Annotated in this window: 98 protein-coding genes and 8 tRNA genes (2 of these 106 running past the window's edge); 35 read left to right on the forward strand and 71 right to left on the reverse strand. The window is 42.1% G+C overall.

Features of this window, described 5'->3' with window-relative positions; all coding sequences use genetic code 11:
• Together OFY17_RS07980 and OFY17_RS07985 are read right to left on the reverse strand one after the other, a co-directional pair.
• On the reverse strand, positions 1 to 86 hold the beginning of the coding sequence (locus OFY17_RS07980; RefSeq protein ID WP_318013663.1) for a nucleotide pyrophosphohydrolase. Its footprint begins 286 nt before the window's first position; the window shows 86 of its 372 coding nt (coding positions 1-86); it begins with the start codon at positions 84 to 86; its stop codon lies off the left edge, out of view.
• A gap of 2 nt (positions 87 to 88) precedes the next feature.
• Positions 89 to 1,246: a M14 family metallopeptidase gene (locus tag OFY17_RS07985; RefSeq protein ID WP_263530203.1), complete on the reverse strand. Its 1,158-nt coding sequence runs from the start codon at positions 1,244 to 1,246 to the stop codon at positions 89 to 91.
• A gap of 37 nt (positions 1,247 to 1,283) precedes the next feature.
• Between OFY17_RS07985 and OFY17_RS07990 the strand changes: the two genes are divergently transcribed.
• On the forward strand, positions 1,284 to 1,799 hold the full coding sequence (locus tag OFY17_RS07990) for a hypothetical protein (protein ID WP_263530204.1): 516 nt from the start codon (positions 1,284 to 1,286) through the stop codon (positions 1,797 to 1,799).
• A 56-nt stretch (positions 1,800 to 1,855) separates the two neighbouring features.
• Here OFY17_RS07990 and OFY17_RS07995 read toward each other — a convergent pair whose 3' ends face one another.
• From OFY17_RS07995 to OFY17_RS08015, 5 genes are all read right to left on the reverse strand, one after another.
• Positions 1,856 to 2,467, reverse strand: a complete 612-nt coding sequence (locus OFY17_RS07995; RefSeq protein WP_263530205.1) for a MarC family protein — start codon at positions 2,465 to 2,467, stop codon at positions 1,856 to 1,858.
• A gap of 98 nt (positions 2,468 to 2,565) precedes the next feature.
• A complete protein-coding gene (locus tag OFY17_RS08000) occupies positions 2,566 to 5,316 on the reverse strand; it encodes a hsp70 family protein (protein WP_263530206.1) in 2,751 nt (916 codons plus the stop codon).
• Positions 5,317 to 7,080, reverse strand: coding sequence for an Hsp70 family protein (locus OFY17_RS08005; protein ID WP_263530207.1), 1,764 nt, complete (start codon positions 7,078 to 7,080; stop codon positions 5,317 to 5,319).
• A 2-nt stretch (positions 7,081 to 7,082) separates the two neighbouring features.
• Positions 7,083 to 7,670, reverse strand: a complete 588-nt coding sequence (locus tag OFY17_RS08010) for a DUF2760 domain-containing protein (protein ID WP_263530208.1) — start codon at positions 7,668 to 7,670, stop codon at positions 7,083 to 7,085.
• 3 nt (positions 7,671 to 7,673) lie between these two features.
• Entirely contained in the window at positions 7,674 to 9,593 is a 1,920-nt protein-coding gene (locus OFY17_RS08015) for an ATP-binding cassette domain-containing protein (protein WP_263530209.1), read from the reverse strand.
• Positions 9,594 to 9,857: 264 nt separating this feature from the next.
• On the opposite strand from OFY17_RS08015, the gene OFY17_RS08020 reads away from it, so the two are divergent.
• Both OFY17_RS08020 and OFY17_RS08025 read left to right on the forward strand, forming a co-directional pair.
• On the forward strand, positions 9,858 to 10,955 hold the full coding sequence (locus OFY17_RS08020) for an efflux RND transporter periplasmic adaptor subunit (RefSeq protein WP_263530210.1): 1,098 nt from the start codon (positions 9,858 to 9,860) through the stop codon (positions 10,953 to 10,955).
• A 10-nt stretch (positions 10,956 to 10,965) separates the two neighbouring features.
• Complete coding sequence (locus OFY17_RS08025; protein ID WP_263530211.1) at positions 10,966 to 14,091, forward strand: efflux RND transporter permease subunit; 3,126 nt, start codon at positions 10,966 to 10,968, stop codon at positions 14,089 to 14,091.
• A gap of 79 nt (positions 14,092 to 14,170) precedes the next feature.
• Here the strand turns inward: OFY17_RS08025 and OFY17_RS08030 are convergent, their stop codons facing one another.
• The 15 genes from OFY17_RS08030 to OFY17_RS08100 all read right to left on the reverse strand — a co-directional run bounded on the left by OFY17_RS08030 (position 14,171) and on the right by OFY17_RS08100 (position 29,668).
• A complete protein-coding gene (locus OFY17_RS08030) occupies positions 14,171 to 15,343 on the reverse strand; it encodes an O-succinylhomoserine sulfhydrylase (RefSeq protein WP_263530212.1) in 1,173 nt (390 codons plus the stop codon).
• Between the two features lie 86 nt (positions 15,344 to 15,429).
• Positions 15,430 to 16,938, reverse strand: coding sequence for an amidophosphoribosyltransferase (gene purF, locus OFY17_RS08035; RefSeq protein ID WP_263530213.1), 1,509 nt, complete (start codon positions 16,936 to 16,938; stop codon positions 15,430 to 15,432).
• Between the two features lie 81 nt (positions 16,939 to 17,019).
• A complete protein-coding gene (locus tag OFY17_RS08040; protein WP_263530214.1) occupies positions 17,020 to 17,550 on the reverse strand; it encodes a CvpA family protein in 531 nt (176 codons plus the stop codon).
• A 74-nt stretch (positions 17,551 to 17,624) separates the two neighbouring features.
• Positions 17,625 to 18,185 carry an SPOR domain-containing protein gene (locus OFY17_RS08045; RefSeq protein WP_263530215.1) on the reverse strand — a complete coding sequence of 187 codons (561 nt, stop codon included), beginning with the start codon at positions 18,183 to 18,185 and terminating at the stop codon, positions 17,625 to 17,627.
• A 12-nt stretch (positions 18,186 to 18,197) separates the two neighbouring features.
• Positions 18,198 to 19,433 carry a bifunctional tetrahydrofolate synthase/dihydrofolate synthase gene (gene folC / locus OFY17_RS08050; protein ID WP_263530216.1) on the reverse strand — a complete coding sequence of 412 codons (1,236 nt, stop codon included), beginning with the start codon at positions 19,431 to 19,433 and terminating at the stop codon, positions 18,198 to 18,200.
• 4 nt (positions 19,434 to 19,437) lie between these two features.
• Positions 19,438 to 20,307 carry an acetyl-CoA carboxylase, carboxyltransferase subunit beta gene (accD, locus tag OFY17_RS08055; protein ID WP_263530217.1) on the reverse strand — a complete coding sequence of 290 codons (870 nt, stop codon included), beginning with the start codon at positions 20,305 to 20,307 and terminating at the stop codon, positions 19,438 to 19,440.
• Between the two features lie 31 nt (positions 20,308 to 20,338).
• A complete protein-coding gene (trpA, locus tag OFY17_RS08060; protein ID WP_263530218.1) occupies positions 20,339 to 21,145 on the reverse strand; it encodes a tryptophan synthase subunit alpha in 807 nt (268 codons plus the stop codon).
• Positions 21,142 to 22,353: a tryptophan synthase subunit beta gene (gene trpB, locus OFY17_RS08065; protein ID WP_263530219.1), complete on the reverse strand. Its 1,212-nt coding sequence runs from the start codon at positions 22,351 to 22,353 to the stop codon at positions 21,142 to 21,144. Before trpB ends, trpA begins: the two co-directional genes overlap by 4 nt.
• Entirely contained in the window at positions 22,346 to 22,963 is a 618-nt protein-coding gene (locus tag OFY17_RS08070) for a phosphoribosylanthranilate isomerase (RefSeq protein WP_263530220.1), read from the reverse strand. Before OFY17_RS08070 ends, trpB begins: the two co-directional genes overlap by 8 nt.
• On the reverse strand, positions 22,947 to 23,771 hold the full coding sequence (gene truA, locus OFY17_RS08075; RefSeq protein ID WP_263530221.1) for a tRNA pseudouridine(38-40) synthase TruA: 825 nt from the start codon (positions 23,769 to 23,771) through the stop codon (positions 22,947 to 22,949). Before truA ends, OFY17_RS08070 begins: the two co-directional genes overlap by 17 nt.
• Positions 23,764 to 26,046, reverse strand: coding sequence for a FimV/HubP family polar landmark protein (locus tag OFY17_RS08080; protein WP_263530222.1), 2,283 nt, complete (start codon positions 26,044 to 26,046; stop codon positions 23,764 to 23,766). The genes truA and OFY17_RS08080 overlap by 8 nt, the downstream gene beginning before the upstream one ends.
• Positions 26,047 to 26,185: 139 nt before the next feature.
• A complete protein-coding gene (locus OFY17_RS08085) occupies positions 26,186 to 26,917 on the reverse strand; it encodes an EAL domain-containing protein (RefSeq protein ID WP_263530223.1) in 732 nt (243 codons plus the stop codon).
• 163 nt (positions 26,918 to 27,080) lie between these two features.
• Complete coding sequence (gene groL, locus OFY17_RS08090; RefSeq protein ID WP_263530224.1) at positions 27,081 to 28,727, reverse strand: chaperonin GroEL; 1,647 nt, start codon at positions 28,725 to 28,727, stop codon at positions 27,081 to 27,083.
• Between the two features lie 55 nt (positions 28,728 to 28,782).
• Entirely contained in the window at positions 28,783 to 29,073 is a 291-nt protein-coding gene (locus OFY17_RS08095) for a co-chaperone GroES (protein WP_263530225.1), read from the reverse strand.
• Positions 29,074 to 29,200: 127 nt separating this feature from the next.
• On the reverse strand, positions 29,201 to 29,668 hold the full coding sequence (locus OFY17_RS08100) for an FxsA family protein (protein ID WP_263530226.1): 468 nt from the start codon (positions 29,666 to 29,668) through the stop codon (positions 29,201 to 29,203).
• Between the two features lie 47 nt (positions 29,669 to 29,715).
• Here OFY17_RS08100 and OFY17_RS08105 point away from each other — a divergent pair, with 47 nt between their 5' ends.
• Positions 29,716 to 30,036 carry an MGMT family protein gene (locus OFY17_RS08105; protein WP_263530227.1) on the forward strand — a complete coding sequence of 107 codons (321 nt, stop codon included), beginning with the start codon at positions 29,716 to 29,718 and terminating at the stop codon, positions 30,034 to 30,036.
• Positions 30,037 to 30,075: 39 nt separating this feature from the next.
• Here OFY17_RS08105 and OFY17_RS08110 read toward each other — a convergent pair whose 3' ends face one another.
• Positions 30,076 to 30,561 carry a YajQ family cyclic di-GMP-binding protein gene (locus tag OFY17_RS08110; RefSeq protein WP_263530228.1) on the reverse strand — a complete coding sequence of 162 codons (486 nt, stop codon included), beginning with the start codon at positions 30,559 to 30,561 and terminating at the stop codon, positions 30,076 to 30,078.
• Between the two features lie 86 nt (positions 30,562 to 30,647).
• Between OFY17_RS08110 and OFY17_RS08115 the strand changes: the two genes are divergently transcribed.
• Positions 30,648 to 31,586, forward strand: a complete 939-nt coding sequence (locus OFY17_RS08115) for a ketopantoate reductase family protein (RefSeq protein WP_263530229.1) — start codon at positions 30,648 to 30,650, stop codon at positions 31,584 to 31,586.
• 34 nt (positions 31,587 to 31,620) lie between these two features.
• Here the strand turns inward: OFY17_RS08115 and OFY17_RS08120 are convergent, their stop codons facing one another.
• Complete coding sequence (locus OFY17_RS08120) at positions 31,621 to 32,454, reverse strand: CvfB family protein (RefSeq protein ID WP_263530230.1); 834 nt, start codon at positions 32,452 to 32,454, stop codon at positions 31,621 to 31,623.
• A 60-nt stretch (positions 32,455 to 32,514) separates the two neighbouring features.
• Positions 32,515 to 33,081, reverse strand: coding sequence for a DUF1415 domain-containing protein (locus tag OFY17_RS08125; RefSeq protein WP_263530231.1), 567 nt, complete (start codon positions 33,079 to 33,081; stop codon positions 32,515 to 32,517).
• 205 nt (positions 33,082 to 33,286) lie between these two features.
• On the opposite strand from OFY17_RS08125, the gene OFY17_RS08130 reads away from it, so the two are divergent.
• Positions 33,287 to 34,483, forward strand: a complete 1,197-nt coding sequence (locus OFY17_RS08130; RefSeq protein WP_263530232.1) for a DEAD/DEAH box helicase — start codon at positions 33,287 to 33,289, stop codon at positions 34,481 to 34,483.
• 52 nt (positions 34,484 to 34,535) lie between these two features.
• On the opposite strand, the gene ribA is transcribed toward OFY17_RS08130, so the two are convergent.
• Both ribA and OFY17_RS08140 read right to left on the reverse strand, forming a co-directional pair.
• The gene (gene ribA, locus OFY17_RS08135; protein ID WP_263530233.1) at positions 34,536 to 35,144 is read right to left on the reverse strand and encodes a GTP cyclohydrolase II; all 609 of its coding nucleotides are present in this window, start codon (positions 35,142 to 35,144) and stop codon (positions 34,536 to 34,538) included.
• Positions 35,145 to 35,241: 97 nt separating this feature from the next.
• A complete protein-coding gene (locus tag OFY17_RS08140; RefSeq protein WP_263530234.1) occupies positions 35,242 to 35,715 on the reverse strand; it encodes an Lrp/AsnC family transcriptional regulator in 474 nt (157 codons plus the stop codon).
• Between the two features lie 190 nt (positions 35,716 to 35,905).
• On the opposite strand from OFY17_RS08140, the gene leuA reads away from it, so the two are divergent.
• Positions 35,906 to 37,552, forward strand: coding sequence for a 2-isopropylmalate synthase (gene leuA, locus OFY17_RS08145; protein ID WP_263530235.1), 1,647 nt, complete (start codon positions 35,906 to 35,908; stop codon positions 37,550 to 37,552).
• A 483-nt stretch (positions 37,553 to 38,035) separates the two neighbouring features.
• Here the strand turns inward: leuA and OFY17_RS08150 are convergent, their stop codons facing one another.
• The 6 genes from OFY17_RS08150 to pabC form a co-directional block, all read right to left on the reverse strand.
• Positions 38,036 to 40,474 carry a Lon protease family protein gene (locus tag OFY17_RS08150; protein WP_263530236.1) on the reverse strand — a complete coding sequence of 813 codons (2,439 nt, stop codon included), beginning with the start codon at positions 40,472 to 40,474 and terminating at the stop codon, positions 38,036 to 38,038.
• A 162-nt stretch (positions 40,475 to 40,636) separates the two neighbouring features.
• Positions 40,637 to 41,440, reverse strand: coding sequence for a TatD family hydrolase (locus OFY17_RS08155; protein ID WP_263530237.1), 804 nt, complete (start codon positions 41,438 to 41,440; stop codon positions 40,637 to 40,639).
• Positions 41,441 to 41,446: 6 nt separating this feature from the next.
• Entirely contained in the window at positions 41,447 to 42,382 is a 936-nt protein-coding gene (holB, locus tag OFY17_RS08160) for a DNA polymerase III subunit delta' (RefSeq protein ID WP_263530238.1), read from the reverse strand.
• The gene (gene tmk / locus OFY17_RS08165) at positions 42,379 to 43,020 is read right to left on the reverse strand and encodes a dTMP kinase (protein WP_263530239.1); all 642 of its coding nucleotides are present in this window, start codon (positions 43,018 to 43,020) and stop codon (positions 42,379 to 42,381) included. The genes holB and tmk overlap by 4 nt, the downstream gene beginning before the upstream one ends.
• A gap of 9 nt (positions 43,021 to 43,029) precedes the next feature.
• The gene (gene mltG, locus OFY17_RS08170; protein ID WP_263530240.1) at positions 43,030 to 44,061 is read right to left on the reverse strand and encodes an endolytic transglycosylase MltG; all 1,032 of its coding nucleotides are present in this window, start codon (positions 44,059 to 44,061) and stop codon (positions 43,030 to 43,032) included.
• The gene (gene pabC, locus OFY17_RS08175) at positions 44,048 to 44,872 is read right to left on the reverse strand and encodes an aminodeoxychorismate lyase (protein WP_263530241.1); all 825 of its coding nucleotides are present in this window, start codon (positions 44,870 to 44,872) and stop codon (positions 44,048 to 44,050) included. Before pabC ends, mltG begins: the two co-directional genes overlap by 14 nt.
• Before the next feature lie 305 nt (positions 44,873 to 45,177).
• On the opposite strand from pabC, the gene OFY17_RS08180 reads away from it, so the two are divergent.
• Positions 45,178 to 45,663, forward strand: a complete 486-nt coding sequence (locus OFY17_RS08180) for a VOC family protein (RefSeq protein ID WP_263530242.1) — start codon at positions 45,178 to 45,180, stop codon at positions 45,661 to 45,663.
• A 54-nt stretch (positions 45,664 to 45,717) separates the two neighbouring features.
• On the opposite strand, the gene OFY17_RS08185 is transcribed toward OFY17_RS08180, so the two are convergent.
• The 9 genes from OFY17_RS08185 to OFY17_RS08225 form a co-directional block, all read right to left on the reverse strand.
• Positions 45,718 to 46,611: a LysR family transcriptional regulator gene (locus OFY17_RS08185; RefSeq protein WP_263530243.1), complete on the reverse strand. Its 894-nt coding sequence runs from the start codon at positions 46,609 to 46,611 to the stop codon at positions 45,718 to 45,720.
• 190 nt (positions 46,612 to 46,801) lie between these two features.
• A tRNA-Glu gene (locus tag OFY17_RS08190) sits at positions 46,802 to 46,877 on the reverse strand.
• Between the two features lie 49 nt (positions 46,878 to 46,926).
• Positions 46,927 to 47,001: transfer RNA gene (locus OFY17_RS08195), tRNA-Gly, on the reverse strand.
• Between the two features lie 68 nt (positions 47,002 to 47,069).
• A tRNA-Glu gene (locus OFY17_RS08200) sits at positions 47,070 to 47,145 on the reverse strand.
• A 49-nt stretch (positions 47,146 to 47,194) separates the two neighbouring features.
• Positions 47,195 to 47,269, reverse strand: a tRNA-Gly gene (locus OFY17_RS08205).
• A gap of 67 nt (positions 47,270 to 47,336) precedes the next feature.
• Positions 47,337 to 47,412: transfer RNA gene (locus OFY17_RS08210), tRNA-Glu, on the reverse strand.
• Between the two features lie 44 nt (positions 47,413 to 47,456).
• A tRNA-Glu gene (locus OFY17_RS08215) sits at positions 47,457 to 47,532 on the reverse strand.
• 45 nt (positions 47,533 to 47,577) lie between these two features.
• Positions 47,578 to 47,652, reverse strand: a tRNA-Gly gene (locus OFY17_RS08220).
• Positions 47,653 to 47,699: 47 nt separating this feature from the next.
• Positions 47,700 to 47,775: transfer RNA gene (locus tag OFY17_RS08225), tRNA-Glu, on the reverse strand.
• A gap of 131 nt (positions 47,776 to 47,906) precedes the next feature.
• Here OFY17_RS08225 and OFY17_RS08230 point away from each other — a divergent pair.
• Positions 47,907 to 48,482: a YajG family lipoprotein gene (locus OFY17_RS08230; protein WP_263530244.1), complete on the forward strand. Its 576-nt coding sequence runs from the start codon at positions 47,907 to 47,909 to the stop codon at positions 48,480 to 48,482.
• Positions 48,483 to 48,571: 89 nt separating this feature from the next.
• Here the strand turns inward: OFY17_RS08230 and msrB are convergent, their stop codons facing one another.
• The gene (gene msrB, locus OFY17_RS08235) at positions 48,572 to 48,979 is read right to left on the reverse strand and encodes a peptide-methionine (R)-S-oxide reductase MsrB (RefSeq protein WP_263530245.1); all 408 of its coding nucleotides are present in this window, start codon (positions 48,977 to 48,979) and stop codon (positions 48,572 to 48,574) included.
• Between the two features lie 70 nt (positions 48,980 to 49,049).
• On the opposite strand from msrB, the gene OFY17_RS08240 reads away from it, so the two are divergent.
• Entirely contained in the window at positions 49,050 to 50,267 is a 1,218-nt protein-coding gene (locus OFY17_RS08240; protein ID WP_263530246.1) for a pyridoxal phosphate-dependent aminotransferase, read from the forward strand.
• Positions 50,268 to 50,347: 80 nt separating this feature from the next.
• A complete protein-coding gene (gene htpX, locus OFY17_RS08245; protein ID WP_263530247.1) occupies positions 50,348 to 51,229 on the forward strand; it encodes a protease HtpX in 882 nt (293 codons plus the stop codon).
• A 71-nt stretch (positions 51,230 to 51,300) separates the two neighbouring features.
• Here the strand turns inward: htpX and OFY17_RS08250 are convergent, their stop codons facing one another.
• From OFY17_RS08250 to gcvT, 4 genes are all read right to left on the reverse strand, one after another.
• Positions 51,301 to 52,026, reverse strand: coding sequence for a flagellar brake protein (locus OFY17_RS08250; protein ID WP_263530248.1), 726 nt, complete (start codon positions 52,024 to 52,026; stop codon positions 51,301 to 51,303).
• An 11-nt stretch (positions 52,027 to 52,037) separates the two neighbouring features.
• Complete coding sequence (locus OFY17_RS08255; protein WP_263530249.1) at positions 52,038 to 53,177, reverse strand: 4-phosphoerythronate dehydrogenase; 1,140 nt, start codon at positions 53,175 to 53,177, stop codon at positions 52,038 to 52,040.
• Complete coding sequence (locus tag OFY17_RS08260) at positions 53,158 to 53,697, reverse strand: elongation factor P hydroxylase (RefSeq protein WP_263530250.1); 540 nt, start codon at positions 53,695 to 53,697, stop codon at positions 53,158 to 53,160. Before OFY17_RS08260 ends, OFY17_RS08255 begins: the two co-directional genes overlap by 20 nt.
• A gap of 258 nt (positions 53,698 to 53,955) precedes the next feature.
• Entirely contained in the window at positions 53,956 to 55,047 is a 1,092-nt protein-coding gene (gene gcvT, locus OFY17_RS08265) for a glycine cleavage system aminomethyltransferase GcvT (protein WP_263530251.1), read from the reverse strand.
• Between the two features lie 362 nt (positions 55,048 to 55,409).
• Here gcvT and glyA point away from each other — a divergent pair, with 362 nt between their 5' ends.
• The 3 genes from glyA to gcvP all read left to right on the forward strand — a co-directional run bounded on the left by glyA (position 55,410) and on the right by gcvP (position 60,062).
• Positions 55,410 to 56,687 (forward strand): serine hydroxymethyltransferase, encoded by a 1,278-nt coding sequence (gene glyA, locus OFY17_RS08270; RefSeq protein ID WP_263530252.1) that lies wholly within the window; start codon positions 55,410 to 55,412, stop codon positions 56,685 to 56,687.
• Positions 56,688 to 56,740: 53 nt separating this feature from the next.
• Entirely contained in the window at positions 56,741 to 57,124 is a 384-nt protein-coding gene (gcvH, locus tag OFY17_RS08275; RefSeq protein WP_263530253.1) for a glycine cleavage system protein GcvH, read from the forward strand.
• Positions 57,125 to 57,197: 73 nt separating this feature from the next.
• The gene (gcvP, locus tag OFY17_RS08280) at positions 57,198 to 60,062 is read left to right on the forward strand and encodes an aminomethyl-transferring glycine dehydrogenase (protein ID WP_263530254.1); all 2,865 of its coding nucleotides are present in this window, start codon (positions 57,198 to 57,200) and stop codon (positions 60,060 to 60,062) included.
• 467 nt (positions 60,063 to 60,529) lie between these two features.
• Here the strand turns inward: gcvP and OFY17_RS08285 are convergent, their stop codons facing one another.
• The 4 genes from OFY17_RS08285 to OFY17_RS08300 form a co-directional block, all read right to left on the reverse strand.
• Positions 60,530 to 61,153, reverse strand: coding sequence for a hypothetical protein (locus OFY17_RS08285; protein ID WP_263530255.1), 624 nt, complete (start codon positions 61,151 to 61,153; stop codon positions 60,530 to 60,532).
• 64 nt (positions 61,154 to 61,217) lie between these two features.
• Positions 61,218 to 61,592, reverse strand: coding sequence for a hypothetical protein (locus OFY17_RS08290; RefSeq protein WP_263530256.1), 375 nt, complete (start codon positions 61,590 to 61,592; stop codon positions 61,218 to 61,220).
• Positions 61,593 to 61,652: 60 nt separating this feature from the next.
• The gene (locus OFY17_RS08295; protein WP_263530257.1) at positions 61,653 to 62,051 is read right to left on the reverse strand and encodes a hypothetical protein; all 399 of its coding nucleotides are present in this window, start codon (positions 62,049 to 62,051) and stop codon (positions 61,653 to 61,655) included.
• An 80-nt stretch (positions 62,052 to 62,131) separates the two neighbouring features.
• Positions 62,132 to 62,467 carry a hypothetical protein gene (locus tag OFY17_RS08300; RefSeq protein ID WP_263530258.1) on the reverse strand — a complete coding sequence of 112 codons (336 nt, stop codon included), beginning with the start codon at positions 62,465 to 62,467 and terminating at the stop codon, positions 62,132 to 62,134.
• 972 nt (positions 62,468 to 63,439) lie between these two features.
• Between OFY17_RS08300 and OFY17_RS08305 the strand changes: the two genes are divergently transcribed.
• On the forward strand, positions 63,440 to 65,056 hold the full coding sequence (locus OFY17_RS08305; RefSeq protein WP_263530259.1) for a methyl-accepting chemotaxis protein: 1,617 nt from the start codon (positions 63,440 to 63,442) through the stop codon (positions 65,054 to 65,056).
• Between the two features lie 94 nt (positions 65,057 to 65,150).
• Here OFY17_RS08305 and OFY17_RS08310 read toward each other — a convergent pair whose 3' ends face one another.
• Both OFY17_RS08310 and OFY17_RS08315 read right to left on the reverse strand, forming a co-directional pair.
• Positions 65,151 to 65,933 (reverse strand): CLCA_X family protein, encoded by a 783-nt coding sequence (locus OFY17_RS08310; protein WP_263530260.1) that lies wholly within the window; start codon positions 65,931 to 65,933, stop codon positions 65,151 to 65,153.
• Entirely contained in the window at positions 65,908 to 66,882 is a 975-nt protein-coding gene (locus OFY17_RS08315; protein ID WP_263530261.1) for an RluA family pseudouridine synthase, read from the reverse strand. The genes OFY17_RS08310 and OFY17_RS08315 overlap by 26 nt, the downstream gene beginning before the upstream one ends.
• Positions 66,883 to 67,348: 466 nt before the next feature.
• Between OFY17_RS08315 and rne the strand changes: the two genes are divergently transcribed.
• Positions 67,349 to 70,354, forward strand: a complete 3,006-nt coding sequence (gene rne / locus OFY17_RS08320) for a ribonuclease E (RefSeq protein WP_407659399.1) — start codon at positions 67,349 to 67,351, stop codon at positions 70,352 to 70,354.
• Between the two features lie 123 nt (positions 70,355 to 70,477).
• Positions 70,478 to 72,124 carry a SulP family inorganic anion transporter gene (locus OFY17_RS08325; RefSeq protein WP_263530263.1) on the forward strand — a complete coding sequence of 549 codons (1,647 nt, stop codon included), beginning with the start codon at positions 70,478 to 70,480 and terminating at the stop codon, positions 72,122 to 72,124.
• A 228-nt stretch (positions 72,125 to 72,352) separates the two neighbouring features.
• Here OFY17_RS08325 and aceF read toward each other — a convergent pair whose 3' ends face one another.
• Together aceF and aceE are read right to left on the reverse strand one after the other, a co-directional pair.
• The gene (gene aceF, locus OFY17_RS08330) at positions 72,353 to 74,245 is read right to left on the reverse strand and encodes a dihydrolipoyllysine-residue acetyltransferase (RefSeq protein ID WP_263530264.1); all 1,893 of its coding nucleotides are present in this window, start codon (positions 74,243 to 74,245) and stop codon (positions 72,353 to 72,355) included.
• 92 nt (positions 74,246 to 74,337) lie between these two features.
• A complete protein-coding gene (aceE, locus tag OFY17_RS08335; RefSeq protein ID WP_263530265.1) occupies positions 74,338 to 77,004 on the reverse strand; it encodes a pyruvate dehydrogenase (acetyl-transferring), homodimeric type in 2,667 nt (888 codons plus the stop codon).
• A 773-nt stretch (positions 77,005 to 77,777) separates the two neighbouring features.
• On the opposite strand from aceE, the gene nadC reads away from it, so the two are divergent.
• The 11 genes from nadC to OFY17_RS08390 all read left to right on the forward strand — a co-directional run bounded on the left by nadC (position 77,778) and on the right by OFY17_RS08390 (position 87,810).
• Positions 77,778 to 78,623, forward strand: a complete 846-nt coding sequence (nadC, locus tag OFY17_RS08340; RefSeq protein ID WP_263530266.1) for a carboxylating nicotinate-nucleotide diphosphorylase — start codon at positions 77,778 to 77,780, stop codon at positions 78,621 to 78,623.
• Positions 78,624 to 78,637: 14 nt separating this feature from the next.
• The gene (locus OFY17_RS08345) at positions 78,638 to 79,834 is read left to right on the forward strand and encodes an acetate/propionate family kinase (protein WP_263530267.1); all 1,197 of its coding nucleotides are present in this window, start codon (positions 78,638 to 78,640) and stop codon (positions 79,832 to 79,834) included.
• A gap of 38 nt (positions 79,835 to 79,872) precedes the next feature.
• A complete protein-coding gene (gene pta / locus OFY17_RS08350) occupies positions 79,873 to 81,969 on the forward strand; it encodes a phosphate acetyltransferase (protein WP_263530268.1) in 2,097 nt (698 codons plus the stop codon).
• A gap of 107 nt (positions 81,970 to 82,076) precedes the next feature.
• Positions 82,077 to 82,379: a hypothetical protein gene (locus OFY17_RS08355; RefSeq protein WP_263530269.1), complete on the forward strand. Its 303-nt coding sequence runs from the start codon at positions 82,077 to 82,079 to the stop codon at positions 82,377 to 82,379.
• Positions 82,380 to 82,464: 85 nt separating this feature from the next.
• Entirely contained in the window at positions 82,465 to 82,920 is a 456-nt protein-coding gene (locus OFY17_RS08360; RefSeq protein ID WP_263530270.1) for a pilin, read from the forward strand.
• The gene (locus tag OFY17_RS08365; protein WP_263530271.1) at positions 82,917 to 83,840 is read left to right on the forward strand and encodes a GspE/PulE family protein; all 924 of its coding nucleotides are present in this window, start codon (positions 82,917 to 82,919) and stop codon (positions 83,838 to 83,840) included. The genes OFY17_RS08360 and OFY17_RS08365 overlap by 4 nt, the downstream gene beginning before the upstream one ends.
• 12 nt (positions 83,841 to 83,852) lie before the next feature.
• Positions 83,853 to 84,914: a type II secretion system F family protein gene (locus OFY17_RS08370; RefSeq protein ID WP_263530272.1), complete on the forward strand. Its 1,062-nt coding sequence runs from the start codon at positions 83,853 to 83,855 to the stop codon at positions 84,912 to 84,914.
• 160 nt (positions 84,915 to 85,074) lie between these two features.
• Positions 85,075 to 85,686 carry a dephospho-CoA kinase gene (coaE, locus tag OFY17_RS08375; protein ID WP_263530273.1) on the forward strand — a complete coding sequence of 204 codons (612 nt, stop codon included), beginning with the start codon at positions 85,075 to 85,077 and terminating at the stop codon, positions 85,684 to 85,686.
• The gene (locus tag OFY17_RS08380) at positions 85,680 to 85,904 is read left to right on the forward strand and encodes a DNA gyrase inhibitor YacG (RefSeq protein WP_263530274.1); all 225 of its coding nucleotides are present in this window, start codon (positions 85,680 to 85,682) and stop codon (positions 85,902 to 85,904) included. Before coaE ends, OFY17_RS08380 begins: the two co-directional genes overlap by 7 nt.
• A 25-nt stretch (positions 85,905 to 85,929) precedes the next feature.
• Positions 85,930 to 87,141 carry a tetratricopeptide repeat-containing response regulator gene (locus tag OFY17_RS08385; protein WP_263530275.1) on the forward strand — a complete coding sequence of 404 codons (1,212 nt, stop codon included), beginning with the start codon at positions 85,930 to 85,932 and terminating at the stop codon, positions 87,139 to 87,141.
• A gap of 3 nt (positions 87,142 to 87,144) precedes the next feature.
• Positions 87,145 to 87,810, forward strand: coding sequence for a sensor histidine kinase (locus OFY17_RS08390; protein WP_263530276.1), 666 nt, complete (start codon positions 87,145 to 87,147; stop codon positions 87,808 to 87,810).
• Between the two features lie 21 nt (positions 87,811 to 87,831).
• On the opposite strand, the gene OFY17_RS08395 is transcribed toward OFY17_RS08390, so the two are convergent.
• From OFY17_RS08395 to OFY17_RS08435, 9 genes are all read right to left on the reverse strand, one after another.
• A complete protein-coding gene (locus OFY17_RS08395) occupies positions 87,832 to 88,452 on the reverse strand; it encodes a GntR family transcriptional regulator (RefSeq protein WP_263530277.1) in 621 nt (206 codons plus the stop codon).
• 8 nt (positions 88,453 to 88,460) lie between these two features.
• A complete protein-coding gene (locus tag OFY17_RS08400; RefSeq protein WP_263530278.1) occupies positions 88,461 to 89,627 on the reverse strand; it encodes a benzoate/H(+) symporter BenE family transporter in 1,167 nt (388 codons plus the stop codon).
• 157 nt (positions 89,628 to 89,784) lie between these two features.
• The gene (locus tag OFY17_RS08405; protein WP_263530279.1) at positions 89,785 to 90,618 is read right to left on the reverse strand and encodes a carbon-nitrogen hydrolase family protein; all 834 of its coding nucleotides are present in this window, start codon (positions 90,616 to 90,618) and stop codon (positions 89,785 to 89,787) included.
• Between the two features lie 2 nt (positions 90,619 to 90,620).
• Positions 90,621 to 94,433 (reverse strand): YhdP family phospholipid transporter, encoded by a 3,813-nt coding sequence (locus OFY17_RS08410; protein WP_263530280.1) that lies wholly within the window; start codon positions 94,431 to 94,433, stop codon positions 90,621 to 90,623.
• A 19-nt stretch (positions 94,434 to 94,452) separates the two neighbouring features.
• A complete protein-coding gene (gene rng / locus OFY17_RS08415; RefSeq protein WP_263530281.1) occupies positions 94,453 to 95,907 on the reverse strand; it encodes a ribonuclease G in 1,455 nt (484 codons plus the stop codon).
• Complete coding sequence (locus OFY17_RS08420) at positions 95,900 to 96,514, reverse strand: Maf family protein (RefSeq protein WP_263530282.1); 615 nt, start codon at positions 96,512 to 96,514, stop codon at positions 95,900 to 95,902. The genes rng and OFY17_RS08420 overlap by 8 nt, the downstream gene beginning before the upstream one ends.
• Positions 96,515 to 96,532: 18 nt before the next feature.
• The gene (gene mreD, locus OFY17_RS08425; RefSeq protein ID WP_263530283.1) at positions 96,533 to 97,006 is read right to left on the reverse strand and encodes a rod shape-determining protein MreD; all 474 of its coding nucleotides are present in this window, start codon (positions 97,004 to 97,006) and stop codon (positions 96,533 to 96,535) included.
• A gap of 11 nt (positions 97,007 to 97,017) precedes the next feature.
• Positions 97,018 to 97,839, reverse strand: a complete 822-nt coding sequence (mreC, locus tag OFY17_RS08430; protein WP_263530370.1) for a rod shape-determining protein MreC — start codon at positions 97,837 to 97,839, stop codon at positions 97,018 to 97,020.
• Positions 97,840 to 97,855: 16 nt separating this feature from the next.
• The gene (locus OFY17_RS08435) at positions 97,856 to 98,899 is read right to left on the reverse strand and encodes a rod shape-determining protein (protein ID WP_263530284.1); all 1,044 of its coding nucleotides are present in this window, start codon (positions 98,897 to 98,899) and stop codon (positions 97,856 to 97,858) included.
• Between the two features lie 238 nt (positions 98,900 to 99,137).
• Between OFY17_RS08435 and gatC the strand changes: the two genes are divergently transcribed.
• From gatC to gatB, 3 genes are read left to right on the forward strand one after another with little or no spacing between them, the layout of a single operon-like run.
• Positions 99,138 to 99,425 carry an Asp-tRNA(Asn)/Glu-tRNA(Gln) amidotransferase subunit GatC gene (gene gatC, locus OFY17_RS08440; RefSeq protein ID WP_263530285.1) on the forward strand — a complete coding sequence of 96 codons (288 nt, stop codon included), beginning with the start codon at positions 99,138 to 99,140 and terminating at the stop codon, positions 99,423 to 99,425.
• Positions 99,426 to 99,436: 11 nt separating this feature from the next.
• Positions 99,437 to 100,897, forward strand: coding sequence for an Asp-tRNA(Asn)/Glu-tRNA(Gln) amidotransferase subunit GatA (gatA, locus tag OFY17_RS08445; RefSeq protein ID WP_263530286.1), 1,461 nt, complete (start codon positions 99,437 to 99,439; stop codon positions 100,895 to 100,897).
• A gap of 2 nt (positions 100,898 to 100,899) precedes the next feature.
• Complete coding sequence (gene gatB, locus OFY17_RS08450; protein ID WP_263530287.1) at positions 100,900 to 102,345, forward strand: Asp-tRNA(Asn)/Glu-tRNA(Gln) amidotransferase subunit GatB; 1,446 nt, start codon at positions 100,900 to 100,902, stop codon at positions 102,343 to 102,345.
• A 331-nt stretch (positions 102,346 to 102,676) separates the two neighbouring features.
• On the opposite strand, the gene OFY17_RS08455 is transcribed toward gatB, so the two are convergent.
• Positions 102,677 to 103,912, reverse strand: a complete 1,236-nt coding sequence (locus OFY17_RS08455) for a GGDEF domain-containing response regulator (RefSeq protein WP_263530288.1) — start codon at positions 103,910 to 103,912, stop codon at positions 102,677 to 102,679.
• 185 nt (positions 103,913 to 104,097) lie between these two features.
• Here OFY17_RS08455 and OFY17_RS08460 point away from each other — a divergent pair, with 185 nt between their 5' ends.
• On the forward strand, positions 104,098 to 104,349 hold the full coding sequence (locus OFY17_RS08460) for a YkgJ family cysteine cluster protein (protein ID WP_263530289.1): 252 nt from the start codon (positions 104,098 to 104,100) through the stop codon (positions 104,347 to 104,349).
• Between the two features lie 30 nt (positions 104,350 to 104,379).
• Positions 104,380 to 106,056, forward strand: a complete 1,677-nt coding sequence (locus OFY17_RS08465; RefSeq protein ID WP_263530290.1) for a L,D-transpeptidase family protein — start codon at positions 104,380 to 104,382, stop codon at positions 106,054 to 106,056.
• Positions 106,057 to 106,191: 135 nt separating this feature from the next.
• Here the strand turns inward: OFY17_RS08465 and asd are convergent, their stop codons facing one another.
• The 4 genes from asd to leuC all read right to left on the reverse strand — a co-directional run bounded on the left by asd (position 106,192) and on the right by leuC (position 110,596).
• The gene (gene asd / locus OFY17_RS08470) at positions 106,192 to 107,310 is read right to left on the reverse strand and encodes an aspartate-semialdehyde dehydrogenase (protein ID WP_263530291.1); all 1,119 of its coding nucleotides are present in this window, start codon (positions 107,308 to 107,310) and stop codon (positions 106,192 to 106,194) included.
• 78 nt (positions 107,311 to 107,388) lie between these two features.
• A complete protein-coding gene (gene leuB, locus OFY17_RS08475) occupies positions 107,389 to 108,468 on the reverse strand; it encodes a 3-isopropylmalate dehydrogenase (RefSeq protein WP_263530292.1) in 1,080 nt (359 codons plus the stop codon).
• A gap of 29 nt (positions 108,469 to 108,497) precedes the next feature.
• Positions 108,498 to 109,148 (reverse strand): 3-isopropylmalate dehydratase small subunit, encoded by a 651-nt coding sequence (leuD, locus tag OFY17_RS08480; protein WP_263530293.1) that lies wholly within the window; start codon positions 109,146 to 109,148, stop codon positions 108,498 to 108,500.
• Between the two features lie 20 nt (positions 109,149 to 109,168).
• Positions 109,169 to 110,596, reverse strand: coding sequence for a 3-isopropylmalate dehydratase large subunit (gene leuC, locus OFY17_RS08485; protein ID WP_263530294.1), 1,428 nt, complete (start codon positions 110,594 to 110,596; stop codon positions 109,169 to 109,171).
• A gap of 93 nt (positions 110,597 to 110,689) precedes the next feature.
• Between leuC and OFY17_RS08490 the strand changes: the two genes are divergently transcribed.
• Positions 110,690 to 111,568 carry a LysR family transcriptional regulator gene (locus OFY17_RS08490; RefSeq protein ID WP_263530295.1) on the forward strand — a complete coding sequence of 293 codons (879 nt, stop codon included), beginning with the start codon at positions 110,690 to 110,692 and terminating at the stop codon, positions 111,566 to 111,568.
• Between the two features lie 88 nt (positions 111,569 to 111,656).
• On the opposite strand, the gene OFY17_RS08495 is transcribed toward OFY17_RS08490, so the two are convergent.
• A complete protein-coding gene (locus OFY17_RS08495; protein WP_263530296.1) occupies positions 111,657 to 112,808 on the reverse strand; it encodes an MFS transporter in 1,152 nt (383 codons plus the stop codon).
• A 208-nt stretch (positions 112,809 to 113,016) separates the two neighbouring features.
• Between OFY17_RS08495 and OFY17_RS08500 the strand changes: the two genes are divergently transcribed.
• Entirely contained in the window at positions 113,017 to 114,639 is a 1,623-nt protein-coding gene (locus tag OFY17_RS08500) for an alpha-glucosidase (protein WP_263530297.1), read from the forward strand.
• Between the two features lie 114 nt (positions 114,640 to 114,753).
• Here OFY17_RS08500 and OFY17_RS08505 read toward each other — a convergent pair whose 3' ends face one another.
• On the reverse strand, positions 114,754 to 115,343 hold the 3' portion of the coding sequence (locus OFY17_RS08505; protein WP_263530298.1) for an AI-2E family transporter. It continues 475 nt past the right edge of the window; the window shows 590 of its 1,065 coding nt (coding positions 476-1,065); the start codon falls outside the window, past its right edge; it ends in the stop codon at positions 114,754 to 114,756.

Here is a 115,343-nt window from a genome sequence, read left to right on the forward strand (position 1 = left end):
TGATCCCAATCCCTTTCTTTCGCAAAGCTCTGCATGGCTTCTTTTAATACAACTAAAGAATCTTGAGACTTCATAGGGTCAGTCAACTTTATTCTCCATCCACTTTCATATGGGAACTCTGCATGACTTGATAGATAGGGTAAAGCACATCCGCCCCTAGAATTTTTGCTCTTTCTGGAGACCAACCAACAACTTCATCTGGTAAGTTCTGATTATCTTTAAAAGGCATTTCTAAGGTAAAAGACAAGCACTTATAGGTTTCACCAACCCATTTTGTTGCAACAGACAAATTCGCTTCACCAAATTGATCTGGCGTATAACCTATTTCAGTTTGGAAATCTGGGCTTACCGAAACCAATACATCTTTAAAAAGTGCTTCCATTGATGCCATACGGTCGTCAAAAGAAGGAATACCTTCACAACCATCTACAAAATTCACAGGAAGAGCTTCATCACCATGAATATCTAAGAAGAGGTCAACACCGGTTTCTGCCATTTTATTCTGCACAGCTAAGACTTCTGGACTGAATTCCTTATTTGGATTTTTCCACTCACGATTAAGGTTTACACCCTTTGAGTTAACCCGTAAATTACCATGCACAGCACCATCTGGGTTCATATTAGGCACCACATAGAAACGACATTGCTCTAATAAGGCTCTCGCTATTGGATGAGACTCATCAAACAAGCGCTCTAGCAACCCTTCTACAAACCACTCGGCCATAGTCTCACCGGGGTGTTGTCGAGCAATAATCCAAATATTTTTGGCTAGACCTTGGGTCTTACTGACTTCAAGTAATGTAAGGTCTCGGCCTTCCGCTGTCTCTCCTAAATGGTCGGTAATGCAATCTTCGTGGTTTGCTGCCCACGCTACCATATCTTGATGGCGCTCATAGCTGTAAGGGGCAAAGTAAGCATAATATACGCTGTCATGTTCTGGCTGGTGGCTTACTACCAGTTTTCCGTCACGGTACTCTGTTGGCACTCGAAACCAGTACTCTCTATCGTAAGAGGCTACTGCTTGATAATCTTTCCAGCCATCAGGGTAAGCGGCGTCTGCAGCATTCTCAAAATAGATAACACACTCTTCCCCCATTCCGCCTTGTAAGCGAAAATAAAACCACTGAAGGAATTTAGAGTTTGTATCATTAGGGATTTTTACTCTAATATTGTCCGGCTCCGAAGCATTTATCACGGAGATATTACCGCCATCAAATGCACTGCTGATCTTGATTCGGCTGGTCATTTACTTTTCCTTAACAATCAAACATTGGTTCTACATTATGGCAAGTTTACCTATATTCATGACGGCTGTCGCCAACTCTTCTGACGAGCCCGCCTTCCCACTGCTTTATACTTGGTCAACCGTAGAAGCCCAAGTAAAAGAAGTTCTGGTTATTCCTGACGATGAATGGCTAGAAGAGCATACGATAGAGGCAAACTCTCTTGATCTCGATGAACAACAACTTTATGAATTTGGTTTCGAAGCCAGTGATATTCTAGCAGAATGGACAAGTGAATTTGATACCGATGTTATATATGGGCTCGAGCCAGAACTTCTCAATACCCTGATTGAAGCGACCTATGACAGTAAAGGCCTAGAGCCAAGTTTTGAAGTGCATAGCATACACAGCTGGTTTGAAGAAAGAGGCGTCAATCTTGATGATGCTATGTTAGAGCAAGGGCAAACTACCCCATTACACCTTCTTCCACCTGATGAATTAATTATTCAATTGCTACAAACTGCGGTTGAGCAAGAACTCATATCGCCAAGTGACATACCAGCAATAGAAGATTAGAACTTTAATTATGAAAAGCACCTTAGCCATTTAGGTAAGGTGCTAATATGAAAAGCTTAGATAGCAGAAAGTGTATGGGTAAATAAGCTTCGTACACCATTCACCAACATTTGCACCGACATCATTAAGAGCAACATCCCCATCAAGCGCTCTAAAGCAGCCAAGCCTTTCTCTTTCAATATTTTATTTAACAAAGGCGCCATAGCAAGAATAACCACTGAAATTCCCCAAGCAGCTGAAATGGCTATTAATAGACCTTGTTGCTCATCAGGGTAACTTTTTACCATTACTAGCAATGTCGCCAATGTTGAGGGTCCTGCCAACATAGGAATCGACACAGGGACGATAAAAGGTTCAACTGCTGGAGCTGTATTTGCAGATACAGGTGAAGGAAATATCATCTTCAAGGCAATCACAAATAAAACCACACCACCAGCAATAGAGATGGATTCAGTTTCTAGATGCAAAAGCGCTAAGAATTCAGCACCGAAAAACAAAAAGGCCACCAATATGACCAAACCAATCAAGCCATCGCGGATTACAATTTGAGACTGTCTTCGAGAAGCCACTCCCTTCATTGCTGCCAGTAAAATAGGTATGTTGCCAAATGGGTCTATGACAAACAAAAACAACAACATTGCCGACAGTATGGAAAAATCTGTATTCATAAATTCCTTTCTCGAGGTCTTTTTTGACCTTACTCCTGCTTACTTCATTAAGGGGCAAGCTAACAAGAATGCCCTATTCATCAACAATAAATAATACGCTAAATACTTAAGCCCATAGGAAGGCTTTCACCTAATAAAGAGTTCAGCTCCTCTTTATTTATCTCTACTTCACTTTGTAAACGAGACAACCATTGGTTCGGGCATTTGTCTTTCTTTAGTTTCTTTGCCACCTTGAGACGATAGCTCTTTAACTTATCTGACTCACCGTCACTCATTTGAGAGATAAGTACTGCAGCAAAGCCCGCTTGCTTACGTTTTTTCCAATCTTCTTTTAGAGCAAAGTCTAAAATATCGTAGAGCCTTTCCTCTGGTATACGTTGATCACGCTCAGCGTTAAGAAGGTGGCGAGATGCAATTCGACCAACAGCCCACCAAGAGGTTTCCGATTCCGAGCTTTTCTTTAGCCTCTTTAGTAGCCATTCGATAGTAGTTAACTTGTCATCAAGCGACATGACCTCCAAAGAACCCACCAAGCGTACTAGATCATCACTGGACTTGGTTTCTAAAGACTTCATCTTCTCACGAGAGCGTTGCCCTGCAGGTGAATAGTACTGGCTAAACTGCTTATAAAGCCTTGCTTGCTGCTCAACCGTTAATCCACCAGCAACACGTCGGTATAATGTCCAGTACTGCCCCCACACAGCCGCAGTATCGAATTGATTACCTGCTTGCGTTACATTAATCACTTGCTGAAGACGTTCAGGGTCATGACTATCTCCATATCCTGGACGCAAACAGAAACCTAGTAACTGAAGCCACTGGCGCTCATGCTGAGCACTCTTTGTTCGCCCTGACTTCAAAGACAACAGTTTGTCTGCTAAGCGCCGAAGAGTAGCAAGGCTCCATTCTTCCCTATTACCTAATAAGGCATCTAATTCTTGTTTAAATGACTTGATGAGATCAGGAAATGCTTTTTGACCAACATTTGAGAAACAGCGCATAAGGAGCTCTTCTGCTTGCCCCATATTAGTGTGTAATACACTTACCGTTTCCTGTTCAGCAGACACATCCGTTTCATCTTTTTGAGTTGCGAAGCTCAATAACCAAGACTCACTAGATTGAGTGGAGTGAAGAGAGACTTCTAAAACACCTACCTCTGTCATTTTAGCAATAAGATTAACCTGCACTTCATTGAGCTCTTCACTGGAATCGAGCTCAGAGGTTAAGTTTGATATGTAGTGAAACTTAACGCCCTGCTTTATTTCCCCAGCAATACACTCTATTGCATCATCTGAACGATATAATGGAAACTGAACCTGCTGACCAAGCTTTAAAGTAAACTCTCGTTCCAGCCGTATTGCTTCATCCTTCAACGTACCTTTTGGCAACAAACCAATGTATTTATCGTCATCGAGCTGTAGATACAGGCTATGGGGCACACCACTTTCGATACGCACACTCTGACCGGCTAATGAATTTAGATAAATCACTGCGCCTTTTGCTACCGCATCATTGGGTTCGTCCGCTGTGCAGTCATAAATAGGCGCTTTAGACCAAGCATTCAGCTGGTTTACAATTTTGCTTTTTAAAAAAGAGCTATTAAATAAGCCACCATTAAATAATACAGCGTCAGGTATTGGTGTTCCCGTGGCACTTATTATCAGGTCTTGATGTTGACTTAAAAAAGCTGCCAAATGACGAGAGAAAGCAGGATCAGATTCATAAGGCAAACCTAAGGTATGCATCGCATAATGATGCTTTTGAACAGGCTCATTTACATCAACCAGTGGAAAAAAACCTGAAGCAACTTGTTCAATTAACGTTTCTCGTGAAACATTAAATTTTTGAGAACCACCAATTAACTTACTCCCTCCTCCCAATACAGTAATATCTAAAGATTCTGGAGCATCAGTGCTTAGTAGAGCTTCTTTCGCTTTTCGTGTTTGTTGAACAAGTGCGGCTAAACGGGAAGCAGATAGCGCTGAGGTTTTCCTAGGGTCTAACTGATAAGCAAGGGCCTGATCTAAGTTGTCTCCACCTAATAAAAGGTGCTCACCTACTGCGACACGTTTAAGTGCAATCGGAGAAACTGAAGTATTTGTAGTAGAAGAGTTAGCTGTAGAATGAATAGCCACCAAACTAAAATCACTGGTTCCACCACCGATATCAACCACCAAGAGCATTTTTTTATCTGCTAATGCAGTCAGCTTTTGATCATCACTAATATAGTAGTAACAGGCAGCCTGAGGTTCTTCTAGTAGATAAGGAGAGCCTAGCTCAGCTTGTTGAGCAGCTTCCAATGTTAGAGAGCGAGCTTCTTCATTAAAAGAAGCCGGAAGAGTCAAGGCAATCTCCTGATCTTCTAAAGCATGATCTGGGAAGTAATTATTCCAGCTTTGTTTAATATGACTCAATAGGTAAGTAATTGCATTTAATGGGCTCACCTTTTTAGGAAAGTCGCTTCCCCAAGGTAAAATAGCTGCACGGCGATCTACCTGATTATGACTGAGCCAACTTTTAGCACTTTGCACGAGCTGACCGGCTCGTCGCTGCCCTAAAGCTAATGCCCCCACACCAACAATAATATCCGAGTTCTGCTCTCGCCACGGCAATACTGGGGTTCTATCCCCTACTTCATCCTTGGCAAGCAAATAAATGGCACTTGGAAGGTAAGTAAACTCTTGTACAGAACAATTCTCCATCACTTGTGGAATAGAAAGCAGTGTGGGAGCTAGACTACTTTCTCCCTGTACAGAGTTTTCAATAGGCTCATCAATGGCCACATAAGAAACAACACAATTGGTTGTTCCTAAATCAATACCAACGCGGTACGCCGGCTTAGCTGACATCTACTTCGTCTCCCTAACTTGAAATTCAATTACCCAGCTTAACTCAGACTGAGTATCGTGAGCTTCTAGTACGAGCAAACCAAGTTCAGTAACCCTAGCCGATAGGTAGACTCGAACCAACTCCGCGGAGGCATAGTGACCAGCATCTAAACTGATGGATAACGGATTTAGTTCAGTTAATTGACCTAACGAAAAAGACCTAATAACGGCACCGACAGAATCTATTTTATTGGTGTTAGATTGAAAGAATCGGAAAGAAACGCTTTCACCAACGACCAGTGAAAACTCATTAGGAAGCATTTGCTCATCAGAGCCTTCCTCTAAACCAAAAGGCGCTACACACACAGCATCTACGGGTGGCGCCATACCTGGAATAGCGGGCATAGGGCTAGCAACACCTATGTAATAATTGGCAGCCAGCCCACTTTTAACTTTCAACCCACCTTGCTCTTTAATTTGTGCGTAATAGGCAGCACCTTTGGCAACAGCAAAGTCCAAGTGTGAAGGCGTTAACATAACCAACTGTGGGTTATTAAGTAATCTTGATATAGAAGACTCTAGTACCGAGCGTAATGGTAAAGCATTAAAGACCCCACCGTTTAAAAGAACTTTATCGGGCGAAACATCATGCGTCGCAAGGAACTCACTGATATGTCGAGTTATTGCAGGGTCGGCTTCAAAGTCCAAGTTAATACTACTAAAACCCGATCTTGTTGCTCTATGAGCTTGCTCACCAGACTCTACACTTGGAAAGAAACCATCAACTAGAAGCGCCTTAAGGTCTGCTTGGGATAAAGTCCCCTTAATGCTTTTATTGAATAAGCTACGGCCACGACTCGGCACAACTACACTCACTTCAGCTAAATCAGGGTTAGCAAAAAGCCGCTCTTTCGCTTCTCGGCAAGCTTGGGTTAAACCTGTTATTTGCCACTGCTCTAACTGTGTTCCAGTTTGTGCGAGCTGGCTAGCCACATGATAGGTCAACGCCATGTCCATGTTGTCGCCACCTAGTAAGATATGACGACCAACCGCAACACGTTCAAGGCCAAATACACCCTCGTTTTCAACGGCTTTAACAAGAGATAAATCTGTTGTGCCACCACCTACATCCACTACCAATACATGCTCACCTACAGCAAGCTCGTCAGTCCATGATGCTTGATCCGCTAGCCATGAATAAAATGCAGCAAGTGGCTCTTCAATAAGACGCGCACGTAAGCCAACTTTTTCGGCAGCTTGCTCTGTAACAGTACGGGCAGCTGGGTCAAAAGAAGCGGGAACAGTAATAACAACATTCTGTTCTGCTATTGGTGCATCAGGAAAAGCATAGCTCCAAGCGTTAATCAGGTGCGACAGCAAGGTTTCCGTCACTTCTGCTGATGATACTTTTGATACTTCTTCTAATGCATCAACAGGAAGCACGGCCTCATGGGCTTTAACTTGCGAGTGGCACAACCAGCTTTTGGCACTCTGCACCAAACGCCCAGATGACTTAGCACCTAGCTCCCGTGCTAGTTGCCCAACAATCGAAGTCACTTTCCCCCAAGGGAGCTGTAAGTCACTTTCTAAAAACTCTGTTTTATGGGGAAAGTAGACGAAGGAAGGCAATAGATTTAACTCATCCACTCTTCCCGCAGCAGTAAGTTGTGGAATTTTCAACTGCTTTAAATCAATTTGAGCGCGCTCACCACCTTCAAAGGATGCAGAATAATAGACGGCTGAATGCGTAGTACCAAGATCGACACCAATAAAATACTTCCCCATACTTACACCTCGATTTCGGCAGGCGCTAATATGGAAAGGCCGTCAGTGTTAACTACTTTAGGTAAACGAGTCTCTGTTACTTTCCAGCCTGGGTGGATTAAAGAGCCAACAAATGGCCCTTCACCTTCAACACGACCTTCCAGCTTGATTTCTTTAATATCATAACCAACAGGTACTTCCACTCGACTGTTTTCAGGCGCTGAGTTAACAACATCGATGGAAAAATGCTGCTTAATCACTTTTGCACAGCCTGCATGTATTTGACGGGCCGCAGCCCCCACATCAGCATCTTCATAGTCCGCTATGCTTTCTTGAACAAAATCGATGAAGCGGGCTTCTTTTTGCAGTAGTTGCAGCAATTGGTGCGCGCCATCTTCATTTACTGAGTCCAAGCGTGGCGCTTCTATTTCACGAACCACTTCTACTGTCTCTGTAATGACTTTAGGCTCAGCCTCAAAAGAAAAGGCTTCCCCTTTTCCAGCAAGCTGACAACGAGCTGCATACTGGCCATCACTAAGGTATTTGAAAAATTGACCAAAGGCCCCGATAAAACGAGGTACAAAAGATATTGGAGTAATTTTCTGAGTCATAATTTATCCGTTCTGCATTTCTTCAAGTTCTAACCAGCGCTCCATAGTATTCTCAAGCTGCTGTTCTTTATCTGCTAATTTCTCAAGTGTTTCTTGTACTTTGGCTGAGTCACCTGAGTAAAAGTCGGCTGAGCTGGTTATCTCATGCAAGGATGCGACTTCTTCTTCCAGTTCAGCAATCACATCTGGCATATTTTCAAACTCGCGCTGAAGCTTATAGCTCAGCTTCACCTTAGGTTTACTATTTTCTGGAGCAGGTTTAGTTTCCTGAGCCTCGGTTTTAACGCTGCTTTCTTTTTTAGCAGGCGTATCAGTTTGCGAGGTTGATTCTGTAGGGAATTTACCACCTTGACGAATCCAATCTTGATAGCCGCCAACATACTCCTTCACATTACCTTCACCTTCAAACGCCACCACACTAGTCACAACATTATCTAAGAAAGAGCGGTCATGGCTCACCAACAAAAGCGTGCCGTCATAATTCATCAAGAGTTCTTCAAGAAGCTCTAAAGTCTCTACATCCAAGTCGTTTGTTGGCTCATCCATAATCAGCAGGTTAGCTGGCTTGGTGAAAAGCTTAGCCAATAAGACACGGTTACGTTCACCACCTGACAAAGCTTTTATTGGAGTTCGCGCTCGCTCTGGGGGGAACAAGAAATCACCTAAATAACCAATAACGTGTTTGTTATGGCCATTGATTTCAATCACATCTTTGCCTTCACCCACATTCTCAGCGACGGTTTGTTCAGGATTAAGTTGCTCCCTAAGTTGATCGAAGTAAGCCACATTCAACTTGGTACCTTGGCGAACCTTACCAGACTCAGGCTCTAGATTGCCCAACAGAATTTTCAAGAAGGTACTTTTGCCGCAACCGTTAGGTCCAATTAAGCCAATTCGATCACCACGATTAACAATAAAGTCCATCGGTTTAAGAATGACTTTATTTTCAAAGGAATGGGCAACCTGAGTAAATTCAGCCACCAACTTGCCCGACTTCTCTTTGGTTTCAATCGCCATTTTTGCATTACCTTGACGGCCGATACGTTCAGAGCGCTCTACCCTCATAGCTTTTAAGGCTCTTACTCGACCTTCATTACGAGTACGGCGGGCTTTAATACCTTGGCGAATCCATACTTCTTCTTCTGCAAGGCGTTTATCAAATAGAGCGTTGGCACGTTCTTCTTCTTCAAGCATCTTCTCTTTGAAGATAAGAAACTCGTGGATGTTGCCACTGAAGGAAATTAAGTTACCTCGATCGAGTTCGATAATACGATTGGCAAGCTTTTCCAAGAAACGTCTATCATGGGTAATAAAAAGAATGAGGCCACGGAATTGTTGAAGCTGTTGCTCCATCCACTCAATGGTTGGCACGTCCAAATGGTTGGTCGGCTCATCCAGTAGCAAGACATCTGGATTGGAAATTAAGGCTTGAGCAAGAATGACTCGTCGGCGCCAACCACCTGACAACTCAGACATCAGTTTATCTGCTGGTAGTGCCAAACGCTGTATCATATGATTAACACGTTGTTCTAAATCCCAACCTTGTATACGGTCTAATTCCGTTTGAATGTTACCCAGTTCATCTGAATGGTCATTATCTAGATCTTCTAATAATGCAAAGTAACGCGTCATTAAATTATGAGCTTCGCCTGCACCTTCACTAACCACTTCTCGAACTGTTTTTTCGTTTGCATCTGGCAACTCTTGAGGCAGTTGAGCAAGTTTCATCCCGCCTTCTAGTCGTACCACACCTTCATCAGGTACTAGCTCACCTAGAATTACTTTAAGTAGAGTTGATTTACCTGTGCCATTTCGACCTATGATAGCCACCCTTTCACCTGCTTCTGCGGCAAAGCTAATTTTTGAAAGTAGCGGGTTATGACCAAAGGCAATACTGATTTGTTCTAACGACAATAGACTCATATCTATCCATATTTAAGTAAAAAAATAGTGGCGCTATAGTATCATTCTTCTGCTAGAAGGTTCAGTAAATATGAAGGGACAACAAGCCAAAAACTGATTGTTATATAAGATATAACAAAGTTTTTTATATATTTTATTAGAAAGCAAACTGTCGTTATTGTTATCATCAAGAGATATCACAAGATTCTCTTTAGTTGTCAGGGTTTGACTCATTAAAAGGAGCACAACTTGTTCGGCAACTATTCCTTAACTTAGGAGCGTTAAATGTCGTTAAAGAATAAAGTTGGGCCTCTTACTGCGGTTGTTATTGCTTCAGCAACGGTTACTTGGATGGTGATAGGAGGAAACGGAATTACCGCAGCACCCGCATCAAATGAGCCAGCTCAAGAAGCACAGGCTACATCTGATACACAAAAAGCCAATACACTGTATCCAGTACAAGCCAAGAAACTTCAAAGCCAACTTGTTGAGACACACCTAACGTTAAGTGGGAAAACCCTAGTCAATGACAGCCTTACATTAACCAATGGTTATGCTGGCCGTGTTACCTCTTTGCCTTATGCTAAAGGTGATAAAGTTGAAAAAGGTTCTTCTATCCTAAAAATTGACACCCGTGCATTAAAAACACAAATAGAGGAAGCTGAGCTTTTAGTAACTCAAAGAAAGCTTGAGCTAGAAGGTATAAAAAGACTTTCCGTCAACAACTTCTCCTCTAAAGCCAATTTAGCCTCTGCAGAAACAGCACTGGCTTCAGCCAAAGCAACTGAGCTGGCATTAAAGATTCAACTAGAAAATGCCAACTTAACTGCACCATTTTCTGGAATACTGAACAGTCTGGATGTAGAGAAAGGTCAGCTACTGGCAAACAGCGCCACTGTGGGTACGATCATATCCATCAACCCTATCAAGGTAAGTGTAGATATTCCTCAGAGCAAAATTCATAAAGTCTCTATTGATACTCAAGCCAATATTCAATTTGACTCGGGTTACCAAACAGACGGTACTGTTTCTTATATAAGCAGTGTTGCAAATGAAGCAAATCGCACCATTAGCGTTGAGTTACTGGTAAACAACTCCGAGAGCAACATCTTTGCTGGCGTTACTGCAAAAGTTGATTTTATTTTGGAAAGGCAGAAAGCGCATGCATTTTCCCCTGCTCTTCTCACTTTGGATGACTTTGGAAATACTGCAGTAAAGACCTTAAGTGGTGATAATAAAGTTGTTATATCTCCTATTGAAATCATTCGATCAGAAAGAGAACAAATTTGGGTAACCGGATTAGAAGACACAACAAACATTATTACTGTTGGTCAGGGCTTTGTCTCTGAAAACGATACTGTCGACGCCCATTACCAAAACTAAGGAACTCGGAATGCAAACTCTCATTGAGGCAGCCTTAGCTCGCTCACGTACCGTTATGATGTTCTTTATACTCATTGTCATAATGGGCATAGTTTCATACATTGAAATTGCTAAAGAAAGTGATCCTGATATCACTATCCCAGTGGCTTACGTATCCGTTTCCTTAGAGGGTATATCCCCTGAAGATGCTGACAGCCTATTAGCTCACCCTTTAGAAAAGGAGCTGAAAGGCCTTGAAGGCCTAAAAGAAATAAAATCGACAGCCTCTGAAGGCCATGCCTCTATCATCCTAGAGTTTGAATCTGGTACTGATATTGACCAAGCGATCCTTGACGCTAAAGACAAGGTAGATAGAGCGAAAAGTGAATTGCCTGACGATGCCGAAGAGCCTACCGTAACAGAAATCAATTTATCAACCTTCCCTGTCTTGAGAGTGAATCTATCGGGCAATGTCGATTTTGCAACCCTTAGTCGAACCGCTAAAAACTTGCAGGACAGTATTGAGGCAATTGATGGCGTATTAGAAGCCGCCATTAGCGGTGACCGTGATCAGCAGGCGCAAATCATCATCAGCCCAGAGAAAATAGAATCTTATAACCTTTCTCTCGCTGAAGTAGCTAATTTTGTTGCTGGGAATAACCGTTTGGTGGCTGCTGGTAATCTGGATACGGGTGCTGGCCGATTCTCCTTGAAAGTACCGGGACTATTAAAAACCAAAGAAGATATATTAAACCTGCCAATTAAAGTGGATGGCGATGATGTGGTTCTATTAGGTGATGTGGCAACCGGAGAGCTCACTTTTGAAGATCCAACAAGCTATGCTCGTGTGGCAGGAAAGCGCAGCATCTCTTTAGCGGTATCCAAGCGAGTAGGCGTTAACATTATCGAAACCATTAACGCAGTAAAGGAAGTCGTGGCCGAGGAAAGCCAAGGCTGGGTCGATGGCATTGAATATAATCTTACTGGTGACAAATCCGTTGATATAGAAACCTCTTTAAACGATCTCTTCAATAACGTATTGGCCGCTACTCTACTAGTAATGATCGTTATTGTTTGGGCCTTAGGTGCTCGAAGCGCCATCCTAGTAGGTTTAGCTATACCGGGGGCATTTTTAGCTGGCATTTTGATATTAGACCTGCAGGGACATACCATTAATATGGTCGTTCTTTTCGCACTAATTTTGAGTGTTGGCATGCTGGTGGATGGCGCAATCGTTGTCACTGAATACGCGGACAGAAGACTTGCTGAAGGAGCCAATAAACGCGAAGCCTATAAAGAGGCAGCTAAACGTATGGCATGGCCAATTACCGCTTCAACAGCAACAACACTCGCTGTATTTATGCCACTCTTATTTTGGCCTGACATCGTGGGTGAATTCATGCGCTACATGCCTATCACCATTATAGCCACACTATCTTCCTCTCTTGTTATGGCCTTGATTGTTTTACCGACCATTGGCTCCGTCATAGGTAAGAAAGGCGCCTATTCAGAGAAGCACATGAAAGCGTTAGCAGTGACTGAAAGTGGCGATCTCAGAGAATTAACTGGACTAACAGGCCTATACGGCCGAATGCTTAATAAATTAGTAGAAAGCCCTATTATTGTTCTACTCTTTACCATCACCTTGTTAATCAGTGTTTTCACGGTATACGGAAAGTTCGGTAAGGGTGTTGAATTCTTCCCTGATATTGAGCCTGAATCTGCCAACTTGGAAGTCCGTGCTCGTGGAGACCTTTCTCTCGCCGAGAAGGACAACCTAGTCAGGCAAGTTGAGAATCAACTCTTAGACATTACTGAACTACAAAGCATAGTAACAACAAGCTTCGTAACGCCAGGAAACAATGCTTCTCCTGATAGCATTGGCTCAATCAATCTCGAATTTACCGACTGGTATGAACGCGAGTCAGCCAGCGTTATTTTAGAGAGAATCAGAGAGCGCACAAAGAGTATCCCGGGTATCGAAATTAGCGCAGAAAAAGAGCAAGGCGGTCCACAATCTGGTGCTGATATTCAATTACAGCTTACCTCCGACTATTCCGCTGCGCTTAATGCCGCTGCGGATGAAATTAGTAAAAGGTTACGTGAACGTAAGGAGATCCTATCCGTAAACGACGATAGATCTTTACCCGGTATAGAATGGCGTATTGAAATCGATCGTGAAGAAGCGAGTCGCTATGGGGTTGATGTGAACAGCCTAGGAAATGTCATCAAACTGGTTACCACTGGTATCACCCTTAGTGACTTCTTACCGGAAGGCGCCGATGATAAAATCGATATCATCCTACGCTACCCAGTCAATAACAGAAGCTTAGATCAGTTAGACCAATTGCAGATTCCAACGAATCAAGGAAGCATTCCTGCAAGCAACTTCATTAAGCGCTATGCAGCTCCAAAGCAAGGCGTAGTCAATCGTACTGAGGGTAAAAAATCGGTACAAATTGAAGCGGATGTTGAAGACGGCCTTGTGGTAGATGAAGTGATTAAGCGCATTAAAGCAGAGCTAGACGCCCAAGGCATAGATAGTCACGTGAGCTACGAGTTCCGAGGCAATACCGAAGAACAGCAAAAATCCATGGTTTTCTTAGCTAAAGCGTTTGGTGTGGCTTTCTTTATTATGGCGATCATATTGGTCACTCAATTTAATAACTTCTTCCAATGTCTTTTGATTTTAAGTGCCGTTGTCTTCTCCACCATGGGGGTCTTTATTGGCCTTATGCTAAAAGGCCAGCCTTTTGGTATTGTCATGAGCGGGGTTGGCGTTATTGCGTTGGCAGGTATTGTTGTAAATAACAATATAGTCCTGATTGATACCTTTAATGGTCTTATCAAAAAAGGTATGAGAGTGCGTGAAGCGGCAGTACGTACAGGTGTTCAGCGCTTAAGGCCTGTTATCCTGACGACTATCACAACCATCTTGGGTTTGATTCCAATGGTGTTTCAGCTCAACATAGATCTGATCCATCAAACTATCAGTGTTGGCGCCCCTTCTGCACAATGGTGGACTCAGCTATCAACCGCAATAGCAGGTGGGCTGGCATTCTCCACGCCTTTAACTCTTATTCTAACGCCATGCTTATTAGTATTAGGCTATCGTCGGAAAGAAAGAAAAAGATTGGCAGCTGCCACTGCTGACTGATTTCATTAATAGTTATTGCGTACAAAAAAGCGGATTTAGAAGTTATCTAAATCCGCTTTTTATGATTTTATCGATCGACTTAAAGCTGAGCTAGTGCATTAGCTATATCAGCAATAATGTCATCAATATCTTCCAGACCAACAGAAATACGAACCAAGCCTTCTGCGATACCGGCTTTTTGTTTTTCTTCATCGGTTAGACGACCATGAGTTGTCGATGCAGGATGTGTGACTAAGGTTTTTGTATCACCAAGATTTCCTGTAATAGACATCAACTTAGTTGCATTAATCACAGACCATGCTGCTTCACGTCCTCCATCTACGACGAATGAGAGAAGACCGCCAAAGCCTTTTTGCTGCTGCTTAGCAAGTTCATGGTACTTATGACTAGGCAAACCACCATAGTTCACTTTTGCCACTTTAGGGTGAGCCTCAAGAAACTCTGCCAACTTCATTGCATTAGATGAATGGGCTGTCATTCGTAATGACAAGGTCTCTAAACCATTTAGTAGTACCCATGCATTAAATGGACTCATGCACGGCCCAGCACTTCTCATAAAGGCAGTAAAGACATCAATAAGCTCTTGTGAAGCAATCAAGGCACCACCTAAGCAACGACCTTGGCCATCGATAAACTTAGTTGCAGATTGCATAACGATATCTGCTCCCTGAGTTAGCGGGTTTTGTAATGCCGGTGTTGCCAACACAGTATCAACGCATAACAATGCATTCTTGGCGTGAGCTAATTTGGCAACACGCTCCACATCAACCACTTCGTATAAAGGATTCGAAGGCGTCTCGAAATAACAAAAGCGCGTTTTGTCATTAATGGCCTCTTCCCACGCTTGGTAATCCGTAGCGTCAACGTATACTACCTCGACACCAAATTTGGTCGTGTAGGTGTTAAAGAACTTAACGGTGGAACCAAAAATGTTACGTGAACAAACTACTCTATCGCCAGCGCTTAACAAGCTATAAGCCAAAGTCATTAGTGCAGACATGCCTGAGCTGGTGGCAATTGCTGCTTCACCTTTTTCAAGAGCCGCTAGACGCTTCTCAAACAACTCAACTGTCGGGTTGGTAAAGCGCGAATAAATGTTGCCATCCTCTTCGCCAGAGAACTTACCCGCCGCCTCTTCTGCGCTGCTATAAGCAAAGCTCGATGTCATAAAGATGGCTTCACTATTCTCTTGTTCTTGTGTTTGGCGTATACCTGCGCGAATGGCCTTTGTTGCATCTTTATAATCTGACATTAGTTCCTCACTTTTCTTTATTTCTAAAACAACTAAGCCAGGTTGTGACCTGGCTTAGTTGAATATCCGTCACGCAAATTCCAATTTTACATGGGATGCATCATATCACTAGATTCAATTTTCTCTGAAGAAGATTTATTTGAATCATTACGAGCATTTTCAATATTCGTTAAGTAATCCGCATCGATGTTACCCGCAATGTAAGTTGCATCGAAAACAGACGTATCAAACTCTCGAACATCTGAATGTTTTTCATCGATACAAGCATCGATAAGATCTTCCAAATCTTGGAAAATAAGCTTATCTGCTTCAATCAACTCACAAATTTCATCCACGTTTCGGTTGTAAGCTATCAACTCTTTTGCCGCTGGCATATCAATACCATAGACATTTGGGTAACGCACTTCAGGGGCGGCAGAGGCGATATACACCTTCTTCGCACCGGCTTCACGTGCCATCTCGATAATTTCTTTACTCGTAGTACCACGAACAATAGAGTCATCAACCAAGAGAACGGTCTTATCTTTAAACTCAAATGGCACAGGGTTTAGCTTCTGACGCACAGACTTTTTACGAACCGCTTGACCGGGCATGATAAAAGTACGGCCAATATAGCGATTTTTTACTAGGCCTTCGCGGAATGGAATATCTAGCGCCTGAGCAATTTGCAACGCTGCAGTACGGCTAGTGTCTGGAATGGGAATAACCACATCAATGTCATGATCCTTCCATTCTCTTTGAATTTTCGCAGCAAGACGGTCGCCCATGTTAATACGAGCTTTATAAACCGAAATGTTATCAATTACTGTGTCAGGACGCGCAAAATACACATATTCAAACAAGCAAGGACGCGCTACTTTTTTAGCAGTACATTGGCGGAAATGTACTTGATGATCTGAATCAATAAAGATAGCTTCGCCTGGCTGTATATCACGTTCTACTTTAAAGCCAGCAGCGTCTAGAGCAACACTTTCAGAAGCAACCATGTATTCAACACCAGTATCAGTCACTCGCGAGCCATAAATTAAAGGACGAATACCATCTGGGTCGCGGAATGCTAATATTCCATAGCCAGTAATCAGAGTAACTACGGCATAACCGCCTTCTATACGTTTATACACTCTCTCTAAAGCGTTAAAAATATCTTCTGCTGAAGGTACTAGCTTGCCCTCTTCGTGTAATTCATGAGCAAGTACATTCACCAATACTTCTGAATCTGATGTCGTATTGATATGACGTAAATCTGACTCAAAGACTTCGCGCTTTAACTTTTCAGTGTTGGTTAGATTACCGTTATGCGCTAAAGAGATGCCATAAGGAGAGTTAACATAGAACGGCTGAGCCTCTGCTGAGCTTGATGTTCCTGCTGTTGGGTAACGAACATGGCCAATACCTATATTACCATGCAGCTTTTTCATATGACGCGTACGGAACACTTCGCTCACAGGTCCGTTGTCTTTACGTAAGTGCAGTCGTCCATTATGGCTAGTTACCATGCCCGCAGCATCTTGCCCACGATGCTGAAGAAGGGTTAATGCGTCAAAGATTGCTTGATTAACCACTGAAGTGCCTACGACACCAACGATACCACACATGTTACAAATCCTCGTGTTGGGGAGTTACGGCCAATGCCGCAAATTTATTACCGTATGTTAGCTACTTTAAGTCTGTAGCTTTTATTTAAGAACACGGTCAATGAGAGTCGAATCCACAAGGTCCGAGCTCTTGCCTAACATTTCACGTGTCCAATCGTTTAACTGTCCCAATTGCGGAATTAACTGAGACGACTTCCAAAACTCTGTTTCCTCAATAGCGGGACTCAAACTTAGTAATGATACGAAAGCAATAACAATCAAACTGCCTCGAGCAAAACCAAAGAGCATGCCTAATACTCTGTCCGTACTGGATAAACCTGTTACTTGGATTAAAAACCCCAGCATGTAGCTCACCAGAGCACCCACAACCAATGAAGCAACGAATAGAGATACATAAGAAACAATATAACGAATCTGGTCGTTCTGAACCTGATCTAATAGCAGAGCCTGCATTTGGTCTGCAAACTTGACCGCTATAACAAATGCAACAACCCAAGTTAGTAACGACAAAACCTCTTTAACAAAGCCTCGTTTTAAACTGAGTAATGAAGAAAGAACAACTACACCGATAATTAACCAGTCTACCGTCGACATTGCACTAGCTTGTTCCATTCGTACCTCTAAAAAAGGAGCGCAGTTTAACAGATGAATCCCATATTCAAAATACCGTTATAGAACTGCTACCATTAATTCACTGAAAATTTCGTAACGATTCCAGCTAAGTTAAATTTCTCTTTAATCTCATCACGAGATTTTTCTGATGCACTGCGGTCAAATTCAGGCCCTACGTAAACTTTATAAAGAGAATTCACCGTAACACTGTAAGCATCGTATTTTTCTGCTTTTAGTTTTTTGACTAGGTTAGTAGCATTGGTTTTACTTTTAAAAGTAGCAATTTGAACAACCCAACGCCCCACATTTTGTTTAACAGGCGAAGGGGAAACCGTTTTTTCTGGAAGTTTTGCCTGCGTACTTTCACTTTTAGGTGGACTCTTTTTTTCCACTTTAGCGACAGGAATGAGTGTAATTTGTTCTGAAGGAGCTTCTTCTTTCTCAAAGGGAATGCTTTCTACTGGCTGCACCGCTTGAATCTCGACAACAGGAAAAGCAGGCGGCTCTGTCACATGAACTTCAACCTCAAGCTCTGGTGGTCGTTCGCCATCAAGAATCAACGGCAAAAGAATAGCTGCCGATAAAACAATAATACTGGCACCAATCAGTCTGTAGGTGATATTTTTATCTATCATAAATCACTCATCTTATTGGCTCAGTGCTAAATACTCTGAGACAGTTACAAAAGACCCAAATACAATTATTGATCTGCCACTTGATTGGGCATGGGCATATGCAGCTTGAAATGCATTTTTCATGGACGAATACCCATGAGCCATCCTTTTTTCTTTCGGTAGATTTTCAATAATATCTTGTGCCGTCGCTCCGCGAGTACCACTAAGGTCAACACAATGCCATTCAGAAAAACTTTCTGACAAATGTGAGACAACAGACTTGATATCCTTATCTTTCAACATGCCACAAACAGCAATTGGCGGCTGTGTAAACTCTTGGATTCTACTAGATAATTCCATTGCCGCTTCTGGGTTATGGGCAACATCAATATAAACATCAGGAGAAGCTGAAACCTGCTGAAATCGGCCAGTCAGTTCCGCCGAAGAAAATAGCTCTACAAGCTCATCTTGGCAAGGATTCACACCCAACTCTAATAAAACGGCAATAACAGTCGCTGCATTTTGAATAGGTAGAGACGGTATGGGCAAACCTTCAAAATTCACTGTTTCATTATGCCAATTCCAACCCGCTGCCTTCTTTTCAAAAAAGAAATCGATACCTTTCTGCGTTAAAATAGCTCCAGTTTTAGAAACAACTTCAGCAATATTGCTTGGTGGATTCACAACACCACTAATGAGAGGTTTACCTTTTCTAGCTATTCCCGCTTTTTCACCCGCAATAACATTTAGATCATCACCAAGCCAATCCACATGATCAAGAGAAATAGAAGTGATCACAGCAAGATCGGTATCCACCATATTTACCGAATCCAAGCGTCCACCTAACCCAACCTCTAACACCCAATAATCTAACTGGGAGAAATCAAACACCCATAAAGCAGCAAGAGTACTAAATTCAAAGTAAGTTAAAGGGATATCTTCTCGAGCAGCTTCTATTACAGAAAATGCTTGGCAGATTAGTTCATCACTACATTGAATAGCATTAAGAGAAATGCGTTCATTAAAATTGATGAAGTGGGGGGAAGTATAGGTGCCAACGGAAAGACCCTGTTGGCAAAGATACTGAGTTAACATGGCACAGGTTGAACCTTTACCGTTCGTACCTGCTACCGTTATCACTTTTTGTTTAGGCCGTGATAGATTCAGCCTAGCTAACACCTTGCTCCCTCTTTCTAAACCCATTTCAATTTCAGAGGGGTGTTGGCTTTCAATATATGAAAGCCAACTGTCTAATGACCTTTGTGTCATTTACTTAAGCGACCTTATTGGCAGTCAAAATGGATAAGATATTATGCAAACGAGAACGCATGTCCTCACGTGAAATAATCATATCCAAAGCGCCCTTATCTAATAAAAACTCACTACGCTGGAAGCCTTCTGGAAGCTTTTCACGTACTGTTTGCTCAATCACTCGAGGACCAGCAAAACCAATAAGCGCGTTAGGCTCAGCAACATTTAGGTCACCTAACATAGCCAAAGAAGCGGACACGCCACCAAAAACAGGGTCTGTCATGACTGAAATATAAGGGATACCTTGCTGCTTCATTCGTTCAAGGCCAGCACTGGTTTTTGCCATCTGCATTAGAGAGATCAAGGCTTCTTGCATACGAGCACCGCCACTGGCAGAGAAGCACACAAGAGGAATACGTTTTTCAAGACAAACATTAACTGCTTGGATAAAACGTTCACCAACGATAGCACCCATGGATCCACCTAAGAATCTAAATTCAAATGCAACTGCAACAACAGGCATACCATCTAGAGTACCTTGCATAGCGATTAGAGCATCTTTTTCACCCGTCGCTTTTTGAGCATCCGCTAAACGGTCTTTATAACGCTTAGAATCTTTAAATTTCAATTTATCTTCAGGCTCGAGGTGAGCACCTATTTCTTGACGATCTTCTTTATCTAAGAAAATATCTAGACGACGGCGCGCACCGATACGAAGGTGGTGGTTACACTTTGGGCAAACATCTAAGTTCTTATCTAACTCAGGACGATATAAAACGTTTTCGCACTTAGGGCATTTTTTCCAAAGGCCTTCAGGAACTGAACCTGATGCGCCACGTTTAGATTCACTACGAACGATCGAAGGTACAAATTTATCTAACCAGCTACTCATTTAATTCTCCATATTTCTTAATTGCTGTCGCTTAGGCGTCCATTTCACTGCGCATTGGAGCTAGTATAGACCCTAAAGCATCAGCTATATATTCTTTATCTTTTGCCGCATTTTCAGCTATGGCGTTTACCAACACGCTACCGACGATAACGCCATCGGCACACTTACTCACCGCTGCAGCCGTTTTTGCGTCACGAATACCAAAGCCTACACCTATTGGTAAATCTGTAATTTCTTTTAATGAATCTACGTGAGCTTTAACACTATCTACATCCAATTCGGCGGATCCGGTCACACCTTTAACTGAAACGTAATAAACATATCCAGACGCTAGATCACAAATCTTCTTAGCTCGCGCAGGTGTGGTTGTCGGCGATAATAGGTAAATCAAGTCGATTTCATTATTTTTAAAGCATTCTACTACATCTGTCGCTTCTTCAGGAGTCAGATCAACCAATAAAACGCCATCTACACCCACTTCTTTTGCTGCATCTGCAAAAGCCTGATAGCCAAAGAACTCAATAGGGTTCAAATAGCCCATCAAAACGACTGGTGTTGAGCTATCTTCTTCTCTGAATTTAGCGATAATGCTTAATACTTTTTTAACCGTCGTACCAGCTTCCAAGCTACGCTCACAAGCTAGCTGAATAACTGGACCATCTGCCATTGGATCGGAAAAAGGCATACCAATTTCAATAATATCAGCACCAGACTTCACTAAAGAATGCATCATGGTAACCGTATGTTCAGGAGTTGGGTCACCCGCTGTAATGTATGGGATAAGCGCCTTTTTTCCTGTTTTCTGTAATGTGTCAAAACATTGTACTATACGGCTCATACTTCAATCCCATCCAACTCAGCTACAGTTAAAATATCTTTATCCCCACGGCCAGATAAATTGATCACAACAATTTTATCTTTGTCCATTGTGGCAGCCAATTTCATTCCATAAGCAATTGCATGGCTTGACTCAAGAGCAGGCATTATGCCCTCTAGACGAGTTAGGTCACGGAAACCCTCCATTGCTTCATCATCATTGATGGCAACATAGTTAGCTCGACCAATATCTTTTAACCAAGCGTGTTCAGGGCCTACACCTGGGTAGTCAAGGCCAGCAGAGATAGAATGAGTCCCTATAATTTGACCATCATCATCGGCCATAACGTAGGTGCGGTTACCGTGCAACACACCCGGTCGACCAGCACATAAAGGCGCCGCATGACGACCCGTTTCAATGCCGTCACCACCTGCTTCAACACCGTACATAGCAACACTTTCATCTTCGATAAATGGATGGAACATACCAATTGCGTTAGAACCGCCACCTACACAAGCAACCACAGCGTCAGGCAAACGCCCCTCTTGCTCAAGGCATTGAGCTTTAGTCTCGCGACCAATTACCGCTTGAAAATCGCGAACCAATTTTGGGTATGGGTGTGGTCCAGCCGCTGTACCGATAATGTAAAAAGTATCATCAACATTTCCGACCCAGTAACGCATGGCTTCATTCAGAGCATCTTTCAATGTTTTGGTGCCAGATTCAACTGAGATAACTTCGGCACCCAGTAGTTTCATTCTATAAACATTAAGTGACTGACGGCGAATATCTTCTGCGCCCATAAACACTTTACATTTAAGACCAAGGCGAGCGGCAACAGTAGCAGATGCCACACCATGTTGCCCTGCTCCAGTTTCTGCGATGATGTTAGGTTTTCCCATATGCTTAGCAAGCAAAGCCTGCCCTATGGTGTTATTAATTTTGTGGGCACCTGTATGGTTCAGATCTTCTCGCTTAAGGTAAATTTTTGCGCCGCCCATTTTTTCGGTAAGACGCTCAGCGAAGTATAGCGGTGATGGGCGCCCAACATAGTGAGCCAAGTCACGGTCAAACGCCGCTTGGAAAGACTCATCTTTTGATAAGTCTTCATACATTTCAGCAAGGTCTTCTAGTGCAGACATGAGTGTTTCTGAAACAAACACTCCGCCATAAGTACCAAATCGCCCTTGAGCGTCTGGTAAGTTTAAATCTATTTTATTGTTATCCACGTTTTGCTCCGCTAATAAATTCTTTAACTTTAGACTCGCTTTTCAAGCCTTTAGATAATTCTACGCCCCCACTCACATCTACTGCGTAGGGTGAAACCTGCTTCACTGCACTCTTAACATTTGTTGCGTCAAGACCTCCAGCTAACACAATAGGCTTTGACAATCCTTCTGGAATCAAAGCCCAATCAAATACTTCTCCGGTCCCTCCAGGAACCCCCTTTTTGTAAGCGTCCAATAAAATAGCGCTAGCACTTGGGTATTCATCAACTAAAGCCGATATATTATCACTTTCTTTCACCCTTAGGGCTTTCATATAAGGTCGCTGAAAGGAAATACACTGAGATTCTGACTCGTCACCATGAAATTGGATCATCCATCGAGAGCCACCATCGACAACTGAATAAACCTCCTCGTTAGTTGCGTTCACAAAAAGCGCGACAGGCACAACAAAGGGAGGCAGTGCCTGCACAATTTCATTCGCTTTTTCTGGAGATATGTAACGAGGGCTTTTTTCGTAGAAGACAAAACCTAATGCATCAGCACCATGCTGACACGCCATCAAAGCGTCGTCCAAATTAGTGATGCCACATATTTTAACTCGGCAATTCATAGTTAGGCTCTTCTACAAAAGGTAAAAAATGTGGTCCTAATGCATTTTTAGGAACATGGAAGTTTTCAGGGTACTCAGCATCTACAAAATACAAACCAAAAGGCGGTGCTGTTATCCCCCCTTTCGTACGATCCTTGGACCGTAACACTTCCTCTGCCCACTCAACTGGCTTTTCACCAGCACCTATAGACATAAGCACGCCGGCAAAATTACGAATCATATGGTGCAGAAAAGCATTTGCCCTTACGTCCAGTACAACATACTGACCAAAGCTCTGAACCTCAAAATTAAGAACCGTCCGCATTGGTGTTTTAGCTTGGCAACCAACAGCACGAAACGAGGTAAAATCATGAGTTCCCTTAAAAACTTTAGCTGCCTGCTGCATCGCCTCAACATCTAACCGTTTATAAGTCCAAGTAACACCTTTTGATAAAATTGCCGGACAAAAATCAGCACTATATATGACGTATCTGTACCGTCTAGTTAATGCACTAAACCTAGCATGAAAGTCATCAGCAACATATTTGGCAGCAACGATAGAGATATCAGAGGGTAAATAAGTGTTAGCGCCCATCGTCCAAGAGCGTTCATTTCTTTGAACATGAGTTTCGAAATGGATTACTTGAGCACTGGCATGAACACCAGCGTCTGTTCTGCCAGCACAAACCACCTTAACTGGGTGGTTTGCAATAACAGAGAGAGCCTTTTCTATGTTTTCCTGTACACTTGGCACACCATTTTTCTGTGCTTGCCAACCTTTATACGCAGAACCATTATATTCAACAACCAGTACAACTTTCTTAGTCACTTGGGAACAAACGCTCCATCATACTTTTTGCCTCTGCAATTTGAGCTTCGTTACCAACCTCAACAACATCTTCTAAGATTACTCTGGCACCTTCTTCATCACCCATATCCATATAAGCACGCGCCAAATCCAATTTTGTTGCAATTTCATCTCCGCTAGCATCAAAGAAGTCAAATTCCTCTTCTTCATCGCTCTCTTCTTCATCTTCAGCGGCTTCTGCTTCCCCAAACTCTGGAGCTTCAACTTCTTCCTCTTCTTGCATTTCTGCAAGGGTTTCTTCGATTGTATTCTCAACCGAATCATCAGGAACACCATCAAAAATAGCAGATTCATCAGTATCATCTTGATCGGGATCATCTAAGAGACTAGAAACAAAAGATTCTTCTTCACTTGTAATATCGTCTTCCAACGCTTCTTCCAAGTTAAGATCCAATTCATCAACATCAGCCAACTCGTCGGCAGCGTCTTGCTCTTCAAATGGGTCTATATCTTCTTGTTCTTCTACCGGCTCAAGCTCTGGCTCAACACTTTCCTCAATCGAATCAATTGCCTCATCGATTTCTGCGATGGCTTCATCGATTGCATCATCAACATCGGGTATTGATTCTTCCTCAGAGTCTTCCACCTCTGCCATCATGGTGGGAATCTCTTCTTCAGAGAAATCTTCTAAATCATCTTCATCAATTTCAATAACGGGTTCAGGTAAGTCATCTTCCGAGAATTCATCATCCTCAAGCTCTACATCATCAAACCCTGAGTCAAAATCCGCCTCTTCTGAGATTGCCATATCTTCTGGCTCATCATCAGAAATAACATCAGAGTCAAAATCATCCAGATCATCAACAACATCATCGTCTAGGTCGTATTCATCTTCATCTGGTTGAGAAGCTACCGCTGCGACAGCCGCCGCTGGTGCAGCTGCAGATAGATCAAACTCATCTTGATTTACACTATCTTCTTGGTCTTTCTTCTTACCTGAACGCCTCATAATCAAGCCGATCAAGAAACCTAACATTAGAAGAACAGCAGCCCCTATTGAAACAATTATAGGATTACCAAATATCTTGTTAACTAACGAATCTGCTTCAGCTTGCTCTTTCTCTCTACGTATTTGATCAGCTTCTAGAAGCTGATCAACCGTATTCTTTTGCTCTTGTAGAGCCTGAACAGCACTGGTAAATTGTTGCTGCAATTCGGCCATTTGGGCATCTTTTAGGCTAATCAACTGCTCTAAGGTTTCTAATTGCTCATTCAACTCACCTAATTTCTCAGCAAGCTCTTCCTTCTCTCTCTTTTCTTTGTCGAGCATTTCCTGTGAAGCTGAAAGTTCCATTGCAAGTTTGGCTGCTTCGCCATTACCAGCATTGGAACTACCAGAATTCTCAGCAAGCATACTTTGCCCAGAAGCCAGTGTTAGCTTATCTTCTGCTTTGCCTGTATTTGAAGATGCTGCTTTAGATTTTGCCTGAGTATTAAGCTGAGCACGATCAACAGAAGAACCCTTATTCCCTTTTAAGGCCATCCAAGCATCATGCTGACGAAGAAATTCTTCTCTGGATGTGATTTTGTTGAACTTTTCAATTTGCTCTTGGGAAGGTAAACGAAGAACAACACCTTCTTTTAATAAGTTAATATTATTAGAGTAAAATGCATCTTTATTGAGGGACTGTATCGCCATCATGGTCTGATAAATACTCAACTCATTTGATGGGCGATTTTTATCAGCAATAGACCAGAGAGTATTCCCCTTTGATACAGCAAGTGTTTCTGGTCGTGCCATACTTGCCTTAGGCGCAATGGAATCACGAAGCACACTTCCAGAAGAAGCACTTCCTTTTGACATGGCAGTAGATTGCACTACATCGCTTTCGCTTTTTTCAACTAATGCAGATTGATCTAAAGGGGCTTTGTATTCTCGAACCATCTGACCACTAGGCCAGCGCGCTGCTAGGATAAATCTAAGCTCTTCCACGTTTAAAGCTTCATCTGAAGAAACCCTAACGCTAAGCTCACCATTTTCACGAACAACACTGAACTTTAGTTGGGAAAGAACTCGAGTAGGAGAAAAACCAGCCTGACGGAATTCGCTTTCACTACCTAGGCGAATCAGTATGTCATTTTGAGTAAGCGCTCCCACATCAGACAATTCAATCTTGCCTCGATAGGGCTCGCTAATTTTTGATTGAGAGGTTAACTCGCCCAGTTCCAATGCGTAACTGCTGGAGACAAATAGTGCACTTGACACAGCAATACTAACGAGGGTTTTTCTGAGCATAAGCTTCCCTTTATTAACAAATAATGGCTACAAAGATTAAACAAGTATCTTACACAGATAAGCATTTATCAATAGCTTTAGAATCAATGGTTTGCACTAAAGCAAAACAGGGGCCTAAAAACACATTTTATAAAGTTTTTTAGTAAGCTTCATAGTTCAAGAAACGATCACGATAATAAAACCCTTGCACATAATCGACACCAAGAAAGCGAGCGAAGAGAACGTCACCTTCACTTTCAACTCCTTCTAAAACCACTTTCTTACCAGTCAAATGGGCAAAATCAATAATTTTACTAACAAAGACCATAAAATTAGAGTCTGTTCGTTTTTTCAAAACAAAGCGATCTAGCTTAATCCACTCAACAAGCTGCAAAACAGATACCGACAACATAGACTTAGGGTTACACAAATCATCTAGCGCTGTTTTTATTTCAAGTTTATTAAATACCTCAATCATAGAAAGGCTCATAATGGCGTCACTCATTTCAGAGTTTTCGATCAATTCCACCACTACACGCTCACGACAATTATCTTCGATAAGTTGAACAAACGGATTTTCAGTTGCATCCTGACCGCAGGCATAAAACGCATCTTGGTCTAAGTTAACAAACACTTTTTGTTCTTTCGATAAATGTTCGAGCTGAATTTTCTTTTGCGCCAACTCAACTTGAAACAATAATAGAGGGCTATCATGCAAGGCCGCAAAGACATAATCAGGCCTTATAAATTCACCATGGGCTGACTTAAAGCGTGATAACGCTTCATAGGCAAAAGTCTCCCCAGTCTTAAGCTCCACAATAGGCTGGTACTCAACACCAAAACGCTTAGCCTCAAGTAACTCTAACAATACTTTCTGGGATAACTGACTCATATTTAATTAAGGACCCATGCAAATAAAAATAATTAACATTTATATTTATTATAAAAACTCTACTCATATAAATCTATTTATTCTTATAACTCATAAAGTTAATAATAAAAAAGCCCCGCTAAAAAGCGAGGCTTTATTTAAAAGAAAGGAGTAAAGGCCATGATTACATCATGCCGCCCATACCACCCATTCCGCCCATGCCACCCATATCAGGCATTGGCGCTGCATCTTCCTTTGGTAACTCTGCGATCATTGCTTCTGTCGTGATCATAAGACCAGCAACAGATGCTGCCGCTTGAAGCGCTGAACGAGTTACTTTAGCTGGGTCTAGGATACCCATCTCAAGCATATCGCCATATTCGCCTGTTGCTGCGTTGTAACCAAAGTTAGCTTCACCTTGCTTAACTTTATCAACCACAACAGAGGCTTCGTCACCTGCGTTAGTAACGATTTGACGCATAGGCGCTTCCATCGCACGTAATGCTAAGGCAATACCAACGTTTTGATCTTCGTTATCACCAGACAGTTCGTTCACTTTTGTTAATGCGCGAACAAGAGCAACACCACCACCAGCAACAACACCCTCTTCTACTGCAGCACGAGTTGCATGAAGCGCATCATCAACACGGGCTTTCTTCTCTTTCATTGCCACTTCTGTTGCTGCACCAATTTTGATAACGCCAACACCACCAGCTAATTTAGCAACACGCTCTTGAAGCTTTTCTTTGTCGTACTCAGAAGTAGAGGCTTCCATTTCAGCACGAATTTGCGCAACACGACCCTTGATAATTGTCGCATCACCAGCACCATCAACGATGGTAGTAGACTCTTTAGTCAGGGTAACGCGCTTAGCAGTACCTAATTGTTCAATTGTTGTTTCTTCAAGCTTCATGCCTACTTCTTCAGAAATAACAGTAGAACCAGTAAGAATCGCAATATCTTCTAGCATTGCTTTACGACGGTCACCAAAGCCTGGGGCTTTAGCAGCAGCCACTTTCACGATACCACGCATGCTGTTTACAACTAGAGTCGCTAACGCTTCACCTTCAACATCTTCTGCAATGATAAGTAATGGGCGTGAAGCCTTAGCAACACCTTCCAATACAGGTAGCAGATCACGGATGTTAGAGATTTTCTTATCAACTAGGACAATGAATGGATTTTCTAGTTCTGCACTCATTGTTTCTTGATTATTGATGAAATAAGGAGAAAGGTAACCACGGTCAAATTGCATACCTTCAACTACAGCAAGTTCGTCTTCGAAGCCTGAACCTTCTTCAACGGTGATAACGCCTTCTTTACCAACACGCTCCATTGCTTCAGCAATGATTTTACCAACAGAAGAATCTGAGTTAGCCGAAATAGTACCAACCTGCTCTACCGCACGAGTATCTGCACAAGGCGTTGATAGGTTAGCAATTTCTTTTACAACAGCCGCGGCAGCTTTATCAATACCACGCTTAAGATCCATAGGGTTACGACCAGCTGCAACCGACTTCAAACCTTCTGTAACAAAAGCTTGAGCCAACACAGTAGCCGTTGTAGTACCGTCACCAGCAACATCATTTGCTTGAGACGCCACTTCTTTAACCATTTGTGCGCCCATATTCTCGAACTTGTCTTCAAGTTCGATTTCTTTAGCAACGCTAACACCATCTTTGGTTACTAGTGGAGAACCAAAAGATTTTTCAATAACAACATTACGACCTTTAGGTCCCAAAGTAACTTTTACTGCGTCCGCAAGAACATTAACGCCTTTCAGCATTTTCTGACGAGCGCCATCTCCAAATTTAACTTCTTTAGCTGACATTTTTTATACCTTTAATGTTTTAAATATTAAAAACTGAATACGAACTACAAGACTCTTAGGCTTCAATAACACCGTAGATTTCGTCTTCTTTCATAATAAGTAGTTCTTCACCATTGATTTTCACCGTTTGACCTGAATACTGGCCGAACAATACAGTGTCGCCAATGCTAACAGCCAACGCTTGCACGTCTCCGTTAGATTGAATACGGCCAGTGCCTACAGCCAAAACCTCGCCTTGAGTAGGCTTTTCTGTAGCAGATCCAGGCAAAACGATACCAGATGCTGTTGTTGTCTCTTCTTCTTTACGGCGAACAACGACACGATCGTGCAAAGGACGAATATTCATTAGTTATTTTCTCCAACTAAAACAATACCAGGACTCCCCTGGCAGGATGTATCTCACAACCAATGTGAGAATCTCTATCGACTTTCTATATACGGCTGAGAAATAGGATTTCAACCCGTAAGAAAATTTATTTTTTATCTATTAGATCATTTTCTTCATTAACGAATTCACCTTCTATGATGTCTTCGTTTTGCCCAGTACGATTGGCACCTGTTCGCCATTGTGAACTGCGCTGCATAACTGAGCTCATGAATTTCAGAATTAAACCCGCAGCAAGGAGCTTTCTAAAGAATGGTATTAGTAACACACCACCAATGGCATCCGTCACAAACCCCGGAATCAATAAACATACACCAGCAAAAACCAACATTAGGCCTTCTGCCATTTCAGATGCAGGTAACTCACCCCGCTGCATTTTTTCTTGTGCTTTCTGAGATGTTTCTAAGCCTTGCTTACGGATGAGGCTCACCCCTACAATAGCGGTTAAGAAAACTAAAGCTATGGTAGTGAGGCCGCCAATTTCTCCCCCTACCTGAATCAATACAGCTAACTCAACAACAGGCACCAAAATAAATAATAAAAGCGCAATTCTCATAATCTTTTCTTTCCTTTTCAACATACACTCTATCTATGGGCTTATCTGTGACTAATCAAGCAATTAATGGGTTTAAATCTCAAGTTCTTATTGTTTTAAACAATATTCAAGAAGGCCAGTGTATTGCCTATGGGGAATTAGCTAAACAAGCAGGTTTTCCTAACCATGCACGACAAGTCGGTACATTACTCAAAAACTTACCCAAAGACACTAAACTGCCTTGGCATAGGGTAGTTAATGCAAAACATCATATTAGCTTTATTGAGGGATCAGAGGCCTATGAGCGCCAAAAGCAGAAACTAGAGGAAGAAGGCTGGGTAATCCTAGGTAATAAATTGACAGTAAATGAAAACAACAAAGGGGATTAAAATATCCCCTTTGTAAAACATTCTTACAATATTAGAAACTTAATCTCTAAAGTTTGTAAATTGCACAGGCTGAGCCAAATCCGCTCCGCGTAACAACGCCATCACCTGCTGCAAATCATCACGCTTTTTACCCGTAACACGCAACTGATCACCTTGAATTTGCGCTTGCACTTTGATCTTACTATCTTTGATCATCTTGACAATTTTTTTCGCTTCGTCGGTCTCTAAACCTTCTTTCATTCTGATAGCTTGAGACGCTCGCATATTGCCCTTCTCTACCGCATCTTTATCAAGACTTTTTAGGTCGATACCACGCTTAACTAGCTTTTGATTCAAAATATCAGACATTTGGCGTAGTTGTGGTTCTGCTTCTGCTTCCATAACAACACTGGTTTTATCTTTAATCTCATAATGAGCTTTTACGCCTTTAAAATCATAACGCGTTGTGATTTCTCTATTGGCTTGATCCACTGCATTGCTGACTTCGTGCCAATCCAACTCAGATACTACATCAAACGATGGCATTTTATGCTCCTTAACATTTTCAACATAAGTAATTTGAGGCGATAATAGCAGGGATTTTAATAAAATACCTAATGGATAGCTTTTCTATGAAAAATACACCTTGGCTAGTAATAGGCGCAGGCGCAGTTGGTCTTTTTTGGGCATGCAAGCTAGAACAGCTGGGGCATAAGGTGCATTTAGTTTATAGATCCACAAAGCCTGGCAAATTAATTTCGCTGAGTTCTGCCATATCAGGGGAAGCACATCTTCCTTCCGAACATAAGGTAAAAAGCTTCAAAGCAAGTGAATTAACCCGGTCATATAACAAGGTATTACTTTGCACAAAATCGTTCGATTTAAAGGACGCCTTCCTGAATTGTAAAAACAACATTTCATTAGAAGCCGATATTGCCTGTTTATGTAATGGCATGGGAGCACAACAGCTATTACAAAAAGAACTAGCGCCAACACAAAGGCTCTGGGTCGGAACCACCAGTGAAGGCATGTTGAAGACAGCAAAAAATCAAGTCACACATACAGGGCTTGGCGATACCTTCTTCGGTCTTTGGTCAACACACTCAAGCAGTGAATCCTTTCCCTTAGATAACTACCAAGTACCAAACATTCACCCAAAGCTATTCGATAAGCTCGCTATTAATGCCTGTATAAACCCTCTTACAGCTATTTTTGAAATACATAATGGCGAGCTACTTAACCCAGAATATAGCCCCTTACTAGAGGCATTAATAACAGAGCTAGAGAGCGTCTTCTGCCATAATAAATTCGAATACAAAGAACATAGCCAACACCTAACAAAAGAGGTTTTGACTAATCGCATACAGACCGTTGCTCAATTAACCAAACTCAACCGCTCGTCTATGTATGAAGATTTACGTTTAGAGAGGACGACTGAAATCGACTACATTTCAGGCTTTTTACTCACGAACAGCCCTATTGAGCTCCCTATTCAGAAACTGCTTTATGATGCTGTCACCTCTGCAGATCAAAGAGAGACTTACAAAAAAAAGCTGCTAAACATCGTCTAGCAGCTTTTTAAAATCACCTTATTTAAGAACCAGCTTACAGCTTGGTCACTTTCTCTTTGGTTAGGTGTATTTTTTTATCTTTATACAAAGCGCCCAGTGCTTTTTTATAAGTTGCCTTACTTACTTTAAACACCGCATAAATCGCCTCTGGCGAGGCTTTGTCTGTCAATGGCGATTCGCCGCCTTGTGAGTCTAGGTAATCCAGTACATCGTCTAATATGTTACGGACTTTTTTATAACCGACTTCCTGAAGACTTAAATCGATTTTGCCATCTTCGCGCATTTGTTTGATAAAGCCTGTGGTTTTCTCACCTTTCCTTAGCTGCCTAAAGGCATCTTCAAAAAACAAAACACCCCAGAAGCGATTATCAATAACACATTTGAAGCCGATATTGGTTTTATCGCCAATGATGATAGAGACTTTATCACCCACTCGGTATGGCGCCTCTTCACGATTCAATAAGGCATCAACCTTTGTGGTTGCCACAATACGATTCGTAAATTGATCAAGATAAATGAACAATAGGTGAGTTTCACCCTCTTCCACTCTATTCTTCTGCTGACTAAAAGGCACCAATAAATCTTTTGGCAGCCCCCAGTCGAAAAATGCACCTACTTGGTTAACCGCTACTGAAGTCAAAGCAGCAAACTCGCCTACCTGTGCTTTCGGTAAGTCCGTTGTGGCAATCAGTTTATCGTCTGAATCAAGGTAAACGAAGACCTCAACTTTTTGACCCAACTCGATGCCTTTTGGTACATACCTTTTTGGCAGAAGAATCTCACCAAGGTCCCCAGCGTCTAAATACACACCGAAATCCTTTTCTTTTACTACTTCTAATGTGTTTAGACGTCCAATATTTGCAGCCATAGGCTCTCCGAACAATATTTCGTATCATCTAATGCTTCAACATAAGCATTAGCCATATTTTTATTCACTTTCTATGTTTGTTTTCATACAAGATTCAAACATAGCATCTAATTTCTGTTTACCTAACTGATCCATCTTCTCGATATTATTGTTCGGTATTTCAGTTGTATCACCATAAAACTCTATTGCCTTATCTAAGCTTGCCTCTCTTAATAAATGCAGCATAGGGTAAGGGGAACGATTGGTGTAGTTAGAAACATCATCTGGTTCTGTTCCTGAGAAGCAATAATCAGGATGAAATGTCGCTAATTGATAAACACCTTCGCAACCTTGATCGAACATAAGGTTTTCCGCCATTTCTACAAAATCCAAATAGCTGTGGAAGCTTTTAAACAATGAAGGAAAGATAATCAAAGTCGTTTCCGTCTCAGGCGTTTGATCTAACCATTGAATTTCAGCCATAAGCTCTTCAAGAGCCACGTCCATTTTCTTAGAGCGAAGTACGACATATCTCACACTGTTATTTTCTACTTCACGCTTGGCAAACGGGCAGACATTTTGCGTAATAATGAAATCTTTCACCCAGCTCATCGTTTGGGCGGTTACTAATTCGTCAGAGAGCAACATGGAAGTGCCTTATCCTAAATATTTTTGGCTATTCTAGAGCAAAGCGCTATGTGGGTCTAACTTATCCCACCCCTACTTGAGTTTCGATTTCGCAGAGTAGTAAAACAAGGTATCATAAGCCTCATTCTGGTCAGCAAATTGACCAAAGGCTAGAAAAAGCAACGCTTCTTTCTACCATTACATTTTTCGCCATTAGAGAGCCTACATGTCATTCTCCGAACTAGATCTAGATTTAACCATCGAGCACGCCATTAGCGAGCTGGGATTTGATACGCCAACAGAAATTCAACAACAAGCAATACCAGTTGCATTAGATGGTTCGGACCTTCTTGCGACAGCACCAACAGGCACAGGTAAAACCATTGCTTTTTGCGCACCCGCTATTCAACATATTCTTGATAGAGACGAGCAATCTACAACCGCCCCCAAGGTGTTAATCTTAGCGCCAAGTCGTGAGCTAGCTCGCCAAATATTTAACACGGTTGAGCTACTTACAAAACACACTCGCATTCAGTCTCAATTGATCATAGGCGGCACACCTTATGGCATGCAACAACAGCAACTAAGCGAGCCATGCGATATTCTCGTTGCCACACCTGGTCGTTTAGTCGAGTTAGATGAAAAACAATGGCTAGACTTAACCGATACATCGTATTTTGTCATTGATGAAGCGGACCGTATGCTTGACATGGGTTTCGTAGGCGCCATCAAACACATTGCCAATGAGCTTCCGAAGGAAAGACAAACACTCATGTTTTCTGCCACATTAGAAGGTGAGAAAATGGGGCGTTTTGCCGGCGAGTTACTAAATGAAGACACAGAACAAATACGCCTAGGAGAATCATCAAGAACAGTACCAAGCCAAATAAAGCAAACGGCATATCGTATTGATGACGAAGAACACAAAGAAGCGGTCTTAAAGCATTTGTTATCACAAGAACGAGTCCAACAGGCTGTCCTGTTTGTTTCAAATAGAGAGCATGTGGACATCTGGGTACAACGCATTCGAAAAATGAATATCATGTGTGATGGTTTGCATGGTGACATGAAACAAGGCGACCGCAGTGAACACATGAAACAAATGAAGCGTGGAAGATTGCAAGTTCTTGTTGCAACTGACGTAGCTTCTCGCGGTATCGACTTACCTGAGATTAATACGGTTATTAACTTACGCTTACCACGTAAAGCAGACAGTTATATACACAGGGCGGGACGTGCTTCTCGTGAAGGTGCTCCCGGCGAATGCATATCTCTAGTTGATATTAATGACCTTCCTATGATGGAAAAAATTCAGCGCTTTATGCAAGCAAATATCAAATTCAGTAAGATTCAAGGCCTTGAACCTAAAACGAAAGTACGATCATCAAGCACTAAGAAAAAGAAGAAGGCAACCAAAAAGTAGCAATCAATAAAAAAGCCCCATAAGGGGCTTTTTTATTGTCATAACGCGTCAATCAATCTTCAAAGTGTATTGTATGAGCTTTACGTTCCGCTTTGGTTTCTAAGTATTTGCGATTATGCTCGTGTACGTGAACTTGCGTTGGTACAACTTCAACCACATCAATACCGCTGTCTTTTAATTGCTGCGCTTTATCTGGGTTATTAGTAAGCAAGCGAATGGTATTGGCCTCTAACGCTTTTAACATATCCGCAGCAACGCCGAAATCACGATCGTCTTGAGGCATATGCAGCATTTCATTTGCTTGATAGGTGTCATAACCTTGATCTTGAAGTGCATAGGCGTCTAGCTTAGCGTAAAGGCCAATACCTCGGCCTTCTTGACGAAGATACATGATATAGCCACCTTCTTTATTGATGAGGTCAATAGCCTCATCTAACTGATCACCGCAATCACAACGAGCTGAGCTAAAAACATCTCCCGTTAAACATTCAGAGTGCAATCTAACTAAGGGAGCCGTGCCCTCTTTCTTTTCCGTACCTTCAAAGTAAATACCTATGTGTTCTTTTTCGGTACCTTTGCCTTCGAAAGAAATAAAGTCAGCGGTTATCTCGCCTGCTTTTAATAGGATGTTAACTCGCTGTTTTATCTTAAATTCAGTCATTTAATTATCTCAAATAGGTGCAAAACTTCTCTTATGCTGCTTCTTTATTAGGGTGAAATCTAAAAAAACAAGAAGAAGTTATATTGTAACATTAAATTTACTTTAAGTGCCCTAATGGCAATGCAGTACTTTCTTTAACGCTACGTAGCAAGAAACTAGATTGCACACCTGTCACACCGGGAATACGTGTTAGTTGCCCTAATAGAAAATCATGGTACTTTTCCATATCCTCTACGACTACCTCTAACAAGTAATCACAGTTCTGTCCTGTAACAAGATTACAGTTTCTCACTTCTGAGAATTGATTCACTTGCTCTTCAAAAACACTAAATCTATCTGGCGTATGCCGGTCCATGCTAATTTGCAGGAAGGCGGTCAACTTCAAACCTAATTCCGAGCGTTTTAAAACCGTCACTTTTCGGTCAATAATTCCACTTTCTTCTAACGCTTTCACTCTTCGCAGACAAGGCGAAGCGGATAAACCTACCCTATCGGCTAATTCCTGATTGGTTAAGCTAGAATCTTGCTGTAATTCTGACAGTATACTTAAATCTATTTTATCAAAAACCATATGATCAGCCATTTATTGTAAAAAAAATAAGAAATGAGCAATATAATTTCAATATAAACCAAAAAAACATAAAAAACGCAATCTTTTACCCTTAAAAAAGCCGTATCATATAGCCATTGACGCCCATTCACCCAATGAGCATAAAGACAAGCGAGCTTATCCGCTCCATAACAAGAAGAAGGGAAAGATCATGACATCTTTTGACCACACAAAATATACGCCGTTTCAGCCAGTTGTTATTGAGAACCGTACTTGGCCTGATCAGGAAATAACAAAAGCCCCAATTTGGTCTAGCGTTGACCTTCGTGATGGCAACCAAGCCTTGGTTGAGCCGATGACTGTAGAACAAAAGAAACAGTTTTTTGCTCTACTTGTTGATGTTGGCTTTAAAGAGATTGAAGTCGGCTTCCCTGCTGCTTCACAGTTAGATTTTGACTTTGTTCGTTGGTTAATTGAAGAAAACAAAGTTCCTGACGATGTGTACATTCAAGTTTTGACACAAGCTCGTCCTGAATTGATCGCTCGTACCTATGAGTCTCTTAAAGGTGCAAAAAAAGCCATTGTCCATGTTTATAACTCAACGTCTAAAACTCAGCGTGAGCAAGTTTTCCGCCTTGGCAAAGACGGCATTAAAGAAATTGCCGTTAAAGGTGCTGAGTGCGTAAAAGAACATGCTGCAAAACACCCTGAAACAGAGTGGGTTTTCCAATATTCTCCTGAAAGCTTTACTGGTACGGAAACAGATTTTGCGGTTGAAGTAGTTAATGCTGTTGCCGATGTTTGGCAACCAACGCCTGACAACAAGATCATCATAAACCTACCAGCGACAGTTGAAGTGGCAACACCAAATCGCTTTGCAGATCAGATCGAGTATTTTTGTCGTAATGTAAAGCAGCGTGACAACATGATCATCAGCCTTCACACCCACAACGACCGTGGCTGTGGTGTTGCTGCAGCTGAGTTAGGTTTGATGGCAGGCGCTGATCGTATCGAGGGCACATTGTTAGGTAATGGTGAACGTACAGGTAATATGGACGTGGTAACCATGGCGATGAATATGTACAGCCAAGGTGTCGATCCAGAATTAGTATTAAGCGATATGGACCGTATCATCAGTGTTGTGCAAGCTTGCACATTGCTACAAGTTCACCCACGCCACCCTTACGCTGGCGAGCTTGTCTTTACCGCTTTCTCTGGCTCACACCAGGATGCTATTAAGAAGTGTTTAGCCAATCAAACAGCCGACAAACCATGGGATGTGGCTTACTTGCCAATTGACCCTACTGACGTGGGCCGTAGCTACCAAGAAGTGATTCGTGTTAATAGCCAATCTGGTAAAGGCGGAATCGCTTACACACTTGAGCAAGAATATGGCTTAGCATTGCCTCGCTGGTTACAAGTAGAGTTCAGTCCTATTGTACAAAAGTTTGCTGAAATTGACGGCGGTGTTGTTGATGCTCAGTCAATGAAAAAACTTTTCGAAGATAGCTTCATGACAGGCTCAACACCTTACCAGTTAGGTAAATACGACTTAACAAAAGACGATATCGACACAGTTAATGCTGAGCTTATTGGCTCGGAAAACGTACAAATTTCTGGTAATGGCAATGGTGCCCTTTCTGCTTTCAGTACAGCATTAGGTGAACACTTTGGAATGCGTATTGATATTATCCAATACCAAGAACATGCCTTGACTGTTGGTAGTGATGCTCAAGCGATAGCTTATGTTCAAGCAAACATTGACGGAGACCGCTTTAACGGTGTTGCGATTCATAACGATATCGTATCCGCTTCGATTCAAGCTGTACTTGCAACAGTGAACCAAAAAATAGCCTAATCGCAAGATAGCCTAATTATAAGCAGGCATACTGGAAAGCCGAAGACTAAACATCTTCGGCTTTTTTATGGGCTAAAAACAGTTATTAAATAAAGTATCAAGAAAGTGCTAATATCTTCAGCTATCAAACGCTCAGTAACCATAGGAAGTCAGCACAGTGCCTTTAAAAGTTTTTCTACTATTTCTATTACTCGCAACTTTTAGTAAAGCCACATACGCTGAATGTAGAGATATAGACTCTAAAGCTGCCGCAGATAAAACAGCACAGAAGCATGTCGGCGGAAAAACTTTCAAAAGAGCTATGGTGTTAAAAAGGCATCTACCAAGCAAAAGAAAGGAAGTCGCAAGCTATGTTTACGTGAAATCTACAGACCTGTATTACACCGTCTATTCTTTGGTCAGCACGGACTGCAAATCGGTTAGAGTCCTCAAACAAACAAAAGGGAAGCACTAGGCTTCCCTTTTTACATTACGCCTTATTGCTTACTTTTCTGACTTTTTAGTCTTTTCTTCAGATTCTTCCGCCTCGTCTTCATCTTCGCTCTCGTCTTCACCCAATTTAGAAATCTCTTCTAAACGCTGAATCACTTTTGCTGAAAGAGTACCTTCTGGGTATTCTCCTTCATCATTAGCGACACCTGGCTCGACTCCAGTTAGAAGGTGCAATGCCTCATCCGCTGTAGAGATGGCATAAACATGAAACATCCCATCTTTTACAGCATCAAGAATATCGTCATTGAGGATCAAATTATTAGCGTTAGATTTGGGAACAATAACCCCTTGAGTGCCAGTTAAACCGCGAGCACGACAAACATTAAAGAAACCTTCAATTTTCTCGTTTACGCCACCAATTGCTTGCACTTCACCATACTGATTAAGGGAACCTGTAATCGCTAAGTCTTGTCTTAGAGGAACTTGCACTAAGGCAGACAGAAGGCAACAAAGCTCAGCCGTTGAAGCACTATCACCATCCACATAGCCATAGCTTTGTTCCATGGCAATAGAAGCAGATATATCAAGCGGGTAACGCTGGGCATACTTATTCCCCAAATAGCCAGACAAGATCAATACACCTTTGGAGTGTATATTTTGGCCAAGATTGGATTCACGTTCGATGTCGATGATACCTTTACCACCTGGGTAAACGGTCGTTGAAATGCGGGCAGGCGCACCGAAACTACTATCACCGATCTGCATAACAGTAAGGCCATTTATCTTACCAACCGCATGACCATCACTTTCTAGTAGTACCGTTCCTTCTAATATTTCTTCAATAATCCGCTCACTGACTCGGCCGGTACGATGTTTTTTCGCAGCCAAAGCGCGAGAAATATGTTGCTCAGTAATTAGTTCATCTTTGGCCATCTGACGAACAAAATCCGCTTCACCTAGCAACTCAAATACATCACCAATTTTAGCGGTCATTTCCCTCTGATGTTCCGCTAAGCGGCTACTGTATTCGATTAGAGATGCGACTCCACCACGGGTTACATTGGCGTATTCTTCTTTGTCAATGCGATCTTTCATGAGGCGAGCAAAAGAAAGCTCAGATTCTTTAGAGCGTTTTAATGTGTCGTCAAAGTCCACCAAAACACGAAACATTTCTTGGAAATCTGGATCAGCATCTTGCAATAGATAATAAATATCCCTTGCCCCTATCAACACCACTTTAACCTGCAAGGGTAGGTCTTGGGGTGACAGTGTCATGGTATTCATCATTCCAAGGTCGGCATAAGGGTGTTCGATTTTTAACGTTTTGCTTTTCAGGGCGCGCTTAAGTGCTTCCCACAAATAATGATCTGTTAGCAACTTTTCGGCATCAAGAATGAGATAACCGCCATTGGCAGCGTGCAAGCTACCGGAACGAATAAGGCGGTAATTAGTGATCAACATACCTTGATCACTACTGTGCTCCACATGCCCAAATAGATTCCTGTAAGTTGGGTGAGGTTCATAAATAACCGGCTGCCCTTCATTGTCGTTGTGCTTGATGGCAATGTTCGGTAAATACAGGTCTTCATATAATTGACGGCGACCAATTTCATCACGGTTTTCAGAGGCTTTATCGTCCGCCATTTGGTCAATAATGGTAGTGTCTAAATCTGTTCTTAATGAAGCAAGAAAGGCTGAAATATCCGCATCGTCTTTGTATTTTTCAAACAAACCTGACATCAAAGGTTCAACCGCTTCCTTGACTGTGTCTAAATTCAACTGACGAAGCAGATCATAGGTAGCTCTCTTCCACTGAGGAAGAGCCAAAAGCTCTTCGTTCAATAAACTCTCTAGGGCCGATACCCCTTCTTGAAAGGCATCTCGTTCTTCATCGGATAAGGCTGCAAATTCGTTTTCTTCTAATGCCTTCCCCTCTTTCATAGGAGCAAAGCTAACAGAGGATGCGTCGCGGAACATAGCCACGCCGATTTTCACAGAGGCCTTTTCCACTTTATTAATAGCCGCTTCGTACTGCTCATTAAAAGCACGATCAATCAAACTTTTCTGCTGCTGATAAGTCGGGTTTTCAAACGCTGCTGGAAAGGTTCCCATCAAGCCATCAATAAGAGTTCTAATTTCGCTCTCAAAAACATTGGCTAAACCTGGAGCAAACTCTAATGCTTTAGGTCTATGGCTTTCCGTAAAATTATTAACATAGGCCCACTCGTTCGGAGCTGATCGGCGTTTCGCTTCACTTCTTAGATAATTAAGAATATAAGATGATCGCCCTGTACCCGAATCTCCCATAGCAAAGACGTTATATCCGGGGCGCTGCATAGCAACACCAAACTGAATGGCCTCTACAGCACGCTCTTGGCCTAAAATGCCGCTTAAGGCATCAATATCATTAAGAGTATCGAAAGGTAAATGTTCGTCAGGAATTTTAGCGGATAACGCTTGATAAGGTAGCGGAGTAACCATGTTTGTCATCAATGACTTTCCTTATGTTAAACAAGCCAAAAGCAAATAGAGGGTGGCTTGGAGAAGAAGCAAACCTTCTCTTATATATTGTTTCATTTTTAAGATACTTTGAGGCTAACACTCTACCCCTGTAAAACCTAGGCAGTGAGAGAAAAACTCTTCAATCTCACCTTAATTTAATGCCAATTGATTCTCAGGATTCGCTCGATTAAAGACTCTGTGAAAATTTTCAGCGGTCGCCTCGAGTAATTCTTCATATCGAATACTTTTTAAATCTGCCACATATTGAGCAACATCAGACACGTATTTAGGTTCGTTCTTTTTGCCCCTATGAGGAACAGGAGCAAGATACGGAGAGTCCGTTTCCACTATCAAGGATTCTAATGGCAGCTTACGCACTGTGTCTTTTAATTCTTGCGCTGCTTTAAAAGTCACAATCCCTGAAATGGAAATCAAGTAGTTTTCATCCAAGGCTTTTTTAGCCATGTCGTAATCTTCGGTAAAGCAATGCAATACACCAGCAGAATCAGAATTACCGTGTTTTCTGATTAAATCCAAGGTGTCTTCTTTAGCTTGCCTAGTGTGGACAATGACAGGTAAACCTAACTTGCCAGCTACTTTTAAATGCTCAGCAAAGCTAACTTTTTGAGCTTCATGAATGATTGGGGATTCTTCATAGAAATAGTCTAAACCCGTCTCACCTATGGCAATAACCTTAGTGTTTTGAGCGCGCTCAAAAAGATCATCCCCATTGGTAATTAGACCTTCTGTTTGTAAAGGATGAACACCGCAGCTTGCGTATATACCGTCGTACTGTGTGAAGGCCAAGATGTCGTCCATCTTTTTTAGATCCACGGAAATAGTCAGAAGCTGACGAACCCCTTTCTCGTAAGCGCCGTTAAGCACGGCCTTAATATCATTATCGTAAGGGGCCAAATCCAGCATATCCAGATGGCAATGGGTATCAATTAACATAAAGCGTTACCACTGATTCAATTCGTATGTAAGTTGCATAATGGGGTTTAAATTTGTTTTTTGAAGGTCTTCTTTCAATTGTTGTAGAGCGGTGTAGCGCACCATAAGACCCTGAATACTGATTCGAGATATTAGGATTGGATAGACTTCCTGCAAAGCGGACTCAAGATTCCCACCTGCGGAATGAAGAATGCATTGATGTAAAATTGCCCCTAGTCCATTTGTGTAATCTTCAATATTACTGGTATCCACACCTTTTAAGACATCACTAACACTCATTCTACCTTGTAACAGTTCGACAAGCTTAGACGGTAAATCAGCATATAAAGACACCTTACCTTGCTGCTGCAGACTCAGTAATCGAAAAGGCTGTGTGGTTAACCAAAACAAATTCTGTAATTCACTATGCTCAGGAAGCTGCGACAACCAAGCCTGAACATCACTAAGGCTTGGGGTTGGAATACTGACCAACAAACAACGACTACGAATGGTGGGCAAAAGGCTTTTTGACTGTGATGTTGTTAAAATGAAAAAAGTATTTTCAGCAGGCTCTTCAAGGGCTTTCAACAAAGCATTTGCCGCATTCACATTCATTTCTTCTGCGTGGGTTATCAGAGTAATTTTACTTTTCCCGACCTGAGGCTTTTGACTAATTTTTTGAACTAGGCTTCGCACTTGGTCGACTTTTATTGTGCCATTTTCACCATCCAAAACTCGATAATCTGGATGTGTCTCTGCATTCATCAACTCACATGAATGGCAGACGCCACAAGCAATTCCTTGATCGCTTTCACACATTAAGTCTTTAACCATTTCATGTGCTAAAGACTCCTGACCAACACCATCAGCGCCCGTAATAAGCAAAGCGTGCGATAAGGCATTGCCTTTTTTCAAAGTCTGAACTTGCTGTAAACAAGGCTTTAACCATTCCGCCAGCATCATTCAGCTTCACCTGCCCACGCATGGTTCAACGCCATTAACTGGGACTCTATCTGAGCCTTTACTTCATTCAAAGTCAAACTGGCATCTATTACTTTAATTCTATCTGAGTCTACTCTAGCACGCTCCAAGAAGCCTTCTCTAACCTTCTCGTGAAAAGCAATGGACTCATTATCCAAACGATCCTGCTGCTTTCTCTGGGCTACTCGCTGCTGACCTTGCTGTACAGAAATATCTAATAATAACGTCGCATCAGGTTTATTATCACCAACCACCCACGCGCTTAGTTGATCTATTACCGATACATCACCACCACGAGCTTTGCCTTGGTATACATAGCTCGAATCTAAAAATCGATCGCTAATCACCCAAATACCCTTATCAAGGGCTGGTTGGATTTTTTCAGCTAAATGCTGTGCTCGTGCAGCAAAGACCAAAAGCAGCTCTGTGGTGTCGTTTACCTTTTCATCTCGGGAAGCTAAGACTAATTGCCGAATCTCTTCGGCCAAGGGCGTACCACCCGGCTCCCTTGTCATCAGATATGGAATATCATGAGATTCTAACCACTCTTGTATGAAGTTAATCGCCGTGGTTTTACCACTCCCTTCACCACCTTCGAGTGAAATAAATTTGCCTCTCATACCCTACCTCTAATTAGTAACTTCTGGCGTTGAACGATAATCCGTTCTTCGCTTGAACTGGTACTCTTTAACCGCTGCATTATGCGCTTTTAACGTATTTGAAAATGCATGGGTACCATCCCCTTTAGCAACAAAATAAAGCGCTTTTGTTTCGCCCGGGTTCAAGGCCGCAAAAATAGCTTCTTTCCCTACATTAGCAATCGGGGTCGGCGGTAAGCCAGAAATTCGATAGGTATTGTATGGGGTGTAATCTTTTAAGTGCTTACGGGTTATATTGCCATTATAAGAGTCACCAAGACCATATATCACGGTTGGATCTGTTTGTAGGCGCATTCTTTTTTCTAAACGGCTAATAAAAACACGAGAAATCAATGGACGTTCAGCCGCCGCCCCTGTTTCTTTTTCAATGATAGATGCCATTATTAAGGCTTCATAGGGGCTTTTGTATGGTAAGCCTTTCACCTTAGATTGCCATAATTCCTCTAGCGTAGACACCAACAGAGCATTAGCATGCTTTAGTATGCTGACATCCGTATCACCATCACGGTAGCTGTAAGTATTCGCAAAGAAACGCCCTTCAGCATGGGGAACGGAGAGGTTTAAACGTGTAGCAATTTCCTCATTAGATAGACCTTGCAGGGTCATTTCAATATTACCCTTAGCAGCCATAGCCTGCAGAAACTCTTGCGTCGTTTTACCTTCTAAAAGTGTCACCGAATAGGTTATGGACTTACCCGAATCAAACAAGGCCATGACATCCAACAATGTCATATCTGGTTCTAGAGCATACTCGCCCACTTTAGGCGATAACTGAGGGTTCAGCTTAGCTGCAAGTCGAGTCAAGAACGGATATTGAATATAGCCCTCAGCATGCAAAGCCTGACCTAAACTATAAAAGGTATCACCAGAGTTCACTTCAAACTTACTATTAGTTTCAAGATTCATGGGGGACGTCATAGAACCATATAAATACCATGCCGCAAGCGCCAATAAAGTAAGCCCCATCAACGCGAGCCTAAAACACCATTTAACGAATCGCATTTTCTTCCTTTTTTTGTATTTCATGCTGCAAAGCTTTGGTTAAAGAGCCATATACAAATGCAGTATCTGCAATATTTATCACTGGCACTATCTTCATTAAACTATTAGTAATAAAGACTTCATCTGCAGACAAAACGTCATTTAGCTTAAAGCTACCCAACTGTACGTCGCCATCAAAGTGTTCAATAATTTGTTTTCTATAGGTTCCTTCAACACCAGAAAACTCGAGAGACGGTGTATAGATTTTGCCACCCTTAAACCAAAAAATATTACTTTGAATGCACTCAATCACGTCACCCTTATCGTCCAACATAATGGCTTCGAAGTCAGAATCACTTAAGTGTTGTTTTGCCAAAACATTTTCTAAGCGATTCAAGTGTTTAATGCCAGCCAAAAAACGATTAGAAGACACCGTAACTGGTGATATAGACAAGGACACACCTTGCTGCTGTTGAAGAGAGTAATCAGGGCAAGGCAAGATACCAATACAGACAGTATGAGAAGGCTCTTCTGGTGGCAAATAACCTCGACCACCCTCACCACGTGTGACAATAATTTTTACAACTGAGTCAACACTGACAAGAGGCAAAATATCAGATAATAAAAAGTCCTCTAATTCTTGCTTTCGTTGGGGACTCAACGACATACCTAACTTGTTTAAGCCTTTGTAAAGTCGAGCCAGATGGTTATCTAATTGAAGAAGCGACACAGGAGTCGCATGAATAGTCTCGAAAACACCATCCCCATAAGCTAAGCCGCGATCAGCAGGCGAAATAGCATCATCCACTATGTAATTAACAAACCAAGTCATGGTGAAAAACTCAATAAAATATGGCCGTTATGATAACGCAAAAACGAATGTCATCACATAGGCAGTCAACTCCATATTAATCAAGCCAATGGCTTATCAACTGCTGACTCATTGAAGCTAGATGATTCAGCAACAAGCTATCGACACAAATTCTCCCTACTTATTATTACTAGCTAAGTTAAAACACTACCTCACCCCATAAATAACAAAATATTATCATTACAAAAACTAATGATAATTTAATTTGATCAATTAAAAAAATTAAGATCACCTCATTACCTAACCCACTATTTTTGGAGAGACATATGAAAATGAATCACATTGGCTTAATGGTTGGCGATATGAGTCAAGCTGTTGAGTTTTACACTAAGGTTCTTGGCTTAAGAGTCATCATGGATAAAACGAAGGTAATAGAAGAAAGAGAAAGCGCAATAGGTAAAATGTGCATTGCCGTTTTCGGCGAGGGGTTTGAAGGATTCAATATCGCTCATTTAGTCACTACAGATGGTATAGGTGTTGAGCTGTTTGAAATGAAGAACCGTGAACAAAAGCACGAAGTTAACTTTTCACGAATCGGAATCTTTCATTTTTGCCTTCAATCCGATGACTTTGAAGCCGTTATACAAAAAACAGAGGAAATGGGCGGAAAAGTACGAATGGATATCATGAGGTATCACCCTGAAGACGACTCAAAACCGGCAAAAATGGTCTATCTAGAAGACCCTTTTGGTAACTTATTTGAGCTGTACTCACACTCCTATGAAGAAACCTACTCTTCAGAATACGAGTAATAAGCTAATCGGGAGTAGCTAATGCATTAGCTACTCCATTCAGCACAATTAAGCTCAAGATATTCCTAATATATTTTGAATTATCTCATTTAGCATTTTATAACGCGCAGGGAGAATACGGTTTTTCTTTTGAATTTGAAATAGTGGTTCAATTACTGGTGTCTTAGGTTTAAAAACCGTCAAGAGGTCAGGTGAATGAAAACTTTTCACCGCTGTTAAAGGCATAACAGTGAAACCTAGACCTTTAGCAACGGGTTGTAATATTTGGCCAATTTGATTAACAAAACCAGCTTGAGGCAAACCTTCTATTGCTAACTTTCTTAAGCTTGGCTCACCACACTGGGCAAAATAAAGGGGCAAGTAATGCTCAGCATCAGGATGGCCAATAAACCCCATCCCCGTTATTACTTTATAGATATCCATATCAACATCGACACTGCGGGAAAAAACTAAACACAGCTCTTCATGTCCGATTTCTTTCACATCAAAAAGGGCTGTATTTGGCAGCTCAGTGACGATACCAACATCGACTATACCCTCTCTAATATCACTCAATATCCGATTCTGAGGAGCGGCTTTCAAACTAACCACTAACAAAGGATGCTTAACCTGCCAATCTAGTAACTTTGGATAAAGAGTTAATGCCAAAGCTCCTGAACAGGAGATGCTACAAACACCGCTGTAAGGGTCATCAAAAGACAACTTCTCAATTAGCTCACTCTCATTCTTTTCAAGCTGGCGAGCATAATCAAACACCAGCCTTCCTTGCTCGGTAAGATCAAACCCTTTTTTCTCCCTTGCAATAAGAGGGAAACCACAAGCTGATTCAAGCTTATTAATATGCTGACTCACACCGGGCTGAGTCATAAAAAGCTTTTCCGCCGTCCGCGTAAAATGCCCTGTCTGAACCAGTACAACAAAAGTGTTTAACCAAATTGGGTTAAGCATAAGGCCTCATTATTTGTAGTAACTCGCGCAAAAGAAATGATTCTAAACTTTGATGACAAATAGTTAAACGAAGATTTAATTCAGCATCAGAGCCCAACAGACAGGCAAGCTGAATTTAGAAACAGTAGAGCATATATAGAATTGTGATTAAAAGATGTGGATAAGGTAAAGCATGGGGGGTGAAAAGGAATGGCGTCCCATAGGGGGTTCGAACCCCTGTTACCGCCGTGAAAGGGCGGTGTCCTAGGCCTCTAGACGAATGGGACACAAATCAGTCAAACACTGACAATTTACTTATCAATCAAAACAAGTAAATGGAGCGGGAAACGAGGCTCGAACTCGCGACCCCAACCTTGGCAAGGTTGTGCTCTACCACTGAGCTATTCCCGCAACACTCTTCCCCTACTCTATTCAGGAAAGATAACCAGCTGCTTTTTCAAAGCAACCAGTAAAAATAATGGCGTCCCATAGGGGGTTCGAACCCCTGTTACCGCCGTGAAAGGGCGGTGTCCTAGGCCTCTAGACGAATGGGACACAAATCAGTCAAACACTGACAATTTACTTATCAATCAAAACAAGTAAATGGAGCGGGAAACGAGGCTCGAACTCGCGACCCCAACCTTGGCAAGGTTGTGCTCTACCACTGAGCTATTCCCGCAACACTCTTCCCCTACTCTATTCAAGAAAGATAACCAGCTGCCTTTCAAAGCAACCCGTAAAAATAATGGCGTCCCATAGGGGGTTCGAACCCCTGTTACCGCCGTGAAAGGGCGGTGTCCTAGGCCTCTAGACGAATGGGACACAAAAAACACGTTTTATTCACTAAATATCACTTCAAATTAAAGTGGCGTCCCATAGGGGGTTCGAACCCCTGTTACCGCCGTGAAAGGGCGGTGTCCTAGGCCTCTAGACGAATGGGACACAAATTAGCTTAAAACGCTTTCCATTTATTAGGCGAATAATAAATGGAGCGGGAAACGAGGCTCGAACTCGCGACCCCAACCTTGGCAAGGTTGTGCTCTACCACTGAGCTATTCCCGCACGTCACACATATTTTTTGAAAAACAGCCTTTACTATCGCTAATAAATGGCGTCCCATAGGGGGTTCGAACCCCTGTTACCGCCGTGAAAGGGCGGTGTCCTAGGCCTCTAGACGAATGGGACATCTAAAAAATCTTGCTGTGTGAGCGGGTGCGTATATTACTGTTACCAGCCTGAAAATCAATAGTTTTTTTCATTAATTTAAGCTACTTTGTTTGAAAGTCACTTTTAAAATCAATTGGATCGGAGTAATTATGTTAAACAAGCATTTATTTTTAGCAATATCATTATCCACACTCGTACTTGCTGGCTGCTCTACTACCCACAACATTGAGATCAAACCTGAAATAAAAGTCAGCTCTAGCAGTTTAACAAACGACAGGGTCATTCAAGTATCCACTAGCACCCTACTCGACAGTAAAGTTGGCTCAATTGAAACTGGCATCAAAGAGACAGCCAATATTTTCGCTACAAACAATATAAGTCAAAGCGTTAACGACAGCGTAATGAAAGGCTTACGAGAGCTTGGCTTCACCCCCGATCAAGGAGTAATGCCCCCTGCCAGCCTAAATATTGAAATCACAAAAATGAGTTACGTTACAGAAGTGGAAAAATTAAAAACCATTGCGAAAATTGATTTCGAAATTAAGGCCACTTTAGCAGCAAAAGGCCAAACCTATAAATCTAGCTATGGATCACAAAAAGTAAGAGAGTACGGCACCCTCCCTTTTGAGAAAGATGTTGAAAGTGACATGAATGACCTTGCCAGCCAGACTGTCAATCGCCTCTTAAAGGATCCGAACATCATTATTCTATTGCAATCCAATTAGATCTTTAAAAAATCAGTTTGAAGACAAAAAGGCGCCATCTGAACCAACAGATAGCGCCTTTTTATTAGAATAATTAAAACTAAAGTTACTTAAGACTTCTTAAAATCCAATGAGGCTGAGTTTACACAGTACCTTAACCCTGTTGGCTGAGGCCCATCATCAAAAACATGCCCCAAGTGCGCATCGCACTTCTGACATAATATCTCCGTTCTGCGCATCATTAATGAGCTATCCATCGACTCACTAATGTTTTCTTTATTTGCGTCATAAAAGCTTGGCCAGCCAGAGCCAGAGTCATATTTAGTGTTAGATTCAAACAATAGCGCCCCACAACAACGACACACATACTGGCCTTCTTCATGATTTTTTTCATATTTTCCAGTAAAGGCTCTTTCAGTACCTTTTTTTCGTGTGATATGAAAAACGTCCTCTGGCAGCTCTTTTTTCCATTCTTCCTCAGTTTTCAATGTTTTTTTATTTATATCTTGATCACTCATCTTGAATGCTCCCAAGTTCGGTGTACAGTTAGTGTTTTTTAGATAAGCCTCTGTAAGTAAGGATAAAACGGTGCAAATTCGCAAATCAAACAAACTCGCCAATATATGTTATGAAATCCGTGGACCTGTTTTAAAAGAAGCCATGCGCATGGAAGAAGAAGGCCAACAAATTTTAAAGCTTAATATTGGTAACCCAGCACCTTTTGGCTTTGAGGCACCTGATGAAATCCTAGTCGATGTTATTCGTAACCTACCTACGTCACAAGGCTATTGTGAATCAAAAGGCCTTTATTCTGCCCGCAAAGCCGTTATGCAAAAATATCAGGCTTATGGCATCAAGTCTGCCGATGTCAATAATGTATGGATCGGCAATGGTGTTAGTGAGCTTATCGTCTTAGCCATGCAAGCCCTTCTTAATGACGGTGATGAAATTCTAGTACCTGCTCCTGATTACCCTCTATGGACAGCGGCAGCCACTCTATCAGGTGGCTACGTAAGACACTACCTATGTGATGAAGGTTCAGGCTGGCAACCTGACATCAAAGACATCAAAGCAAAAATATCTAACAAAACTAAAGCCATCGTCATAATCAACCCAAACAACCCAACAGGGGCTGTTTACGAAAAAGATGTTTTAGAATCCATCGTAGCTTTAGCAGAAGAGCACAACTTGCTTATCTTCTCTGACGAAATCTACGACAAAATCATCTATGATGAAGCGAAACACATACCAACCGCCACACTTACAGAAGGCAGAGTGCCCTGTATTACGTTTGGTGGCCTATCAAAAGTCTATCGTACCGCAGGCTTTCGCTCTGGCTGGATGGCCATCACAGGTGAACGCAAAGGTATACAGGACTACATTGATGGTTTAGACATACTTAGCTCAATGCGACTTTGCGCCAACGTGCCTGCTCAGCACGCAATACAAACAGCACTAGGTGGCTACCAAAGCATTAACGAACTAATAGCGCCAGACGGCCGTCTTTACGAACAGAGAAAAGTCGCTTGGGAAGCCCTTGATGCTATGCCAGGGGTACATTGTCATAAGCCGGAAGGCGCCCTTTATCTATTCCCAAGACTAGACCCTAAGATGTACGACATACAAAATGATATGGATCTCGTTTTACAATTTTTGCGAGAAGAAAAAGTCCTTATCGTTCAAGGCACAGGCTTCAATTGGCCCACACCTGATCATGTACGATTTGTATTCTTACCCCATGTAAAAGAACTTGAGTCTGCGATGGAAAGGTTTGATGCTTTCCTAGCAAGATTAAGGAAGAATTAAGTTCTCTTTACAATAATCATTGAAATTGTCTTTCAAGACCATAATATGCTCCTTAGATAGTTCATTTAAGGAGCATATTTATGCGCATTCTATTATTCCTATTAACCAACTTAGCCATTATGGTTGTCGCCGGCATTGTGCTAAGCGTCCTTGGTGTCGGCAGCTACATGACAAGCAACGGCTTAAACCTAACCTCACTTCTCATCTTCTGTGCAGTGTTTGGTTTTGTTGGTAGCTTCATATCACTCTTTCTGTCTAAATTTATGGCCAAAAAAGGCTCTGGTGCCGTTGTCATAGAACAACCTAGAAACCACAAAGAGGTTTGGCTTCTAGATACTGTGAAAGAACTTGCAGACAAGTCTAATATTGGCATGCCGGAAGTGGCTATCTTTCCTTCCCATGATGCGAATGCCTTTGCCACAGGCTGGAATAAAAATGCAGCATTAGTCGCTGTATCCAGTGGCATGCTAGAGCGTTTCTCTCCCGATGAAATAAAAGCTGTACTTGCCCATGAGGTAGGTCACATAGCAAATGGCGACATGATCACTCTTTCTCTTATTCAAGGGGTAGTTAATACCTTTGTTATGTTCTTTGCCCGTATTGCCGCTTACGCGGTGGACCAATTCCTAAGACGAGGTGATGACAACAACCAATCCGTAGGTTTTGGTTACTACATTGCTACCTTTGTATTTGAAATGCTATTTGGGGTTCTAGCCTCAATGATTGTGATGTGGTTCTCTCGATACCGAGAGTTTAGGGCCGATGAAGCGGGAGCAAGACTTGCAGGCAAACACGCTATGATATCTGCCTTAGCCCGTTTACAGCAGGAACATGAACAAACCCATATGCCAGACTCTATGCTTGCCTTCGGTATCCGTAGAGGCAAAACACCAAGTTTGGGTGAGCTATTTTCTAGTCACCCACCAATTGAAGACAGAATCAAAGCACTACAAGCTCTGTAACTGCAATTTAGAGCACAAAAAAACGCCAGCATTAGCTGGCGTTTTTTATGTATGAAGGGCAGAAATAAAGCCTATTTCTTAGTGTTATTCTTTAACGTTTCCAAAATGTAAGCCGTAAGTGGGATGCCAACGTCTTTTTTCACATCCACAAAGCGCACGCCGTAGACATAAAAGTACTCCACTCCCATGCGAGACAAAAATTCATTATCAACTAAGCTAGCCTGAACTTGATCTAGCATTTGTATCTCTTGCGATCGGATTTCACATTCAACTTTAATAAGCTGGCTGTAAGGACCTATCTTCAAATTACCGTTGAGTCGAAAGGTCTGTCCAGCAAGACCAAAGTCCTCTTTAGAAATAAGCTTTGCGCCACCCAAACTCAAGTCAACCAAGATAGAAGAAGCCGATTGACCAATAGAAGTTTCTAAGTCTACAGGCTCCACACTACAAATGAGCTTGGTTTCAACCCGAACAGCCTGACGAACAACAGAGGTTTCAACAAACTCAGGGTAAGCTATATGCAAATGACCAGATGGGTCTAGATAACTTTTTGCTACCTTACTTGAAAAGGCACAGACATGAGTACTAAGCATCAATCGCACATTAACAATTTGCCCTTCACGCACCAAAAGGTTTTTGCCGTTCATTCTAGGACAAGAAACGATTAAAGAGCTTTTCGGAATATGCCCAATAACCTTCACCATGTAACGACCACTAGGGTAAATCAATTCAATCTGAACATTTGTTCCTAAAGGTACATCCAGATCGCCTAGATCAACCTGCATTACATCAGCCATGCACTTACCTTCTAATTAGTCAAAAAACTTGCTGCTTTACAAAGCGAAAGAACCTGCTTTTCAGCATGATGAACCGTACAAGTATTCAATTCATCTCTTTCAACATAATGCTTACGCAACCAGTCAAAAATATTATTTTCTTTATTCTCTCGGTACTTAGACCTTAATCTTACATCATCTCTTGCCACATCATAAATAGCATGCACACTTCGAGCCAGCATTTCTTCAGAAGATAAGATTCCATCTACTAAATTTAAAGCAGACAAGCACCCTGCACTAATTGCCTCCGACGCGCTACTATTCTGATTTTCAAGGCCAAGAAACGCCTGTAGCGCCTCATAAATCATCCAAGTACCTTTCTCACGGCCTTGTTTACTGTAACCCGCAATATGTGGCGTCGCGATATCAACAATGGAAAGTAAGTCTTGATTAATGTTTGGCTCACCCTTCCAGACATCCATCACTAAATGTAGGTTGCCTTGCAATTCCTTATGGCGAACCATCAAATCACTCTCATTGATGACTCCCCCACGTCCAGCAGAGATAACAACTGCCCCAGCAGGAAGCCTATTAAGTTGATCGAGCGCTATCATATCCTTTGTTGGATAAGGACCAGTATCCGTTAAGGGAGCATGAAGCGATATCACATCACAAGCCATAAGTTCATCAAGTGAAACAAAGTTTGCTGCTTTTATTTCCTGCACTTTAAAAGGATCGTGTACACAAACATCGCAACCCATTGCTTTGAATCGGTTATATACAGTTTGACCGACATTGCCAAAGCCAAGCACACCAATTTTTTTATCAAGCCATTTGATGCCTTTATTCATGTATAGATGACTTAAACCACTTAGAACGTAATCAGCAACAGCCTGCGCGTTACAACCAGGCGCGCTGCTAAAGGCAATATTGTTTTTTTCTAAGTATTCCTGATCGATATGGTCAACACCTATGGTTGCACTACCCACAAATCGAACTGAACTGCCACGTAAAAGAGACTCCGTCACCTTAGTAACAGAACGCACTAACAAAACATCCGCATCTTTAACCATATCAGGGGAAAGGTCGCGACCACTCACTAATTCAACCTTGCCTAATGCAGAAAAAAGCTTCTCCACATTAGGCATATTTTCATCGGCAATGATTTTCATATTTATCTTGTAAAAACTCTTCAAAGTTGTGAGTGAAATCGTTTTGTTTAAATAAGAATCGAGCAAAGCTATTTGCCCGCTCAGGAAGACCCTTTTCAATAAACTCATGCACTTGTTTCAACACGGACTGCTCGAATGCTGAGGCGTCATAGTCAGGCAAAGACAAGTTATCAACACTGACACGAAATGGCAGATCAAGAACCCAATGAAACACACACTCTATTGCTTGAGGTTTTACCTCTACCCGCTCGAATTCTTTTTGCGTTTCAAGATCTCTGGTGTCAGGGCTATACCAATAGCCATAATCTTCTAATAGCCGCCGCTTTTCTCCCGCCAAACACCAATGACTCACTTCATGTAAAGCGCTGGAGAAATAGTCTAATCTGAAATAAATAACCGCTGGACGGGATTCTGTAGCAGGCACATATAAGGGCTCATCCGCCCCGCCAACTAAACACGTATTAAATCGAGATAAAAAGCAGGCATCAAACGCCTCCACAAGCTGAATAACACTTGTCAAACGAAAGCTCCAAAAACAGGGAATTATCACACAGGAAAGGACTTTAAGCCATGCAAAGCATTATCATTTGCATGACTTAACCATCAGATTTTCATTTAGCGTCGTTTTTTAAACCGAGACTTTTAATTAGTCATGACTTATTAGCCACAACCTAATTAGCCACAACCTAATTAGCCACGATTTATTAACCACGACTTACCTAGCCACGGCTATTAACCGCGACTTATCTTAGCCATGGCTGATTAACCTCGACTTATCTTAGCCACGATAGTAGCGAGCAGGAACAAAAGGCATTGCCGTAGGTTTAAGAGGTATACTTTTCCCTCTAACGCTCGCAAAAAGTGGTGCTTCCAAAGAGTCAACCGTTACATAAGCCATAACGATTGGCTGAGATAAAGTAGGAGAAAAACCACCGCTGGTAACCTTACCTTGCACCACACCCTCCGCATCAAGGATTTCGACACCTTCTCGAACTGGCGCTTTACCATCAACCAAGAACCCCACTCGCTTAGTGCTAGGCTTATCGGCAAACTGAGGCAAAATGATATCAGCTCCTGGGAAACCACCAGCACGTTCACCATCTAAACGGCGAACTTTTTGAATAGCCCAGTTGATAGAAGCTTCTACTGGTGTGGTATTGGTATCAATATCATGGCCATATAAGCAAAGCCCTGCCTCTAATCGTAAAGAGTCACGAGCCCCAAGACCTATCCACTCAACTTCATCAAAAGCCAATAAAGCGTTAGCAAAAGCACCAGCTTCGTCGTTCGGTACCGACACTTCATAGCCGTCTTCACCTGTGTAACCAGAACAACTTATCCAAACCTCAACACCTTGCCATTGAAATTTAGCACTTTGCATAAAGGTCATATTTGCAGCTTCAGGCAAGATGCGAGCAAAAGTTTCTCGCGCTTTTGGCCCCTGAATAGCTAATAAAGCTCTATCTTCAACCACCACTTCACAGCCAACCAACTTCTCTTGAAGATAAGTAATGTCTGCGTCTTTACATGCCGCATTAACGACCATAAAAATGTCATCGCCCCAATTGGCAAACATTAAATCGTCCGTAATACCACCAGATTCAGTAGTAAACATACCGTATCTCTGCATACCAGCAGGCAAATCAATCACATCAACAGGTAAAATACTTTCCAATAAGGACTTAACATTCGCGCCTTTGAGAATGACTTGCCCCATATGAGACACATCAAATAAGCCGACATTATCGCGCACCCATAAATGCTCTTTCTTAACCCCTAATGGGTACTGCACAGGCATTTCATATCCGGCAAACTCAACCATTCTGGCACAAGATTCAAGATGTAGATCATATAAAGCTGTACGTTTCATATTAGAAAGCCTTTTAAATTAGTTAAGAAGTTTGTTTCCTATTGGAAACAGAGTATCGAAAAGAGGGCAGATTTGACAAGAGATTAAACCTTTTAATATTAGGAAAAAACACTTTATGAAGCCCAAAGGCAATAGCTGAACGATTGGTCAGAAGATTCCAGATAGAAAAATGCATTTACTGCCCTTCCTTTGTTTCCAATCGGAAACTTTTTTATTATCATAGCCAAAATCGATGTCACCGAAGGATGACTAACACTCGCGAAAAGATGATCTTTTTTCATCAACTTTATCTGACCATAGTGTTATTATATGCGCGAGTTATTGTCTCTAGGCATACAAGTTTATTTAAAGAGGAACCCTCCATGTCCAACACAGAAGCCTTTTTCAGCCAAAACCTAGCTGAACGAGATCCAGAGCTTTTTGCTACTATCGTTGAAGAGCAAGAGCGTCAAGAAACAGGCATTGAATTAATTGCATCTGAAAACATCACTTCAAAAGCCGTGTTAGAAGCGCAGGGTTCTGTACTTACAAACAAATACGCTGAAGGTTACCCAAACCGTCGTTACTACGGTGGTTGTGAAGCCGTCGATGTTACTGAACAGCTTGCAATCGATCGTGCTAAGCAACTTTTTAACTGTGAATTCGCTAATGTTCAGCCTCACTCAGGCGCACAAGCAAACGGTGCAGTAATGCTTGCTTTGCTTCAACCTGGCGACACGATTCTAGGTATGTCTTTGGACGCAGGTGGTCATTTGACTCACGGCGCGCCACCAGCTCAGTCCGGTAAATGGTTTAACGCTGTACAATATCAAGTTAACCCTGACACGCTATTGATCGATTACGATGCAATCGAAGCGCAAGCGTTAGAATGCAAGCCTAAAATGATCATTGCTGGTGGTTCTGCAATTCCTCGTGTTATCGATTTCAAACGCTTCCGTGAAATCGCTGATAAAGTTGGCGCATATCTTTTCGTTGACATGGCTCACATTGCTGGCCTTGTTGCGACAGGCGCTCACCCATCTCCTCTACCACACGCGCACATTGTGACAACGACAACTCACAAAACATTGCGTGGCCCACGTGGCGGCATGATCCTAAGTAACGACTTGGATCTTGGTAAGAAAATCAACTCAGCAGTATTCCCAGGCTACCAAGGTGGCCCATTAATGCACGTTATTGCTGGTAAAGCCGTTGCATTCGGTGAAGCACTAAAACCTGAGTTCAAAGTATACATTGACCAAGTTGTTGCCAATGCCAAAGCACTTGCTGCAGTTATGGTTGAACGTGGTTGCGACATCGTAACTGGCGGTACAGATAACCACCTTATGCTTGTTGACCTTCGCCCGAAAGGCCTTAAAGGTAACGTTGTCGATAAAGCCCTAGAACGTGCTGGCATTACCTGTAACAAAAACGGCATTCCTTTTGATACTGAAAAACCAATGATCACTTCTGGTATTCGTATCGGTACACCAGCAGCCACTTCTCGTGGCTTCGGTGTAGAAGAATTCCAGAAAGTTGGTCACTTGATCAGTGATGTACTAGACGGTCTGATTGAAAAACCAGAAGGCAACCCTGAAGTTGAAGCCCGCGTACTTGCTGAAGTAAACGAGCTTTGCAAACGCTTCCCACTTTATCGCTAAAAGCCAATGCCCAAGGATACTAATTCTTGGGCATTTTTTATGAGGTTATAAAAATGAGTACTATTCCAGAGAACTTAAAATACGCAGAATCTCACGAATGGGTTTTAGACAACGGAGATGGCACAGTGACTGTTGGCATTACCGACCACGCCCAAGACCTATTAGGCGATGTAGTTTATGTTGAACTGCCTGAAGTGGGTCTAGAAACAACAGCGACTGAGCAATTCTCCCTAGTAGAATCTGTAAAAGCCGCTTCTGATATATACGCTCCAGTAAATGGCGAAGTTATTGAAGTTAACGAAGCACTAGATGATGCTCCTGAACTTATCAATGAATCTCCATTTGAAGATGCATGGATTGCCAAAATCAAGCTAAGCGACGACGCTGACCTTGATACATTACTTGATGCTGCAGGCTACTCTGCTTCAATCGAGTGATAATATTCCTGTTGGCTTGTTTCTCACAAGCCAACAACTCTCCCCTGATTTTATCTTAATAGGCGATTAAAACATGACTTCGTGTATCCGCGATTTGTTAAACAACGATGAATTTATTGCTCGTCATATCGGCCCAGACGCGACAGAGCAAGACAAAATGCTATCTGCTATTGGCATACACTCTCTTCCTGAGCTGATCGAAAAAACCGTTCCAGAAGCCATTCGTCAGGCAAATCTAGACCTTTCCACTGACCCAGTTAGTGAAAGCGAAGCCCTAATCCAACTGAAAGCCATCGCTAACCGAAACAAGGTGGCGCGCTCTTTTATTGGTATGGGTTATCACGATACACATGTACCAGCCCCTATTTTAAGAAACCTATTAGAAAACCCAGGTTGGTACACAGCTTACACGCCTTACCAGCCTGAGATTTCACAAGGCCGTTTGGAAGCACTATTAAACTTCCAGCAAATGGTCATTGACCTAACAGGAATGGAGATTTCCAACGCCTCACTATTAGATGAAGCAACAGCCGCTGCGGAAGCCATGACGCTGATGAAGCGCTCTAACCGCAAGAAATGTGACGCTTTGTTTGTTGCCAGCCACTGCCTGCCACAAACCATCGATGTGGTAAAAACACGAGCTGAATTACTAAACATTGAAGTCATTGTCGATGACATTGCCAACTTCTCTAACTATGACGTTTTCGGTGCCATCTTCCAATACCCGGGCACTAACGGCGAAGTAACAGATTTAACGGACGTAATAGCACAAGCTCACGAGCAAAAAGCACTAACCAGTATTGCCGTTGACTTACTTTCTCTTGTTCTATTGAAATCCCCGGGCGATATGGGTGCTGACATCACCTTTGGTAGCGCACAACGCTTTGGTGTTCCTATGGGCTTCGGTGGACCACACGCTGCCTTCTTAGCAACCAAAGACGCTTTCAAACGCTCTATGCCTGGTCGTGTAATCGGCGTATCAAAAGACAGCCACGGCAAGCCTGCATTACGTATGGCCATGCAAACCCGTGAGCAACATATTCGTCGTGAAAAAGCCACATCTAACATTTGTACTGCACAAGCCTTGCTTGCCATGATGGCCGGTTTTTATGCGGTTTATCATGGCCCAGACGGTCTTAAGAAAATAGCTAATCGAGTTGCTGCACTAACTAACACCTTTGCTAAAGCTGTTCAGTCACAAGGCTTTACAACTAATAGTGGGTATTTTGACACTCTTGTTATCGATACAAATGAAAGCACAAATGCCATTATGGCAAAAGGTGCAGAGAAGTTAATGAACTTCTACAAGGTATCTGAGCAGCAAGTTTCTGTTTCATTAAGCGAAACCACAACTACCCAAGACGTGATTGACCTTGCGGATTGTTTCGGCGCAACTCTAAGCCTTGATGATATTTTAACTGCTAACGCTGACTACGGTTTTGATGCCGCCCTATTACGCCAAGATGACATCTTGACTCACCCAGTATTCAACAGCCACCACAGTGAAACAGAATTGATGCGCTACCTGCATCAGTTAGAAGTAAAAGACATCGCCCTTAACCAGAGCATGATCCCACTTGGCTCTTGTACTATGAAGTTGAACTCTACTTCTGAAATGATCCCTGTAACTTGGGCTGAATTTGGTCGCATTCACCCGTTTGCACCAGACAATCAAGTCACTGGCTACCACGCTCTACTGCAAGACCTTATCGAAATGCTGTCTAAAGCCACCGGCTACGACACCATTTCCCTCCAGCCTAACTCTGGCGCACAAGGGGAATACGCGGGGCTATTAGCGATTGATAAATACCACAAATCCCGTGGTGAAGATCAACGTGATATTTGTCTGATTCCAAGTTCAGCACACGGTACTAACCCAGCCTCTGCTGCCTTGGCTGGCATGAAGGTTGTCATCGTTAAATGTGACGAAGACGGTAACATCGACATTGCTGATCTTGCAGAAAAAACAGAGAAACACGCAGACCAGCTTAGCTGCATCATGGCAACTTACCCATCTACTCACGGTGTATTCGAAGAACATATCCGCGAAGTATGTGACATAGTTCACAAGTTTGGTGGTCAGGTTTACATTGATGGCGCCAACTTGAATGCTTTAGTAGGCGTAGCGCCTCCGGGTGCTTTTGGTGGTGACGTTTCTCACCTTAACCTGCACAAAACTTTCTGTATTCCTCACGGTGGTGGTGGCCCAGGCATGGGGCCTATCGGTGTTAAATCACATCTAGCGCCTTTCCTACCGGGTCACACAGTAACGCCTGTATTAGGAATGGAAGAACAACACGGTGCGGTATCTGCAGCACCATACGGTAGTGCCAGCATCCTTGTTATCACATGGATGTACATCAAAATGATGGGCGACAAAGGTCTACGTGATGCTACTTACAATGCCATCCTAAACGCTAACTACATTGCCACACGCCTTGCTGACCATTACCCAGTGCTTTACACAGGTGCCAATGGCACAGTGGCCCACGAATGCATTATCGACATTCGCCCACTAAAAGCGGAATCTGGCATTAGCGAAGAAGACATAGCAAAGCGTTTAATGGACTTTGGTTTCCACGCACCTACCATGTCCTTCCCAGTAGCCGGTACACTGATGATCGAGCCGACAGAATCTGAAAACCTAGAAGAGCTAGATCGCTTCTGTGATGCCATGATTCAAATTCGCAGCGAGATCAGCAAAGTACAAGCGGGCGAATGGACACTAGAAGACAACCCACTCGTCAACGCACCTCATACAGCAGACAGCTTACTGGGTACGGAATGGGAACATGGTTACACACGTCAAGAAGCGGCTTACCCCTTGACTTGGATTAAAGCGCGTAAATACTGGCCACCAGTTGGTCGTATCGACAACGTTTACGGTGACCGTAATCTTTTCTGTGAGTGCCCACCGATTGATAGTTACGAAGACTAAGTCTTCTTTTCTTCAAGCTTTCTTGAAATTAAAAACGAGCCAAATGGCTCGTTTTTTATTTTTAACAACTCTTTTTCATAGATATTGGTTATCAAGTAAACCTTTGAAAGCCTATGTATTTAAAGCATCTTTCCGCCCTGCTGGGCGGGTAACTTTTACCCAGATCCGTAAAAGTTACCAAAAGGTCTCTTAATCAGAATCTTAAGGGCTCATTGTCGCCATTAAAGAAGATGCTTCTACGTAATTCGATTCAGTAAGGTATTAAATAGATTCTTTGGCTGGAGACATATCATCACACACTGATGTAAAGCTCTTACGCTGTCGCGCAATCAGGATTGCGTCGAGATAACATTTAATAGCCGTTCATAATTAAAGAAACAAAGAAAGCATTAACTATTGGGGCAATCCTTATGTTCAGAGCCACTATTGTATGAAGTAGAACCGTTAGCTTATAGCTTAATAGCAAATTATTTGTTTAGAGTTTTTGATATTAATTCGGAGTACTGAACTATAGTGGCTATCAATAGGTCAGAGAGCCCGAATGCATGCTGTTTATCATCAAACAAACGTATAAAGCTCTCAAGATCTTCCATTGAGTAATATTTTTTTGCAGAATTTAACTTTGATATTGCCGAATAATCAAGATTATCGATATATAAAACACTCATATCACATTCAGACTCGGGCTTATTTAGAGGCGCTACTCTTATACTCTTTTTGGATAAAGTACTATTTGACAAATGGATATTATAATTTCGTAAGAGCTTAATCATATGAAATGCTGGATTTTCAGAACAATGTATTAAGTATAGTTTTTTGTCTAATTGAGGGTGCAGTTGCTTAATACACTCTTCAATACTACAGAACTCAGCTAGAGTAGCTCGGACATATGCACACTGCTGTGCAGCATCCCTGATCATATACTTTTTGGCTTTTTCTGAGATCATAGAGGCCATAAAAATTGCTGAACAAAACCTATCATAGAGCTCTATATGCGGCTTCAAGCCATCACAAGGCTTAGGGATAACTAGATAACCCTGCTCCATTTTAGGGAACAGCGTATAATCGTAATTAATATTACTAATACTCACAAAGCGCACCAAACATTAGCAGAAAATAAGCACTTCGCCGAACCCTCTTTGATTCTTATATTTTTCACGAGAACCTCCTTGGTAACTCTTTGCTATTAACAAGTGCGTTAAACACCTGATCTGGGTCAGACTGACACCAGTAGCGAAATATTAGTTTAGCTAGTGGCATGCGCAGGGCAGAACTTACTGTACCCGAAAAAATCACTTTCGGTGATTCCCACTGCTGAGCTATTACACCAAGATATTGTTTTGGTTCTGTATCTAAATAGGCGAACCATGTGGCTTTACCTCCTGATATCTTTGGCAAAACACATTCATTGGAGGCTTTAACCAAAAGTTCTTCAACACTCATATCCTCATGCACAGAAATTAACACTGCATGAGATGAATAGTCATCACCAGCATGAACACTATCACGCTCAATTTCCAATTTGAGCACATTATCTCCTTAATACATAACACCCAAACCAATTCGTTCGCTTATCGAGATATAATAGCTTTAACTAAACCCTGAGATAAAAACTGCACAAAGTAGAACCAGGTCAACAACTAAATGAAGGAAAATTGTTAGTAAGAGTCTGAGTTTTGTATCTCTTTTTAATAGTATTCGCTTAAATTGTTCTGATTTAAACTCGCTCTCAGTGCTTCGAAGCGCAATTTCACTCTCAACCGACATGACAAATTCAGTTGCATTTTTAAGTACAACTAAGTTCGAAATAAAAAATACCAACAAACCTGTAGCAATGAGAGGAGCAGTCTCTTTATTTAAACTATCTTGTGCCGTACCTGTAAATATCCAACCACAAACAGCAAAAATTGATACAGACCAATAAGTCCAATACTGATTTACTCTAGTCTCAACTTTTTCCCTAAGGTCAAATAACTCAGATAATTTCAATTAAACCACCTATTTCATAACACTCTGGACATGGGCAAAGTTGACCCGCAACGGAAAGCCTCTCCGTATGTCTACGATAATTATGTGTTTTGAATATTTAGCCATCTAAAGTGTTGCTCTTTTAGTAATCTATGCAGTTTGATAGGCATATTTTGTTGTAACTTTAAATCTGAGAGCTCATTTAATTCTAAAAATGAAATAGCAACAGCGTTTTCAATTTCTAGAATAACGTCATTTTTCGATAGAAGGCTCTCAATAAAATTAAGTATTTCATTTTTGCACGGGATATTGCACCTTATCGCATCAGCCAAAATGCCCATTTGGGTGTGTAGCATTCCAGACTCTTCACCTAACTCAGCAATGTCGCTTCCAAACTTCTCAACAACATCTCTACTAAAGTCATTTTCTCCATACATAACCATTTACCTATATGTATACCCATGCTTTTTTCTTCGAGCTCTATTATTTGTCAATATTAAAGTACTTTTAAAAAGACCACCGAACAGTAAGGCTGTTCACTTGAATTAATAATAGTGGCTAAATAAACTCTAACCGATATATAGCATCACACATTCCATAACCCTAAGCAAAACCTATTCCAGCTACGAAAAACATTCGATGCAATCCTGATTGCACGACAGCTCGATGTTTGGGCTACCGTGTTTGAAACAACATAAAACTACCAACAATAAACTAAACACCTTACGTAAAAGACCGCGTAGGAAATATATAGATTGAATAAGAAAACGAGGCGTTAAGATTCTGACCCAGCGAATTTTTGGTTACTTTTTGGGCGTTTGCAAAAAGTTACCCGCCCAGCAGGGCGGAAAGATGCTTTACAACCAGAGACTTCTATAGCCAATCCAAAAAATAGCTCTTGCCCAAAGCTCTGACAACAACTTATTCCAACTAAAAACATTCGATGCAATCCTGATTGACGACAGCTCGATGCTTGGGTTGCCGTGTTTGAAACAATATAAAACCATCAGTGAAAAACTAAACACCTTAAGTAAAAGGCCGCGTAGAAAATATATAGATTAAATAAGAAAACAAGGCGTTAAGATTCTGACCCTGCGAATTTTTGCCTATCTAATTCAAGGAAAGTTTTGGGCGCTTACAAAAAGTAACCCGCCCAGCAGGGCGGAAAAATGCTTTACAGCCTCAAAACTCTAGCGGAGCTAGCAACAGTTGCCCCCTCTTCCTGCTCCTCATTCCCTACGAGTAAATATTAGTTTTTAAGAAAACTTCTAAAAGGGGAGCTTTAGTTCTAAATTTTGCTAGAATTGCAGCAGCTTTAAAGCTTGCTGTATTAACGCTTTCCAATAACATGGTAATAACATCCAGCTTTTCCAATCTAAATCTTCCCTATAAATAAAATAGGTATAAAAATGACCATTAATACCAGACTGATCGTGGGCTTTTCCATCATATTGAGTATGATGATTGTTCTTACTTCGATAGGCATTCACCGTGTAAACTTCATTGACTCTGCGATTACACAGATGACAGATGTAAACGCAGTGAAACAACGCTATGCCATTAACTTCCGTGGCAGTGTACATGACAGAGCCATAGCCGTTCGTGACGTGGTATTAGCAAGAAATAGTTCAGAGGTGAATGCCAGTATTTCCGAAATCAACAAATTAGCTGATTTCTATAAGCAAGCCGCTAACTCTATGAATAGTATTAAACTAACTTCTGAAGAAAAGCGCCTGTATTCAAAAATTCAATCCATTGAGAGTAGCACCCTCCCTATTGTTCAAAAAATCATAGAGATAAACCAAAACGGCAATAAAGAAGAAGCACTGAATCTTTTATTAAATGATGCCAAGCCTGCTTTCACAAATTGGCTAGGCGCTATTAATGAGTTTATCAACTTAGAAGAAGCAACTACCCAGCAAGCGACAGCTGAAACAAGAATGGTAACAAGCTCATTTCAAGGCTGGATGGTTTCTTTAACCCTGATCGCAATTGTTATTGGTGCAAGTGTTGCTTTCGTCATTAGTCGTCGCATTCGTAACTCTGTTGGTGGCGAGCCTCAAGAAGCAGCTAAAGTCATTGCCAATATTTCCCAAGGTAATCTAACTCAAGAAGTAACCTCTTGCTGCCCTGATAGCATGATGTCATCCGTTCAGGTTATGCAAAGTCAACTTGTGCATATCGTGAACGACATCATCCACACATCAGATGAAGTATTAAATCGCTCAGAGTTCGTGGCAACTGGCACAAAACAAGCACTTGTTGCTGCTAAGAAGCAAGCTGAAGTATCTAGCATTGCCGTACAAGGTTTAGGTGAAATGAACCAAAGCATTAACACCATAGCGAATACGGTTCGCCAGACAGAGGAAAACTCCAACCTCACCGTTAAACTATCAAAGCAAGGCCGTGACGCCATTCAAAAAGTAGCGAATGAAATACAAAAGATCTCTGACACTGTTAGCGCTACCGTCGAGCAGGTGAATGTTCTACAGAAAAGAACTGGAGACATAGGCGAGATCATTAATGTGATTCGCAGTATTTCAGAACAAACAAACTTGTTAGCACTAAACGCTGCCATTGAAGCCGCAAGAGCAGGTGAATCTGGACGTGGTTTTGCCGTTGTGGCCGATGAAGTAAGACAACTAGCTCAACGCACCAGCGAAGCAACCAGTGATATTGAAACCATGATTAGTCAAGTTCAAGACGACACCCAAGCTTCCGTTGCGGCAATGGAAACGACAGTGCCACAGGTTGAAAATGGTTTGAGTTTAGCCCAAGAAGCCAACGGGGTACTGAGCGATATTCAGAAACAATCGAATGATTCATTAGGGAAAACGCTTGAAGTGGTTGAAGCAACAACATCACAAGTTGATATGGTGTTGGAGATCAGTAAAGGCATTGAAGATGTAGCAAGCATGTCTGAAGAAACCAGTGAGTTCTTACAAAGTAATACAGCAGAAACGCTCGCTCTTGAGGAGTTAGCGAATAAACTGAAGAAAAACGTAAACTACTTCACTGTTAAGTAACATTGACGCTGAAACAAAAAAGCCTCAGCTGTTTAGCTTGAGGCTTTTTTGTTTCAGCACATATCAATCTAATGTCGCTAATGATTAAGTCGTATTAACCAACTCTAGATAATGCGTAGCCCAAAGAATAAAAATATTCTCTAAACGCTTCCCCTATAAACACCCTCTGCTGTCCCTGCGGATACAGACCCGCTTTGGCTTCTTCTGAATACTTGCTACCTTTAACTAAAAAGCGACTCGCTGGGTTAGCATCTTCCACAAAAGCCTCAAACGCACGGGCGCAGATTTCTTCTGGTTTGGCGTAGTAGAAAATATTGTGGGTTTTATCGGCCACTAGTGAGGCCTTAAATAAGTCACTCGTATCATTACCATCTGGGCTTAATAAAATTGCTTTGAAGCACTCTGATAATAAGTTATTTAATGGGTGAGGTTTGATATTGCTCGAGTCTGGCTCTTTAAGCCAATTACTGGACGCAAAACTGGTGGATGGTGCGAAGTGAAACATTTTATCGCCCATATAATGGTCAAAAGCATGGAACCATTCATGGGCTAGACTGCCTGCCCCAGCATTTTTGGCTAAAGCTAACTGCCGTGTTGCGGGTGTATAGTGGGCAGCAACCCCTTTTTGCCCACCCTTACCAAATTGCAAACCTAGGGTGCCTCGTAAGGAAACCAATATTTCAGGCCCTTGCAAAATGGCCATTAAATCATGCAAGGCCAAATTAAATTGAATGGCCGCCCTATCTCTTTCTTCCTCTGTGACCCAACGCCCCATTTCTATACCACGAAAGTCGAATTGGCGACGAATCGTGACAAAGGAAACCGTTTGTTGGGTATAGTCATGCATAATATTAGAAAGGCGATACCAGTACGTCATTCATGAGTCGTTGCCATTCTTTTTCTAGCGGCGCTTCAAATACTTTCTTTTCACCATCTAGCATTATCTCTAAGCGTGTCGCATGTAGACACAAACGCTTAAAGCCCAACGCTTTGGTTTCTTTTAACAATTCAGCTGGCGAGTATTTATCATCCCCAACAATAGGGTAACCCGCATGGAGAGTGTGGACACGTATTTGATGGGTTCGACCTGTTACCGGTTCACATTCAACTAAACTGTAACCTTCAAACTGGCGCACAAGCTTAAATCGGGTCAGGCTTTCTTTGCCATCCGTATGCACTTTTACAACACGCTCGCCAGATTTCAATTCGTTCTTCAATAAAGGTGCGTTTACTTGCAGTTTACGCTTTGGCCAACTGCCATATACCAGAGCAAGGTAGGTTTTTTGTACACCTTCCTTTTCACGCAAAGCCGTATGGAGCTTTTTTAACACGGATCTCTTCTTAGCAATCATGATAAGACCTGATGTATCCCTATCAAGTCGATGAACAAGCTCAGTGAATTTTTCTTGCGGTCTCATTTGGCGAATAACTTCTACCAAGCCAAAACTTAACCCACTTCCTCCATGTACCGCTAAACCCGAAGGCTTATTGACCACAATCAGGCCTTTATCTTCATAAATAATACGAGATTCTATGTCGTTTTTAAGTTTTTCTGGCAGAGTCGGCTTATCAGAAGGCGGTGTAATGACAATAGGCGCAATCCTTACAATGTCTTCACTTTGCAGGCGATAGTCAGGCTTGGTGCGCTTTTTATTAACTCGGATTTCCCCTTTTCGGAGCAAGTTATAGATTTTCCCTTTAGGTACACCTTTTAAGAAGGTCACTAAAAAGTTATCTATACGCTGACCATCATTATTTTCGTCTATGGTGACGTAACGGACGGCCGGGCGAGGCGTTAAATTCTGTTCTGAGTCCGAGTTAAGCAAAGATTGGTTTCCTTTATAATTGAAGCACTTAGATTTTGCTGCTATATTAGCATTCGCACAGGGTAAGAGGTAACAAAACACCTCGAAGATAAGAAATTAGAATGAATGAAACCTACCAAAGCGACACTTTGGCCCTATCTTACCTCTGCAACAGTTAATCTTAAATAATTAAACCGCATGATTCGAAAACACCCGCGTCAGTGGAAGGAATTCTCATTAAGTTGCTCGACCTCGCAGGTATGCGTTGTGCAATAACAAAAGCAAAAAAGAACGAGACAGATTAAAGAGGCTATTTAGTAGAAATTACGACAGTTGTTGAATGATATCGTTTAAACACAATAAACAATCGCTCCCCAAGCTGATCAATAAAACTGAATATTTTGCTCTAATTTTAAGTCAAATTTATTAATGGTTACCCTACCACCGCCGTGACTCTTCGCATCAGCTAACAGAGTTCACACATATAATGATTAGAATGCTTATTAACGCAACTCAACAAGAAGAGTTGCGCGTTGCCCTCGTAGATGGCCAGCGCTTGTACGATCTTGATATCGAATCCGGTTCTCGCGAACAGAAAAAATCCAATATTTATAAAGGCCGTATTACTCGTATAGAGCCAAGCTTAGAAGCTGCCTTTGTTGATTTTGGCGCAGAACGCCATGGTTTCCTCCCTCTTAAAGAAATTTCCAAAACTTACTTTTCCAAAAAGTCCAACAACGAAGGCCGCATTAACATCAAAGATGTTTTAAGCGAAGGCCAAGAAGTTATTGTTCAGGTTGATAAAGAAGAGCGTGGTAATAAAGGTGCAGCGCTAACGACTTTTGTTAGTCTAGCGGGCCGCTACCTAGTTTTGATGCCAAATAACCCTCGTGCAGGCGGCATTTCTCGTCGTATCGATGGCGACGACAGAAGCAATCTGAAAGAAGCTATGTCAGGGTTAAAGACACCTGAAAATGGCGGACTTATTGTTCGTACGGCAGGTGTTGGTCGTTCTACTGAAGAACTGCAATGGGATTTGGATTACCTAGATACACTTTGGAACTCAATCACTAAAGCGGCTTCTGAGAAGCCAGCTCCTTTCTTGATTTACCAAGAAAGCAACATTGTTATCCGTGCCATTCGTGATTACCTACGCGAAGACATTGGCGAAGTACTGATCGACGAAAAAGGCGCTTACCAAGATGCCATCAACTTTGTTATGCAGGTAATGCCGCATTTCAAATCTCGCATTAAGATGTACACGGACACAACTCCCCTATTCAATCGTTTCCAAATTGAAACGCAAATTGAAACCGCTTTCCAACGTGAAGTACGTTTACCTTCTGGTGGTTCAATTGTTATTGACCCAACAGAAGCATTGGTTTCAATCGATATCAACTCGGCTCGTGCAACGAAAGGCGGAGACATCGAAGAAACCGCACTGCGCACTAACTTAGAAGCCGCGGATGAAATTTCTCGCCAACTTCGTCTTCGTGATATTGGCGGATTAGTGGTCATCGACTTTATCGATATGACACCAATTCGTAATCAGAAAGAAGTTGAGAATCGCATGAAGAATGCGCTTGCCGCTGACCGCGCTCGCATTCAAGTTGGTCGCATTTCTCGCTTTGGTTTATTAGAAATGTCACGCCAGCGTTTACGCCCTTCTCTAGGTGAAACCAGTGGTATTGTTTGCCCTCGCTGTACCGGCCAAGGCTTCATTCGTGACGTAGAATCTTTAGGCCTATCCGTATTGCGCCTAATTGAAGAAGAATGCGCAAAAGAGCGCACTGCTCAGATTCGCGCTGTCTTACCTGTTTCTGTTGCTACCTTCCTGCTTAATGAGAAGCGTACCAACATAGCAAAAGTTGAAAAACGCAACGACGTTCACATTATTCTAGTGCCTAACCCACATATGGAAACACCGCACTTTGAAGTGGAGCGTATTCGCGATGATAATTCTGTTATCACTCAAAATGAAAACAGCTACACCTTAGTTGAAACTCCAGAGCAAGCACCTTATGTGCCTCGCCAAGTTACTGAAGATGTTCGCCCTCAAGCAGCAGTCACAAGCATTGCTCCTAAGTCTCCAGCTCCTGAGCACGTTGAGCCAGTAGCTAAGCCGAAAGCAGTAACGAAAGCGAATAAGCCTGGTTTACTCTCTCGCATCATGAGAGCATTGTTTGGTGATAACCAAGCGCAAACTCAAACCAAAACTTCTCGTAGCTCCAATTCTAAAGCCTCTAGCAAAAAGCCAGAAGCGAATAGACCTACTAAAAAAACAGGCAACCGCAACAACAAGCGCAATGTTAAGCATCAGAGCACAGAGCGTGACGAGAAGCTGAACAACCAAACTGAACGCTCGACACGCAAAACTCGTCGTGAAAAAGCGGAAGCTAAAGGTAGCCGAAATACTAACCGTGACAACAAGCAAGAGCCACAAGAAACAACTGGCACTTCTCGTCAGGCACAAAAAGTGGTTCCTGAAGTTAAAGAACGTAAGCGTGAACGTAACAATAACCGTCGTCGCAGCGGTAAATTAAAAGATGAAGCGTTAGAAGCAGCCAACCAGTTAGAGCAAGAAACATCTGCTCAATTAGCCGCTGAGCAAAATGCGCAATCAGACATTAAGGACAATAAGGACGAGCCACAGCGCAAGTCTCGTCGTTCTCGTCGCTCTCGTCGACCAAAAGAAGATGCAAGCACTCAAGCTCAACAAGAAAATGTAGCAACGACTGAAGTGCAACAGCCATCTACTGTAGAAGCTCAAGTAACAGAAACTGTGGAAGCTAAAACAGAAGCGGTAAATATTGATTCGACTAACATCGAAGCGCCTAAGGCTGAGACCGCCAATACTGAAGCACCAAAAGTGGAAGCTGCTGAAGCTCAGGAAACGGTTACTGAAGTACCTCAGACAGAGGCTATTGAAGTCAAGGAAGAAATTACTGAAGCTCCTCAAACAGAGGCCACTGAAGCTAAAGAAGAAACTATCCAACCAACAGTAGAAACAATTACTGAAGTTGCTGAAGTTGCTGAAGTTGCTGAAGTTGCTGAAGTTGCTGAAGTTGCTGAAGTTGCTGAAGTTGCTGAAGTTGCTGAAGTTGCTGAAGTTGCTGAAGTTGCTGAAGTTGCTGAAGTTGCTAGCACTGAAACACCAGAAGTAGAGGTAGCACAAGCTCCTACAGAAGAGACTTCACCAGAAACAGCAAGTGAAGAAGCCCCTGTGGTAGAGACCAAAAGTGCTCGTCCCGCCCGCACACCTCGCCGCGGCCGTGGAAAACCAGCGGCTCCAGTAGCAAAAGCTGAAAACAAAGCGCCTATTGAATTACCTGCCGCTATCATAGCGCAACAGGAGAAAATGCGTCAGGAATTGGCTGAAAAGCGTAAAGTAAACAGCGAGAAACGACGCAGCTCATCAGGTCGAGTCAAAAACGACCCTAGGTTAGCTCGCGAGAATAACGCTTCTCCAGAGGCAAATTCAGAAAACAATTAATATCTTGTAATTTTTGTTTTATTCTGAATAAAGAGCCCGCCTGATGCGGGCTCTTTAATAAGTGAAGCACAAAGACTTTCAATGCATTAATATGAAGAAAAATCAGGCAGTGGATATAGCATAATGATCATTGACTTCTCTCGATTTAAAGATTGGAATTTACTGGGTGATTTATTTGGTGGGGCAACTACCGCTATCGTCTCCCTCCCTCTCGCCTTAGCCTTCGGCGTAGCCTCCGGTGCAGGAGCTGAAGCCGGGTTATGGGGCGCCATACTTGTTGGCTTTTTTGCTGCTTTATTTGGCGGCTCAACAAGCTTAATCTCAGAGCCTACTGGCCCAATGACGGTCATTATGACGGCTGTTTTAACCAGCATGATGGCAGCCAACCCAGATCATGGCCTTGCCATGGCCTTCACCGTCGTCATGATAGCAGGCCTTTTTCAAATATCCCTTGGCTACTTGAAGCTTGGGAAATACATTACCTTGATGCCTTATAGCGTCATATCAGGCTTCATGTCCGGTATTGGTATCATATTAATTGTTCTACAACTTGCGCCATTCCTTGGCCACCCCTCTCCAGCAGGCGGCGTCATGGGAACCATTACCGCCCTCCCACATTTACTATTAAACCTACATTTCTCTGAATTATTTCTGGGTCTTTTGACTCTAGGCGTTTTGTTTTACTTACCAAAGCACTGGCGTAAATATGTTCCACCGCAACTTGTTGCACTAGTCGCCATCACCCTTGTTTCTATCATTCTTTTTAGTGAAACCGACGTTCGACGCATTGGACTAATACCGTCTGGTTTGCCTTCAATTAAATGGCCGCACTTTGAAGCTAGCGTCTTTATGGAGATGGTGATTGATGGCCTAGTTCTAGGAACCTTAGGCTGTATCGATACACTATTAACAGCGGTTATTGCAGACAACCTAACACGCAAAGAACACGACTCTAACAGAGAGCTTATTGGTCAAGGTGTTGCCAACTTAACATCTGGCATATTAGGCGGATTACCCGGCGCAGGCGCTACCATGGGGACAGTGGTAAACATCCAATCTGGTGGCAAATCCCCGTTAGCGGCCATTGCTCGTGCCTTAATCCTGATGTTTGTAGTACTAGGGGCCTCTCAACTCATTAGCCCTATACCTATGGCCGTTCTTGCTGGTATTGCCCTCTATGTAGGCCTAAACATTCTTGATTGGAGCTTTTTAAAACGCGCCCATAAGGTCGCTCGTTCTCCTACTATCATAATGTATGGCGTTATGGCTTTGACTGTATTTGTTGATCTAATGGTGGCTGTGGGAATCGGTGTTTTCATCGCAAACATACTAACAATAGAAAAGCTCAGCCAGCTTCAATCTGGCGACGTAAAAGCCATCAGCGATGCTGACGATGACATCTTACTTACCGAAGAAGAAGCCGAGCTATTAGATAAAGCTGATGGCCAAGTTCTATTATTTTACCTATCAGGCCCGATGATTTTCGGGGCAAGTAAAGCCATTGCCCAACATCACAATAAGATACACAACTATAAAGCCGTGGTATTGGATTTGAGTGCTGTTCCTATGATGGACCTAACCATAAGCTTAGCCCTTGAAAACGCCATCAAGGATGCCATAGATGCGAAATGTAATGTCTATATATACAGTCCAAATGGTGAAACAACTGAGCGCCTAGAAAAGCTTGGGGTGCTTAAGCGACTTCCCCACAATGCTTTCTGTGAAAGCCGTCAGTCTGCATTAGAACAAGCAGTAGGTAATTTAGTATAATCCTATGAATCAGCGCCTGAGCTCTCAGGCGCTTTCCCCCTCCACCCCAAACCCTATTACTTCCTCCAAAACTAACCTACAAATATCCCTATTACTCTTCCCCATTAAAAATAACGACTTTTAATAGCTACCAGCATGACTAACTACAACAACCAAAAGACACTTTATTCAGGCAACAAAAAAGGCCGCATAAATATGCGGCCTTTTATTTTAACGATTAAGTATTGATCAAAGCGTCAGGCGACGTAAGTCACTTAATACAGAGTTCAAGAAGGTCATAAAGCGACCTGCATCACCACCATTAATTGCCCTATGGTCGTATGATAGACATAGAGGCAACATAGTGCGAGGCTCAAACTCTTTACCATTCCAACGTGGCTCAATGTCAGCTTTAGAGACACCTAGAATACCAACTTCAGGGCAGTTAACGATTGGCGTGAAACCAGTACCGCCAATTGCACCAAGGCTTGAAATAGTGAAACATCCACCCTGCATATCCGCAGGCTTAAGTTGCTTATCAAGCGCTTTCTTAATTAGCACGTTAGCTTCTTGCGCGATCTGAACTACAGATTTTTTATCTGCATCACGCAATACAGGAACCACTAAGCCAGCTGGTGAATCTACCGCGATACCGATATGTACATATTTCTTTTGCACATAAGTTTCGCCATCAGCCATTAGAGACACATTGAAGCTTGGGTTCGCAACCATTGCTTGCGCTACAGCTTTGATCAAGAAAGGAAGAGGAGTTAATTTAACACCCTGCTTCTCCATTTCTGGTTTCAAGCCTTTACGGAAGCCTTCAAGGTCTGTGATATCCGCTTTATCGAACTGAGTAACCTGAGGAACAACCAAAGAGTTACGAACCATGTTCTGAGCTGTTAGACGCTGGATCTTACTTAGCTTAATAACTTCAACTTCACCAAACTTACTAAAGTCTTGGTCTGGAACAGTCGGTAAGCCAGCACCTGATGCAGCACCAGCCGCAGGGGCAGAAGCTGCTTTTTGTACAGCGGCTTTCACGTAGGCATGCAAGTCTTCTTTCGTAATACGATTACGAGGACCAGTTGGGCGAACCAATGCTAGATCAACACCAAGTTCACGAGCCAACATACGTACAGCAGGGCCAGCATGAACTTTCTTAGAAGGTTCAGACAATACTGCAGAAGTATCAACAGCTGCAGGAGCTGACGCTTTTGCTGGCGCAGCAGTTTGAGGTGCCGCAGCGGCTGGAGCAGGAGCCGAAACTGGCGCAGCGGCAGGAGCAGCAACACCTTCAACTTCAAGCTCTAGTACAGGATGACCCTCAGAAACTAAATCACCTACATTGATAGATACAGATTTAACAGTACCCGCTTTCGGTGCTGGAATTTCCATTGAAGCTTTATCTGTCTCAAGCACGATAATAGAATCGCCTTCAGCGATTTTATCGCCAGCAGAAACCGCAACTTCAATAACCTCAACACCTTCAGCGCCACCAATATCAGGAACATTGACGACTTCAACACCACCTGAAACAGGTGCCGCAGGAGCTGGAGCCGCAACAGGCGCTGATACTTCAGCTGCTGCAGAGGACTCAGTCAATAGAACTAGAATATCTGCACCTTCAGAAACAGTGTCTCCCACTTTAATAGTGATAGACCCAACTTTCCCAGAAGCTGGAGAAGGAATATCCATAGAAGCTTTATCAGTTTCTAGAACGATTAGTGAATCACCTTCCGCTACATCGTCACCTTCAGCAACGCAAACTTCGATAACTTCGACGCCTTCAGCACCACCAATGTCAGGAACGGTAACTTTCTCTTCACTTGCCACTGCAGCTTGTGCTGTAGCCACTGGAGCAGGCTCTTCTACTTTTGCTTCTGGAGCAGATGCCGTTGCACCCTCAACTTCAACAACAAGAATTTCATCACCTTCAGACAACAAGTCACCTTCTTTAATAGAAATGCTCGTCACTTTACCAGCTACAGATGATGGTACATCCATAGAAGCTTTATCTGTTTCCAGAACTATAATTGATTGGTCGACTTCAATAACATCGCCAACACTTACACTGATTTCAATAACTTCAACATCAGCCGCACCACCAATATCGGGTACTCGAACGATTTCAGTACTCACAGAAATCTCCTTTGTCTTTTAGACGCATCAAACTTAAAAACTCATCTAACTTGGAGCTATCCTCCAAGTTAGATACCTAGCTTGTCAGATAATTAGCAAGTTACAGGGTTTGCTTTTTCTGGGTCTAAGCCAAATTTCGCAATTGCTTCACTTACTACAGATGCTTCAATTACACCGTCTTGTACTAGTGCGCTTAGGGCAGAAACAACCACCCAGTAACGGTTCACTTCGAAGAAGTGACGTAGTTGTGCACGAGTATCACTGCGTCCAAAGCCGTCTGTACCTAGTACGTTGTATGTACCTTTGATGAACGGACGAATTTGATCTGCGAACAATTTAATATGGTCGGTAGACGCAATAACTGGACCTTTACCTTCTAGGCAAGTCTCAACATAAGATGGGCGAGCCGCCTCTTCTGGGTGTAGCATACTCCAACGACTTGCATCTAAACCTTCACGACGCAATTCGTTGAAAGAAGTAACACTCCATACATCAGAGTTTACACCGTAATCTTTATAAAGAATTTCAGCCGCTGCTTCCACTTCACGAAGAATTACACCAGAACCAAGCAATTGAACTTGTTTCTTATTGGCTTTCTTCTCGTGAGACTTAAGCTTGTACATCCCTTTAATGATGCCATCTTCAACGCCTTCAGGCATATCTTCATGAGCATAGTTTTCATTCATTACTGTTAAGTAATAGAAAACACTCTCTTTCTCTTTATACATACGACGCAAGCCATCTTGAACGATAACAGCAACTTCGTAAGAGTAAGTAGGATCATAAGAGATACAGTTAGGGATAGTACCTGCCAAGATGTGAGAGTGACCATCTTCGTGCTGCAAGCCTTCACCATTCAGTGTTGTACGACCTGCTGTTGCACCCAATAGGAAACCACGAGCCTGAGAGTCACCTGCTGCCCAAGCCAAGTCACCAATACGCTGGAAACCAAACATTGAGTAGTAGATGTAAACAGGAATCATTGGAAGATTACTATTACTGTAAGAAGTCGCTAACGCTAACCAAGAAGAGAATGCACCGGCTTCATTGATACCTTCTTGAAGGATCTGACCGTCTTGTGATTCTTTGTAGTACATAACCTGAGTGTGGTCATGTGGCGTGTAACGTTGTCCTTCACAGCTGTAGATACCTAGCTGACGGAACATACCTTCCATACCGAAAGTACGAGCTTCATCGGCAAGAATTGGCACAACACGTTCGCCAATATTCTTGTCTTTCACCATAACATTCAATGCACGAACAAATGCCATAGTTGTTGAAATTTCACGGCCTTTCGTACCAGCGATTTGAGCTTTAAATGCTTCTAGTGAAGGCACTTCTAGCGCTTCACAATCACGACGACGAACTGGGAAGTCACCACTCAATTCTTTACGACGTGCGCGCAAGTATTGCATTTCAGGGCTATCTTCAGCTGGCTTGTAGTAAGGCAGATCTTTAAGCTCTTCATCACTAATTGGAATACCGAACTTGTCACGGAACTGAGCCAAAGACTCTTCATCCAGTTTCTTAGTTTGGTGAGCTGTATTCTGCGCTTCAGCCGCCTTAAACATGCCGTAACCTTTAACGGTTTGTGCCAAGACAACAGTAGGCTGACCTTTATGTGAAGTCGCTTCTGCATAAGCTGCATAAACTTTGTGAGGGTCATGACCACCGCGATTAAGATTCATGATCTCATCGTCGGTCATATCTTTAACCATCTCTAGCAACTCTGGGTATTTACCAAAGAAATGCTCACGAGTATAAGCGCCACCATTTGCTTTGTAGTTCTGTAGTTCGCCATCGCAAACTTCATTCATACGCTTAACAAGCAAACCTTTAGTGTCTTTTTCGAATAATGGATCCCAATGACGACCCCATAGACACTTAACAACGTTCCAGCCAGCGCCACGGAAAACACCTTCAAGCTCTTGAACAATTTTACTGTTACCACGAACAGGGCCATCAAGACGCTGAAGGTTACAGTTGATAACGAAGATTAAGTTATCTAATTTTTCACGACCTGCAAGGGAGATAGCACCTAAGGATTCTGGCTCATCACACTCACCATCACCTAAGAAAGCCCAAACCTTACGGTCACCTTGATCGATCAAACCACGGTTATGTTGGTATCTCATTACGTGTGCTTGGTAAATAGCTTGTAATGGCCCAAGACCCATAGATACTGTTGGAAACTGCCAGTAATCCGGCATCAACCAAGGGTGTGGGTAAGAAGAAATACCTTTACCATCGACTTCACGACGGAAATTATCTAATTGCTCATCTGTTAGGCGCCCTTCAATGTAAGAGCGAGCATAGATACCAGGAGATATATGACCTTGGAAGAAAACCATATCAGCTTCTTGCTTATCGCTATTACCGCGGAAGAAGTGATTGAAACCAATATCATAAAGCGTTGCCGCTGAAGAAAAACTTGTAATGTGACCACCAAGCGTAGAATCAGCTCGGTTTGCCTTCATTACCATTGCCAATGCGTTCCAACGAATAATGGAACGGATTTTACGCTCCATGAATACGTCACCCGGCAATGGCTTCTGATTTTCAGGAGATATTGTATTCCGATATGGTGTCGTGATGGACGACGGCATTGACGTACCAGCTTTTGAAGCTTCATTCGTCAAACGATTTAAAATGTATTGTGCGCGATCAGGACCTTCTTCTCGAAGGACAGACTCAAGCGCATCGACCCACTCTTTGGTTTCAATTGGATCGATGTCTTCGAGTATATGCTGCTCAGTCATCGTGTAAATAACTCCCGCTATTAGAACAGATACTTAACAAACAAGAACACTAATTGTATTTAGTGACTTGCAAGCTACTTAAACAAATCAATCGAGCTTTACAGAAACGCATAAAGCCCAGCCGATCTAAGGATAAAACGACACATTAACACGCTGTGTACTATGTGTCGTTTTATCTTTATATCTAATGAAAATGCTTTTTATTTTTATATTTTATCCATTACATCGACCACTGATTATTAACCAGTCGATTTGCTTCCAAATTTTAGCTTGGTTCAACAAGCTCAACATTAATTTTTCATGCGCCTTTTCTGTAAAACTAAAGACCCACAAAAACTCAAAACTTTGTACCAAATTAAGGACTTCATGTAGGCAAAATCCAACCTTCTTTTACATGTCAGTCCTTTAATTTGAGCGTAAGACTATCACCTATTGGACAATTCGACTAGCCAGCAAGCCTAAGAATGCAATTATTCACTCTAGAATGGGCTATGAAAAAGCTCTCAAGAACAGCTTTACACTTGCAACTTGACGGCATTAAACAGAAGTTTTGCAAGCAACCACTAACATTCATAAAGAAAATCAAAGTGATAAGTCATACAAATATAAGCTTTTTTATAATAAAAAAGCTAAAAAAACGTATTAGGTGCTATTTTTTTGAAGTCAAAGCCAATTCATATCAACAAATCCAAACAATCGCCACTGACGAGACTGAAATATCAAGCTACAATGCATTTTTTATAGTTTTGAAATTAAGAAGTTAGGTAAAGTAAATGACCCACTTAGATAGTCAGCTAATTGAGCATATGCAGACGCAAGTTAAATTTGCACTTACAGAAGATGTTGGCACTGGGGACATCACTGCACAATTAATTCCTGAAGATAACACCATCACAGCAAGTATCATTAGTAGGGAAGCCGCCATTCTCTGTGGTCAAGCATGGCTTGAGGAAGTATTTCTTCAGTTGGGAAATAATGTGTCTATCACTTGGCATCAAAATGATGGAGACCTACTAGAAGCAAATAAGCCTTTTGTCACTCTTTCAGGCAATGCAAGAAGCATTTTAACCGGTGAGCGTACGGCTTTAAACTTCATTCAAACATTATCCTACACAGCAACAGTTGCAAACGAATACAGCAAAGTTGTCGCTCACACTAACCTCTCTATATTAGATACTCGAAAAACCCTGCCTGGACTTAGGCTAGCGCAAAAATATGCGGTTACTGTTGGTGGTGGTAAAAATCATAGAATTGGGCTTTACGATGCGTTCCTAATTAAAGAGAACCATATAATGGCTGCAGGCTCTATTCAAAATGCCATAGCCATGGCAAAAAAAATCGCACCGGGCAAAACAATTGAAATTGAGACGGAGAATCTAGACGAAGTTGAAGAAGCCGTTACTGCAGGCGCAGACATTATAATGCTAGATAATTTCACCTACGCTGACATGTCAAAAGCCGTTACAACCTTTAAAGGTAGAGTAAAATTTGAAGCATCAGGAAATATGACAAAAGAGCAGCTTCTAGAGGTAGCCGATACAGGCGTTGATTTTATATCTATTGGCGCTTTGACAAAACACATTCAAGCGGTAGACTTATCGCTACGCGCCCACAAATGAGAATGGAAGTCATTATGAAAGACAGTATTTTAGTTATCAATTGCGGCAGCTCATCATTAAAATTTGCCATACTAGCTAACGCCGGACAACAGACTTTAGTTGAAGGTATTGCTGACCGTTTAGGATCCACAGAAAGCAGCATTTCATTTAAGTTTGAAGGAACAAAAACCGAGATTGCGCTGAGTGATGGCAGCCATAAAAGTGCCGTAAACCAGATTAAAGAATGGCTTTCTACTCAACCACAAATTGAGGCATCGCTTGCCGGTATTGGCCATCGAGTTGTTCATGGCGGAGAAACTTTCTCAGAATCAGTGCTAATAAATAAAGCTGTCATAGATGGAATTAAAGATTGCGCACGATTTGCACCACTGCATAACCCGGCACACACTAAAGGGATTGAAGTTGCCTTTGAGCTCTTCCCTGGTCTACCTCAAGCCGCTGTGTTCGATACGGCCTTCCATCAAACACTCGATAAAGAGCAGTTCTTATACCCAATACCCATGTCGCTATATCGCGAACACCATTTCCGTAAATATGGTTTCCATGGCACCAGCTACCGTTATATCAGCAAACACTTAGCAGAAATATACAAAGAAAGTATAAATGAAGGTGTACTTGTAGCTCACCTAGGCAATGGCGCTAGTGTGTGCGCTATTAATAACGGTAAAGCGTCTGACACCAGTATGGGCATCACTCCGCTAGAAGGCCTTATGATGGGAACGCGTTCTGGTAGCTTAGACCCAAGTCTCCTCTCATTTATAAGCGAAGCAGAAAACATATCACCAGAAGAAGCGCTTTCTATCCTCAATAAGAAAAGTGGTTTGCTGGGCGTTTCTGAAATATCTAATGATTGCCGTACGCTTGAAGAAGCTATGACATCTGGAGACAGTAAAGCCAAATTAGCACTCGATATGTTTGCCTCTCGAACAGCAAAGCACTTAGTTAGCGCAGCTACAACGCTTGATAGTATTGATCACCTAGTCTTTACTGGTGGCATAGGTGAAAACTCATCTTATATTCGAAGCACGATTTGCAAGTACCTAAAAGCGTTCAATATAGAAATAGATAATACTTTAAATGATACAGCGCCCAGAGGCGAAGTGTTCGAAATAAGTGCAAATGGACATAAGACCAAGGTATGGATTATTCCAACTAACGAAGAGCTTATGATCGCACTGGATACTATTAACTTAATTCAAGATAAGCCGTAATTCACAATTAAACAATGGACTAAATTTTAGGATATTTTATGCCGATTAATGTACTTATGACGGTCCCAACGGGACCAGGCGTAGGCTTAACATCCGTCTCAGTAGGTCTTGTACGCGCCTTAGAACAACAAGGCTTACAAGCAAGCTTTTTCAAGCCTATCGCTCAACCGCAACCGGGTGACGAAGGCCCAGACAAATCAACAGCAATGGTTACACAAGGCTCGACCCTCATTCCTGCCGAGCCTATTCCACTACATGAAGCTGAGCGCTACCTATATAACGACAACATTGATGAATTAATGGAAGAAATTGTTGGGCGCTTTCAATCCAGCGTAGAACCCAATTCCACCGTTATTGTTGAAGGACTTGCTCAAATTTCAGGGCACCCCTATGCAACGCGTTTAAATAAAGCCATTGCACGAACGTTAGACGCAGACCTTGTATTAGTCACTGCGCCTAATAACATGCGAGTTAACGAGCTAGAGCATCATGTTGAAATAGCAGCTGGCTCTTACGGTGGCATTAAAGCAAATGATGTCATCGGTTGTATTTTAAACAAAACAACCCCCGGCTCATTAGGCGTAAAATCCTACGGTGATTTGTTCGCCCAAAGAAGTATATTCAAGCGAAATTTCAGCTTACTTGGTCAAATTCCAGCCTCGGATGAACTCACCTTCCCTCGAGTAAAAGATGTTGCCGATTTCCTTGGTGCAAAAATTATTAATGAAGGGGAGCTAACTAGCCGACGCGTACAATCCTATACATTATGTGCCCGCGGTGTTGAAAATGTACTTGAAGCTTTACGCCCAGGGGTCTTGGTTTTCACTCCCGGTGATAGAACAGATGTCATCATGGCAACAGCAATTGCCGCTTTAAACGACATAAAAATTGCAGCCCTTGTAGTGACAGGTGACTACCAACCAAGTGATGCCCTAATGAGCTTGTGTGGCAAAGCCATGGCAAAAGGCCTACCAGTTTTATCGGTACAATCGAATAGCTGGGAAACCGTCATCAATATGCAGTCTTTCAACCAAGAGATTCCATTAGATGACAAAGAACGAATCCTAATGGTCAAAGAGCATATTGCTCGCTGTATTGATCATGATTGGATTAATTCATTTGCTATGAACCAAGAGGAGAGAAAACTTTCTCCACCAGCATTCCGTTTCCGCTTAATAGAGTTAGCCCGCTCTCTCAACAAACGCATCATCCTTCCTGAGGGTGAGGAAGCAAGAACCATTCAAGCAGCCTCAATTTGTGCAGAGCGAGGTATTGCGCGCTGTACATTACTAGGAAGTAAAAAAGAAATTCAACGAATAGCCCAAAATAATGGCATAGAAATTCATCACAATGTTGAAATTCTTGACCCGAAGACCATTCGAGAAGAGTACGTTGCTCCAATGGTTGAACTAAGAAAAGCCCGTGGTTTGACTGACATTGTTGCCAGAGAACAACTAGCTGACAATGTAGTACTAGGCACAATGATGTTGCAGGTAGGTGATGTAGATGGACTCGTATCCGGTGCCGTCAATACTACCGCCAACACTATTCGCCCAGCTTTACAGCTAATTAAAACATCCCCCAATGCCAGCTTAGTCTCTTCTGTATTCTTTATGTGCTTACCAGATCAAGTACTGGTTTATGGTGATTGTGCTATTAATCCTGATCCAACCGCTGAGCAACTTGCAGAAATTGCCATTCAAAGTGCGGATTCTGCTGCCGCTTTTGGCGTGACACCAAAAGTCGCAATGATTAGTTACAGTACTGGTGGCTCTGGTAGTGGTAATGATGTCGATAAAGTAAGAGAAGCAACGAGTATTGCGCAAACATTACGACCAGACTTGTTAATCGATGGTCCATTGCAATACGATGCCGCAATTATGGAAAAGGTTGCCAAGCAAAAAGCGCCAAATAGTAAGGTAGCAGGTAAAGCCACTGTCTTTATATTCCCTGATTTAAATACAGGTAATACGACTTATAAAGCGGTTCAAAGAAGTGCGGATGTAGTGAGTATCGGCCCTATGCTACAAGGTATTCGCAAACCTGTTAATGACCTATCGCGTGGCGCCCTAGTCGATGACATTGTCTACACAATCGCTATTACAGCAATTCAAGCAGGACAAGCTGAGGCTTAATTTACACGCCGCCATATGTCCAATACAGAGCATAGCTATTTACCTGTATTGGACATAACTTAAAATGCCAATTAGTATTAACCTATATTCACTTGTTGGAGATCACTATGTCTGGCAGTTTACCCCACTCTATCGCAGTTGCGAATCACACTATGACGCCACCGATAACACCAGGCCATACCCAGTTCGACACTCGATCAGATGATGATACCAGTACAGCTGATTTGAATGCTCGTAACGCCAAAGCCTCAAGTGATTTGATAGTAACCATTTCAGAAGAAGCAAAAGCGTTAGCACAACGCTACGATCAATTACGTGAAGAAGACCGTAGAATCAAAGAGCAAGACGAAAAAACAGCAGCAGAACTCGCCCAAGAATTAGAAGATGAATTTGCCGATGACAATTATTAGTTCTATTAACTAACTCAAGTTCATAAAACACCTTATTTAAACCGCTTTAGGCAGGATGCCAAAGGCTAAATTACTCAAGGATGATATGATGCATACTCTTCGCCTACCTTTCTCTATGCGTGGATTTACGCTCTTAGAACTCATGGTTGTTATAGCCATTATTTCTATTTTAGCGACACTGTCGACGCCCTCTTTCATTCGTTATGTGGCTAAAGCCAAACTATTAGAAGCACAAAACATTGCTACACAGCACCAATCAATTATTGAAGAATTCATCCTCATAAATGGTAAGTTCCCTTCAGGTGCGGATTTCAATCTCATCAAAGCATCCCTAGCGGATAACTCTATTGTCAGTTCTATAAATGTAGAAAATGAAAATGACTCGACTGGTGATCTAAAACTAATTCTCTCAGAAAGCACAGGGGTTACAGAAGGACAATACTTTATCTATTCTCGAGACGAAAACAGAAATTGGACATGTACTTCAGACCTAAATGACAACCTACTCCCTCCCCTGTGCCAAGCGGGAGAATCACCATGATGCTAGAAGAAATTATTTCCAAGGCAATAGATCAGCATGTCACAGACATTCATATAGAGGATTCAAGCTCAAGTATTCGTGTATTCCAACGCCATAATGGAGCACTTTATAAGACGCTAGAGTTCCCCCACGATACCAGCTTACTAAACCGCATTAAGATTCGCGCAAATCTAGATTTATCGGAAACGAGGAGAACACAAGAAGGGCAGTTTTTACTTGAAGAAACCAACCGTAAAACTTTTATCCGAGTTAGCATTATCGCGACGGTAAAAGGTGAAAAAGTAGCATTACGATTATTGCCCGACAGAAATAGAATAGCCCTTCAAGATACAGGGATGAGCAAAGCTCTCTTAAACACTCTGCATTCCAAACTAGATGAGCTAAGTGGCCTTATTTTTGTTTGTGGTGCAACCGGAGCTGGAAAAACCACCACTCTATACTCCTGTCTCGATAACTTAAACCAAGGAGATAAGAGTATATTTACCATAGAAGACCCCGTTGAATATAAAACCGATGGAACTTTCCAATGTGAACCGAATATAGACATAGGGCTTGACGCCCCGCATTTATTAAAGTCATTTATGCGACAAGACCCTGATGTCATTATGGTCGGAGAAATTCGTGATGCCACAACAGCGAATCTAGCTGTAAACGCCGCTTTGACTGGTCATCTTGTTCTCGCCACACTCCATACAAACTCCCCTATCGATGCAATACATCGCTGCCATGGCTGGAATGTGGACTTTTTCTCTCTAGCAAGCTCCCTACAGCTGATTATTCACCAGTCCATGAGCTATCAAACAGGCCAACCACAACCAATATTTAATGCATTACAACCAAAATGGACAACACCTTTGCCAAGTTCGTATCAGACTTTAATTGAGAATCCTGAGTTATGGAATGTATTCCCACATGAATAAAGGGTCTAAAACATGCCTTGGTTCAAAGTAACGGAAAGAGCCGGAGAAATACACTATCTACATTCAACCAGTAAAGAGGCGCTTCTCTGCGAGTTTATCACGCAACAAAATTGGGCTATTGAAGTAGCGGAATGGAATCCTAAAAAGCTCAACTACAGAACCTTATTAGTTTTTTACGAGGAGCTCTACAGCGCTCTACAATCTGGCATACAAATTAAAGAAGCCATATCTCACCTTGGCACATTTTCATCAAAGGCAGACATAGCTCTCATTTGTAGCGCCATAGTAAGTGAATTAGAAAAAGGTAGGCCCTTAAATACCACCTTAATGAAGCTGGTTGAGCCGCCAGTTCAAGCGTACTGTAAATTAGTTAATACAAACAGCACTAAAGAAGCCTGTCTTAGCAGTCTTGAAATTTCCATAAAACAGTTAAGAACACTATTAGATTGGTCTCAACGTTTACTCAAATCTTTACTATACCCCTTCTTTTTAATTCAACTGGCTATCATCATTTTGATGATCAATTTTCTAGTAACTTACTCATTAACTGAACATCTAATAAACTTTATATTCATTATTTTTCTATACGCTTTATGCAGTTTGACACAACTAGCCCTCATCCTGAGCTTTCAAAGAGGTGACGCTTGTCATTGGCTAGAAAGGTATAGTTCTAGCTTCCGATTAAATAAGTTTTTTTCACTACTCAACACAATTAGAAATACAGGATGCACATTACAAGAAGGGGTTTGGATAGCCGCTCAACATTTCACTTATCATAGATTTAAACTAGAAACCCTTACGGTTTATTATAAACTTAGACTTGGCAACAGCTATATAAAAAGCTTTCCTCAACATTGGTTCCCAAAAAGCTCTAGCCTTGCTCTGCACTCTACTCAATATGATGGTGATATAGAGAGAGCTCTCACTTTAGCCAAAATAGAACATGAAAAAAGCTGGAACATAAAAATACAGAGGTTGGAGAGAATATTACCCGCTCTATGTTTACTCATTGCCGCGGGCTTTGTTACTCACACTATTATTAAGCTATATCTTCCACTGCTCAAAGTTGCGTAAATGCCAATATAGGCGCTCTGACCAACCTCTCGATCACGCTGGTTTGTGCAAGTTTAACTGGAATCCTATACACTCTATTGACTAATGAAAGTAGGACTAAGTCCATATCATGTGGACCTTTTCTTATATTTTCCTAAACAACGATAGTTTTTAAATATTTATGATAAAGCAAACACCTCCTGTCATAGGGCTTGCTGGAGGCATAGGCTCTGGTAAAAGTACAATAACCTCTTTCTTCCATAAGCTTGGGGTTCAATCTGTTGATGCTGACGATATCGCAAGACTGGTTGTCGAACCTGGGTCCTACTGCCTACATAAAATAGTACAGAGATATGGTGAGGGGGCTTTATTACCAAACGGGGAACTTGATCGGGCCACATTAAGGAATATCATTTTCAACGAACCTAGCGAAAAAACATGGTTAGAATCATTAACACATCCTGTCATTCGAGAAGAGATAGCGAAACAGCTAAGCAATGCCACTTCAAGCTACGTATTACTTGTTCACCCATTACTCTTTGAAACAAAGCAAAATACTCAATGCCAATTAGTTATTGCAATCGATGTCCCAGAGCATATTCAGGTAGATCGTGTAGTGAAAAGGGACACCTCAGATGCGGAAATGGCAAAAAAGATTATAAACACCCAGCTAAACAATCAAGAAAGATTGAAGATGGCCGATCTAGTATTTGAAAACTCTGGCAATCTTGATGATATGAGTGATAGAGTCTTAACAATGCATAACAAGATCATTGAGTTAATAAAATGTTAGAAAACAATAAAGTAACACTGATTGCTTGCCCTACATGCCAGACTAAAACACCTTGGACGACAGAAAATGTTGATCGTCCGTTTTGTAGCTCTAGATGCAAGCTTATTGACCTTGGTGAATGGGCAAATGAATCCTACTCCATCCCACAACAGGACTCGGAAGAGGATGAAATATTTTCGGAAAGCCTAACGATAGATCCGAATAAATCATTTATGTAACAGTGAAAATGGAAACAAACCATCTATGACATCACAGGATTTCTCTAAGAAGAAAGCGCTTCTAATAGAAGATATGGCAGAAGCTCGTATCATGCAGAAGAAAATGCTGACTGATTTTGGTTTCACTGCCATTGATATTGCAATGAAGGCTGAAACAGCCATCGATCTATTAAAAAGCAAATCTTATGATGTGGTTTTTTCTGATTATAATTTAGGTAAAGGCAAGGATGGCCAGCAGTTATTAGAAGAAGTTCGACGTTCAGAGTTAATCAAAAATACTTCTGCTTATCTCATGGTTACCGCTGAAACATCCGTTGAAATGGTTATGGGGGCTATTGAATTTCAGCCAGATGGTTACATTACCAAACCCTTTTCACAAGTAGTTCTGCATCGTCGTCTTTCCAAATTAATTGAAATGAAAGAGAGACTATTAGAAGTAAATAAGGCACTCGATGCAAAAAAATATGAGAAAGCAATAGAAGAAGCCCAAAAGACTATAGAAAAGCACCCTTCTCTTACTGGTAAATGTGAACGAATTATTGGCGACTGTTACTTAGAGCTCAAAGACTATGATAACGCGCTCAGAGTGTTTAAAGAGACCCTAGCAAGCCGAAAAATGCCGTGGGCTCTATTCGGCAAAGCCAAAACCTACTTCTTTCTTGATAAATTAGACAAAGCAGAGCAAAACTTTCGCCAACTTATGCTAGATAACCGTTTTTTTGTAAGTGCTTATGACTGGCTCGCCAAAATTCAATTGTCTCAAAACAAGCCAGAAGAAGCCCAATCAACAATATTAGAGGCGATAGAAAAGTCCCCTAAAAACCTACTTCGCCAAGTTGAATTGGGAAAAGTGAGCTTATTAATAAAAGACTATATTACAGCTGAGTCAGCTTATCGACGAGCTGCTTTTCTTGCCAAGCACTCATGCTTCGATATAGATGAGATTTACTTATGCCACTTAGATTCTATTGTACATTTAGCAAGTGAAGGCCCCCTATCTTCTCGCCATAGAGACAGCTTTAATAGAACACTGAAAAACGTTCATGAAATATCGATTGACAATCCAAGCCATAGAGCAAGGGCTTATCAATGCGAATTAGAGCTGGCATTAAATGAAAGCAATCTAACTAAAGCAAAAACCGTCTTTGAAACATGGAAAAATGAAACAGAAAAAGGCTCCGCATCGGCACCGACAGAGCAACAAAGCGCCACTTACCTTCAAGCTTTTGGAGAATAACGAATGAAAAAGTTAGACATGAGTACTATCCTTGCCAGCGCTATTCATGAAAGTAAGAACCAAATGGGGTCTTTGCTTTATCAACTACAAGAGCTAAAACAGTCTCTAAGCGTAGAAAGTACAAATTCGCAGAAAATAACTCATATTGAAGAAGCTCTGAAGAAGCTCAATGATGACTGGGTAGAATATCTCTATCTATATAAATTGGCATCTGATGGTTATGAATTACATAGCGATACTTTTTTACTCGAAGAATTCTTAGATGATCAAGTATTTGCACTACAAGACTCTGCTGCTACAAAGAACCTCGCCTTATCATTTGAGTGTGATGAGAACCTTCATGGCATATTTGATGAACGGCTGATGGTTGCTGTCGTTAGTACCGCAGTATACAACGCATTCCGCTTCGCCAAAACCAAAGTCAGATTGTCAGCTTCTTTGGAGAACGGTTATCTAATTATTTCTATCGAAGATGATGGCGCTGGCTTTAACTCGGAAGAAGAAAATATTGAAGGTGCTCATGAAAGTGGTACTGGCCTAGGCTTATACTTTTCTCAGCTCTCTGCCGAGGCTCATGTAATTAAGGAGCGACAAGGTTTTATCAAGAAAACTGCATCTCAGGTGCTAGGTGGAGCAAAGCTAGATATTTATTTACCCCAGCTACCTTAAACTAAATATTAAGCGGTAACGTTACTGCACTTCTTTTAAATAGTTCACCAGTAACGCCCCTGCTTTTTCTATATGTCTTTTTAAGTGTTCTAACGCTTTATCCTTATCTTTATTCTCAATCATCAAAAGCAATTCAGAGTGTTCCGATTGACTTGTTGTCCGGTAGTTTAAAGGACCATATTGAAAGCCTAAATACCTTATCGCCTGTTTATTTAAAGACTCGACAACACGCTGTAGAGTACCCCTATTAGCCGCTTGGTATATTGCTTGATGGAACGCCCAATTTAGCTCCCCTCGCCTAATGAGAGAAAGGTTCTCCCCATCTAGTTCAGATTGATACTGTCGGGCTTCTTCTAATTCCTTAGAGCTAATTGCACTAAAGGCTTTATCAAGTAAAAGAGGCTCTAAAGTCGAACGCATAAGATAAATATCTTCCGCTTCACGCCAATTCAAATCAGGAATCATAACGCCAACTTTACCGTGCGGAGACAACCACCCTTCGGACTTTAATGACAGCAAAGCATCTCGAATAGGAATACGACTTACGCCATAACGTGTCGATAATTCAACTTGCCTAAGAGCTTTGCCCCTAGGTAAGACACAATTTAAGATATCTTCTTTTATCTGCTGCTTTACATTCATAATGCAATTTAGGCCTTTCTCTTTAGTACAAATAAATATACTAAACCAAAAAGAATACCCCAAAAAGCAGAAGCAATATCAGCAAAAGCCACACCCGACACAGTAACTAAAAAAGTTACCAATGCAGGTTCTCTAATATCATCATCCATCATGGCATTTTTTAAGTTAGCGCCAATTGTTCCGAGTAAAGCAATTCCTGCGAGTGAAGCAATCATGGCAGTAGGAAAGAATGAGAATAAAGCCACCACAGTGGTTCCTGCCAAACCAGCTAGTAAATAAAACACACCAGCAGAAAGCCCTGCTATGTAGCGTTTTTTAGGATCTTCATGACACTCTTTTCCAGAGCATATAGCTGCGGTAATCGCTGCTAGGTTAAAAGCAAAACCGCCTAATGGCGCTAGAACAATAGATGCCGTTGCCGTCCAACTAATTAAGGGTGAGGCTGGAGTGTCGTAACCACTACTTCTCATTACGGCAATTCCTGGAACGTTTTGCGAGGTCATTGTGACAATATACAAGGGAATACCCACTCCTATTAGTGCGCTTATATCCCATTCAGGCCACACCCAAATAAAGTGTCCCACTTCAATAGGCAGTTCAGAAAAGTCCATATTTGTACTGGCTAAAACAAAGGCAACACCAGTCGCTAAAACAAACAATACAGCGTAGCGAGGAGTAAACCGTTTGCTCAACAAGTATGAGATGAGCATACAAGAAACTAAAAAGGTATGGCTAAACATAGAGTCAAATATCGATAGACCAAACTTGAACAGCACTCCAGCTAACATGGCACAGGCAATAGGTAGTGGTACTATGCTCATCAACTTATCAAACAAACCAGAAATGCCAGTTAGCAAAGCTAAACCGCCAGCAAACACGAATACTCCAATGGCCTCCGGATAACTAATGCCGCCCAAGCTGGTTACCAATAAAGCGGCTCCAGGCGTTGACCATGCAGTAATAACTGGGGCTTTATACCACAGGGATAATAAGAAGCAGCTAGCTCCCATCCCTAAACCAAGCGCCATTATCCACGAAACTATAATATCGTTACTGGCTCCTGCCGACTGCGCGGCTTGAAATACAATAGCCACAGAACTCGCAAAGCCAATTAAAACGGCGACAAAACCAGCCACACAAGCACTTAGGCTTACATCTTTAAAGACCTTGTTCACAGGTTCTCCCTAATTGAAGTAAAGGGAATACTATAAACCAAAAAACATTTTTGTATACATTTTTATATTTGAGCGAGGTTTATTGACCTAAATCACTTGTAGAATTTAAAAGAGAAATCAGTATTAGGAATACATTAAGAATCGAAATAGACAGGCTCTAAAACCTTCGGTGAGAAAAACAAGGCATCTTACTTCTTTGAGATATCAAACTTTCTTTATCAATATGGCAGACAAAGTAGCCCGACTCGCCTTCTAGCCCAGTTAAACGCTCACCATTAGGCGAATATAATGAAGAATGACCATAGGTCTGGCGAGTGGCGTTATGCCAACCGCATTGATTCACACCAAGGACAAAACATTGATTCTCTATAGCTCTTGCAGCTAAAAGAGTATTCCAATGGGCTTTTCCGGTTACATAGGTAAATGCTGCAGGAACCAACAACAATTCAGCACCTAATTGTGTTAGCTCTCTATATAGTTCAGGGAAACGTAAGTCGTAGCAGATACTTAGACCCACTTTAAAGCCATTAACATCAATAACTTTAGGAGTTAATTCACCTTTTTCAATAACACTAGACTCTCGATAAGAAGCCGCTTTATCATCCACATCGACATCAAATAAATGGATCTTATCGTATCGAGATACTAGCTCACCTTGAGGCGATATCGCCAAACAAGACTGCCTTACTCTATCGCCTACAACAGCGTGATTATCTTCTGAATACAACATTGGATGGGAGCCAACAACAAGATAAATACCCAAGGATGTTGCCAGTTCGGTAATAGAATCCAAAATAATTTGTTGATCTGAAGATTGCGCCAAAGCACGCATATTTTTTCCATCAAACAGAAATACATTCTCTGGTAGTACAACGAGTTCAGCCCCCTCTTCAGCACAACAATTAACTAACGACTTAACCGTGTCTAAATTGTCTCGCCAATTGTCTGTACTAGTGAGCTGAATGGCCGCAACAGATAAAGTACTGGTCATTGTCAATTACCCTTCTTTTTATTTGATGGCTCAAATTTTACTGGGGCAATATTAGGATTAGAGAACGGCCCCTTGATACTGTACTGTATACTTGTCACTTTGGAGATTTGATCACCAATCAGCTGATCCGTTAAAAAGAGTATTCCTGCTAGCTGGGGACTACCCAACAGCAAGCCAGCAAGGGGTAAGGTTCCACTTAAAGGAAACGTCGCTGTCAGCCTTTCATCTAAGGTTTCATCAACAATATTTGCTGTACCTTTTAAAGAAAGCTCTGCAGAGGGTGAAACAATATGAATAGGTTTTACCGTTTTTAGTATGCCATCTTTCAAGTTAAGATCACCTGAAAAGGTATCGTAACTAAGGCCCGGTTCATAAACATCGCGGAAGTCCAATGTTAACCTGCGACTTAAGGCTCCAACATTGAAAATCCCCAAGGCCTTCAAAAAGGCTGGGATTTCTTCTACCTGATTAAAGTTACCTTTCTCACCTTGGAAGCGAATACCGCCTGAGAGAGACTCTCTATGAAAATCAAACGGGTGTCCTTGCCAGCCTAAATCCACGTTAATATCGTAACTCTCTGACGAGATAAAAGCCTCTTCAGAAAACTTACCGGTAAGCTCAGCAAGATCTTTTCCTTTTGCAGTTACTTCCATTTTAACCGTTGAACTTTCCCCCCTATCGTCCCAAATGAAAGAACCTAGGAACTCCCCTCCTTTCAAAGCTGAAGTAATAGGAGAAGCAATAACCTTAGTACCTGTTCGCGAAACTGTAGTTTGCCAATCCCCATAGGGTTGCTGATCTATATACAGCTCATCTATTTTTAATCGCATGTCAGGTATTTGTGACGCAGAAATAGGGGCTTCTTCTAGCCCTCTTTGATCGTCTTCTGACGAATCTGTAGACCAACTTAAATAGCCAAAATGCAACTCAGGCACATCGGATATGGTTAAGCGCAAGTTTCCTTCATCAGCACTCACTAAAAAGCCATTATCATTCTCTTTTTGATAAGACACCTTTAGGTTATTCCAAGTATTATCTTTATTGAGTAAAAGAGAATCGACAATAAGATCAACAGTATTTAACCAACTAGGGAACAGATCAAAAGATTCAGAAGCACCACCCTGATCACTTGAAACTTGGTCAGCATCAGCAGCGAAAGCAGCATGCCAGTCTTCGCTATTCACATAATCCATGCTGCCTCTTAACACCACGCCCTGCGGAACATTGGTAGAAAGACTTGTCTTACTATTAAGTAAGACTTCACCACCAATAAAGTGGCTGTCTTTAAACAAAAAACGTGAGTCTAAAAGGTCCGTATAAAATGCATCCACCACTAAGTCGTCTTCATGCACCATGACTTTTACTTCGAGTGCACGGAGCTCTTCATTGCTCTTCCCTACTGGCTCAGGTAAATAAATATCAACCCCAAATAAATCACTGGTAACCATTAGTTCGAATTGCCCATCCTGAGCCTCATTAATAGATAAGTTCCCAACATAATGAGTAGTACCTGTAGCTTTATTAAGCAGAGCCTCTGGAGCTGTTTGCCAAGTAGCAACATCTTGTACATTGGCTACTCCTTCCAAATCTCCATAAACAATTAAATCCTTCTCTTCCGTAAAACGAGACGTGAGCTTAAGGTGAGAGGTTCCCCCAAAAGCTTGAATATCAAAATTCGTGTTCTTCAGACCATCTTCAGAGGTATAAGTTACCTGCCCCTGTTGAATAACCGACTCAAGCTCCAGATCTTTGATTAAAAGAGGGTTATCTTTAAAATTGAGGCTAACATCTACTTTGGCATCTTGATCAGTAAAAGGGATACCGATATTCATCTGCCCTTTTACATCACCTTCCATATACCAGTTTTCAAAGGGTGTTAGAACGCTATCACGTAATGGCGTATCATTTAACAATGCTAAAATCACATTAGAATCATCTTCTACAGCACCTTTCAGATATAACCAATCGACTTTATTTTCAATAATTGGAGCCTCTAAACGTATCCCTGAAACAGATAAATCTTGTAATAGCGCACTGTCAATTTGCACAATAACGCCCGATTTATCGTATTCAAATACCCCCTTTACTTCATGAGCCGTTGGCCAGCTCTCATCAAAAGTAACATCCAAATTACTCGCGACTAATTTCACTTTCACATCAGGGGAAGCGCTATTGGATAATTCACTTTGCACAAAGACATCAATAGAATCAGCTTGCCCTTGCCCATCAAAAGCTTGCTGAATCCACTCTTGAAGCTCTTGATCTAGAGCAGTTGGTGGAATATAGGTGAGCCTATCAATAATTGGGATATTTTCCCCATGTAAATCCAGGGATATCCAATCAGGCTCAGTTTGTCTGATTTCCAAACGAAAATCGCCTTTTATATCCGCCTTATTACGCTGAATATGTAAATTTTGTCCGGTCACAATGAAATCTTGATCTTGTTTCCAAGCGACATAACCTGAAGCAGATTCTGTTAACCAAGGTTGGCTATATACTTCTTCGAAAAGTAGACTGCTACTTTTACCACGAAAATCGACTGAGCCTTCGTCTTCCGACAAACGAAACACTGCGTTTATTTTATCGACCTCGGGAATACCTTGGTAAGCATTCACCGACGCAGACTGTAAATTACTAATATATTCAAAAGACAATTTATCATTTTTACGGAAAAGACTAACTTCACCATTTAATGCTTTGCCGCTTGGAGCAAGGCCATCAACCAGCCTCTTAGCTTGGTAATGGGAAGGTATAAACTGCCCCCCCAAGCCCTTCGCTAGTTCAAGGTCAATTTGATCAAACTTGATGCGAGTCCGATTGGTGAGAGAAGACCAATCAACTTCAATATCGGTTGCTAAGTAATCTTGGCCTTTCTCTTTAACAGCGAGATCACTTAGCACTAGCTTCAAACTGGGTTGTGAGTGAATGTAGCCTAACTTCAGCGAAGAGGATAAATCATAATATTTTCCGTCATTAAAAGTCAGCCTAATATTATTAGACTCAGACCTTAAATCCAGTTGTTTACCTAGCAATACATCAAGCCAAATATTACCTTCCACATCGACGTGTGATATCGGAAAGTTCGTTGATGACATCAAACTATTCAAAGGTAAGCTAAAGTTAGGAGCTACGACTGACGCTTTCAGCCTTGGAGTTCCTAAAAAGCTAGACGGGGTTTCAAGACGAGCATTTAAAAGAAAAGCGGACTCACCTTCGTTTAAGTAAAACTCCCCGCGGAAAAGCGTTTCGTTTTCTTTTTGAAAAACATAAATTTCAGAGCTTTCAAAAAAATGATCGCCAAATGTTTTACTGGTCACATTCACCTTAGCACCTAAGATAGACACATTGCGTAAATCTGATAAGTAACCTAACACCCGCTCTACACCAACATCACTTTTCACACTGGAGCTAGGAGTAGTGCCTTTTAATCGCACAGCACCTTGATCTTCTGCCAAATGGATATGAGGGTCAATAAAACGTAAATATGAAAATTGAGGACTTAAAGTTAAGATCGACTGAATAAGATCCAATCGAATACGCATTTCTTTGATTGTGACCGCTGGGACTCCATTCGGAGCAAGACTAAACCCACTAACTGAAATGGAAGGGTCCAGTCCCTCAAGACGGCCATCAATCATGCGAATGCTGACGGGATGACCAATGATTTGCTGTAAATTACTTTCAATTTGGGGGCGATAGTTATCTAAGTACGGCAATACCTTACCAAAACCTAAAGCGAACATAATCCCAAGGGAAGATATAAATACCGCCCCCCAAAAAAGGATTACAATCGCTTTACTCAGTAGCCATTTCATTTAGACGCCTTCACGCTAACTATCGGAGCACAACATCATATTGATCTTGCGTATACACTGAATCCACTTTAAAACGAATCGTTTTACCAATAAAGGCCTCTAGCTCAGCCACATTGGAGCTTTCTTCTTCTAAGAATCGATCAACAACGGAGCTGGCAGCAAGCACAGTATAGGTTTGAGAATTATAAGCTCGATCGGCTCTTAGTATCTCTCTAAACACTTCATAGCATACAGTTTCAGGCGTTTTTACGACGCCACTTCCTCGACATGAGCGGCAAGGTTCACAAAGCGTTTGCCCAAGACTTTCTCGAGTGCGCTTGCGTGTCATTTCCACTAAACCAAGCTCTGACACCCCCGTGATTTTAGTTTTAGCATGGTCACCATCCAATACTTTTTCAAGCATTCTTAACACTTGACGCTTGTGCTCTTCATCTTCCATATCAATGAAGTCGATGATGATGATACCACCAAGGTTACGTAACCTAAGCTGACGTCCTATCGCTGTGGCTGCTTCTAGGTTGGTTTTATAAATGGTTTCTTCAAGATTTCGGCTACCAACAAAGGCACCAGTATTGACATCAATCGTGGTCATAGACTCGGTTTGCTCAACCAATAAATATCCACCTGATTTAAGCTGCGCTTTACGATCTAGTGCTTTTTGAATCTCATCTTCGACACTATAAAGATCAAATATTGGCCGTTCACCTGGGTAGTACTCTACTCTGTTTTGCAGCTCAGGAATAAAATCTTCTGCAAAGGATTTAAGCTTTACATAGTTTTCTTTTGAATCAATGCTGATTTTCTTCGTCGCTAAGCCGACAAGATCACGCATAGTACGCAAGTGTAAAGGCAGGTCTTCATAAATAACAGAAGGCGCTTTCGCCGTTTTTATGCGCTTTTTAACCGATTGCCACAAGCGAGTAAGGAATTTGATATCGGCAAGGATTTCTTCCTCTCCTGCATTTTCAGCAGCCGTTCTCAAGATAAAACCACTTTTGTCATCTACGCCGCTTAACGCTTCTGAGATCAATGACTTCAGCCTTTCGCGTTCCACTTCGTCTTCAATTCTTTGGCTCACGCCAACATGTGACTGATCTGGCATATAGACTAAATAACGAGACGGAATGGATAGATGGGTTGTTAGCCGCGCGCCTTTAGAGCTAATTGGGTCTTTTGTTACTTGAACAATCAGTGACTGGCCTTCACGTAAATAGCTGCCAATCTGATCGCTTGGGTTAACCGCATCACGGTCGGCTACTTCTGATACATGAATAAAAGCAGCCCTTTCTAAACCAATGTCGACAAAAGCGGCCTGCATCCCGGGCAAAACCCTAACCACTTTACCTTGATATATATTACCAACAATTCCTTTACGGCTAGATCGCTCGATATAAACTTCTTGCAGCATACCGTTTTCAACCAAGGCAACACGAATTTCCATTGGCGTAACATTAATCAGTACATCTTCACTCATGGGACATTTCCTCTAAAGAATGAATTCCGAATTGTTTTAATAGCTGTGCTGTTTCAAAAAGCGGCAGACCCACTATCCCTGAGTAAGAGCCAGAAATAGCCTGAACAAAAATCGACCCTAACCCTTGAATACCATAGGAACCAGCTTTATCTCTCGGTTCACCGCTGCGCCAGTATTGTTCGATTTCCACATTAGAAATCAAACGAAAAGTCACCTCACTCGTAACACACTCAGTAACCAATTGATTTTTATCAGGTTGATAGATACACAAGGATGTCATAACAAAATGGCTACGACCCGATAATAGCCTTAACATTTCTTGAGAATGCGCTAAAGATTCTGGCTTACCCAAGATGCAATCATCCACTACCACACTGGTATCAGAAGCAATAAAAATAGGGGCAGAAAAATGATCAGTAGAGGTGTCTTGCCTATATAGAAGTGAAGCCGCTTTCGCTTTCTCTATCGCCATGCGAATAACGTATTCTTTTGGAGCTTCTCCAACATGGGGAGTTTCATCAATATCCGCAGGCAAAATATTGAATTCTGGTACCAACAAACTCAGTAGCTCTTTTCTTCTTGGTGAAGCAGAGGCTAAGAAAAGCATAATATTACCTAAAAAAATTTAACGGATAGCATAAATGCGTCGAATGCTGCGAAGAATAACAAACGACCACGGCCATAATAACCCAGTAATCACAGCAGGAATGAAGATATATAAAGTTGGCTCCGCGTTGCCAAAGTAATAATCAATCCAAAAATCTATCAGTTGATTAATACTCACCAAAATGCCAATAAAAAAGCCTTGTTGCCATGGTTTATACATCCTTAGCCTTTTATAAAATACAGCGCAGGTGTAGGCAATAATCACGTAAGTAAGAGAATGCTGCCCAATAATCCCACCCTGTAGCAAGTCAACTAATAGTCCAAAAAACCATGCGAAGCCGACGCCAACTTTTAAAGGCAGAGCAATTACCCAATACAGAATAACCAATAACACCCACTCAGGACGGAACCATATCAATTCCTCTGGAAATGTAATGGCTTCAAGCATCAAGGCCGTCAGAAGGGTAAAACAAAATACTAAAATAGACTTCATCTTCGCCTTATTTACTGTTTATCAATTAACATTATGTGTCGACTCCGGCCGAGCTGGGCTAATGGCACGACATCCACATCGGCATAAGACTCGCCTTCAATATAAGTCACAGACTTAACAACACCCACCGGATAACCACTCGGAAAACGATCATCTAAGCCCGATGTTGTGAGCACATCACCTTTCTTAATATCTGCGGAACGAGGCACACTAATTAAAGACATTTCTAGAATATCACCGGTACCTTTAAGTATGCCCCTAAAACCGGTTCTAGAAAGCTGAACTGGGATAAAATGACTGGCATCAACAATTAAAAGCACTCGACTACTGTAAGCAGAGGTTTCAACCACCTGACCTAACACGCCAGTGGCATCTAAAACAGGCTGACCAACATAGACGCCGGACGAAAGCCCTTTATCTATCATAATTCTGTGGTTATAGGCATTCTGATCAAAACCGATCACTTCAGCTACTATGGTCTTTTCATCCACATGCTGGGATGCATCGAGCAACTCTCGAAGGCGAACGTTTTCCGCCTGCAATGCATCGAGTCGCTGCTGACGGCTACGTAGACGTAATACTTCCGCATTTAACAACTGGTTTTCTGCAATTAAATCCTCTCGACTCACCAAGTGCTCGCCAATCCAAGCAAACGCTTTCTTAGGCGTGTTCACTACAACCTGAACAGGGGTGATTATCAAGGTTAGATAGGGTCTAAATTGAGAAAAGGCATTGTGATGGACATCAGCAAAAATCATGCTTATAGACAAAAGCACCAAGACAACAAAACGTGTTGTTGGGCTTTTGCCTTTAAACTGAAGCGAGTTATTGATGGTACGCTCCTATTGCTTACTCGTTATCAACAGAGAATAACTCACCGGCTACTCGGTCAATCATCTCTAATGCCATACCGCCACCACGGGCAACACAAGTAAGTGGGTCTTCAGCAACGATAACAGGTAAGCCTGTCTCTTCACTAATAAGACGATCGATCTCACGTAGTAATGCACCACCACCGGTTAGCATTAAACCTGTTTCACCGATATCAGCCGCTAGCTCTGGAGGAGATTGCTCCAATACAGCTTTGATACCTTGAACAATTTGCGCTAGTGGCTCTTGAAGCGCTTCTAAAATTTCTGAACTACTTAGAGTAAATGAGCGAGGAATACCTTCCGCCAAATTACGGCCGCGCACGTCGATTTGTAACTCGTCACCGGTATGGTATGCCATGGCAATTTCTTGCTTAATACGCTCTGCTGTTGCATCACCAATCAAGCTACCATACTGACGGCGTACATAAGTGATAATGGCTTCATCAAAGCGGTCACCACCAACACGAATAGATTCTGAAGTAACGATACCATTAAGAGAGATAATAGCGATTTCTGTGGTACCACCGCCGATATCAATAACCATAGAACCAGATGCTTCCGCTACTGGAAGGCCTGCACCAATCGCTGCCGCCATAGGCTCTTCGATGATGTAAACTTGACGGGCACCCGCACCAAGTGCTGATTCTTTGATAGCACGTCGTTCTACTTGAGTAGATTTACATGGCACACAAACCAACACTCTTGGGCTTGGTTTAAAGAAACTGTTTTCATGTACTTTCTTAATAAAATCTTGAAGCATTTTCTCTGTCACATGAAAGTCAGCGATTACACCATCTTTCATTGGACGAATAGCCGTAATGTTACCTGGCGTACGACCTAGCATACGTTTTGCGTCAGCACCTACAGACGCTAATACTTTTTGGTTGCCATTATGGCGAATAGCTACAACGGAAGGCTCATCTAAAACAATACCGCGGCCTCGAACATAAATAAGGGTATTTGCCGTCCCTAAATCGATAGACAAATCGTTTGAAAATATTCCCCTGATTTTTTTAAACATGAATTCTTACGTCCTGAGTAAATACAAAATATGGATAGTGGGAAAATGTAACAATCGCACGGCAATTGGGCAAGTTGATTCCGAGTTATTCTGCAAATAACTGCTTCTCAATTTTATTGTTACTCGTTATTTCTAGAATTTTAACAACAGATGTGTTTTTTCAGCCCATTCGCTTATAGATATGAAACTAATAAGATACAATGGCAAGCATTTACGACAATCAAAACTCAGGTGAAACATGTCTATAGATAAAGACGACGTGCAAAAAATTGCACATCTGGCACGCCTTACTCTTACTGAGGAAGATGCAGATAAATATCAACATTCTCTATCCAGTGTTCTTACACTTGTAGAAGAAATGCAATCAATTAATACCGATGGTGTATTACCGCTATCTAATCCACTAGAAATGACACAAAGACTAAGAGAAGACGTAGTCACTGAAGACAATCAACGTGACAATTTTCTTGCCAACGCGCCGCAATCAGAAGCAGGCCTTTTCCTAGTACCAAAAGTGATTGATTAAGAGAAACAAGCATGTTCGAACAAAACATTTCGTCATTAGCAAAACAACTTCGCGATAAAGACATATCCAGTGTTGAATTGACTCAATATTTTCTGAAGCGTATCGCCGATTTAGATCCTCAATTAAACAGCTACATCACAGTGAGCGAGCAACAAGCATTGCAACAAGCTGCAGCCGCTGATGCATTAATTCAAAGTGGCCAAGGTTCTAGTTTGGCTGGCATACCCATTGCCCACAAAGACCTTTTTTGTACGCAAGGCACCTTAACCACTTGCGGCTCAAAAATGCTAAACAATTTTATCCCTCCTTATGAGTCCACAGTAACCAGTCGCATCCAACAAGCAGGAGCGGTCATGCTGGGGAAAACCAACATGGACGAATTCGCCATGGGCTCTTCGAATGAGAACAGCTTCTATGGTGCAGTGAAAAACCCTTGGAATACAGACACAGTACCCGGTGGTTCATCAGGTGGGTCGGCAGCCGCAATCGCTGCGGGTCTAGCTATTGCAGCGACAGGAACAGATACAGGTGGTTCTATCCGTCAGCCTGCATCCTTCTGTGGCATCACTGGACTAAAACCAACCTATGGTCGCGTTTCCCGCTTTGGCATGATTGCTTATGCATCGAGCTTGGATCAGGGTGGCCCAATGGCAAAAAGCGCAGAAGATTGTGCTCACCTATTGCAAGCCATGGCTGGATTTGACGAAAAAGATTCCACTTCATCTGAAACAGCGACAGAAGATTATATCGGCAACCTTAATGCCCCTCTAACAGGCTTAAAAATTGGCTTACCGAAAGAGTACTTTGGTGACGGACTAGACCCCAAAATTGCCGATACCATTATGGCGGCAGTGAAAGAGTTTGAAGCACTTGGCGCAACGGTAAAAGAAGTGTCACTACCTAACTTGAAGCTAAGCATTCCATCTTACTATGTCATCGCGCCTTCCGAAGCATCGTCAAACCTTTCTCGTTTTGACGGCGTTCGTTTTGGTCATCGCTGCGACGATCCAAAAGACCTTCTGGATATGTACATGCGTACCCGTGCGGAAGGCTTTGGCGAAGAAGTACAAAAGCGCATCATGGTTGGAACCTATGCCCTATCCGAAGGCTACTATGACGCTTACTACTTAAAAGCTCAAAAGATTCGCCGCTTAATCAAAGATGATTTCACTTCAGCCCTAAGCGAAGTAGACGTCATTATGGGCCCTGTTGCACCGACAACAGCCTTTAACATTGGCAGTAAAACCAATGACCCAGTGGCTATGTACTTAGAAGATATTTATACCCTATCTGTTAACCTTGCTGGTATTCCAGCTATGTCTGTTCCTGCGGGCTTTGTCGATGGCATGCCAGTTGGATTACAGATAATGGGCAACTACTTTGCCGAAGCCAAGCTTCTTAATATTGCACATCAGTACCAACAAAATACTGACTGGCACCTACAATCACCATCTATGGCAGAAGGAGTATAAAGATGAATTGGGAAGTTGTTATCGGCCTTGAGATTCACACTCAGCTCACTACCAAATCAAAGCTTTTCTCCGGTGCCGCTGTTGGCTTTGGTGCAGAACCTAACACCCAAACAACTCTTGTTGATCTGGGCATGCCTGGTGCATTACCTGTCTTCAACAAAGAAGCTTTGCGCATGGCTGTCATGTTTGGTCACGCCATTAATGCTGAAATTGGCATGACATCGGTTTTTGCTCGTAAGAACTACTTTTATCCTGACCTTCCAAAAGGCTACCAAACCAGCCAGATGGATCATCCTATTGTCGGTAAAGGACACCTAGACATCACCCTAGAAGATGGAACCACTTCACGCATTGGTATCACTCGCGCTCACTTAGAAGAAGACGCAGGAAAATCTTTGCACGAAGACTTCCAAGGCATGACAGGGATCGATTTAAACCGCTCTAGCACACCGCTTCTAGAGATTGTCTCTGAGCCAGATATTCGCTCGGCAAAAGAAGCCGTTGCCTATGTGAAAATGATCCATTCTATCGTTACCTACCTAGGTATTTGTGATGGCAACATGGCTGAAGGTTCAATGCGTTGCGACATTAACCTTTCTTTGCGCCCTAAAGGCCAAGAAGAATACGGTACACGTACAGAGATCAAAAACGTTAACTCATTCCGTTTTATTGAGAAGGCCATTTATACCGAGATCGAGCGTCAAGCCGATACCCTAGAAGATGGCGGTCGCATTATTCAGGAAACTCGTTTATACGATCCTGAGAAAAATGAAACTCGTAGCATGCGTTCGAAAGAAGATGCTAACGACTACCGATACTTCCCTTGCCCAGACCTACTTCCTGTAGAGCTGACACAAGAATACGTAGACGAAATCAAAAGTACGTTACCTGAGCTTCCTAGTCAGAAAGCAACACGCTTCCAAACTGAGTTCCAGTTAAGTGAGTATGATGCCAATGTACTGTCGTCTTCGAGAGAACTTGCTGACTACTTTGAAAGCGCCTTATCCATTACCAAAGACGCCAAATTAACGGCTAACTGGGTAATGGGAGAGCTAAGCAAGCTACTTAACCAAGAACAGGTTGAGATTCAAGATGCGCCGGTTAGCGCTGCTGCTTTTGGTGAATTACTTGTGCGTATAAAAGACAATACCATCAATGGCAAAACAGCAAAAGATGTTTTCCAAGCCATGTGGGATGGTGAAGGCTCTGCCGACGAGATCATCGACAAAAAAGGCCTAAAACAGGTAACGGATACGGGCGCCATTGAAAGTATGATTCAGGGTATTCTTGATGCAAATACGCAACAAGTTGAGCAATACAGAGCGGCTGAACCTGATAAACAGAAAAAGATGATTGGCTTCTTTGTAGGTCAAGTTATGAAAGCATCACAAGGAAAAGCTAACCCAGCTATGGTTAACCCTATTCTTGCAAAAATGCTGAAAGGTTAAGGAAGGTACGAACAAGTCCACTGGCGTCAGCGTGTGGATAAACCTTTATTATTCGAGGCAAGCTTCGCAGTCCAATATTGAACATATTGGCAAGAAGCTTAACAAAGAATAAAAAGTGTTTAGATCACGCCCTTCGGGTCTTTCAGAGAAACGGCCTCTCGGTGTTAAGAGTGATTGAAAGGTATTAACATTCCTGCTCACTCTTGCCTTGATAGACCATTTCTCTGATAAGACTGAAGCTCAGAAGACTTATTCGCACCTTCCTTAAAGACACCTTTTAGATATAAAAAAACCGCTCCATTAAGCGGTTTTTTTTGTTTTCATATTCTTATTAAATACTTGAAACCACCCTATCGCGCCCTAAATTTTTTGCTTCGTAGAGGTTTTTATCCGCAACCTGAATAGACTCTTCTAAGGTTTGCATAGGTAAGGCACAAACCCCCACACTACAGGTAACCGACAATTTAGCATCTGTGTATTCTTTTGAGCGAATCGTTTCTAGGAAATCTTTAACCTTAGCGATGAACTCTGTCACTGGTGCTGTAGAGATCACACAAAACTCTTCTCCACCAAAGCGGCAAGTTAAATCATCAGGGAAAGCCTCAAGAATCTCTTCCCCCATCAACTCCAACAAACTATCACCTACGACATGACCATAGTTATCGTTCACTTTCTTAAAGAAATCCAAATCCATCATGGCCAAAGACACATCCGCCTTACGATGACGGAATAGCTGCCCCCCTTCTTCGAAGAGATGACGGCGGTTTTTTAATTTTGTTAGCTGATCAATATTTGCGAGGTTTCGAATGGTCTCCAACATGTCCTGCGCTTCCAAGTTATGGATTACGCGACAGTGAAACTCTTCGTGATAGAACGGCTTTCTTAAGAAGTCGTTCGCCCCTGCCTTAATAAACTTAGCAGATAACGAGGTATCCCCTTCAGCAGACAAACCTATGATGACTAAATCCTGAAAGCGATTGTTGTTTCTAAGCATTCTAACTAAGTCATAACCATTCACCAGCGGCATGTTATAGTCAGTAATCAACATTCTTATATCAGAGTCCGCTTCTAATTGAGCTAGCGCTTCTTGACCATTCTCAGCTTCAAGCACCTCAAAGCCATACTGTTTAAGTAAAATTTTAATAAACAAACGACTGGTTGTTGAATCCTCAGCCACCAAAATTTTCACACCTTGGTTTTTCACTAAGCGTTCAACCACCTTAATGACATAACTGAATGAATAGCGGTTATCTTTGACGATATAGTCCAGCACCCCCTTATTAAGAAGGTTTAAACGGACTTTTTCACTGATATTACCAGTAAGTACAATAGGAGGAATTTGATGTGAGAGAACGAGGTCAACTATTTCACCGTTTTCAGCATCCGGTAAGTTCAAATCAACTATTGCAGCAAAAAACTCACCAGGAGATTCTTTAAGCTTCTTTTCTGCCTCTTTATAACAAGGGCATAGCACAGGAGAGAAAGTAGGATTCTGCGATAACAGATGATTAAGGACTTTTAGTACAACAACACTATCCTCGACCACCAATATCTTTCTTTTCACCATTTCCAATGATTCCCTGTTCACAAAACAACGTAACTACTAGCAAACATAACTATTAGCATAAGATACTATGACACACCATTGTAATACATTAAAATTCACTTTAGTGTGGTATTTATTAAATTAATAACATATCTACAGATAAATAGTACTATTACATAAATAGATTAACAAAAGGAATGCTGTGAATGTTATGCCGTAGTCACTGTGGTGCATGCTGTACAGCCCCTTCTATAAGTTCCCCTATCCCAGGAATGCCAAACGGTAAAGCGGCAGGAGAGCCCTGCATAAAACTTTTACAAGATATGAGTTGCGCTATCTTTGGGTCCCCTTCAAGACCAAAAGTATGCGCTGATTTTATGGCTGAAACAGCAATTTGTGGTGACACAAGAGAAGATGCCATTATGATATTAGATATTTTAGAAAACGATACAAAATAAACTTTGCATAAGGTACACAAGGACTTCCCTATGGGTTCAATTTTCAAGATATTTTCTTTTACCGCGACTTGCCTTTTTATTACCGCTTGTTCTGCTCCAAAACAAAAAGTAGACAGCCAGTTTGCAATAACACCGCCCACCGAATCAGAAATTGAGACAACAATTAATCAACAGCTTGCCATAACGCTTAATGCCTTTGCCCCCGTTGCTGGACAAGCATTAGCAAACAACAGCGTTTTAGCCGCCTATAGAGCACGTAACTACAGCCCTATATGGATCAAAGACCAAACCATTAACCCTTCCATATACAAATTGGTCGATATATTAGAACAATCACATACCCATGGCTTAAATCCAATTTTGTATTATACAAACATCATCAACGAATACCTTGCCATTCCGCAACCTAGCACTCAGCAACTTGCCGAAATGGATGTAATAGCCACCATAGCTTTAGGCAGCTATGCCCATGACTTGAGCAACGGTCGCTATGAGCCGCAACTCATCGACCCTAACTGGCAGCTAGACGCACCAAGTAACACATGGAATGAATTACTTTACTTAGATTCCGCAACAGATATGGTCAACTATCTTGGTGTACTCGCACCAAGAAGCCCAGAGTATCAAGTTCTACAAAAATGGCTTACCTACTACAAAGATTTAATTCAAAAGGAAAAAGACATTTTAGTGCAAGCTGGCGTACCTCTCTCAATTGGAGATCAAGGGCCTCGTGTTGCCCAATTGCGTGCTAGATTGGTTCAGTTAGGCGACATTCGTTTCTCTACCCGCAGAGTCAATGAAGATGAATTTGATGAAAAGCTACAAGAAGCCTTGAAGCGCTTTCAACATCGCCACCACATTACTTCCGATGGCGCAGCTGGCTCAAAAACCATTCAAATGCTTAACGTGCCTCTAAGCACTCGCGTTAAACAAATCACTTACAACCTAGAAAGGTGGCGCTGGTTGCCAAGCGAACTCGAATCCAATCGTATTTGGGTAGACTTAACCAACTACACAGTTGACCTACACCTAAACAACGAACTCACCACCATGAAAGCCGTTATTGGCAAACCAGAAAGAAAAACTCCGGTTTTCAAAGGCCTGATGACCTATATGGTAACCAACCCAACATGGCGTGTTCCCCATAGAATTGCCACAGAAAACCTTCTACCTAAACTGCAAAGCAACCCCAACTATCTAATAGAAAGAGGTTATAAGGTTTTCTCTAGTTGGAGCGTTGGTGCTAAAGAGTTAGACAGTACACTCATTGACTGGAACAAAATAACGCCTGAAACCCTAAATTATCGATTCGAGCAAAATCAAGATAAGGAAAATGCACTCGGCCAATATAAATTTATGTTCCCTAACAGGAACGAAATATATTTGCACGACACCCCTGCTAAGCATTTATTCAAAGAAACAGACAGAGCCTACAGTTCAGGTTGCGTTCGCCTAGAAAAACCCCACGAGTTTGCCGAAGCTATCACTAAGAACAGTAAACGCTTTACGGAAATGACAGAGTCCTTATCGAATAAATCTAATACGGTAGTCACTTTGCCTAAATACCTGCCGGTATATCTGATATATCTAACTGTGGTACCTAATATGAACGGTATGTTGGAGTTCCGTCATGACATATACGACAGAGACCCTCTAATGGAAGAGGCAATGGGCTACCATAGATTTGCCCCTAGCGAGTCCATCTAAAAACTATGTAGTGTAGCTTGAAGAATAAGCTGCACTGTAAACAAAAAAACATTAAAAATAGACAAACAAAAAACGCGTACCGAATTTCGATACGCGTTTTTTTATAGCTCTTGCTTTATTGCTTACTGACTAAAATTAGTCATCAAGCAAAATACGTAACATACGACGTAATGGCTCTGCAGCACCCCATAACAACTGGTCACCAACAGAGAAGGCGCTAATGTATTCAGGCCCCATATTAAGCTTACGAATACGACCAACTGGGATACCTAGAGTACCTGTTGCTACAGTAGGCGTTAAACGCTCCATAGTCGCTTGCTTATCATTTGGTACAACATCAACCCACTGGTTATGCTCTGCTAGCATGCCTTCGATATCCGCTACCGGAATATCTTTGTTCAATTTGATAGTGAAGGCTTGGCTATGACAACGCATGGCACCGATACGTACACACAAACCATCAACTGGGATGATTGAGCCTGTATTTCCAAGGATCTTGTTTGTTTCCGCCTGAGCTTTCCACTCTTCACGGCTTTGACCATTATCAAGCTGAGAGTCGATGTAAGGGATCAAACTACCTGCTAGCGGCACACCAAACTGATCAACTGGCATAGTATTAGAACGCATTTGCTCCGCCACTTTACGGTCAATATCCAAAATAGCACTAGCAGGATCAGCAAGCTCAGAAGCCACTGAAGACTGCAACATGCCCATTTGATTAATCAACTCGCGCATATGACGAGCACCGCCACCTGAAGCCGCTTGATACGTCATAGACGTCATCCACTCAATGTGGCCTTTCTCAAACAAACCACCAAGAGCCAACAACATCAAGCTCACGGTACAGTTACCACCAACAAAGGTTTTCACCCCATCAACCAAACCTTGCTTGATGACGTTTTGGTTAACTGGATCCAATACGATAATGGCATCTTTCTCCATACGCAGTGAAGACGCCGCATCAATCCAGTAACCGTTCCAACCAGCCTCACGCAACTGTGGGTAAACCGCTTTGGTATAGTCTCCACCTTGGCAGGTAATAATAATGTCCATCTTTTGCAACGCATCAATATCTGTTGCGTCTTGTAACAATGGAATATCCTTACCAATTTCTGGTCCTTTCTGCCCCGTTTGAGAAGTGGTGAAAAACACTGGATCAATATGATCAAAGTCTTTTTCTTCTCGCATACGTTGCATCAACACGGAACCAACCATTCCGCGCCAGCCGACTAAACCTACAGTTTGTTTTGACATGGTTTTCTACCTTTTTTTGTGGGGTCACTCATACCAAGAGCAATGTCCCTAATGAATACTCTTAATTCTTTTGTAGAATTAAGCTTTTAGTGCTGCCAGTACCGCATCACCCATGGCTTGCGTACTAACGGTTTCACATCCTTCGGATGCAATATCTGCTGTTCTTAAACCTAGATCCAAGACACTACTTACAGCCGCTTCAATCGCGTCTGCTGCCTCTTTCGCATCAAGGGAATAACGCAACATCATAGCCACAGATAAAATAGTCGCTAATGGGTTAGCAATACCTTTACCTGCGATGTCAGGAGCAGAACCATGACATGGCTCATACATACCACGACCTTCCGCATTTAGTGACGCAGAAGGCAGCATACCAATAGAGCCGGTAAGCATGGCAGCAGCATCAGATAGGATATCACCAAACATGTTACCAGTAACCATTACATCAAACTGTTTTGGCGCCCTAACAAGCTGCATTGCAGCATTATCTACTAGCATATGAGTCAATTCGACATCAGGATACTCTTTAGCTACTTCTTCCATGATTTCTTTCCAAAGTACCGTTACTTCCAATACGTTAGATTTATCGATAGAACAAACGCGCTTGCCACGTTGACGTGCTGCTTCAAAGGCAGAACGACCGATGCGACGGATTTCAGATTCTGAGTAAACGTAAGTGTTAAAGCCTTCACGCTCACCATTTTCTAAAGTACGAATACCACGTGGTTGACCGAAGTAGATACCGCCAGTTAACTCACGAACGATCAAGATATCTAAGCCTGCAACCACTTCAGGTTTCAAGCTAGAAGCATCCGCTAATTGCGGGTATAAGATCGCTGGACGAAGGTTAGAAAACAACTCTAAGTTAGCGCGTAAACCAAGTAGACCTTTCTCTGGACGAACAGCCATATCTAGGCCATCCCACTTAGGTCCACCAACTGCACCTAACAAAATAGCGTCAGCTGCTTTGGCTTTAGCTAAAGTGTCTTCTGGTAGTGGAGAGCCTGTTTCATCGTAAGCGGAACCACCAACCAATGCGCTTTCATGCTGGATGCCTAATGAGAAAGACTCATTCACAGCATCCAATACTCTTACCGCTTGAGAAACAATTTCTGGACCAATACCATCACCTGGCAATACCAATACTTTCTTAGTCATTTTAAAACCTTCTAATCAATCTACTTAGATTACTTCTCGCGTGACAAGAAAAGCCACGGCGCTTCATTCATACGTTTTTCTTCATAGCTTCTGATCGAGTCTTCTTGTTGTAAAGTAAGACCGATATCATCCAAGCCATTTAACAAACAATGCTTACGAAAGCTGTCCACCTCAAAAGAGAACTCTGCACCTGTAGGTGAAGTTACTTTTTGGTTTTCTAGGTCAATGGTAATTTGAGCACCTTCTTGAGCGGTAACCTCAACAAACAATTGATCCACTTCTTCCGCAGCCAAAACAATTGGCAACAAACCGTTTTTAAAACAGTTGTTATAAAAAATATCTGCAAAGCTTGGTGCAATGATAGAACGGAAGCCGTAATCATCTAATGCCCAAGGAGCGTGTTCACGACTCGAACCACAGCCAAAGTTTTGACGTGCTAACAGCACGCTAGAATCTTTATAGCTTGGCAAATTCAATACGAAGTCTTCACGAAGAGGACGACCAGTACATTCTTGGTCTGGTTGACCTTCATCTTCATAACGAAGCTCATCAAATAAGTTTTTACCAAACCCTGTGCGCTTGATGGATTTCAAGAACTGCTTAGGGATGATCATGTCCGTATCGACATTGGCTAAATCAAGAGGTGCAGCCAAACCTGTATGCTTAGTAAAAGGACGCATATTGTCTCCTAATGGGCTTCTTAATGTTTAACCAAATCATTTACGTCAACAAAGTGACCAGCAATAGCCGCCGCTGCAGCCATAGCAGGACTCACCAAGTGAGTACGACCACCAAAACCTTGACGACCTTCAAAGTTACGGTTTGAGGTAGAAGCACAATGCTCACCTGCCCCTAACTTATCTGCGTTCATTGCCAAACACATAGAACAACCCGGTTCACGCCACTCTAAGCCAGCCGCTTCAAAAATTTCGTGCAAGCCTTCTTTTTCTGCTTGAGCTTTTACCAAACCAGAACCCGGCACTACAATCGCCTGTTTCAAAGTGGAAGCAACTTGACGGCCTTTAACGACCTCAGCCGCAATACGCAAATCTTCAATACGTGAGTTAGTACAAGAACCAATAAATACTCGGTCTAAGGTCACATCAGCTAAGGTTGTTTTACCTTCCAAGCCCATGTATTTCCATGCACGTGCATAACCTTCTTTCTTCACTGGATCCTCTTGATCTTCGGCGCGAGGAATCGGCTGATCAATGGCAATAACCATTTCAGGCGATGTACCCCAAGTTACCTGAGGTTTAATCTCTTCTGATTTAAGCACAACCACTTCATCGAACTGGGCATCATCGTCAGATACCAAATCTTTCCATGCTTCGACAGCCATATCCCAATGCTCACCTTTCGGTGCATAAGGACGGCCTTTCACGTACTCAACGGTAGTATCATCAACAGCGATCAAACCAACACGGGCACCGGCTTCGATGGCCATGTTACATACGGTCATACGACCTTCCATCGATAAAGACTGAATACCTGTACCACCAAATTCAATCGCGTAACCTGTACCACCAGCGGTACCAATTTTACCGATAATGGCAAGTACAACGTCTTTAGCAGATACCCAAGGTGATAATTCACCATCAACACGAACTAGCATGTTGCGGCTTTTCTTTTGTACAAGACACTGGGTCGCTAAAACGTGCTCTACTTCTGATGTACCAATACCATGGGCTAATGCACCAAAAGCACCGTGAGTCGATGTATGAGAGTCACCACAAACCACAGTCATACCGGGAAGCGTCGCACCTTGTTCTGGCCCAACAACGTGCACTATCCCCTGACGAATGTCTTTCATAGTAAATTCAGTGATACCAAACTCATCACAGTTATCATCCAATGTAGTTACTTGGATCTTAGAAACTGGGTCTTCAATACCATCGACTCCAGAAATACGCTCTTTCTTTGTCGTTGGTACGTTATGGTCTGGTGTTGCTAAGCTAGACGATACACGCCAAGGCTTACGATTTGCCATTCTCAAGCCTTCAAAAGCCTGTGGCGAAGTAACTTCATGAAGCAATTGTAAGTCGATATAAATCAACGCACTGCCGTCGTCTCGTTGCTGAACAAGGTGGCTGTCCCACAACTTGTCATAAAGGGTTTTACCTGACATAACATCTCTCCTAAAAATATTATTGCGCTATCCTAAATCTTTGGTATAAATAACTCAAATTCATATTTTTCATATTTTGGATAATCTTTTGGAATGATAGACATTGCTGAACTTTTAACTTTTACCAAGGTGGCAGAAACAGGTTCTTTTTCAGAAGCTGGCAACCAACTTTTTGTCACTCAGCCTGCTGTGAGTAAGCGTGTTTCCGCGCTGGAAGCCAGCTTAGGAGTAAAACTATTCGACCGCATTGGCCGCCAAGTTCAGCTTACAGAGGCCGGTGTACGCCTTTTACCCAAAGCACGTAAAATGCTTGAGGATTTACAAGACATAAAACGCAGCATGTCACTGCAAATGGAAGGCGTGAATGGTGAGCTAAGAATATCCACCAGCCACCATGTGGGTTTGCGCCGTTTGCCTAAATCACTAAAGCAATTCCAAGAAGACTTCCCAAGTGCGCAATTAGAAATAGAATTTACACAATCTGAGGATGCTTATCAGGACGTACTTAAAAGGCGAGCAGAGTTAGGCATTATCACCCTATCGAACAAAGAGAACCCACTTATTGAAGCTTTACCAATTTGGTCTGACCCTCTAACTTGTGTAGTCAGTAAAGATCACCCTCTTGCTTCATTAAACACACTAAACCTATCAGAGCTTGCTAATTACACCTGCGTTCTTCCAAACAAGAATACCTTTACTCGACAAATTGCCGATCAAGCTTTCGGTAAACAAGGCCTGCGACCGCAAGTAAGAATGAGCACCAATAATCTAGAAACACTTGCCATGCTGGTTAGCATCGGCTGGGGCTGGTCTTTATTACCTTCCACATTGGTGGACGATAAGTTTAGCGTCTTGGATATACCCGATCTCAATGTCGAAAGAAAGCTTGGCGTCATTTACCACAAGCAGAAGACCCTTAGCCGTGCGGCTTTGGCCTTTATTGAGCTATTAAAAAATGAAGGGCATTATTAAAGCGACTTGAAAGTAAAGCAACTTGAAAAACAGATAAAAAATACGGACGCATTCACACATGCAGTCCGTATTTACATGGAGAAAACAGCTAGCGCCTCTGATTGACCAACAAAATCACCAAGGCTAAGGCACTCACACCCGCAGCGGCCGTAAATACCCAAGCACCACCAGCCCACTCCCATAAGTAGCCAGACAAGACCATGCCAATACCGCCGCCTAAACCAATAGCAAAGGCGCTGTACATGGCCTGACCTTGGCTAGCAAAACGCTCAGGGAATAAACGGCGAATTTGCTCGATAGACACCATATGAAATAAAGCGAAGGTCACGCAGTGCAAGAGTTGAGTCATCACTAATATCCATAGCTCACCCACAAACCAGCCCACTAAAAACCAACGCACTATGCCAACCAAGAAACAAAATGCTACTAGGTACACAACAGGAAAATATTTAACGGCATTACCAAAGAAGATAAAGAGGATAATTTCAATAATTACCCCTAACGCCATGAGTAAGCCGATTTCTTCCCCACTGTAACCAGCATCAGAAAGATGTACGGCAAAAAAGACATTAAAAGGGGCATGGGACATAAAGGCTAAAAACGCCAGTACAAAAAACAGCACTGACTCTCTTCCTCTAACCAAAGATAAGAAAGATTCCGAGGCTTTTTGCACATTCACTTCAAAGGGCTGCTCTTTCAAAAAGAAAGACATCAACACAGCAAAGCCTAATGCCAGACACATAATAGGAATGACTACCCAGAAACCAAAATGATCGATGAGAAAGCCTGCTCCCGCTACCGCGACCACATAACCAATAGAGCCACCCACTCGAATACGGGTATAAGGCACATCAAGATAGCGAATACTACGCACAGCTAATGCATCTAGCATGGGTATCAAGGCCGAATAAAAAAGCGCCATTAAACAGGTTAGTAACCACAAGGTTTCAAACTGGTCGGTCCAATTAAAGGGAATCAATGCTACCAAGCAACCCAAAGCGGCGATTTGTAATATTCTTTTAGGCAAGCCAATTTTTGTGGTTAGCCAGCCCCAAAAATGAGGTATCAGAATGCCAGACAGGGTAAAGGTCGACATTAAACGACCTATCTCAGAAGCCGTTAAGCCAATAGACTGGTAGTACACCGAGATATAAGGGTTCATCACCCCGATCAGCGCACAAAAGAAAAAGTAAAAATAGAACAAGGGCCAAGCAATTGAACCTGATCTTTTCGAAAACATCTTAACTCCAGAGAAAGCCCTTTTTATTGAGTCACAAAAAAGGCATAAAGACACACAAAAGAAACAACAAAACCGTGTACAAATGATAATGATTGAGTATGCTGCAATTATAGATCAAAAGCACGACAACTCATGCTTTCAATAAACAAAAACATGATTTCTTGCCGGCTTTTCATGACTCAATTTTCAACTCTCATGGATAAGACATATGACAACCAATAACGACTGGTGGCGTGGCGCCGTTATCTATCAAGTTTACCCTCGTAGCTTTTTTGATTCGAATAATGACGGCATCGGTGATCTACCCGGTGTTACTGCCAAAATGTCTTATATCGCGTCATTAGGAGTGGATGCCATCTGGCTCTCGCCTTTCTTTACTTCTCCCATGAAGGACTTTGGCTACGATGTCTCCGATTATTGTGGTGTCGATCCTATTTTTGGTGATTTAGATGACTTTGACAAACTGATCGAAGCCGCCCACCAGCATGGTTTAAAAGTCATGATAGACCAAGTGCTGAACCACAGTTCAGATCAGCACCCTTGGTTTGTTGAGTCCCGCAGTAGTCTAGATAACGACAAAGCCGATTGGTATATCTGGGGCGATGCAAACCCAGACGGCACAGTACCCAATAACTGGTTATCCGTATTTGGTGGGCCAGCTTGGCATTGGGACAGTCGAAGAAAGCAATATTACTTGCACAACTTTTTAGATAGCCAACCAGACCTTAACTTCCACAACCCTAATGTGGTTGATGCTCTGCTGGATACGGTTGAGTTCTGGTTGAAGCGCGGCGTCGATGGTTTCCGTTTAGACACAGCAAATTACTACTACCACGATCTAGAACTACGTAATAACCCTCCTAAGGAAGAAGTCGTCGAGGGTAGCATTGGTGTTCGCCTAGATAATCCTTATGCGTATCAGCTTCACCTATACGACAAGTCGCGCCCAGAGAATATTGAATTCTTAAAACGCCTAAGAGCACTTTTAGATCAATATCCAAATACAACAACGGTAGGCGAAGTAGGTTGTGATTTCTCCTTAGACACCATGGCGGCCTATACCAAGGGTAACGATAAGCTGCATATGTGTTATTCATTTGACCTACTCACCCACGATTCTTCTATGACACACATACGCAACACCATGGAAACCATAGAAGAAGGTTTAGGTGATGGTTGGCCATGTTGGGCGATTGGTAATCACGATGTAGCACGTGTCGCCACTCGTTGGGGAGAAGAGCAAGACGCCATCGCCAAAAGCAAGGTCTATATGGTCATGCAGCTTTCCCTAAGGGGAAGTGTTTGCCTATACCAAGGGGAAGAACTTGGGTTGCCAGAAGCCGAGCTACAATTTGAACAATTGGTGGACCCTTTCGGCATTAACTTCTGGCCAGAATTTAAAGGTAGGGACGGTTGTAGAACCCCTATGCCATGGGAGAACCAAGCATCTGGTGGTTTTACCCTATCTGACTCGCCATGGTTGCCTATGTCAGATAAGCAACTGCCCCTTGCCGTGAGTGAACAAGATAACGATGCCCTGTCTATTCTCAATGCCTACCGTGAGTTTTTGCATTTAAGAAAGGCACACCCAGTATTGATTAATGGTGATATTGAGTTTCTGTCCCATGACGACACCACATTGGAATACATACGCAAGAATGACTCAGAGCAACTCTATATTGCGTTAAATACATCCGCAGAAGAGAAAGTCATCGCTACGACTTTGGAGTTGGAAACCTTCCCTCTTCCGCAATCCATTCAATCTGGTCACTTTGAAAACCAACAAGTAACCTTACCCGCTTACTCAGTGTTCTTTGGCTCTATTAAATAGCTCTGTAAACTGAACACTAGAAATAAAAATGCCCGTTCCTTTATGAGGAACGGGCATTTTTTATAGTGCTTATCTTAAGCTAAGAACAAATCATCAGCAAAGTTAAATAACTAATTACTCGTTGATTAATTGCTCTTGGTTTGGCCAAGCATTGATGATGGCTTTCACTAAGGTCGCAAGCGGTATCGCGAAGAATATCCCCCAAAAGCCCCATACCCCACCAAAGAACAAGACTGCCACAATAATAGCCAGTGGATGCAAATTAACCGCTTCGGAGAATAATAATGGTACCAAAACATTACCATCCAGTGCTTGCACCACTAAGTAGGCCAAAACCACATACATAAACTGGCTATCTGTACCGAATTGGTAAAATGCTACCAAGACAACAGGAATCGTCACAGCAGCCGCGCCAATGTAAGGAATCAATACAGACAAGCCAACCAACAAAGCCAACAACTCTGGATAACGTAAACCGAAAACCAAGAAGACAACATAACTGACTATGCCGACCACCAGCATTTCGATACATTTCCCACGAATGTAGTTTGCCAGCTGATCATTCATCTCATGGGCAATATTGCGCATCATTTTTCTTTCTTTTGGCAACCAAGAGGTTAAATAAGTCAGTATTTTCTCTTGGTCTTTCAAAAGGAAAAACATTACCAAAGGCACCAAGACTAAATAAATCACCAAAGAAAATA

Source organism: Marinomonas sargassi (assembly GCF_025716875.1).
Classification (GTDB): Bacteria; Pseudomonadota; Gammaproteobacteria; order Pseudomonadales; family Marinomonadaceae; genus Marinomonas; species Marinomonas sargassi.

What these genes read in the sequence shown, in the direction of transcription:
- OFY17_RS07985 (WP_263530203.1), bottom strand. Translation starts at nt 1,246, where the DNA reads ATGACCAGCCGAATCAAGATCAGCAGTGCATTTGATGGCGGTAATATC.
- OFY17_RS07990 (WP_263530204.1), top strand. Translation starts at nt 1,284, where the DNA reads ATGGCAAGTTTACCTATATTCATGACGGCTGTCGCCAACTCTTCTGAC.
- OFY17_RS07995 (WP_263530205.1), bottom strand. Translation starts at nt 2,467, where the DNA reads ATGAATACAGATTTTTCCATACTGTCGGCAATGTTGTTGTTTTTGTTT.
- OFY17_RS08000 (WP_263530206.1), bottom strand. Translation starts at nt 5,316, where the DNA reads ATGTCAGCTAAGCCGGCGTACCGCGTTGGTATTGATTTAGGAACAACC.
- OFY17_RS08005 (WP_263530207.1), bottom strand. Translation starts at nt 7,080, where the DNA reads ATGGGGAAGTATTTTATTGGTGTCGATCTTGGTACTACGCATTCAGCC.
- OFY17_RS08010 (WP_263530208.1), bottom strand. Translation starts at nt 7,670, where the DNA reads ATGACTCAGAAAATTACTCCAATATCTTTTGTACCTCGTTTTATCGGG.
- OFY17_RS08015 (WP_263530209.1), bottom strand. Translation starts at nt 9,593, where the DNA reads ATGAGTCTATTGTCGTTAGAACAAATCAGTATTGCCTTTGGTCATAAC.
- OFY17_RS08020 (WP_263530210.1), top strand. Translation starts at nt 9,858, where the DNA reads ATGTCGTTAAAGAATAAAGTTGGGCCTCTTACTGCGGTTGTTATTGCT.
- OFY17_RS08025 (WP_263530211.1), top strand. Translation starts at nt 10,966, where the DNA reads ATGCAAACTCTCATTGAGGCAGCCTTAGCTCGCTCACGTACCGTTATG.
- OFY17_RS08030 (WP_263530212.1), bottom strand. Translation starts at nt 15,343, where the DNA reads ATGTCAGATTATAAAGATGCAACAAAGGCCATTCGCGCAGGTATACGC.
- purF (WP_263530213.1), bottom strand. Translation starts at nt 16,938, where the DNA reads ATGTGTGGTATCGTTGGTGTCGTAGGCACTTCAGTGGTTAATCAAGCA.
- OFY17_RS08040 (WP_263530214.1), bottom strand. Translation starts at nt 17,550, where the DNA reads ATGGAACAAGCTAGTGCAATGTCGACGGTAGACTGGTTAATTATCGGT.
- OFY17_RS08045 (WP_263530215.1), bottom strand. Translation starts at nt 18,185, where the DNA reads ATGATAGATAAAAATATCACCTACAGACTGATTGGTGCCAGTATTATT.
- folC (WP_263530216.1), bottom strand. Translation starts at nt 19,433, where the DNA reads ATGACACAAAGGTCATTAGACAGTTGGCTTTCATATATTGAAAGCCAA.
- accD (WP_263530217.1), bottom strand. Translation starts at nt 20,307, where the DNA reads ATGAGTAGCTGGTTAGATAAATTTGTACCTTCGATCGTTCGTAGTGAA.
- trpA (WP_263530218.1), bottom strand. Translation starts at nt 21,145, where the DNA reads ATGAGCCGTATAGTACAATGTTTTGACACATTACAGAAAACAGGAAAA.
- OFY17_RS08070 (WP_263530220.1), bottom strand. Translation starts at nt 22,963, where the DNA reads ATGAATTGCCGAGTTAAAATATGTGGCATCACTAATTTGGACGACGCT.
- OFY17_RS08080 (WP_263530222.1), bottom strand. Translation starts at nt 26,046, where the DNA reads ATGCTCAGAAAAACCCTCGTTAGTATTGCTGTGTCAAGTGCACTATTT.
- OFY17_RS08085 (WP_263530223.1), bottom strand. Translation starts at nt 26,917, where the DNA reads ATGAGTCAGTTATCCCAGAAAGTATTGTTAGAGTTACTTGAGGCTAAG.
- groL (WP_263530224.1), bottom strand. Translation starts at nt 28,727, where the DNA reads ATGTCAGCTAAAGAAGTTAAATTTGGAGATGGCGCTCGTCAGAAAATG.
- OFY17_RS08095 (WP_263530225.1), bottom strand. Translation starts at nt 29,073, where the DNA reads ATGAATATTCGTCCTTTGCACGATCGTGTCGTTGTTCGCCGTAAAGAA.
- OFY17_RS08100 (WP_263530226.1), bottom strand. Translation starts at nt 29,668, where the DNA reads ATGAGAATTGCGCTTTTATTATTTATTTTGGTGCCTGTTGTTGAGTTA.
- OFY17_RS08110 (WP_263530228.1), bottom strand. Translation starts at nt 30,561, where the DNA reads ATGCCATCGTTTGATGTAGTATCTGAGTTGGATTGGCACGAAGTCAGC.
- OFY17_RS08115 (WP_263530229.1), top strand. Translation starts at nt 30,648, where the DNA reads ATGAAAAATACACCTTGGCTAGTAATAGGCGCAGGCGCAGTTGGTCTT.
- OFY17_RS08120 (WP_263530230.1), bottom strand. Translation starts at nt 32,454, where the DNA reads ATGGCTGCAAATATTGGACGTCTAAACACATTAGAAGTAGTAAAAGAA.
- OFY17_RS08125 (WP_263530231.1), bottom strand. Translation starts at nt 33,081, where the DNA reads ATGTTGCTCTCTGACGAATTAGTAACCGCCCAAACGATGAGCTGGGTG.
- OFY17_RS08130 (WP_263530232.1), top strand. Translation starts at nt 33,287, where the DNA reads ATGTCATTCTCCGAACTAGATCTAGATTTAACCATCGAGCACGCCATT.
- ribA (WP_263530233.1), bottom strand. Translation starts at nt 35,144, where the DNA reads ATGACTGAATTTAAGATAAAACAGCGAGTTAACATCCTATTAAAAGCA.
- OFY17_RS08140 (WP_263530234.1), bottom strand. Translation starts at nt 35,715, where the DNA reads ATGGTTTTTGATAAAATAGATTTAAGTATACTGTCAGAATTACAGCAA.
- leuA (WP_263530235.1), top strand. Translation starts at nt 35,906, where the DNA reads ATGACATCTTTTGACCACACAAAATATACGCCGTTTCAGCCAGTTGTT.
- OFY17_RS08150 (WP_263530236.1), bottom strand. Translation starts at nt 40,474, where the DNA reads ATGACAAACATGGTTACTCCGCTACCTTATCAAGCGTTATCCGCTAAA.
- OFY17_RS08155 (WP_263530237.1), bottom strand. Translation starts at nt 41,440, where the DNA reads ATGTTAATTGATACCCATTGCCATCTGGATATGCTGGATTTGGCCCCT.
- holB (WP_263530238.1), bottom strand. Translation starts at nt 42,382, where the DNA reads ATGATGCTGGCGGAATGGTTAAAGCCTTGTTTACAGCAAGTTCAGACT.
- tmk (WP_263530239.1), bottom strand. Translation starts at nt 43,020, where the DNA reads ATGAGAGGCAAATTTATTTCACTCGAAGGTGGTGAAGGGAGTGGTAAA.
- mltG (WP_263530240.1), bottom strand. Translation starts at nt 44,061, where the DNA reads ATGCGATTCGTTAAATGGTGTTTTAGGCTCGCGTTGATGGGGCTTACT.
- pabC (WP_263530241.1), bottom strand. Translation starts at nt 44,872, where the DNA reads ATGACTTGGTTTGTTAATTACATAGTGGATGATGCTATTTCGCCTGCT.
- OFY17_RS08180 (WP_263530242.1), top strand. Translation starts at nt 45,178, where the DNA reads ATGAAAATGAATCACATTGGCTTAATGGTTGGCGATATGAGTCAAGCT.
- OFY17_RS08185 (WP_263530243.1), bottom strand. Translation starts at nt 46,611, where the DNA reads ATGCTTAACCCAATTTGGTTAAACACTTTTGTTGTACTGGTTCAGACA.
- OFY17_RS08230 (WP_263530244.1), top strand. Translation starts at nt 47,907, where the DNA reads ATGTTAAACAAGCATTTATTTTTAGCAATATCATTATCCACACTCGTA.
- msrB (WP_263530245.1), bottom strand. Translation starts at nt 48,979, where the DNA reads ATGAGTGATCAAGATATAAATAAAAAAACATTGAAAACTGAGGAAGAA.
- htpX (WP_263530247.1), top strand. Translation starts at nt 50,348, where the DNA reads ATGCGCATTCTATTATTCCTATTAACCAACTTAGCCATTATGGTTGTC.
- OFY17_RS08250 (WP_263530248.1), bottom strand. Translation starts at nt 52,026, where the DNA reads ATGGCTGATGTAATGCAGGTTGATCTAGGCGATCTGGATGTACCTTTA.
- OFY17_RS08255 (WP_263530249.1), bottom strand. Translation starts at nt 53,177, where the DNA reads ATGAAAATCATTGCCGATGAAAATATGCCTAATGTGGAGAAGCTTTTT.
- gcvT (WP_263530251.1), bottom strand. Translation starts at nt 55,047, where the DNA reads ATGAAACGTACAGCTTTATATGATCTACATCTTGAATCTTGTGCCAGA.
- glyA (WP_263530252.1), top strand. Translation starts at nt 55,410, where the DNA reads ATGTCCAACACAGAAGCCTTTTTCAGCCAAAACCTAGCTGAACGAGAT.
- gcvH (WP_263530253.1), top strand. Translation starts at nt 56,741, where the DNA reads ATGAGTACTATTCCAGAGAACTTAAAATACGCAGAATCTCACGAATGG.
- gcvP (WP_263530254.1), top strand. Translation starts at nt 57,198, where the DNA reads ATGACTTCGTGTATCCGCGATTTGTTAAACAACGATGAATTTATTGCT.
- OFY17_RS08300 (WP_263530258.1), bottom strand. Translation starts at nt 62,467, where the DNA reads ATGTATGGAGAAAATGACTTTAGTAGAGATGTTGTTGAGAAGTTTGGA.
- OFY17_RS08305 (WP_263530259.1), top strand. Translation starts at nt 63,440, where the DNA reads ATGACCATTAATACCAGACTGATCGTGGGCTTTTCCATCATATTGAGT.
- OFY17_RS08310 (WP_263530260.1), bottom strand. Translation starts at nt 65,933, where the DNA reads ATGACGTACTGGTATCGCCTTTCTAATATTATGCATGACTATACCCAA.
- rne (WP_407659399.1), top strand. Translation starts at nt 67,349, where the DNA reads ATGATTAGAATGCTTATTAACGCAACTCAACAAGAAGAGTTGCGCGTT.
- OFY17_RS08325 (WP_263530263.1), top strand. Translation starts at nt 70,478, where the DNA reads ATGATCATTGACTTCTCTCGATTTAAAGATTGGAATTTACTGGGTGAT.
- aceE (WP_263530265.1), bottom strand. Translation starts at nt 77,004, where the DNA reads ATGACTGAGCAGCATATACTCGAAGACATCGATCCAATTGAAACCAAA.
- nadC (WP_263530266.1), top strand. Translation starts at nt 77,778, where the DNA reads ATGACCCACTTAGATAGTCAGCTAATTGAGCATATGCAGACGCAAGTT.
- OFY17_RS08345 (WP_263530267.1), top strand. Translation starts at nt 78,638, where the DNA reads ATGAAAGACAGTATTTTAGTTATCAATTGCGGCAGCTCATCATTAAAA.
- pta (WP_263530268.1), top strand. Translation starts at nt 79,873, where the DNA reads ATGCCGATTAATGTACTTATGACGGTCCCAACGGGACCAGGCGTAGGC.
- OFY17_RS08355 (WP_263530269.1), top strand. Translation starts at nt 82,077, where the DNA reads ATGTCTGGCAGTTTACCCCACTCTATCGCAGTTGCGAATCACACTATG.
- OFY17_RS08360 (WP_263530270.1), top strand. Translation starts at nt 82,465, where the DNA reads ATGATGCATACTCTTCGCCTACCTTTCTCTATGCGTGGATTTACGCTC.
- OFY17_RS08365 (WP_263530271.1), top strand. Translation starts at nt 82,917, where the DNA reads ATGATGCTAGAAGAAATTATTTCCAAGGCAATAGATCAGCATGTCACA.
- OFY17_RS08370 (WP_263530272.1), top strand. Translation starts at nt 83,853, where the DNA reads ATGCCTTGGTTCAAAGTAACGGAAAGAGCCGGAGAAATACACTATCTA.
- coaE (WP_263530273.1), top strand. Translation starts at nt 85,075, where the DNA reads ATGATAAAGCAAACACCTCCTGTCATAGGGCTTGCTGGAGGCATAGGC.
- OFY17_RS08380 (WP_263530274.1), top strand. Translation starts at nt 85,680, where the DNA reads ATGTTAGAAAACAATAAAGTAACACTGATTGCTTGCCCTACATGCCAG.
- OFY17_RS08385 (WP_263530275.1), top strand. Translation starts at nt 85,930, where the DNA reads ATGACATCACAGGATTTCTCTAAGAAGAAAGCGCTTCTAATAGAAGAT.
- OFY17_RS08390 (WP_263530276.1), top strand. Translation starts at nt 87,145, where the DNA reads ATGAAAAAGTTAGACATGAGTACTATCCTTGCCAGCGCTATTCATGAA.
- OFY17_RS08395 (WP_263530277.1), bottom strand. Translation starts at nt 88,452, where the DNA reads ATGAATGTAAAGCAGCAGATAAAAGAAGATATCTTAAATTGTGTCTTA.
- OFY17_RS08405 (WP_263530279.1), bottom strand. Translation starts at nt 90,618, where the DNA reads ATGACCAGTACTTTATCTGTTGCGGCCATTCAGCTCACTAGTACAGAC.
- OFY17_RS08410 (WP_263530280.1), bottom strand. Translation starts at nt 94,433, where the DNA reads ATGAAATGGCTACTGAGTAAAGCGATTGTAATCCTTTTTTGGGGGGCG.
- rng (WP_263530281.1), bottom strand. Translation starts at nt 95,907, where the DNA reads ATGAGTGAAGATGTACTGATTAATGTTACGCCAATGGAAATTCGTGTT.
- OFY17_RS08420 (WP_263530282.1), bottom strand. Translation starts at nt 96,514, where the DNA reads ATGCTTTTCTTAGCCTCTGCTTCACCAAGAAGAAAAGAGCTACTGAGT.
- mreD (WP_263530283.1), bottom strand. Translation starts at nt 97,006, where the DNA reads ATGAAGTCTATTTTAGTATTTTGTTTTACCCTTCTGACGGCCTTGATG.
- OFY17_RS08435 (WP_263530284.1), bottom strand. Translation starts at nt 98,899, where the DNA reads ATGTTTAAAAAAATCAGGGGAATATTTTCAAACGATTTGTCTATCGAT.
- gatC (WP_263530285.1), top strand. Translation starts at nt 99,138, where the DNA reads ATGTCTATAGATAAAGACGACGTGCAAAAAATTGCACATCTGGCACGC.
- gatA (WP_263530286.1), top strand. Translation starts at nt 99,437, where the DNA reads ATGTTCGAACAAAACATTTCGTCATTAGCAAAACAACTTCGCGATAAA.
- gatB (WP_263530287.1), top strand. Translation starts at nt 100,900, where the DNA reads ATGAATTGGGAAGTTGTTATCGGCCTTGAGATTCACACTCAGCTCACT.
- OFY17_RS08455 (WP_263530288.1), bottom strand. Translation starts at nt 103,912, where the DNA reads ATGGTGAAAAGAAAGATATTGGTGGTCGAGGATAGTGTTGTTGTACTA.
- OFY17_RS08460 (WP_263530289.1), top strand. Translation starts at nt 104,098, where the DNA reads ATGTTATGCCGTAGTCACTGTGGTGCATGCTGTACAGCCCCTTCTATA.
- OFY17_RS08465 (WP_263530290.1), top strand. Translation starts at nt 104,380, where the DNA reads ATGGGTTCAATTTTCAAGATATTTTCTTTTACCGCGACTTGCCTTTTT.
- asd (WP_263530291.1), bottom strand. Translation starts at nt 107,310, where the DNA reads ATGTCAAAACAAACTGTAGGTTTAGTCGGCTGGCGCGGAATGGTTGGT.
- leuB (WP_263530292.1), bottom strand. Translation starts at nt 108,468, where the DNA reads ATGACTAAGAAAGTATTGGTATTGCCAGGTGATGGTATTGGTCCAGAA.
- leuD (WP_263530293.1), bottom strand. Translation starts at nt 109,148, where the DNA reads ATGCGTCCTTTTACTAAGCATACAGGTTTGGCTGCACCTCTTGATTTA.
- leuC (WP_263530294.1), bottom strand. Translation starts at nt 110,596, where the DNA reads ATGTCAGGTAAAACCCTTTATGACAAGTTGTGGGACAGCCACCTTGTT.
- OFY17_RS08490 (WP_263530295.1), top strand. Translation starts at nt 110,690, where the DNA reads ATGATAGACATTGCTGAACTTTTAACTTTTACCAAGGTGGCAGAAACA.
- OFY17_RS08495 (WP_263530296.1), bottom strand. Translation starts at nt 112,808, where the DNA reads ATGTTTTCGAAAAGATCAGGTTCAATTGCTTGGCCCTTGTTCTATTTT.
- OFY17_RS08500 (WP_263530297.1), top strand. Translation starts at nt 113,017, where the DNA reads ATGACAACCAATAACGACTGGTGGCGTGGCGCCGTTATCTATCAAGTT.